This is a genomic window from Streptomyces sp. 7R007 (assembly GCF_054850255.1).
Genome location: NZ_JBTWMV010000016.1, coordinates 57,672 through 171,619, shown reverse-complemented (window position 1 = coordinate 171,619; position 113,948 = coordinate 57,672). Strand labels below are relative to the sequence as shown.

The following is a 113,948-nucleotide window of genomic DNA, read 5'->3' as shown; positions in this document are numbered from 1 at the left end:
CGCCTTCCTCTTCCCCGTCTACTGGATGGCGACCGGCGCCATGAAGTCCCCGGACGAGGTGGCCCGCACCCCGCCCACCCTCGTCCCGCACCACTGGCACCTCGACGGCTACACCGACGCCTGGGACCTCATGCAGCTCCCGCAGCACCTGTGGAACACCGTCGTCCAGGCGGCCGGCGCCTGGTTCTTCCAACTGGTGCTCTGCACGGCCGCCGCCTACGCCCTGTCCAAGCTCCGGCCCGTCTTCGGCAAGGTGATCCTCGGCGGGATCCTCGCCACGCTCATGGTCCCGGCCCAGGCCCTCGTCGTACCGAAGTACCTGACCGTGGCGGACCTGGGTCTGCTCAACGACCCCCTGGCCATCTGGCTGCCGGCCGTCGCCAACGCCTTCAACCTCTACCTGCTCAAGCGGTTCTTCGACCAGATCCCGCGCGATGTGCTGGAGGCCGCCGAGATCGACGGCGCCGGGAGGCTGCGCACCCTGTGGTCGATCGTGCTGCCCATGTCACGACCGGTCCTCGGGGTGGTGTCGATCTTCGCCCTGGTCGCCGTGTGGCAGGACTTCCTGTGGCCGCTGATGGTCTTCTCCGACACCGACAAACAGCCCATCAGCGTGGCACTCGTGCAGTTGTCGCAGAACATCCAGCTCACCGTGCTCATCGCCGCGATGGTGATCGCCAGCATCCCGATGGTGGCGCTGTTCCTGGTCTTCCAGCGGCACATCATCGCCGGGATCAGCGCGGGCAGCACCAAGGGCTGACGCCCTCCCTCCGACAGAAAGGCACGCACCGTGGGACAGCCCCGCCATGCCCCCGAGGAGTGGTGGCGCTCCGCCGTCATCTACCAGGTCTACGTCCGCAGCTTCGCCGACGCCGACGGCGACGGCACCGGCGACCTCGCCGGCGTCCGCTCCCGGCTGCCGTACCTCGCCGAACTCGGCGTCGACGCCCTGTGGTTCACGCCCTGGTACCTCTCGCCGATGAAGGACGGCGGCTACGACGTCGCCGACTACCGCGCCATCGACCCGGCCTTCGGCACCCTCGCCGAGGCCGAGAAACTCATCGCCGAGGCCCGCGAACTCGGCATCCGCACCATCGTCGACATCGTCCCCAACCACGTCTCCGACCAGCACCCCTGGTTCCGCGCCGCGCGCGCCGGCGGCCCCGAACGCGAACTGTTCCACTTCCGCCCCGGACGCGGCCGGCAGGGCGAACTGCCGCCCAACAACTGGCAGTCCGAGTTCGGCGGCCCCGCCTGGACCCGGCTGGCCGACGGCTCCTGGTACCTCCACCTCTTCGCACCCGAGCAGCCCGACCTCAACTGGGCCCACCCCGCCGTCCGCCAGGAGCACGAGGACATCCTGCGCTTCTGGTTCGAGCGGGGCGTGGCCGGCGTCCGCATCGACTCGGCCGCCCTCCTCGCCAAGGACCCCGGCCTGCCCGACTTCGTGGCCGACCGCGACCCGCACCCTTACGTCGACCGCGACGACCTGCACGACATCTACCGCTCCTGGCGGGCGATCGCCGACGAGTACGGCGGCGTCTTCGTCGGCGAGGTCTGGCTCCCCGACAGCGAACGCTTCGCCCGCTACCTGCGCCCCGACGAACTGCACACCGCCTTCAACTTCTCCTTCATGACCTGCCCCTGGCAGGCCGACCGCCTGCGCGCGGCCATCGACGAGACGCTCGCCGAGCACGCGCCCGTCGGCGCCCCCGCCACCTGGGTGCTGTGCAACCACGACGTCACCCGCACGGTCACCCGCTACGGCCGCGCCGACACCGGCTTCGACTTCGCCACCAAGGCCTTCGGCACCCCGACCGACCTCGCCCTCGGCACCCGCCGCGCCCGGGCCGCCGCCCTGCTCTCCCTCGCCCTGCCCGGCTCCGTCTACGTCTACCAGGGCGAGGAACTGGGCCTGCCCGAGGCCGACATCCCGCGCGACCGCATCGACGACCCGATGCACTTCCGCTCCGGCGGCACCGACCCGGGACGCGACGGCTGCCGGGTGCCGCTGCCGTGGGCGGCCGGGGCGCCCCACGCCGGCTTCGGCGGCGAGCCCTGGCTGCCCCAGCCCGCCGACTGGCCCGCGTACGCCGCCGACCGCCAGGCCGCCGACCCCGCCTCCATGCTCAGCCTCTACCGCACCGCGATCGGCCTGCGCCCCCTCTTCGGCGACGGCCCGCTGACCTGGCTGCCCGCGCCCGACGGCGTCCTCGCCTTCACCCGCGGCAAGGGCGCGACCTGCGTGGTGAACCTCGCCGACACCCCGGCCGAACTGCCGGCCGCCACCCGACTCCTGCTCGCCAGCGGCCCGTTGGACGACGACGGCCGCCTCCCCAAGGACACCGCGGCCTGGCTCAGGTCCTAGGGCCGCGTCCACCCCCACCCGAAGGGATCAGCCCATGCACAGAACTGTCAGGGGCATGCCAGCAGCGCTGGTCGTCGCCCTCTCTGCCGGTCTGCTCACCGCCGTCACCCCCGCAGCCCACGCGGCCTCCGGCGCCACCCTGCCCTTCACCTCCGTCGAGGCCGAGTCGGCGACCACCACCGGCACGACGATCGGCCCCGACTACACCCAGGGCACCCTCGCCTCCGAGGCGTCCGGACGCCGGGCGGTACGCCTCACCTCCGGCCAGCGCGTCGAGTTCACGGTGCCGCGCGCGGCGAACGCCGTGAACGTCGCCTACAGCGTCCCCGACGGCCAGTCCGGCTCCCTGGACGTCTACGTCAACGGGACGAAGATCGCCAAGACCCTCCCCGTCACCTCCAAGTACTCCTACATCGACACCGGCTGGATCCCGGGCGCCAAGACCCACCACTTCTTCGACAACGCCCGGCTGCTGCTCGGCCAGAACCTCCAGGCGGGCGACAAGGTCGCTTTCGTCTCCACCGGAACCCAGGTCACCGTCGACGTCGCCGACTTCGAGCAGGTCGCGGCCGCCGCCTCCCAGCCGGCGGGCTCGGTCTCGGTCACCTCCAAGGGCGCCGACCCCAGCGGCAACGGCGACTCCACGCAGGCCTTCCGGGACGCGATCGCCGCCGCCCAGGGCGGCGTGGTCTGGATCCCGCCGGGCGACTACAAGCTCACGTCCTCCCTGAGCGGCGTCCAGAACGTCACCCTCCAGGGCGCCGGCAGCTGGTACTCGGTCGTGCACACCTCCCGCTTCATCGACCAGTCCAGCTCCTCGGGCGCCGTCCACATCAAGGACTTCGCGGTCCTCGGCGAGGTCACCGAACGCGTCGACTCCAACCCGGACAACTTCGTCAACGGCTCGCTCGGTCCCAACAGTTCGGTCTCCGGCATGTGGATCCAGCACATGAAGGTCGGCCTGTGGCTGATGGGGAACAACGACAACCTGGTCGTCGAGAACAACCGCATCCTCGACACCACCGCCGACGGCCTCAACCTCAACGGCACCGCGCGCGGGGTCCGGGTCCGCAACAACTTCCTGCGCAACCAGGGCGACGACGCGCTCGCCATGTGGTCGCTCTACGCGCCCGACACCGGCTCCAGCTTCGAGAACAACACCATCTCCCAGCCCAACCTCGCCAACGGCATCGCAATCTACGGCGGCACGGACATCGCGGTGAAGAACAACCTGGTCTCGGACACCAACGCCCTCGGCAGCGGCATCGCGATCTCCAACCAGAAGTTCCTCGACCCGTTCTACCCGCTCGCCGGCACCATCACCGTCGACGGCAACACCCTCGTGCGCACCGGCGCGATGAACCCCAACTGGAACCACCCCATGGGCGCGCTGCGCGTCGACTCCTACGACAGCGCGATCAACGCCACCGTCAACATCACCAACACCACGATCACCGACAGCCCGTACAGCGCCTTCGAGTTCGTCTCGGGCGGAGGACAGGGCTACCCCGTCCGGAACGTCACCGTCGACGGCGCGAGCGTGAAGAACACCGGCACGGTCGTCGTCCAGGCCGAGGCGCAGGGCGCCGCCACCTTCCGCAACGTCACGGCCACCGGCGTCGGCGCCGCCGGGGTCTACAACTGCCCCTACCCGGCGAACTCCGGCAGCTTCGCCCTCACCGACGGCGGCGGCAACTCCGGCTGGAGCAGCACCTGGTCGGACTGCTCGACCTGGCCCCAGCCCGGCCAGGGCAACCCCGACCCCGACCCGAACCGCAACCTCGCCAAGGGCCGTCCCGCCACCGCCACCGGCTCGCAGGACGTCTACACCCCGGGCAAGGCGGTCGACGGCGACGCGAGCAGCTACTGGGAGTCCACCAACAACGCCTTCCCGCAGTCCTGGACGGTCGACCTCGGCTCGTCGTACGCGGTGCGCCGGCTGGTGCTGAAGCTGCCGCCGTCGGCCGCGTGGGGCGCGCGCACGCAGACCATCACCGTGCTGGGCAGCACCGACGGCTCCACGTACAGCACCGCCCTGGCCGCTAAGGACTACCGCTTCGACCCGGCGACCGGCAACACCGCCACGGTCGCCCTGCCCACCGGCACGAACCTGCGCTACCTGCGCCTGACCGTCAGCGCCAACACCGGGTGGCCCGCGGGCCAGTTCAGCGAGGTGGAGGCCTACCTGACCGACTGACACGGTGTTTCCGGCGTCCGTCCGGCACGTCAGCACCGGGTTGCGAAGACTTCTCGGCGACCCCCGCCCGCGAGGGAGGGCGTTCTGACGGCCCGGTAACCGGCCCCTCACGCTCCGGCAAGAAGGCGCGAGGACGCTGACGCCATGACCGACACCACTTCCGGCACCCCGGCCCCGGCGACCGCTCCGACCCTCTTCGAACAGCTCGGAGGTGAGGAGGCCGTCGGGGCCGTCGTCGACCTCTTCTACGACCGGGTGCTGGGCGACCCGGAACTGCGGCCCTACTTCGACGGTGTGGACCTGGACCGGCTCAAGCAGCACCAGCGGCGCTTCATCGGCCAGGCCCTGGGAGCCACCCGACCCTACTCCGGCCGCTCCATGCGCAAGGCCCACGAGCACCTCGCCATCACCGACGACGCCTTCGGCCGGGTGGTCACCCACCTGGCCGGCGCGCTCACCGAGGCGGGCGTGGACGAGGAGACCATCGGCACGATCGCCGGCACCCTGCTGCCGCTCAAGCAGGACATCGTCACCGCCTGACCCTCACACGCGGTCCGCCTTCCCGCGCTTCGCCGCCTGGATCTGCTCGTAGACATGGGTGCGCAGCTCGGCGAAGCGCGGGTCGACCCGGGTGTGCAACTGATCCCGCTCGTCGGGCAGATCGACCTTCAGCTGCTCCTGCACGACGGTGGGGGAGGCGGACAGGACGACCACCCGCTCGCCCAGGTAGACGGCCTCGTCGATGTCGTGGGTGACGAACAGGAGCGTGATCCCGCGCTCCCGCCACAGCCCGCGCACCAGGTCCTCCAGATCCGCGCGGGTCTGGGCGTCGACGGCCGCGAACGGCTCGTCCATCAGCAGTACTTCGGGCTCGTACGCCAGCGCGCGGGCGATGGCGACGCGCTGCTGCATACCGCCGGACAGCTGCCAGGGGTACGCTCCGGCGGCGTCCGCGAGGCCGACCGACTCCAGCGCGTCGGCGACCAGCTCCTTGCGCCACTTCTTGCTCAAGTCCTTCTGCTTCAGCGGCAGTTCGACGTTCTCCCCGACCCGCATCCACGGGAACAGGCTGCGCCCGTACTCCTGGAAGACGAACGCCATTCCGGGCGGCGGCCCGGTCACGCGTTTGCCCGACAGGTGCACCTCACCCGCCGTCGGCGTGAGCAGTCCGCCCACGCACTTCAGCAGGGTGGTCTTGCCGCACCCCGACGGGCCGACGAGACACACGAGTTCGCCCGCCTCGACGGTGAAGGTGAGGTCCCGTACCGCCTCGACCTGGCGGCCCGCACCCTCGTAGACCTTCTTCAGACCGCGTACGTCGAGCATGGTGCGCCCTTTCACGATGTTCACGACGACCGCCGGGTGGACGCGCGCAGCCCGTGGTACCAGGCGAGGACCCGCCGTTCGACGAGCTGGAAGAGGACGGAGAGCAGGAAGCCGAGCAGCCCCAGGACCAGGATGCCGGTCCACATGTCGGGGATAGCGAAACTGCGCTGGAACTGCACCACGGTGAAGCCGATGCCGTCGCTCGCGGCGAACATCTCGCTGATCACCATCAGGATGATGCCGATGGACAGCGCCTGCCGCAGCCCCGCGAAGATCTGCGGGCTCGCCGACCTCAGCACCAGGTCGCGCAGGCGGGCCACGCCCGTGATGCCGTAGGAGCGGGCCGTCTCCAGCATCACCGAGTCGACCGCGCGCACGCCCTCGACCGTGTTCAGCAGGATCGGCCACACGCAGCCGCTGGCGATCACCACGATCTTCATCGTGTCGCCGATGCCCGCGAACAGCATGATGACCGGCACCAGCACGGGCGGCGGCACCGCCCGCAGGAACTCCAGGACCGGTTCGCACAGTGCGCGCACCCGCCGGTAGGTGCCGATGACCGTGCCGAGCGCGACGCCCGCGACGGCCGCCAGCGCGTAGCCGGCCGCGAGGCGCAGCACGCTCGGCAGGACGTCGGCGCGCAGCCGCTCACCCGTCCAGACGTCGGGGAAGGTCTTCAGGATGGTGCGCAGCGGCGGCCAGTACACGTTGGTGCTGCCGTCGGAGGCCAGCCACCACACGGCGACCAGGACCGCGGGCAGGGCCACCGTCAGCAGCAGCCTCAACAGCAGGCGCCTCACACCGCCACCTCCCCGCGCACCGACTGGTGCCAGGCCAGCGCCCGTCGCTCCACCGCACGCGCGCCGACGTTGATGAGCAGTCCCAGAAGGCCCGCGACGACGATGTTCGCGTACATCTCCGGCACCGCCTGCGAGGTCTGCGCGACCGCGATCCGGGCGCCCAACCCCGGCGCCCCGATGACCAGTTCGGCGGTGATGGCGAGGATCAGCGCCACCGCCGCGGCGAGCCGGACGCCCGTCATGACGTACGGCAGCGCGGTCGGCCACAGCACATGACGCACCCGCGCCCAGGTGCCCAGGCCGTAGGAGCGTGCCGTTTCCTCCGCGACCGGGTCGACGTCCTGGACGCCGTACAGGGTCTGGATCAGCACCTGCCAGAAGGAGGCGTAGACGACGAGCAGCAGCACCGACTTCAGTTCGGTGCCGTAGAGCAGCACCGCGAGGGGGATCAGCGCGACCGACGGGATCGGGCGCAGGAACTCGATCGTGGAGGCCGTCGCCTCGCGCAGATGCGGCACGACCGACAGCAGCACGCCCGCCACGACCCCCGCGCCCACCGCGATGGCCAGGCCCAGCGCCCAGCCGGTGAGGGTGTCGCCGAGCGCCGACCAGAAGGCGCCGTCGGCGAGTTCGTCGCCGAGGGCGGAGGCGATCCGGCTGGTCGGCGGGAAGTAGGCCTCCTTCACCAGACCGAGCCGCGGCACCGCCTCGCCCAGGGCGAGGAAGGCCGCGAGCCCGGCCGCACCGAGTGCGACGTTCACGCCCTTCACGGCAGCAGCTTGTCCAGGTCCGGCGTCGACTTGAACAGCCCGTCCTGCTGGCCGAGCTTCATCAGCGTCTCGATGGAGGCGCGGTCGGGCTCGGCGGGCCAGCTAGGCAGCGTCAGCTTCGGCAGCAGCGTGGAGGGGATCTTGGTGTACGTGGTGAGGACCTGGCGGACCTCGTCGGGGTGGCCACCGGCGTAGGTGAGCGACTCCTTCATGGCGGCCTGGAAGTTCTTCACCACGGTGGGGTTCTTCTGCGCGTAGCTCTGCGAGGTGAAGTACATCGCCACCGTGAGGTCCTTGGCGACGTCGACGTAGGAGGAGGCGATCTCGCGCCCGCCCTGGCCGAGGATGGTCGACAGCGCCGGCTCGACCGCCATCGCCGCGTCGACCTGGCCCTTGTCGAGGGCGGCGGGCATCTGGTCGAAGGCCAGCTCGACGAACTTCACCTTCGACGGGTCGCCGCCGGCCTTGCGCACCGACTGGCGCACGGTGGTGTCGTTGATGTTCTTCAGGGTGTTGACGGCGACCTTCTTGCCCGCGAGGTCCTTGGCCGACTTGATCGTGCTGTTCTTCGCCACGACCGTCGCGCCGAAGTCCTTGCCGTCGACGCCGGTGGAGTTCACGCCGTTGGCGACCGCCTTGACGGGAACGTTGTTGGTCTGGGCGATCATCAGCGAGGTCATGTTGGAGAACCCGAACTGGAACTGTCCGCTGACCACACCGGGCACGATGGCGGCGCCGCCCTGTGCGGGAGTCATGGTGAGTTTCAGACCGTGCTTTTCGAAGATGCCCTTCTGCTGGCCCAGATAGAGGGGGGCCACGTCCAGGATGGGGATGATCCCCACCTTGACCGTGGTGACGCCCCCGGACGACGTGCTCCGGCCCGGCGACCCGCCGTCCGACGAGCCACAGGCCGTCGCGGCGAGCAGGGAGGCGCCGGCACAGAGACCGGCGAGCAGACGACGCATGGCTCCTCCTGTACAGACAACGTGCAACGGTGTTCCGACAGGCTGTGCGCAGACCGCACAGTAGTGCTCGAACGTGCTGAGCGGGAAGGTAGAAGCCTCAACGGCCCGGGGTCAATGGGCTCGTTCACAACATTGTTGACACTTTCTGGAGGCGGCGATGCCGGTGGCAGCCCGAGCACCGCACTTCGTACGGTCCTTCGAGCGCGGCCTCGCCGTCATCCGCTGCTTCGACGCCGACCACCCCACCCGCACGCTCAGCGAGGTCGCCCGCACCTGCGAGCTGACCCGGGCCGCCGCCCGCCGCCTGCTGCTGACCCTCGCCGACCTTGGCTACGTGCACCACAGCGGCCGGCTCTTCCGGCTCACCCCGCGCGTGCTGGAGCTCGGCTACTCCTACCTCTCCAGCGTGACGCTGCCGCAGATCGCCGAGCCGCATCTGGAGCAACTCGCGGGTGAGGTACGCGAATCGTCGTCCCTGTGCGTACTCGACGGGGACGACGTCGTCTACGTCGCCCGGGTGCCGACCCGCCGCATCATGTCCGCCACGATCACCGTCGGCACCCGCTTCCCCGCCCACGTCACCTCGGTCGGCCGGGTCCTGCTCGCGCACCTGGGCGACGAGGAGATCGAGGCGCGCCTGGCCCGGACACGGCTGTGCCCCCTGACGGACCGCACCATCGTCTCGGCCGCCGTGCTGCGGGCCGAGCTGCGCCGGGTGCGCCGGCAGGGGTACGCGATCGTCGACCAGGAACTGGAGGAGGGGCTGCGGTCGGTGGCCGCCCCGGTGCGGGGCCGGGGCGGCGAGGTCGTCGCGGCCGTGAACATCGCGGTGCCGGCCGGGCGCACCTCCCTGGAGTCGATCCGGCGGGAGCTGCTGCCGCCGCTGCTGGCGACCGTCGCGCGGATCGACGCCGACCTGGGGATCACAGATCCAGCACGAGCCGCTTCCCACGGCAGCGGGACACACAGATCATCATCGTCTCCCCGCTCGCCCGCTCCTCGTCGGTGAGCACCGAGTCCCGGTGCTCGGGTTCACCGTCGAGAACGTCCGTCTCGCAGGTGCCGCAGGTGCCCTCGGTGCAGGAGAACAGCACCTCCACACCGGCGGCGCGGACGGCGTCGAGCACGGAGACGTCCGGCGCGACCGTGACCGTACGCCCGCTCTGCGCCAGCTCCACCTCGAACGCGCCGTTCTCGCCGTCCGGTTGAGCCTTGGGCTGGAACCGCTCGACGTGCAGCACGCCCTGCGGGCACCGCTCCTCGACCGCGTCCAGCAACGGCCCCGGACCGCAGCAGTAGACCAGCGCGCCCTCCGGCAGGCCGTCCAGCACCGACAGGTCCAGCAGTCCGGTCTCGTCCTGCGGGGCGACGGTGACCCGGTCGCCGTACCGCTTCAACTCCTCGGTGAACGCCATGGAGTTGCGCGTGCGACCGCCGTACAGCAACGTCCACTCGGCGCCCGCCGCCTCCGCCGCGGCCAGCATCGGCAGGATCGGGGTGATGCCGATCCCGCCCGCGACGAAGCGGTAGCGGGGCGCGGACTCCAGCCGGAAGTGATTGCGCGGCCCGCGCACCCGGACCTTGTCGCCCTGCCCCAACTGCTCGTGCACATGGGCGGATCCGCCGCGCCCGTCCGGCTCCCGCAGCACGGCGATCCGCCACTGCGAACGGTCCGCGGGATCGCCGCACAGCGAGTACTGACGCTCCAGCTCCGGCCCGAGCACGACGTCGACGTGGGCGCCCGGCTCCCAGGCCGGCAGGTCCTCCCCGAGCGGATGGCGCAGCGTGAGGGCGAGTACGTCGTCGGCCGCGAACTCCCTGCGGTCGACGACGAGTTCGGCTTCGTACACGGTCATGACGCGCTGCTCTCCCGCGGCCGGTGTCCTTCGGGATGGGCGAGCATCCACTCCCACATCTCGACCGGGTCCTGGGCGGTGTGCTCGGCGCCGCAGTGACAGGTGCCGTGCAGCACGTCGGTGCCCGGCAGCCAGTCGATGCGGTAGATCTCCCCGGTGGGACTGTTGCTCACAGGACCTTCTCCACGGGCTTGTCGCCCTCCTCCACGAGACGGGCGAGGATGCGGCGGGCGGCGAGACCGCCGGTGTCGATGTTGATGCTGAGCTCCTGGTACCCCGTCCGCTCCGTTCCGAGCGTCTTCTGCAGCAGGTTGAGCGCGTCGACGTCCTGCATGACGACGGTGTGGTTGTTGCCCCGCAGGAACTCGGTGACCTCGGCGTCGTCCACGGCCCAGTCCCGCGAGACCATCCAGAAGTCGTAGACGTGACCGTCACGGGACGGCGTGATGGCGTACGTGATCTCGGTGTGGAAGCCGTTCGGGTCACTGCCGTCGGCCTCCGGCAGCACGCCGACCGGGGCGATGCGGCTGTGCAGCAGGTACAGGCACGGGGCGTGGTACTCGATGTCCTGCCAGCGGGTGATCCGGCCCTCGATGCCGGTGGACTTGGCGTAGAACGGCGGGCAGGCGGCGTCGTCCATGTGCCGGCTCACCCGTACGATGCCCGCGCCCTCGTCGACCTCGGTCGTGATCGGCGTCTCGGCGACCTCGGGGGTGCCGATGTACCCGCCGTGCAGATACGTCTCGTGGGACAGGTCGAGGAGGTTGTCGACGAGCAGCCCGTAGTCGGCGTCGATGGGCTCCATGCCGCGGACGGTGACCCAGCCGGGGGAGTCGAGGTGCTTCGCCCGCGGGATGGTCTGCGCGTCGGCCAGCTGCGGGTCGCCGATCCACACCCACACCAGGGAGTCCTGCTCGACTACGGGGTAGGACGCGACCCGGGCCGTCCTCGGTATGCGCTTCTGCCCCGGCACGTACACACAGGTCCCCGTGGTGTCGTACGTGAACCCGTGGTACCCGCACACGATCCGGTCGCCGTCGAGCCGGCTCGGCTTCTCGTGCAGCGGGAAGCGGCGGTGCACGCACCGGTCGGCGAGCGCGACCGGCGTCCCGTCCTCCTCGGTGCGGTAGAAGACGAGCGGCTCCCCGAGAATCGTCCGCCCGAGCAACTCCTCGCGCCCCACCTCGTGACTGTAGGCGGCGACGTACCACTGGTTCCTGGCGAAAGCAGTCATGTGCGGCATGAGGTTCCCGTCCCTGTCGGCGGGGCGCCGTCGCCCCGCTGCCGTGGTTGAAGTCAGCGTCCTGACGCCGGCGGTGGCTTGGCAAGGCGGCTTCCGCCAGACGGAAGAACATCCGTAGAGGCGCTGGTCAGAGCGTCCGAGAGCCCTCACCGCCGACCGGCCGGCCCCATCCTCGCTCTCGCCGCCCGTCCGGCGATCGTGGTGGGCGTGAGCAGTCGGTGAACCAGCCCGGTGCGCACGCCGGTTCCGGTCTCACGGCCGTCGGCACCGGCCTGCGGCCCGGGCCGGTCAGAGGGGCTGGTCGGGGGTGTTGGGGGTGGTCAGGGCGTCCAGCAGGAGGCGGCCCGCTTCCGTGTCCCGGTCCTCGTGCCGGGCGTCGTCGGTGCGCCCGTGCCGGACCCCCACCGGGCGCAGGGCGAGGACCTCTTCCAGCGCCCGGGGGCCGACGCGGAAGTCGTCGTAGCGGGTGGGGTCGGTCATGAAGGCCAGGGCCGCCGCGCCGAGGACGCCGGTCACCTGACGGCAGCCGGTGTCCACGCCGGCCAGCAGCAGTTCGGCCCGTTCCGGGAGGGCCTGCGGGGAGTCGAGGGCGAGCAGGTCGGTCAGGCGCTTGCCGCCGAGCGGCGCGTAGCCGTCCGTCAGCAGGGCGGCCACCACCTCCGCCGGGGCCGCGTCGTCGGCGGGCTCCCCCTCCAGGGCCTCGGCCAGCGGCTGCGGCCACGCCGGCGGACGCGGATGTCCCGCCCGCTCCAGCGCGGCCAGGCACACCCGCACGCGCACCCCCGGCGGCGGATGCGCCGACGGCCCCGGCGCCACGTCGTCGTCGGGGCCGGCCGGGCGCAGACCGGCGACGACGTCCGCGAGCACCGCCGGATACGACAGCCCGCAGGCCACGCTCGCGCACACGTCGGCGAACACCTCCCCGAGCCACCCCTCCCACACCGGCCGCTCGGCCGCCGTCAGGTCCGCGCTCGCCAGCCGGGCGCGGAGCTCCGGCGTGAGGGCGAAGTCGTCCTCGACGTGATGCCCCACCTCGTGCGCGACGGTGAGCAGGGCGGGCAGGTGCGAGGCGTAGTACCAGGGCACGTCGATGACGGGGAACGGCAGGCGGCGTACCAGCGCGACGCCCTGCCGGGTGTGGACGCCGCCGCGCGGCAGCAGGTCCCGGTACTGCCCGCCGCGCGGGTGGGCCCGCGGCACCGCGTCCCGGCTGTACGACACCAGCGGCGGCTCCTTGGCCGCGCGGTCGTCGACCGTGAGGGCCGCGGCGAGCGGGCCCCGGTAGCAGGTCCAGGCGAGTTCGTCGGCCGCCTCCAGGACGGGCCGCTGCCCGTCCAGCCGGCGCAGCGTGAACTTGGCCCGGAAGTAGTCCCAGACGTGGTGCAGGTCCAGGATCAGCACCGGCAGCCCCGCGCCGTCGTCCGCGGCGAGCCGCGAACGCGCCTGGTCCAGGCCCTCGTTCAGCATCGCCACCACTGCCCGCAACTGGCTGTGGTGCTTCGCCAGCGGGGCCCGGTCACCTTCCGCCAGCCGCCGCCAGGACTCCAGTTCCCCGCCCAGCCCGTCGATCAGGTGCTGCATCCCGGCCCGCTGCCCGGGCGTCACGCCGGCTCCGCGTACCGGTCCAGCAGGGCCGAGTCGGCCGCGAACAGGGCGATGGCCCGGCGTGCGTCGTCGTCGCTGGCGAAGTGCGTGCCCCTCGGCGGGGAGCCGACCGGGGCCGTACGCAGCTGTCGTACCGCCTCCGCGAGCGGTCGCCGTTCGGACAGCGCCTGGTAGAAACCGATCGCGTGGTCGAGCCCGCCGCCCGGGAAGAGCCCGGTGCACACGATCGCCGGACAGCGGCCGTGGCTGAAGAGCTGGGCCGCGAACAGGTTGCGCAGCAGCAGTTGCACGCCGATGTCCGCCTCCGACCCCGGGCACGGCGGGTCGAGCACCACCAGCGGGGTGCGGCCCGGCTCGAACCCGCCCAGCCAGCGTGCCAGTTGGACGGGGAACAGGTCGGAGCCGCGCGCCTTGCTCGCCAGCCGGCGGGCGTGACCGGCGGGGGAGAGCTCCAGATACGGCATGCCGTCCCGCTGCCGCAGCGGCGCCGCCAGATGCAGCACGTCGATGTCCGCCGCCGGGTACGCCACCTGCGGGACGACCCCGGTCTCCGGCTCCACCACCGTCACGTTGACCGGCAGCCGCGCCGGCAGCGGACGCTGGTCGCGCAGCCAGTACGACAGCGGCACCGACCGCTCGTCCTGCTTGGCGCTGACGACCAGCACACGGTGCGGGCGCGCGTGCCGCGGGGCGCCCTCCAGCAGCTCCCGCACGGTCGCGTCGGTCAGCCGCGGCCAGGTGCCGTCACCGGCGCCGGGCTGCACGCGTTCCAGGGCCGCCCGGGTGTGCGGTCCCACCACTCCGTCGACGTCGAGGGTGAGCCCCAGCCGCCGGTTCAGGCCGAGTTGCAGCCAGCACACGTCGACGCGCAGGGCCGCGGTGGGCATGGTGCGGTACATCATCGGCTGCTCGGTCACCGCCTGCAGCGCCGGCTGGAGGGTCAGCTCCCACGGCAGGGCGTGCGCGTCGGGGTCCTCCGACCACAGCCGCACGAACCGCAGCCGCTGCAGCACCCGCTTGCTGAGCGCGACCCGCTGCGGCCACTCGTCCTGGTGCCAGTCGCTCAGCTTGCTCGGCACCGACAGGGCCACGTCGTTGACCGGGTCGATGTCCGGGCGGCCGCGCAGCTCCAGGCCGCGCTCCTCCGGCCACTCCCGGAACAGCCGCAGATCGCCCTGGACGTCGTTGTCGAGCACGGCCGGCCGGCTCATCCCGGCCAGCAGCCCCGCCACCCGCTCCGGCACCCCGTCGACCTGGGCGCGCCGGGCGCACAGCGCCAGCATCGCGGGCAGGCTCTCGCGTACGACGTCCCGCTCCTCCGCCAGCTCCATCGCCCGGCGCAGCGCGTGCTCGGCGGCCTCGTGCCGCGGTTCGACCCCGGCGCGCAGCACGAGCGCGGACAGGGCGAGCCGCACGTGCGGGACGCGCACCCCCGGGCCCTGGGCCGCCTCCGGTGGCCGTTCCCACGCCACCTCGTCCAGCAGCCGCGCCGCCAGGTCGGGATGGCCCAGGCGGGCGGCGATGCGCGCGCACCGCCAGACGGCGAGCCGGTGTTCGGCGCGCGGGCCGATCAGGGTGCGCGCGATCCGCTCCAGCCGGCGCGGGTCCTCCTCGCCGCGCACCTGCGCCACCAGCAGACCGGCCAGCGCCCGGTCGGGGTCGCTCTCGTCGCCGTCGAGGGCGTAGAAGGGCTCCAGCAGCGACCAGGGCACCTGGTGCTCCAGCGCCGGGTTGTCCACCAGGTCGCGCAGGGTCGCCAGCCGCGCCTCGGCCGGCCGCACCTCTGCCAGGGCCTCGGTCAGCTGCCGCAGGATGCCGGCGGAGGGCTGGTCGTCGGGCAGCCCGGCCAGATGGCACAGGGCGTGCAACGGGCGGACCAGGGCGGGGAGTTTCTCGTACGGCACGGGCATGCCCGCCTCGGAGACCACGCCCTGGGAGCGCGCGGCCCACTCGCGGGCCAGCAGCACCAGCCGCAGCGCGAACTCCGGCTCCTGCCCGGGCGCCTCCTTGGGTTCCAGGAGGCGGTGGGCGGCCGGCAGGTCCATGCTGTCGCGCAGCAGGAAGCGGGCGTAGAGGTAGTGGCACTCGGGTTCGCCGTTGTAGTAGCCGAGTTCCTTCCACAGCCCGGTGGCGTTGGTGAAGTGGTCGTCGGCGTTGGAGATCGCCTGGAGTTCGCCGAGGGCCACCCCGTGCAGCTGGGCGTTGAGGGCCAGGTGCCGGTAGCGGTCGGCGCCCCGCAGCCCTTCGGCCGCGGCGTCGGCGCACTGGATCGCGGCGAGCGCCGGTATCTCCTGCCCCAGCAGCAGGTGCGCCTTGGCCTGTAGCCGCGCCCGGTCGGCCTCCTGCGCCGCGTCGGCGACGGGCACCTGCGCCAGTACCGCCAGCGCCTGCCGTGCCCGGCGGCAGCGCAGCAGGAGTCCGGCCTGCTGGGCCACGGCACCGAAGGGGGAGCCCCCGGCTCGCGTGCACAGGTCGGCGGCCCGCGCGTAGAGGTCGACGGCCCCGCCGACGTCCCCCATCAGCCGGCGCTGCGCGGCCCGCCCGGCGGCGGCGTCCGCGGCGACGTCGAGCCGGCCGATGCCGGTAGCGAACCGCTCCACCTCGTGGAAGGCGTCGGCGGCGTCCAGGGAACGCAGCCGGGCCAGCGAGGCGGCGCGGATCTTCAGGGCCCACAGCCGTTCGAGGTCGGGCAGGCGGTCGTGGGAGAGCACCCGGTGGTCGATCAGCTCGACGGCCTCCTCGGCGTTCCCGGCCACGCTCTGCAGTGCGGCCCGGACCATGTCCTCCCGCGCGGAGTGCGCTCGCGTGCGCTCCCCTGCGAGCGCGTAGAGGAAGTCGGCCTGCTTCAACTGGCGGGTGGCGTCGGACCACTTGTGGTCGTGGGCCTCCAGGGAGACGCCCTCGGCCATGCCGCCGTGGAAGTGCGCGAAGGCGAGGTTCAGATGTGCCTCCGCCTTCAGAGACGGGGGGACGACGGTGCCGCCGGCCATGCCGAGGGGCGGCGGGTCCCGGTCGACGTACTCGCTGCCGAGGAGTTCCTCGGCCAGATCGCGCAGCCGGTCGGTCTCCCCTTCGCGCCAGGCCCGTTCCATGGCCGCGCGCCACACTTCCGGAGCCTGCGGGTCCCGCGTCTGGAAGCGGTGGTAGAGCGCCTCGCGCAGGTACCGCGACCACTGGGCGGGCTCTTCCTCGGCGCGCTGCTCGAAGTACCGGACGAAATCGCCGTGCAGCAGCGCGAAGTCGGGGGTGTCGGCGATGAGGTCGCGCATCGGCCCGAGCACCGCGCTGTGGAAGACCACCGCCTCGTCGTCCCCGGGGACCTCGGTGATCCGCAGGGAGGTCCCCGAGTACTCGGTGAGTTTGCGCCAGGCGTCCTCCAGTTGCTCCCGGCCGGGCGGGGGCACGGCCGGGAAGAGGTCGTCCGCGGGCCGTTCGCCGTCCGCCCGCGCGGCCTGCTCCATCTTCTCCCGCAGCCGCGGCTGTACGACGTCCAGGACGTGGCAGCGGTGCAGGCGGCGCGGGATGACGCCGTAGTAGAGCAGCCAGCGCACCAGCGGGTCGTCGACGCGGCCGACCACCTTGGAGCCGACGTAGCGCCGGCGCACGGCGGGGCCGGCCTCCCTGCTGAGGGTGTCCGTGGTGGCGTCGGGGTTGCGGTCGACGTCGTCGGCGAAGAAGGCGAGGTAGAACGGCAGTCCGTCGCTGCGCTGGACGATGAACCGCCGCTGTTCGGCGCTCTGGATGCCGCGGATGCGGCACAGGTAGTCGTCCGCCTCGGCGTCGGTGAAGGGGGCCACCGGCACGTTCTCGTACCGGCCCAGCGTCGCCAGCGCCCGGCTGTGCTGGTCGCTCAGGTCGAAGCGGCCGGAGAGGACCAGCCGGATCGCCGGGCAGCCGGTCACCACCTTGCCCAGCAGCCGCAGCAGGCTGTCCACGCGGGAGGGGCTGCGCAGGACGACCTCTTCCAGGGTGTCCACCACGACGAGGACCGGCAGGTGTTCGTCGAAGGTCTCCGCGAACCGGCTGGTGAACGCCTGGACCACCTCCCGCTCGATCCGGTGCTCGTCCTGGGTGCGGATGCCGCGCGAGGCCTCCGCCGCGGCGTGCGAGGTGGGGCGGCGTAACAGCGAGCGGTAGGCGGCGTACTCGTCGAGGGCGGTGAACACGCGGGCGGGCAGCCGCTGTTCGAGCTGGTCGGCGATCTCCAGGATGAGCAGCCAGGGCCAGCGCGCCGCGTTCAGCGGGTCGATGTGGTCGAAGTCGACGCGGGCGCAGTTGACGTCGAGTTCGGCGGTGACGGCCTTGCGGGAGATCAGCCAGCGCAGCTGCATCGTCTTGCCCGAGCCGGCGATGCCGTACATCTGCCACACCCGCGGCCCGTCCCCGGACAGCAGGTGCCGGGCGCGCTCCCACAGGCCGTCGGGCTCCAGGAACTGCGCCGAGTGGGCGTAGTCGGCCACCCAGTAGGTGCGGGCGCGCAGGTAACCGGCGCGGTCCTCGGCGAGTTTGAGCAGCGCGGGGTCGACGACGGCCGAGCGGTCCCGGTCGGCCAGCACCTGGGTGAGGTCCTGGCAGCGGGTGAAGTCCCGTTCGCTGTCGCTGCGGTGGAACAGGTCGTTGAACAGCCGGGCCGCCGTGTCGGGGTCGGCCAGCATCAGGTGCCGCAGCCGCTCGGCGGGTTTGCCGCGCGTGTGCCAGTGGTCGCTCAGGCGGCGCTCCAGTTCGAGGAGCCGGGGCGGGAGCTGGCCCCGGCCGCGGTCGCCGAGCCAGGAGAGCAGGTAGGCCTGGCGGTGGGCGTCCGGCACCTGGAGCATCTTGCGTCCGGGAGCCCGCTCCACCGCTCCCGCGTCCAGCAACTCTCCGAGTGGGGGCGCGGGTTGGTCGACGAAGTCGCTGAGCACGTGGTCGTAGGTCTTCTGGTCGAAGAACCGCGCCACGGCGGCGGCCTCCAGCAGGCTCGTCCAGCCGGCCGGCAGCAGGGTGCGACGGATGTCGGCCAGGCCCTCACCGCTGCTGAGGCGGGCGGCGAGTGCGGTGACCGCGTGGTCGTGGCGTGCGTCCGGTGTGGTCATCAGCCCGCATCCCTCATGTCCGTGAGCACACTGAGCAGGTCGTGGAAGACGGTGACGGGGAAGCGCTGCCGGTTCTTCGGCAGCGCGTCCACCAGCCGCTTGAAGTCGTCGTAGCTCAGGTGGTCCGGCACCTGCCGGTGCCACGACTTGCGCTCCCAGAACTCCCGGGCCAGCCGCGGCGCCTCGTCGACGGGGAAGCTCTCGGTGAGCACCACCGGCTCCCTGGGCAGCGTCTCCGCCAGATACCGGTACCCCGACCAGGTCTGCGGTGCCACCACCAGCACCCGCAGCGGGAACTCGTCGTCGGACTCCTGTACGGCGCTCAGCAGCAGCGGCAGCAGGACGTTGCGGAAATCGGACTCGGCGATCTGCTCGGTCTGGTCCAGGGCGATGACGTGGGAGCGGCGCTGTTCCTTGGCGCGGGCGCGCAGCACGTCCAGGAAGGCGTCGATGATCTGCCGCTTGCGGGTCTCGGCGTGCCGGTCGCTCTCCACGACGAAGCGGTGGCCCTGGTCGCAGTCGGGCGTGGGGTGCTGCTGGGACCAGGCGGGGCCGCCGCGCGCGGCCCGGTTGAGGACCCGGTGGAACCGGACGAAGTCCGCCTCCGCCATCGGGTCGGGCTGGCGGGTGTCGAGGCAGGCGTTGCGCACGGAGCGGACGACCTCCAGCCAGCCCATCGAGACGCAGTCGTCGTCCTTGTCCCCGATCCGGGGGTCGGTGAGGTCGACGTAGGTGACGTCCTCGCCGCGCAGCATGCAGGTCAGCAGGCACCACTTGGCCAGCCAGGTCTTGCCGGACCTGCGGTGGGCGGAGGTGATGGCGAACACCCGTACCGGGTCGCCGGGCTGGTCGCACTGCTCCCACCAGCCGATGCGGCGCTCCTTGGCCCGGCCGAGGAACATCGCGAGTTCGTCGAAGGGCCAGTTCCGGTTCAGCCGGGTCAGTTCCGGCTCGCGCCGGCCGAACTCCACCGGCACCACCTCGGCGGGGTCGCTCAGTCCGCACTGCAGGACGGGCAGCGCCCACGAGGGGCCCTCGCTGTCGCTCATGTCGAGATCCCCGCGCACTCCCCGCACGGCCTCGTCGATGGACTGCCCCTGCGCCAGGCGTGTGTACAGGGAGCGGGAGAACTCGGCGGCGGCGGGGGACTGGATGTCGGCCTGCATGGCCAGCACCGCGAACGAGCCCCGGCCCAGGCAGGTGTCGACGAGGTTCTCGAACGCCGCGATCCGCGCGTGCGCCTGGCGGCAGGCGTTCAGCACGACGAGCCGGGGCGTCCACTTGTCGTAGAGGTGATGGGCCCGCTCGGCGTCCAGCGTCCAGGACTTGCGCGCCCGCGGGACGACGGTGTCGCCGCCGTCGCCGCGCCGGGCGGGCGGCTGGGTGTTGAAGTGCAGGCCGCCGCGGTCGCCGACCACGGCGGGGGTGCCGTGCCCGATGAAGTGCAGGACGTGCGGGCGGACCTGGGTGAGCGCGGTGACCAGCTCGGGCAGGCTGGGGCCGTCGATCACCTCGGCGTGCACCCGCCCGGGCAGGTCGGCCAACGCCGCCCCGACCATGGCGAGTTCGCAGTCGGCGAGGAGTTCGGGGTCCTCCGGGTTGCACACCACCAGCAGGACCCGCAGGGGGCCTTGGGGACTGACCGGCGTGATCCGGGCCGGGTGCTCCATGATCCGGCCGCGGCGTAACAGCACGCGGTTGTCGAGCCACAGGCGCCGTCCCGCGCGGCCCGCACGCATCAGCTCCCAGGGCAGCGGCGCCAGTTGGGGACATCCGACGTCGATCCGGACGCGCAGCGGGTGCTCCTCGGAGGCCGCCTCCAGCAACTCGGCCCAGCCGCCTGGCGCCCCGTCCAACAGGGCCTCGTAGAGCTCCTCGCCGATCTTCCTGCGGGTCTCCCGGTCGGCCGTGAACGCCAGAGCCGTGGTGAACCTCTGGGCCGTGGGCCCGTCCTCGTCCCGTACGATCTCGGCCAGGACCGCGCCCAGCGGCCACCGGACTTCCTCACCTCCCGTGTTCAGCAGAACCTCGGAGCAGTCGATGCTCAGTACCACGTCGGTCATGCTCGTTTCCCCCGATGGATCGCGCGGCGTCCCACCGCGTCAGACCTGCCGCCCCTGAGGCAGCCCCTCCGGCTCCACCTGCTCCAGCACCGCCTCCGCGTCGTCACCCGCCTCCTCCAGCAGCACCGGCGGCACGGCGCCCGCGTCCAGGCCGCGGCCGGGCTGCGGCGGCCCGTACTCCGTGCGCACGCGGTGCAACCAGGTCTCCCGCACCCGGACGACCCGGTAGCACGGGGTGAGATCCGTGCCGGTCACGGTCAGGCCGACGTGCCGGGACGCGCCGAAGGAGACCCGGCCGGCCAGGTCCGCGAGCTGCAGCGGCCCCGCTCCCAGCCCGGCGGTCAGGCGCAACTCGGCGCTGGCGCCCATGCGTTCGGCGGTGAGAGCGGTGCCGGCCCCGGCGCCGATGACCTCCGTCACGGCGAGCAGCGCGGGATCCCACGCGCCCTGCCACAGCCGCCGCACGAGCGCGCGGGCCAGCCGCGGCACGTCCGCCACACCCCGCTGCTCCAGGCCGGTGTAGACGACCAGGGCGCTGTGCTCGGCGTGGAACTCGACCAGGGCGCCGGCGTCCGCCTGCGTCACGGAGGAGAAGCCCTGCGCCGCCGCGCCCGCGGCCTTGAAGCGCACGCTCGCGGTGCCCCCGGCGTCGTACACGAGGTCGCCGTGGGCTCCCGGCGGCCCCTGCGGGGCGTCGATGCCCTGGTCGGCGAGGGTGCCCGCGGCGACGGAGCCGTCGTCGTACAGCGCGCGCACGTCGCCGACGCGGACCTTCTGGGTGAGCGGCCAGGTGACCCACCAGCCGCGGTAGGCGTCGTGCAGAGCCCGTCGATATGCCTCGAAACCGCTGTCGGCCATGGCCGCACCCCCCGAAAACGCGGCTGATCCAGGGAGCGTAACAGTGGATCAAGGCTTGAGTCCCGCTTTGCGCGGTGCGCTTGACCGCGTTACCGAAATGTGCTGTCAGTGCCCACCGCCGGGCCGTCGCCCCGTCCGTATCGACGACTTTCACATGGGCGCCACCGGACCCTTCCCTGACGTTTGTTGCTCTTGGAACACTCGCACCGCGCGCAATCCGTCACGTTCCGGCCATCCGCACCCAAGGATGAGAGGCACCCACCCATGCCCGAAGTCAACCGGCGCCGCTTCCTGCAACTCGCGGGCGCGACCACCGCGTTCACGGCCCTGTCCAACAGCATCCAGCGCGCCGCGGCGCTGCCCGCGAACCACCGCACGGGGTCGATCGAGGACGTCGAGCACATCGTCGTCCTGATGCAGGAGAACCGGTCCTTCGACCACTACTTCGGTTCACTCAGAGGCGTCCGCGGCTTCGGCGACCCCCGCCCGGTCACCACCCGCCAGGACGGCAAGCCGGTGTGGTACCAGGCGGACGCCGGCGGCAAGGACATCCTGCCCTTCCACCCCGACGCCGACGACCTGGGCCTCGCCTTCATCCAGGACCTCCCGCACGGCTGGAACGACGGCCACGCCGCCTTCGACGGGGGCAAGTACGACAAGTGGGTGCCCTCCAAGGGCAGTACGACCATGGCGTACCTGACCCGCGAGGACATCCCCTTCCACTACGCGCTCGCCGACTCCTTCACCATCTGCGACGCCTACCACTGCTCGTTCATCGGCTCCACCGACCCCAACCGCTACTACATGTGGACCGGTTACACGGGCAACGACGGCCAGGGCGGCGGCCCGGTCCTCGGCAACGACGAGGCCGGCTACGCCTGGACGACCTACCCCGAGCGGCTGGAGAAGGCCGGCGTCTCCTGGAAGATCTACCAGGACGTCGGCGACGGCCTGGACGCGAACGGCGGCTGGGGCTGGATCCAGGACGCCTACCGCGGCAACTACGGCGACAACTCGCTGCTGTACTTCAAGCAGTACCAGAACGCCCGGCCCGGAGACCCGCTGTACGACAAGGCCCGCACCGGCACCGACGCCCGCACGGGCGAGGGCTTCTTCGACCGGCTCAAGGCCGACGTCAAGGGCGGCAGGCTGCCGCAGATCTCCTGGATCGTGGCCCCGGAGGCCTTCACCGAGCACCCCAACTGGCCCGCCAACTACGGCGCCTGGTACGTCGCCCAGGTCCTGGACGCGCTGACCGCCGACCCGACGGTGTGGGCGAAGACGGCCCTGTTCATCACCTACGACGAGAACGACGGCTTTTTCGACCACCTCATCCCGCCGTTCCCGCCGGCCTCCGCCGCGCAGGGCAAGTCGACGGTCGACGTCGGCCCGGACGTCTTCAAGGGCGACGGCAGCCATGTCGCCGGTCCCTACGGCCTCGGCCAGCGCGTGCCCATGCTGGTCGTCTCCCCGTGGAGCAAGGGCGGTTACGTCTGCTCCGAGACGATGGACCACACCTCGATCATCCGCTTCATGGAGGCCCGCTTCGGCGTCCGCGAGCCCAACATCTCGCCCTGGCGCCGGGCCGTCTGCGGCGACCTGACCTCGGCCTTCGACTTCTCCCGCAAGGACACCAAGCCGGTGGCCCTGCCCGGCACCGACGGCTACCAGCCGCCGGACCACGACCGTCACCCCGACTACGTCCCGACCCCGCCGGCCAACCCCGTCCTGCCGAAGCAGGAGCGTGGCCTGCGTCCCGCCCGGCCGCTCAAGTACGCCCCGTACGTGGACGGTTCGGCCGACACCGCGGCCGGGAAGTTCACGCTCACCTTCGCCTCGGGGGCGAAGGCGGGCGCCGCCTTCCTCGTCACCTCCGGCAACCGCACCGACGGCCCCTGGAGTTACACCACCGAGGCCGGCAAGACCGTCGCCGACACCTGGAACTCGGCGTACTCCGGCGGCTCCTACGACCTGAGCGTGCACGGCCCGAACGGCTTCCTGCGCGTCTTCAAGGGCCCGAACAGGACCGCGGGTCCCGAGGTCACCGCCCGCCACAGCGGCGACGACATCGAGCTGACCCTCACCAACAAGGGCTCCGGCACGGTCCGTCTGAAGCTGACCGGTGGCTACGGCTGCCGGCCGCGCACGTTCACCGTGCGGCCCGGCGCCACCGTGCGGCACACCGTCGACCTGGCGGCGAGCCGGCGCTGGTACGACCTGACCGTCACCTCGGAGGCCGACGCGACCTTCCTGCGGCGATTCGCCGGACATGTCGAGAACGGGCGTCCCGGTGTCAGCGACCCGGCGATCATCACGGAGTGAACGGTGAGGAACAGCGCGTCGCGGGGGCTGGCCAGCCGCCGGTGGGCTCGGGGTAGTGTGCCCCGGTGACCACACAGTCGAACACACCTGCGGGCTGGTACCCGGATCCGCACGGAGCGCCCCGGACCCTGCGCTACTGGGACGGCGCCCAGTGGACCGAGCACACCAACCCGGACCAGGGCGGCGGGCAGACCCCGGCCGCCCAGCAGGCGCCCCGGCAGCAGCCCGCGGGCCCCGACCCGCGCGTGCAGCGTCAGGTGCAGCAGCAGGCCGGGGTCGGCGCGGGCGGCCCCGGCGGCGGCACCCTGTTCACCGAGCCGGTCCTGGTGGTCAACCAGAAGGCCAAGCTGATCGAGCTGACCAACGAGTACAAGGTCATGGATCAGAACGGCAACCAGATCGGCTCGGTGACCGAGGTCGGGCAGAGCGCGCTGAAGAAGGTGCTGCGCTTCGTCTCCAGTCTCGACCAGTTCATGACCCACAAGCTGGAGATCCGCGACGCCCACGGTCAGCCCCAGCTGGTGCTGACCCGGCCCGCGAAGTTCTTCAAGTCCCGGGTGATCGTGTCGCGTCCGGACGGCTCGGAGGTCGGCGAGATCGTCCAGAAGAACATGATCGGGAAGATCAACTTCGCCATGAACGCGGGCGGCCGGCAGGTCGGCGCGATCAGGGCGGAGAACTGGCGGGCCTGGAACTTCGCGATCGTCGACCACGCGGACAACGAGGTCGCCCGGATCACCAAGACCTGGGAGGGCCTCGCCAAGACGATGTTCACGACCGCGGACAACTACGTCCTGCAGATCCACTACCAGCTGCCGGAGCCGCTGCTGAGCCTCGTCGTCGCCACGGCGCTCACCGTCGACACGGCACTGAAGCAGGACTCCCGCGGCCTGGGCTGACGCCCCGCCGGCGGTCCCGGCCGGCGGCTACAGCGGAGTCAGATGCCCCGGCTCGGCACTCTGCCGGGGCAGCAACGCCGGTTCGGCCGCGGCCGACTCCGGCTCCAGCGCGAGGACCACGGCCACGGGGTGTTCCCCGTGGCCGTCGTCGTACGCCGGGACGGGCTCGGGCGTCGCCCGGGACAGCAGGACGACGCCCCACCCGGCCAGCGCCGCGCCCGCGAGCGCCAGCAGGATGCCGGCGGCGCCGCCGCGCAGCCCCTGTCCGAGCAGGGCCAGGCCGATCACGGCGGCGGCCACCGGGTTGGCCAGGGTCACCACCGCGAGCGGCGCGCCGAGGCCGCCGCGGTAGGCGGTCTGGGACAGCAGCAGGCCGCCCGCGGCGAACGCGGCGACGAGGAGCGCCACCACGACCACCTGGACGCTGAGCACGGGACCCGAGCGGTCGGTCGCGGCCACCGTCACCGTCTGGGTGAGGGCGGAGGCCACCCCGGAGGCGAAACCGGACGCCGTGGCGTGCCGGAGGCCGGGGCGGGCGCCGGGCCAGGACAGCATGCCGATCAGCGCGGCCGTCGTACCGGCCACCGCCACGGCCTCGGTCAGGCTCAGCACCCGCTCGGGCGCCGGTCCGGAGGCGGTGACCAGGATCGCGGACAGCCCGAGCAGGGTGAGCGCCGTGCCGCGCCACTCGACCGCGCTCACCCGCCGCCCGGCCACACGTGCGCCCATCGGCACCGCGGCCACCAGGGTGAGCGCGCCGAGCGGCTGCACCAGCGTCAGCGGACCGTACTTGAGGGCGACCACGTGCAGCAGCGCGGCCGAGGCGTTGAGGACGACCGACCACCACCAGGCGCCGCTGGCCAGCATGCCGAGCGTGCCGGTGTCGTCGGAGGTGCGGGCGGCGAGCCGTTCCTGGGCGACCGCGGCGGCGGCGTAGGCGACGGCGGAGACCAGGGAGAGGGCGACGGCGAGCAGCGTGGCGTTCATCGGCCCGCTCCCACCAGGACGTTCTCCTCGGCCGGTACGAGTGTGCCGGTGCCGCGTCCGGCGGTGGTCGCGGTGCGGTGCGGCGGGTGGATGACGGCGAGTGCGATGGCCAGCATGCCCGTGGCCGCGATCGCGTCGAGCCAGTAGTGGTTCGCCGTGCCCACGATCACCAGCAGGGTGATCAGCGGGTGCAGCAGCCACAGCCAGCGCAGGCGGGACCTGGTCGCGACGATCAGCCCGATCGCCACCATCAGGGCCCAGCCGAAGTGCAGCGAGGGCATCGCCGCGAACTGGTTGGAGAGGTGGTCGGTCCGCGGCGGGCCGTAGACGGAGGGGCCGTAGACCTTCGCGGTGTCGACGAGGCCGGTGGCGGCCAGCATCCGCGGCGGGGCGAGCGGGAAGGTGAAGGGGAGCACCAGGGCGGCGGCGGTGACCGTGGCGAGCACGCGGCGGGCCCAGACGTAGTGGGCCGGGCGCCGCAGGTACAGCCAGATCAGGAAGGCCGCGGTGGCCGGGAAGTGGACGGTCGCGTAGTAGGTGTTCGCGATCTGCGCCAGGTCGCCGCCGTGCAGCAGCAGGGACTGCACGGTCCCCTCGCCGGGCAGGTGCAGCAGCCGTTCGAAGTCCCAGACGCGGTGCGCGTTGTGCAGGGCCTCGGCCGTGTGGCCGGTGGCCAGCTGCCGGCCGAACTTGTAGACGAGGAAGAGCCCGGCGACGAGCAGCAGCTCGCGGACGAGCGGCGGCCGCGCTGTCGCGTCCGGCCCCGCTGCTACAGGCTCGGTGCGGGCATTCATCCCCCGGCCCCTTCGCTGACGTGGTGCGTGGTGTGGTGCGAGTGGAGACTCGGCACGCGGCCGAAACTCATCGATACGTCTCCGTACCGATACGCCAGTGTACCGATACGTCGGAGTACCGGTACACTGGCGTATCGATAGACATACGCCACACTGGAATCCGGGAATTTCTGACCACCCGACACGGACCGTCCCGCGCGGACGGGACCGCCCGACGCGAGCGAGGAGAAGAGCAGATGACGTCGCAGGCCGCGGACGGACCGCAGACGGTCGCCGCCTCGCGCCGCTCCAAGATCACGCCCGAGCGTGAGCGGGAGTTCTTCGACGCTGTCCTCGAACAGATCCGTGAGTGCGGGTACGACTCGGTGACCATGGAGGGCGTCGCCGCGAGCACGCGGTGCAGCAAGTCCACGCTCTACCGGCAGTGGAAGACGAAACCCCAGTTCGTGGCGGCCGCCCTGCGCTCGGCCCGGCAGGTCCGGTTCGCCGGCATCGACACCGGTTCGCTTGCCGAGGACCTGCGCAGGGCCGCGCGGGCCGCGGGCGACTGGAAGGGCAAGGACACCCGGCTGCTCCAGGCCCTCGGCCACGCCGTCACCCAGGACCGGGAACTGCAGCAGGCACTGCGCGAGGCGCTGGTCGACCCGGAGATCTCGGCGCTGAAGGAGATCCTGCGGCGCGGGGTCGAGCGCGGCGAGGTCGCCGCCGACAACCCGGCGCTGGACTACGTGCCGGCCCAGATGTTCGGCGTCCTGCGCGTACGCCCGGTGCTGGAGGGCGAGTACGCCGACCCGGACTACCTCGAACGCTTCGTGGAGGCCGCCGTGCTGCCCGCACTGGGCCTGACCTGAGACCCAGGTCGCCGTCCCCGGATGACCGGGCGGTGACCTGCTCGCGCCGCACCGTGGGGACGGGGGCGGCGCGCACCCCCCGGCCGGGTGGAGCGCCTTCTGAGCGGAGAGGCGCCCCACCCGGCCGTCCGTCGTGCGGGGCCGGTCAGACCTTCTGCCCGTTGCCGCTGCCCGTGGACACCTTGATGCCCTTGGTGATGTCGTCGATGACGGACTGCTTCTCGCCGACGTCGACGCCGAAGCGGACCACGACGATCTGCGAGGAGTCGGCCGGCGAGGGGAACGCGAGCGACTCGACGTAACCGTCCGCGCCCTTGCTCGTGACCGCCTTCCAGCGCACCAGGTAGCCCTGCTGACCGGCCACGGTGACCGCCTTGGACTCCAGCACGTCGTGCGAGGTGATGGAGCCGTAGGTCTTGCCGCCGTAGGACTCGGTGGCGTTGGCCGAGATGTCGGCCTTCGCGACGGCCTCGGCCGTGCTGCCCTTGGTGCCCAGCACCACCGCCGGCGCCGAGTACGCGCCGCCCTTGGTGCAGGTCTGGGAGGTGTCGCCGGGGCACTTGTAGGAGTCGTCGGACGTCACCTGCGCGCCGACCTGGATCTCCTGGCCGTACCAGCCGTCCGGGATCGGGATGCTGATGCCGCTGACCGCGTCGGTCACCGCACCGCTGTCGATCTTCGGCGCCTCGGACTCGCCGGGGGCGGGCGACTGCGTACCGCCCGAGCCGCCGGAACCTCCGGAGCCGCCGCCTCCGCCGTTGCCGCCGAACGGACCGCCCTGTCCGCCCTCGGGACCGCCCTGCCCACCGGGCCCGCCCTGGCCGCCGAAACCGCCCGGCCCCTGCTGTGCGGTGCCGGCACCGCCCGAGCCGCCGTCGTCGGTCAGCGCCCACACGCCCACGCCGATGCTCGCCAGCACGGCCACGGCTATCGCCACGGCTATGCCGGTGCGCACACCGCGCCGCGGCGCGGCCGGCGGCTGGGCCGGATAGGCGGGGTAGGGCGGATACGCTCCGTCCGCGGGCGTCTGCGCCGGGGGACCCCATACGGCGGCCGAGCCCGCGGGGCGGGTCTGCTCCGTCCATGCCTTGCCGTCCCACCAGCGCTCGGTGGCGGGACCCTCACTTGTCTGCCCGGGATCGGGGTACCACCCGGGAGGAGTCACCTGCGTCATGCCCCCACCGTATGAGGCGTCGGTGAAAGCGGGATGAGAGGATCCGGCCTCATGGCCCGTCCTGCCGCTCCCGGAGCACGACCAGCCGCGCGGGCGGTGTCGTCACCGGCTCCGGCAGACGCAGCGGGCCCCGTCCGGGGGTGATCGAGCCCAGCACGCTCGCATGCCGCGCCCCGGTGCTCGCGGGCTCGGTGCCCGGCAGTCCGTGCCAGGTCGAGAACCCCAGGACGGCGAAGGCGTACGCCTCCTTCGCGTCCGCGGGCAGCCCGAGGCCGTCGGAGGCGCGCACCGCCACCCCGGGCAGCCGCCGCCGCAGCATGTCCATCAGCACCGGGTTGCGGGTCCCACCGCCGGAGGCGATCACTTCGGTGGCGCCCAGGCCGCGCACGGCGTCCGCGACCGTCCGGGCGGTCAGCGCGGTGAGGGTGGCGACCACGTCCTCGGCCCTGAGGGTGCCGAACCCGGCCAGCGCGTCGCGCAGACGGCCGAGGTGGAACAGCTCCTTGCCCGTCGTCTTCGGCGCGGGCCGCGCGTAGTACGGCTCCCCCGACAGCCGTTCCAGCAGCGGCTCGTGGACGCTGCCGCGGGCGGCCAGGGCCCCGTCGACGTCGTAGGCGAGCCGCCCGCCGCTGAAGCCGCGCGCGGCGGCGTCGATCAGGGCGCAGCCGGGTCCGGTGCCGAAGACGGTGCCGCCGGGTGCGGTCAGGTTGGCGATGCCGCCGATGTCGAGGGCGACCGACCGGCCCGGGAGGCCGCGCAGCCACAGCAGGTCGACCAGGCTGACCAGGGGCGCGCCCTGGCCGCCGGCGGCGATGTCCCGGGGCCGGAAGTCGGAGACCACGGGCAGCCCGGTCGCCTCGGCGATCCAGGCCGGCTGCCCCAGCTGCAAGGTGCCGCGCACCCGGTCGCCGCCCGTCCAGTGATACACCGTCTGCCCGTGCGAGGCGGCCAACTCGGCCCGCCCGGCACACAGTTCGCGGTCCGCCCGCAGCGCCGCCGCGGCGAAGGCCCGCCCGATCGCCGTGTCCAGCCGGCACACCTCGGCGAGCGGGACGGACGCCGGTGGCAGGGTGCCGGCCAGCGCCTCGCGCACCGTCGCGTCGTACGGTTCGCTCACCATCCCCAGCGGCGCCAGCACGAGGGCGTCACCGTCGAGGGTCAGCTCGGCCGCCGCTGCGTCGATGGCGTCGTACGACGTGCCCGACATCAGGCCGATCACGCGCATCCGCTCAACTCGCCTCCCGCTTCGAGGTCTTGACCAGGGCCAGGGCGCTGACCGCGCAGGCCGCCGCCGCGTAGTACCCGGGAATGTGGACGTTCCCCGTCCGCCGGACGGTTTCGGTGATCACGAGCCCGGCGCAGCCGGAGAACACGGCGTTCGACAGGGCGTGGGCGAGTCCCAGGCCGGTGTGGCGCACGGTCGTGGGGAAGAGCTCGGCGAGCATCGCCGGGCCCGGTCCCGCCATCAGCCCCACCACCGCGCCCGCCCCGCACACCGCCGTGCCCTTCACCACGGCGGAACTCCCGCGGTCCTGCAGGAGATCCAGTAGGGGCACCGCAAGCCCCACCACCACCGCGTCCGCCCCCGCACACCGCCGCGCCCTTCGCCACTGCCGAACTCCCAGCGGTCCTGGCGGAGATCCAGTAGGGGCACCGCAAGCACCACCACCACCGCGCCCGCCCTGCACACCGCCGTGCCCTTCACCACGGCGGAACTCCCGCGGCCCTGAAGGAGACCCAGCAGGGGCGCCGCGAGCACCACCACCAGCAGCGCTCCCGCCGGCATCGCCGCGCGCCGCTCGATCCGGTCGCTGAGCAGCCGCGCCGGCAGGATCGTGACCGCGAAGCCCGCGTTGGCGAGCACCGTCGCGACCAGCGCCTCCCGGAAGCCCGCTCCCAGCGTGCTCTGCAGCTACGACGGCAGCACGACCAGGAACGTGCCCGGCCGCCGCCCCCCCATCGCCCGCCCGACCCCGAGCGCGATCGCGCCAGCCAGCTCGCGGGCCGGCGGCCGGATCGGGTCCCGCGGCGCCCGGAACGCGGGCGTCTCCGGCGGCCGCAGCCGCAGTCCCAGGGCCGCGAGCCCCAGCGGCAGTGTCAGCAGGAACGGCACCCGCCAGCCCGGCACGTCCAGTTGACGTTCCGTCAGAACGGTGGAGAGTCCGGCCGCAACTCCCCGCCCCGTACAGCCCCCGCCGCCCCGGCGGCGCGAACTCGGTCATCATCGCCACCGCGCCCCCCGAACTCCCCACCAGCCGACAGCCCCTGAAGCGCCCTCAGAAAAGTGAGCGGTCACGGCGCGAGGGCGCCGGCCGTGGCGTACGTCGGCACCACCCCGATCAGCGTCGTCGCCACCGTCATCAGCACGACGACCAGGACGAGCACCGGCCGCCGCCCGATCCGGTCGCCCAGCCGGCCGAACAGGGCCGCCCCGACCGGGCGGAAGAAGAAGGCCGGCGCGAACGACGCGTACGTCCGCACCAGCGCCTCGGCCTGCCCGCCGCGCCCTCCGGAGTGAACAGGCGCGCGGCGAGGACCGTCGCGAAGTAGCCGTGGACCGCGAACTCGTACCACTCGACGAGGTTGCCCACCGAGCCCGCCGCCAGGGCCCGTAGCGCGGCACGGTCGGCCACCGGTGCGCGTTGACCGGAAAGCAGCGTCATTCCAGCGCCTTTTGACTGTCCGTCGGCCATGCGACGACAGGTCGTGGCCCGTCCGCGTCGCCCGCCCGTACCCGCCGTCACCCGTCCCGGCAACAGCTGCGGGGACCGGCCTCCACTTCGGCACGCGGACGGCTACGCTCAAGGTCTGTACGTCGTTCGGGCGACTCGGGGAGGTAGCGGGATGACGGAGGCACGGCCCACGGAGGCCGCCCCGGCCACCCTGTGGGAGCGCGAAGAGGAGATCGCCGCCGTCGTCCGCGCGGTCGACGCCCTGCGCGCCGACCGCGCCTCCTCGGGCAGCCTGCTGGTGATCCGCGGCGAGGCCGGGTTGGGCAAGACCGCCCTGCTGGCCGAGACCCGCCGGATCGCGGAGCAGCGCGGCTGCACGGTCTGGTCGGCCCGCGGCGGCGAGACCCTCAGGTCGGTCCCCTTCAACGTGGTACGGCAGTTATTGCAGCCCGCGCTGGTGTCGCTGATGCCGGAGGAGGCCCGCGAGTACCTCGGCGACTGGTACGACATCGCCGGCCCCGCCCTCGGGATCACCGACCCCGGCGAGCGCCACGCCGACCCGCAGGGCGTGTGCGACGGCCTCGTCGCCGCCGTACGCCGGCTGGCCCGGCGCGACTACCCGCTCGTGCTGCTCATCGACGACGCCCACTGGGCCGACCAGGAGACCCTGCAGTGGCTCGCCGCGTTCGCCGAGCGCCTCGACGACCTCTCCGTGCTGGTCGTCGTCGCCCGCCGCCCCGGCGAGGTCAGCGGCGAGAGCGCCCGCCTCCTGGACGAGGTCGCCGCCGCCGGCCGCCCGTTCGCCACCCTCAGCGCCCTCACGCCGGAGGCCACCGCCGGCCTCACCCGCGCCACCCTCGGCGCGCACGCCGACGCCCCCTTCTGCCGCGAGGTGTGGGCCGTCACCGGCGGCAACCCGTACGAGACCGTCGAACTGCTCGCCAAGGTGCAGGACAGCGAGCTGGAGCCGACCGAGTCGTCCGCCGCCGACCTGCGCGCCCTCAACCGCTCCGCCCGCGGCGGCGGTCTGGTCACCCGCCTGGAGGGCCTCGGCATCCCCGCCACCCGGTTCGCCTGGGCGGCCGCCATCCTCGGCACCGGCATCTCCGTCGACCTGGTGGCCAAGCTCGCCACGATGAGCCGGGACGACGCCGTGCGCTGCGCCGAACTGCTGCGCAGCGCCCGCATCCTGACCACGCCCGACTCCGCGGGCCGCCAAGCGGGCGGCGGGGACCTGGAGTTCGTCCACCCGCTCATCGCCACCGCCGTGTACAACTCCATCCCGCCCGCCATGCGCACGGCCATGCACGGCATCGCCGCCCAGATCGTCACCGACTCCGGACGCGGCTGCGCCGAGGCCTCCCGCCATCTGCTCAAGGTGCACCCGGACGACGACGAGGAACTCGTCGAGCAGCTGCGCGAGGCCGCCCGCGAACACCTCGCCGTCGGCGCCCCCGACGCCGCCCGCCGCTGCCTGGAGCGCGCCCTGCTGGAGCCGCCCACCCCGGACGTCCACGCGCGCGTGCTGTACGAACTGGGCTGCGCCACCCTGCTCACCGCCCCCGCCCGCACCATCGACCACCTCCAGTCCGCGCTGGCCATGCCCGGCCTCGCGGGCCACGTGCGCGTGGACGCCGTCTTCCGCCTCTCCCAGGCCCTGCTCCACAACGACCAGCTGGAGGAGGCCGTCCGCACGGTCGAGGCCGAGGCCGCCCGGCAGCCGGAGGGCCCGGCCAAGCTGCGGCTGCAGGCGGTGCAGTACATGTGGGAGGGCATCTACGCGGGCGAGGCCACCTCACCCGGACGCTCCGAGCGGCTCGCCGACCTCGCGGGCACCTGCACCGGCCGCGACAACTCCGAGCGCGCCCTGCTGATGCTGCGCGGCTTCGACGCGCTGCTGCAGGGGGAGAACGCCGAGGAGGTCGTCGAGCTGTGCGACCGCTCCCTCGTCAACGGCCGCCTGGCGCCCGGCCTGGGCTGGACCGACACCGAGTGGGGCATCGAGCTGCTGCTGATGCTCGCCAACTCCTACGTCTACTCCGACCGTCTCGACCGCGCGGAGGCCCTCTACAACGAAGGGCTGCGCGCCTACGAGTCGGCCGGCTGGAGCGGTGGCCACCTCGCCCTCGCCCACGCCTACGTCGGGCTCGGCCACCGCAGGCGCGGCCGGCTGCGGGAGGCGGAGGCATCCCTGCGGGAGTCGCTGCGGCTGGCCGAGCGGGTGGGCCGCGGGCTGCCCCTGTACTGGACGGCGACCTGCAACCTGGTCGACGTCCTGCTCGCCCGCGGCCACGTCGAGGAGGCGTGGGCGATCGCCGAACAGTACGGGTTCGCGCCGCCGTATCCGTCCACCATCGTCATGCCCGATCCGCGGTCCGTGCGCGGGCGGCTGCTGCTGGCGGTCGGCCGCCGCGCGGAGGGCGTCAACGAGCTGGAGGAGGCCGAGAAGGCCGCCGCGGCCCGCGGGCACCACAACCCGGTCGTGGTGCCCTGGGCCCTCGACCTCGCCCGCGCGCTCGCCACGCAGGATCCGGCCCGCGCCGCCCAGCTCGCCACTCAGGCCCGCCGCCAGGCCGAGCGCTTCGGCACCGACACCGCCATCGGCGAGGCCCTGCGGTGCGCTGCCGCGCTGGAGACCGGACAGCGCGCGGTCCGCCTGGCCGCGCAGGCCGTCGCCTATCTGGAGGCCTCGCCCTGCCAGTACGAACACGCGGCGGCCCGCGTCGAGTACGGCATCGCCGCCCGCTCGGTCGCCGAGATCAACAGGGGCCTGGCGCTGGCCCGTTCCTGCGGAGCGGACGGCTTGGTGACCCAGGCGCGGGAGGTCCTGGAGACGGGCCGGGGCCTGCGCTGACGGCCGGGGTCCGGATCAAGCCGGAATCCGCGACGCCCGGTTCAGAGTTCAACGACCTGCAGCAGGCGAGACTGTGCGCCTTTGCGCGGGTTTGGGCGTGGCGGAAAGCCGCCGCGAACGTCGCCTCCGTCCCACCGTGCTTGCTGTGCACATGACTTCACACCCTGCACACTGACGGAGCGTCGCCGTGCCCGGCCGACTCCACGGCCGGCACCGCTGTCCTCAGAGGGATGTTGCCGCGATGACCGATCCGGTCGGATCCGCCCGCGCAGTGCGCCACGTCGGCCGCGCCTTGTGCGCCGCCCTGGCGACGGCCATGACGACGGCCGCCGTCGACATCGTTGCCACGCCGGCGGCCCGCTGGTGGCCGTACGCGTGGCCCGTGCCGTGGTACCTGACGGGCGTCTCGGCTGTTGCGTGGGCGTTGCTGCGCGCCCGGGAGAAGGCCGCCACGCGCCCGCCGGAGGGCGGCGACGAACAGGCTCGCCAGGACGACTGGCGCACCGCCGCCTGATCCGCCGGGACTCGGCCGCGCGGTCGGGGCTCACAGCGCCAGCAGCTGGTCCGTCACCGCCGACAGGCGCTTGCGTACCTGCGGGTCGTACGTTCCCTCGTGTGCCCGGGAGCGGCTCGTGCCGTCGAAGTAGCCGCCCGTGCCCAGGTCCTTCGTCGCCAGGGCGAGGACGCCGGGGGCGCCGTCGGCGACCGTGTTCCAGGGGGTGACGCCGCCCTCGCGGACCATCGCGGTGTCCATGAAGGTGGCCGGATGCAGGACGTTCACCGAGACGCCCGTGTCCGCCAGCTCCTCCGCGAGGGCGAAGGTGTGGGCCGCCAGGGCGAACTTGGCCCGCCGGTAGGCGGCGAAGCCGTCATAGCCGCGGCGGAACTCGACGTCGTCGAAGTCGAGCGGCTCCTGTCCGGCCGAACCGACGTTGACGATCCGGGCGGGCGCGTTCCCGCGCAGCGTCGGCAGCAGCGCGCGGGTGAGCACGACGGGCGCCAAGTAGTTGACGGCGAGCCGCAGTTCGTGGCCGTCGGCGCTCACCTCCCGCCCCGCGCCGGGCGCCCCCGCTCCCACGCCCGCGTTGTTGATCAGCACGTCCAGGTCGGGACGGGCGCCGGCGACGTGCGCGGCCAGCTCCCGCACCTGGGCCAGCGAGGCCAGATCGGCGACGAAGCCCTCCGCGTCGCCCTCGGTGCGCAGTTCCCGGACCAGTTGCCCGGTCCGCCCCGCGTCGCGCCCGTGGGCGAGGACGACGTGCCCGGAACGGACCAGCTCGAAGGCGACGTACCGGCCGAGCCCGGAGGTGGCGCCGGTGATCAGGATGGTGGACATGTCCCCACCGTAGGCACACGGCGGGGACCTGTGCGAGGTGCTGCTGGAGGTACCACCAGCAGGGTCACCCTTCCGCGTCCGCCTCCTCGGCCAGCACGCGCTGCGCCGTGGCGAACGCCGAGTTCGCCGCCGGGACCCCGCAGTACACGGCCGTCTGCAGCAGCACCGCACCGATCTCCTCGGGCGTGAGCCCGTTGCGCCGGGCGGCCCGGACGTGCATGGCCAGCTCCTCGTAGTGGCCGTGCGCGACCAGCGCCGTCAGCGTGATCATGCTGCGTTCGCGGCGCGAGAGGGTCGGGTCGGTCCAGATCTCGCCCCACGCGTAGCGCGAGATGAAGTCCTGGAAGCGGGCGGTGAAGGGCGTCTGGCGGGCCTGCGCCCGGTCCACGTGCGCGTCGCCCAGGACCTCGCGCCGCACCTCCATGCCTCTCTTGGCGCCGCCGTCGAGGTGCGCGCGCAGCGCGGTGAGCACGGCCGTGGGGCACTGGGCGGGAGCCAGGTGCGAGGCCCCGGGAAGCTCGACCAGCGTGGCGCCCGCCACCGCGTCCGCGATCTCCCGCAGGTGGGCCGGCGGGGTCGCCGGGTCCTCGCGGCCGGCGATCAGGAGGGTGCGCGCCTGGATCTCGGGCAGCCGCTCGCGCAGGTCGAACGCGGCCAGCGCGTCACAGCAGGCCGCGTACGCCTCCGGGTCGGCCTCGGCATGGTCGCGGACCAGCTCCGGGGCGGTGAAGTCACCGGCGAACCACCGGGCGCCGGCGCTCTCCACCAGCCACTCCAGTCCCTCGGCGCGCACCCGTTCGGCCCGTTCCCGCCAGGGTCGCGCGCCGTTGAAGTGGGCCGACGAGCAGATGACGGCCAGCTCGGACACCCGCTCGGGGTGGTGCACGGCCAGGTGCAGGCCCACCGCCCCGCCCAGCGACACCCCCGCGTAGGCGAACCGCTCGATGCCGAGGGAGTCGGCGAGCGCCAGCACCAGGTCCGCGAGGTCGGCGACGGTGGCGCCGGGGGCGATGAGGTCCGCGGCCGAGCCGCCGTGTCCGGGCAGGTCCCAGCGCACCACGCGGTGGCCGATGGACAGCTCGGGCGCCACCTTGTCCCACAGGGCGTACGAGGTGCCCAGCGAGGGCCCGAGCAGCAGTGGGGGAGCGGAGGCGGGCCCCTCGGCGCGGTGGTTGAGGAGTTTGTCGGTCAACGTCGCTCCAGAGCACGGTCGGTGAGAGTGGGGGCGAAGCCGGTGTAACGGGCGGGGTCGGTGAGCGCGTCGAGGTCGACGTTCTTCAACTCCGGCTCTTCGACGAGGAGTTGGGCGAGCGTGCGGCCCTCGGCGTAGGTCCGTTTGGCCAGGCCGGTGAGCAGCTCCTTGGCGCGGGCGCGGCCCAGCACGGAGGCCAGCTCGGCGGAGAGCCGCTCGGAGACGATCAACCCGTGGGTCAGGCCCAGGTGTTCGCGCATGGCGTCGGCGTTCACCCGGAGTCCTCCGGCGAGTTCGGCGGCGTCCCGTGCCGCTCCGCCGACCAGCCGCAGCAGCTCCCTCAGCGCCTCCCACTCGGCGTGCCAGGCCCCGGCCGGCCGCTCGTCCCCGGCGACCAGCGACCCGTACAGGGTGGCGGCGAGCTGCGGCGCGCACCGGGCCGCGGCGGCGATCAGCGTGGCGCGCACCGGGTTCGCCTTGTGCGGCATCGCGGAGGAACCCCCGCCGCTGCCCTCGGCCACCTCGGCGATCTCGGTGCGGGCCAGGGTGAGCACGTCGGCGGCCGCCTTGCCCAGCGCCCCGGCGGTGAAGGCCAGCGCCCCGGCGAGGTCGGCGACCGGAGTGCGCAGCGTGTGCCAGGGCAACTCCGGCGCGGCGAGACCGAGTTCGCGCGCGTACGCCTCGACCAGCGCGCCGGCGTCCTGGGCGCCGTACACCTGGAAGGCGGCGAGGGTCCCGGCGGCGCCGCCGAGCTGGGCGGGAAGGGAGTCCCGTACGCGGGCGACGCGGTCCCTGGCGTCGAGCACCAGCGCCCGCCACCCGGCCGCCTTCAGCCCGAACGTGGTGGGGACGGCGTGCTGGGTGAGCGTGCGCCCCGGCATGACGGTGTCGCGGTGGTCGGCCGCGAGAACGGCCAGCGCCCGCTCGGTGCGGTCGAGGTCGGCCAGGACGAGGTCCAGGGTGCGGGCGGCGACCAGCATCGTCGCGGTGTCCATGATGTCCTGGCTGGTGGCGCCCCGGTGCACGTACGGGCCGTGCTCCGCGCCGGCCGCTTTCGTCAGGTCGGCGACCAGGGGGATGACGGGGTTGCCGCCCGCGCGGGCGCGTTCGGCGAGGGACCGTACGTCAAACCGGCCGGCGTCGGCCGCCTCGGTCACCGCGTCGGCCGCTCCGGCCGGGGCGAGGCCGAGGGCGGCCTGGGCGCGGGTCAGGGCCGCCTCGGCGTCGAGCAGGGCCTGCAGGTAGGCCGCGTCGCTCGTCGCGGCCGCGGCCGGGGAGCCTGCCCACCCGGGGGCGAGCAGGCCGGTGTCGTCGGATTCGACAGGTGTCACTGGAACTCCAGGAAGACCGTCTCGCCTTCGCCCTGAAGGCGGATGTCGAAACGGTAGGTGGCGTTGCCCTCGTCCTTGGCGACCAGCGTGTCGCGGCGCTCGGTGTCGAGGCGGGACAGCAGTGGGTCGGCCGCGAGGGCGGCGTCGTCGCCCGGCAGGTAGATCCGGGTGAACAGGTGGACCAGCAGGCCGCGCGCGAACACGCACACGCTGAGGTAGGGGGCGTTGCGGCCGCGGGAGCCGGGCCGCAGGGTGCGCACGTACCAGTGGCCGTCGGCGTCGGTCTGGATGCGTCCCCAGCCGGTGAACTCCACGCCGTTGCGGCCCAGGTAGCCGCCGGTCGCCGGGTCGCGGCGCAGCGAGCCGTCGGTGGTCGGGATGGTGCCGTCCGGGTCCGGGCCCCACACCTCCACGAAGGCGTCCGGCAGCGGCTTGCCCTCGCCGTCGAGGACGTACCCGTGGACGGTGACGGTGTCGGGGTGGTTCAGGGGCGCGATGTCCTCGCCGCCGCGGAAGGGCAGCGCGTAGCCGTAGAAGGGGCCGACCGTGTGCGACGGGGTGGGCAGCACGCTCGCCGGGTTGCTGGTGTCGATCTTCGTCATGGCGGGTCAGCGTCCTTCTTCGATCCAGGTGGCGTTCGGGCCGTCCAGCACGATGTCCCAGTGGTAGCCCATCGAGAACTCGGGCACGGACAGGCTGTGGTCGTAGGTGGCGACCAGCCGCTGCCGGGCGGCGTCGTCGGTGACCGACTGGATGATCGGGTCGTAGGGGAACAGCGGGTCGCTCGGGAAGTACATCTGCGTCACGAGCCGCTGGGTGAACGCCGTGCCGAACATGGAGAAGTGGATGTGCGCCGGCCGCCAGGCGTTGAGGTGGTTGCGCCAGGGGTAGGGGCCGGGCTGGATGGTCGTGAAGTGGTAGCGGCCCTCGGCGTCGGTGATGGTCCGGCCGAACCCGGTGAAGTTCGGGTCCAGCGGGGCGTCGTGCTGCTCGCGCTGGTGGGCGTAGCGGCCGGCCGAGTTGGCCTGCCAGATCTCGATGAGCTGGCCCCGGACCGGGCGGCCGGAGCGGTCGAGCAGCCGGCCGGAGACGGTGATGCGCTCGCCGATCGGCTCACCGGTGTGCTGCCGGGTGAGGTCGTTGTCGATGTGCGTCAGGTCGCGCTCCCCGAAGGCGGGGGAGGACAGCTCCACCAGTTCCGGGTCCTGCGAGACGTCGATGGCGATCGGCGGCTGCTTGGGGTGGCGCAGGACGGAGGAGCGGTAGGGCGCGTAGTCCCGGCGCGGATGGTGCTCCACGGGGGCGCCGTCGGCGACCCGCTTCTCGTACGCGGCGTGCTCGGCCGCGATCTCCTGGTCGATGTCGTGCTGGGTGAGAGTCATGAGTGGTCCCGGTGGGGTCTGATCACCAATTAATCAGGGCACTGAGTATTCAGGTGAAGTTTCCTTCACGCTGCCACCGGACGGGTGTGCCGTCAAGACCTCGGTGAAAGGTGAGGTCAAGGGGCGATATGGCCCTGGAGAGGGCCGCCCGATCCGGGTATTGTTCAGTGCACGGACGAAAACGACGTCGGGAGCGCGCATGGCAGCGGTGGACCTCACCACCCACCCCGGGCATCTGGCCCGGCGGCTGCAGCAGGCCCACTACCTGCTGTGGAACGCGATGGTCTCGGAGGAGATCACCTCGCCGCAGTTCGCGGTCCTCAACGCCCTCGTCGACGAGCCGGGCCTGGACCAGCGCACGGTGGGGGAGCGGGTCGGGCTCGACCGGTCCACCATCGCCGAGGTGATCAGCCGGCTCGGCCGCCGCGGCCTGCTCGACAAGGTGCGCGACCCGCAGGACGGCCGCCGCTTCCTGCTGCGGCTGACCGACGACGGGGTGCGCACCCACCGCAAGCTGACCGTGCGCACCGCGCGGATGAACCAGGTCTTCCTGGCGCCCCTCTCGCCCGCGGAACAGGGCGTGTTCTTCGAGCTCATCCGGCGGGTCGCGGACGCGGCCGAGGGGCTGCGCAACCCTGCGGAACCCCTCGTGCCCCAGCCCTGATCAGGCCTGCGCGAACACCACCCACACCTGGCCCCGGGCGAAGTTCACCGGCGAGCCGTCCCCGGTGGTGAACGCCGTGCCGTCCGTCGCCCGCTTCCGTTCCCACCGCACGTCGTAGACCCGCCCGTCCCGCAGCATCTGCGCCGTCCCCGAGCCCACGGTCTCGGTGTACGGGGTGTTGTTGCCGAGGACGTCGTGGAAGCGGGAGCTGCGCACCCGTACGTACTGCACGACGACCGTGGCGGGCGCCAGCGGCTGACCGGCGGTGGTCACGGTGGGCGTGCCGTCGGTCGACACCAGCCAGCGGTGCCGGCTCGCGGACCAGGTGAAGGTGAACCGGGCGGCGGGGTAGCGCACGGTGCGGGAGGACCGTGGGGTGCCGCCCGGCGGGGGCGCGCCGTACTGGAAGCCGGTGGTCAGGGCGTCCGGGCCGGGGGCGGACGGCAGCAGCCGCGCGGGGCGCAGGTAGAGGTTGTGCGGGGCGGGTTTGCCGGTGCCGCGGAACCAGGCGGCGGAGAGCCGGCCGGGCGGTTCGGCCTCCAGCGGCGCCTTGTCGATCAGCGGCAGCAGCTTGTGCTGGGCCCCGGAGAAGGCGAGGACCGGGTCGTCGAACTGGCGCAGCAGTTCCAGGTCGGACTCGCGGGCGCTGCGCACCGGCCCGACGACCTTCGGCAGCTTCGTCGCGAACACCGCCATCAGCCGGCTCAGCCCGCCCTCGACCTGCTCGGCGTAGACGACGTCCGCGGAGTCGACGCCGGTCTGCGGGCGGGCCGCGGGCACGTTGTCGATCTTCACGGCGAGTACGGAGCCGGCGGCGGTGCGGCTCGGGGCAGGCGTGCGCGGGTGGCCGCGGCCGTCGTCGGCGGGCGTGTGCGTTCCTGTGCAGGCGGCCGTCAGCCCTGCCGTCGCCGTGGCGGCCAGCAGCGCCACCGTCGTCGCGGCGCGCCGCATGCGCGCCGTCCGTCTCCTGCTCACCGTGGCCACCACATCCCGTGTCATTGATTGTGCGCTTATAAGTTCATTGGTGGCCATACCCGCTCGGTTCTGATCGCGCGCGGTGACTACGCCGATCGGCCCTGCCGAAGGGCCCTGTCCGAGGTTCGGTGCAGGGCGCCCGGGTACCCGGGCGCCACCGCAGGACCGACCGACAACGCGAAGGAGGGAGCGGGCCGCGATGAAGGCAGTGACCTGGCAGGGCAAGCGGGATGTGCGCGTGGAGAACGTGCCCGATCCGAAGATCGAGGAGCCGACGGACGCGATCATCCGCATCACGTCCTCCGGGCTGTGCGGCTCCGACCTGCATCTGTACGAGGTGCTGACACCGTTCATGACACCGGGCGACATCCTCGGACACGAGCCGATGGGCATCGTCGAGGAGGTCGGCGCCGGGGTGCAGGACCTGTCGGTGGGCGACCGCGTGGTGGTGCCGTTCCAGATCGCCTGCGGCAGCTGCTGGATGTGCGAGACCGGGCTGCCCACCCAGTGCGAGACGACCCAGGTCACCAGCGAGGGCATGGGCGCCGCCCTGTTCGGCTACACCCGGCTGTACGGAGCGGTGCCGGGCGCCCAGGCCGAGTACCTGCGCGTGCCGCAGGCGCAGTTCGGGCCGATCAAGGTCCCCGAGGGCCCGTCCGACGACCGTTTCGTCTACCTCTCCGACGTGCTGCCCACCGCCTGGCAGGCGGTCGAGTACGCCGGCATCCCCCAGGGCGGCAGCGTCGCCGTGCTCGGCCTCGGGCCGATCGGCGACATGGCCTGCCGCATCGCCCAGGTGCGCGGCGCCGGGCGGGTGTTCGGCGTGGACCTGGTGAGCGAACGGCTGCGCCGGGCCCGCGCGCGGGGTGTGGAGACGTACGACCTCAGGGGCTTCGACGACGAGAAGGAGCTGGTCGCGGCGATCCGGGACCAGACGGACGGGCGCGGCCCCGACGCCGTGATCGACGCCGTCGGCACCGAGGCCCACGGCAGCGCGGTCGCGCGCCTGGCCCAGCAGGCCTCCGCGATGCTGCCGCGCAAGGTGAGCGGCCCGTTCGCCGAGCGGTTCAGCGTCGACCGGATGGCCGCCCTGTACACGGCCATCGAGCTGGTGCGGCGCGGCGGCACCATCTCGCTGTCCGGCGTCTACGGCGGCATGGCCGACCCGATGCCGATGCTCACCCTGTTCGACAAGCAGATCCAGATGCGCATGGGACAGGCCAACGTGCGCCGCTGGACCGACGACATCCTGCCCTACCTCACGGACGAGGACCCGCTCGGCGTCGACGACTTCGCCACCCACCGGGTGCCGCTGTCGGAGGCGCCGCAGGCGTACGAGATGTTCCAGAAGAAGCGCGACGGCGCGGTCAAGGTGCTGATGCAGCCGTAGGCGCTCAGGAGCCGAGGATCTCGTCCAGGTCGTAGCGCACCGGTTCCTCCAACTGGGCGTACGTGCAGCTCTCCGGCGTGCGGTCCGGGCGCCAGCGGCGGAAGCGGGCCGTGTGCCGGAACCGCACGCCGTTCTCCATGTGGTCGTACGCCACCTCGGCCACCCGCTCGGGCCGCAGCGGCACCCACGACAGGTCCTTCTTGCCCGACCAGCGGCTCGGCGCGCCCGGCAGCCGGGCCGTCTCGTGCGCCGCCTCGTCGGACCACGCCGCCCAGGGGTGGCCCGCCACGTCGTCCATGCGCAGCGGCTCCAGTTCCTCGACCAGTTCGGCGCGCCGCTTCATGGAGAAGGCCGCCGACACGCCCACGTGCTGCAGCCCGCCCCGGTCGTCGTACAGGCCCAGCAGCAGGGAGCCCACGACCGGGCCGCTCTTGTGCAAGCGGTAGCCGGCGACGACGACGTCCGCCGTGCGCTCGTGCTTGATCTTGAACATGGCGCGCTCGTCCTGGAGGTAGCGCAGGGTGAGCGGCTTGGCGATGACGCCGTCCAGGCCCGCCCCCTCGTACTCCTCGAACCACCCCCGGGCCACGTCGAGGTCGGTGGTGGCCGGCGCCACGTGCACCGGCGCCGTCACCCCGGACAGCGCCGTGACCAGCAGCGCCCGCCGGTCGGTGAGCGGCACGTCCAGCAGCGACTCGTCCGCGAGGGCCAGCAGGTCGAAGGCGACGAAGGAGGCCGGGGTCGTCTCGGCGAGCATCCGCACCCGGGAGTCGGCCGGGTGGATGCGCTCGGTGAGCGCGTCGAAGTCGAGGTGTCCCTCCCGGGCGATCACGATCTCGCCGTCGAGCACGCACCGCTCGGGCACCCGCTCCCTGAGCGCGCTCACCAGCTCCGGGAAGTACCTCGTCAGCGGCTTGCCGGTACGGCTGCCCAGCTCGACCTGGTCGCCGTCGCGGAAGACGATCGCCCGGAACCCGTCCCACTTCGCCTCGTACTGCATGCCCGGCGGGATCTTCGCCACCGACTTGGCGAGCATCGGCTTCACGGGCGGCATGACGGGCAGATCCATGATCCGACTCTACGAGCGGTCCCGGTCGTCCGCCTGTCGCGGACGCCGCCCGCGCGTGGGGGCGCCCGCCGGAGCAGGCTGGGGGCATGAGTGACGACGAGGACTTCCTGAGGTGGGTCGGGACCGCACTGCGCGAGGCGGAGGTCGCCCTGCACAACGGCGACGCGGCGCCCCGGCGGGCGCTGTGGTCGCGCGAGGAGCCGGTGAGCGTCCTGGGCGCCTGGCGCGACGCCCACGGCCAGGCCGAGCTCGACGGCCTGTTCGCCGGCCTGGCCCGGAGTTTCTCCCACTGCACCTCGTACGTCTTCGACCTCCAGGCGTACGACGTCCGCGGCGACATGGCCTACACGGTCGGCTTCGAACACACCTCCGCCTCCGTCGACGGACGGCCGCGCACGTACACGCTGCGGGCCACCCAGGTCTACCGCCGTGAGGACGGCGCGTGGAAGGTCGTCCACCGGCACGCGGACACGGTGTCCGGGTAGCCGTCGAGCGCTCCGTCCGGTATGCGAGGTCTGCGGGGATATGCATACCGTGGCCGCATGGGTGAAGCGGTGGAACTCCAAGCGGGCGGGCGCACCGTCCGGCTGTCCAGCCCGGACAAGGTCTTCTTTCCCGAGCGCGGCTTCACCAAGCTGGACCTCGCCCGGTACTACCTCGCCGTCGGCCCCGGCATCCTGCGCGCGCTGCGCGACCGCCCCACCACCCTGGAGCGCTACCCGGACGGGGTGGGCGGTGAGTCCTTCTTCCAGAAGCGGGCGCCGAAGAACATGCCCGACTGGATCCCGCGCGCCCACATCACCTTCCCCAGCGGCCGCAGCGCCGACGAGATGTGCCCCACGGAGGAGGCCGCCGTCCTGTGGGCCGCGCAGTACGGCACCCTCACCTTCCACCCCTGGCCGGTACGCCGTGCCGACGTCGACCGCCCCGACGAACTGCGCATCGACCTCGACCCGCAGCCCGGCACCGACTACGCCGACGCCGTCCGCGCCGCCCACGAACTGCGCGCGGTCCTCGACGAGTTCGGGGGTCTCAGGGGCTTCCCCAAGACCTCCGGCGGGCGCGGGCTGCACGTCTTCGTGCCGATCGAACCGCGCTGGACCTTCACGCAGGTGCGGCGCGCCGCCATCGCCGTCGGACGGGAGATGGAACGCCGGATGCCCGAGCACGTGACGATCAAGTGGTGGAAGGAGGAGCGCGGCCGGCGCATCTTCCTGGACTACAACCAGACGGCCCGTGACCGCACCATCGCCTCCGCCTACTCCGTACGGCCCCGCCCGCACGCCCCCGTCTCGGCGCCCCTGCGCTGGGAGGAGGTCGGCGACGCGCATCCGCGGGACTTCGACCTCGCCACCATGCCCGCCCGCTTCGCCGAACTCGGCGACGTGCACGCCGACATGGACGACCACCGTTACTCCCTCGACGCCCTCCTCGACCTCGCCCGCCGCGACGAGCACGACCACGGCCTCGGCGACCTGCCGTATCCGCCGGAGTATCCGAAGATGCCGGGCGAGCCGAAGCGGGTGCAGCCGAGCCGGGCCAGAAATCAGGGGACCGCGCGGGAGCACTGACGGATCATGGAGCGGTGACGCTTCTGCTGACGCGCAGTGACCTGGAGGCCGTCCTCGACGTCGGGGAGTGCCTGGACGTACTCGCCGACGGGTTCCGCGCCTCGGCCGCCCTGCCGGTCGCCGGCCAGCGGGTGCGCACCGATCTGCCGTTCCCGGGCACGGCCACGGCGCTGATCCCCGGGGTACTGCCGGGCATCGGGGCGTACACGGTGAAGGTCAACGCCAAGTTCCCCGCGGCGCGACCGGCGTTGCGCGGGGTGATCTGCCTGCACAGCGGGGCGGACGGCGAGTTGCTCGCCCTGCTGGACTCCGCGACCGTCACCGCCTGGCGGACCGGGCTGGCGGCGGCGCTCGGGACGCACGTCCTCGCGGGGGCGGGCGGGGACGTCGGGGTGGTCGGGGCCGGGGCGCAGGCCGAGTTGATGGTGCGCGGGCTGTCGGCGCTGCGGGACGTCGGTGCGCTCGTCGTCCATGACACGGACGGCGAGCGGGCCGCCGCGTTCGCCGCGCGGCACGGCGGGCGGGTGGCGGGCTCGGCGGCGGAGGTGGCGGCGGCGACCGACGTCGTGCTGCTGGCGACCTGGTCACGGGAGCCGTTGCTGCGGCTGGCGGACACCCGGGAGGGACAGCACGTCACGAGCCTCGGCGCCGACGAGCCGGGCAAGCGGGAACTCTCCGCCGATCTGCTTCAGGCCGCGCTGCTCGTCGTCGACGACCGTGAACTGGCCGCGCGAGCGGGCGCCTTGGGGGCCGCCGACCTGCCGCCCGAGGCCGCCGACGCGACACTCGGAGAGGTGCTACGGGGCGAACACCCCGGTCGGACGAGCGCGACCCCCCGCACCGTCTACGCCCCCGTCGGCCTGCCGTGGCAGGACCTGACCCTGTCCTGGACGGCGTACCGGCGGGCGGAGGGCGAGGGGCGGGGGTTGCGGGTGGACTTGCTGGGGTGACGGGTAGGTCGCTCGGGGCGGGCTGTGTCTGGGTTTGCTGGGGTGAGGGGCGGACCTGCGTCTGGATCTGCTGGGGTCAGGGGCGCGAGCGGCGTCTGGGTTTGCTGGGGGTGAGGGGCGGACTTGCGTCTGGGTTTGCTGGGGTGAGGGGGGACTTGCGTCTGGATCAGTTGGGGTTAGGGGCGCGAGCGGCGTCTGGGTTTGCTGGGGGTGAGGGGCGGACGGCGCTGGATCTGTTGGGGTTAGGGGCGCGAGCGGCGTCTGGGTTTGCTGGGGTCAGGGGTGCCGGCTGCGTGCGGAGCTGCTGGGTGAGAGGTCGGGCGGACGGGGGCGGGTTTCTTCCGTGGGCGGGGCTCGCGGGCATGCCGGCCTGGAGCTGTACGGGGTGTGCCGGGGCGGCTGCGGCGGGGGCCGGGTGGTGGTCGCCGCGATACGGGACGTCACCGGCACGCGGGTGGCGCCTGCCGTCTGCGGCGACGCCGTGCCGGGCGCCCTGCCCCTCCGTCGGCCCCGCCCCGAGCGAGAGCGCTCTCACGGTCGTGTTCGGGGCGAGTTATCCTGATCCGCACCCGTCGAGGAGGAGCCCCAAGTGACCGACCCAGCCCCGCGCCCGACGCTGGAGGCCGTGGCCGCCCGGGCCGGTGTCTCGCGGGCGACCGTCTCCCGGGTGGTCAACGGCGGCGACGGAGTGCGCGAACCGCTGGTCGAGCGGGTACGACGGGCGGTGGAGGAACTCGGGTACGTGCCGAACCAGGCCGCCCGCAGCCTCGTCACCCGGCGCCACGACGCCGTCGCCGTCGTCATCGCCGAACCGGAGACCCGCGTCTTCGCCGACCCCTTCTTCGCCCTCCAACTGCGCGGCATCAGCAAGGAGTTGACCGCGCACGACAACCAGCTCGTGCTGCTGCTCACCGAGGGCCGCGACGACCACGCCCGGGTCGGCCGCTATCTCGCCGGCGGCCATGTCGACGGCGCGCTCGTCTTCTCGCTGCACCTCGACGACCCGCTGCCGGAGCTGATCCAGCGTGCGGGAGTGCCGACCGTGTTCGGCGGGCGGCCCGGCTGGAACGACGGCAGCGGCGGTGCGGTGTACGTCGACAGCGACAACCGCGGCGGCGCCCGCGAGGCCGTACGGCACCTCGTCGCCCTCGGCCGCACCCGCGTCGCGCACATCACCGGCCCCCTCGACCAGACGTCCGCGGCGGACCGGCTCGACGGGTTCCGGGACGTGCGGGCCGACGCCGATCCCCGGCTGGTCGTGGAGAGCGACTTCACGCCGGCCGGCGGCGAACGGGCGATGCGCGAACTCCTCGGCCGCCGCCCCGACCTGGACGCCGTGTTCGCCGCCAACGACCTCACCGCCGCCGGTGCGCTGCGCGTCCTGCGCGAACACGGGCGGCGGGTGCCCGAGGACGTGGCCGTGATCGGCTTCGACGACATGGTGCCGGTCGCCGAGCAGACCGACCCGCCGCTGACGACGGTCCGCCAGGACATCGAGGAGATGGGCCGGCTGATGGCCCGGCTCCTGCTGCGCCGCCTCGGCCACGGCGACCCCGGCGAGGACGACCGCGGCGCGCCGCCGAGCAGCGTCGTCCTGCCGACCACGCTGGTGCGCCGCGCCTCGGCCTGACGCCGTCGCCGCCCCACGACCACGACGGCGCCCCCGGCCCCGGCCGTCAGCCCTGCGGCGGCGCGCTCTTGATGATCGCGAAACGGGCGCCGTACGGGTCGGCGAGCTTGGCGAACCGGCCCACCCCGGGGATGTCGGTGGCCGGCTCGCGGACCTCGCCGCCCAGCTCCCGCGCCTTGGCGACCGTCGCGTCGGCGTCCGCGACCTCGAAGTACGGCAGCCAGTACGCGCGGTCCTCCGACGGGGCGTCCGCCAGCGGCACGATCCCGCCGAACATCGCGTCCTCCCCGGCACCGGACGGGTTGACGCAGGTGTAGGTGCCGCCGGGGAAGGGCACCGCCGACGTCTCCAGGCCCAGCGTCTCGTGGTAGAACCAGGCGGCCGCCGCGATGTCCGGGGTGTAGAGCTCCACCCAGGACAGCGAGCCGGTCTCGCTCGCCACGTCGATGCCCTTGGTGCGGCCGGGCTGCCAGACGCCGAACGGCACGCCCGCCTTGTCGGCGAGGATCGCCATGTGGCCCTCGCCCATGACGTCCATGGGCTGCGCGAGCACACTGCCGTGCGCCTGCTCGGCCGCCTTCGCGGTGGCCTCCGCGTCCGCGCTCTGGAAGTACACCGTCCAGGCGGGCGGACCCTGCTCGCCCGTGGTCTGCATGCCGCCGGCCACGGTCTTGCCGTCGATCTGGAAGAAGCCGTAACCGCCGGCCTCGGGCCCCGCCGACTGGAACCGCCAGCCGAAGAGACCGCCGTAGAAGGAAAGGGCGCCGTCGATGTCGGGTGTGGCGACATCGATCCAGTTCGGAGCGCCGTTGACGAAACGGGTGGTGAGCATCATCGCCCTCCTCGGAAGGGTCCCGTTCACTGCACTGCCGAGTCTTGCACCGCCCACTGACAATCGCTGCCGGAGCGCCGGGGCGGGCGGCGGGTGCGGGGCGGCGCCCGGGATTCCGTTCCGTTCCGCGCGCCGCCGTGCGCCACCGTGCGCGGGCGGGTCACCATCGAGGGGCCGCGGGCCCTGCCGTGCGGCGTTGATCCGGCGTTGATCGAACGTTTTTCGCCGCGCGGCACGATCTCGCCCATGCACACGGACACGATCACGGCGGGCGATCTCGCCTGGCAGGCACAGGCGCTGTGCGCGCAGACCGGGGCGGACTTCTTCTTTCCCGAGCCGGGCAGCTCGGTGCGCGAGGCCAAGCGCATCTGCGGCATGTGCGAGATGCGCTCCGCCTGCCTGGAGTACGCGCTGCGCAACGACGAACGCTTCGGCGTCTGGGGCGGTCTGTCGGAGAAGGAACGCCTGGAGATGCGGCGCCTGGAAAACCCGTGAGCCGCACGGGGCGGGACGGTTAGGATCCGGGGGCGCACCCGGGCGTAGCGCAGAGGCAGGCGCACCCGCCTTGCTCAGGCGAAGCACGCCGGTTCGAATCCGGCCCCCGGGTCGCGCTGCGGGGGCCCTGTAGAGCAGAGGCAGACTCGCCGCCTTCTCAGGGCGGATACGCCGGTTCGAATCCGGCCGGGGCCCACGACGGCAGGGGCCGGTAGCGCAGAGGCAGGCGCACCTTCATGGCATGAAGGAGACGCCGGTTCGAATCCGGCCCGGCCCGCGGCACGGCATGGACGGGGGCGGAGAGACATGGGCGACGGCGACGTGATCGGCGACGAGGAACTGGCCGCCTTCCACCGCATGGTCGGCAGGCTGCGCGCGTTGCCCGTCGACGATCCGGTGCGCCTGCGGGCCGAGCAGGTCGCCGCCTCCTTCGCCCGCGACGGGCGGCTGCGGCGGCGCAAGGCGCGGGGCGCGGAGCTGAGCGCGGCGGACGCCGAGGCGATGGCCGCGACCGCGACCGGCGCAGCCGACCGGCGCGAGGACGCCCCCCTCGCCGTCCCGGGCGACGCCGGTGTCTTCCGCCGGGCGCGCGGCTGCTACGTCTGCAAGTCGCCCTATCGACACGTCGACGCCTTCTACCACCGGCTGTGCCCGCGCTGCGCCGCCGACCACACCGCCCGGCGCGGGCTGTCCACCGACCTCGGCGGCCGCCGGGCCCTGCTCACCGGCGGCCGGGTCAAGATCGGGTTCCAGCTCGCCCTGATGATGCTCCGGGACGGCGCGGAGGTGCTCGTCACCAGCCGTTTCCCGCACGACACCGTGCGCCGCTTCCGGGCCGAGCCGGGCAGCGGCAAGTGGCTCGACCGGCTCACGGTGCTCGCCGTCGACCTGCGCGATCCACGCCAGGTGCTGGGCCTGTGCGAGGAACTGCGGGCGGAGGGCGCGCCGCTCGACATCCTCGTCAACAACGCGGCGCAGACCGTGCGCCGGCCGCCCGAGTCGTACGCGCTGCTCGCCGCCGGCGAGCACGACGCGCTGCCCGAGGGCGCGCGGCGGGCGCCGGGCTTCACGCCGGCGCGGATGCTGGAGAGCGGCGCCGCGGCCCTGCCGGCGGTGCTGCGCGAGGCCGACGAGGCCGGGCTGCTGCCCGACCCGTCCCCGGAGAACTCCTGGTCGGCCCGGCTCGGCGCGCTCGACCCGGCCGAGGTCCTGGAGACCCAGCTCGTCAACGCCGTCGCCCCGGCACTGCTGTGCGACCGCCTGCTGCCGCTGCTGCTCGCCTCGCCGCGGCCCCGCCGTTACGTCGTCAACGTGACCGCCGTGGAGGGCCGGTTCGCCGTCCGCAACAAGACGGCCGGCCACCCGCACACCAACATGGCCAAGGCCGCCCTGAACATGCTCACCCGCACCAGCGCCGCCGAACTCGCCGGCCTCGGCGTGCACATGTGCGCCGTCGACACCGGCTGGATCACCGACGAGAACCCGGCGCCGAAGAAGCGGCGCATGGCCGACGCCGGGTTCCGCACGCCGCTGGACGTCGTGGACGGGGCGGCACGGGTGTACGACCCGATCGTGCGGGGTGAGGCGGGGGACCCCGTGTCGGGCGTCTTCCTCAAGGACTACCGGGAGGCGGACTGGTGAGCCGCCGCGGCATCGCCATGAACACCTCCGTCCAGAATCGCTGCTGGCCCGCCGACGCCCCGACCAGATAGGTCGCGCGCAGCTTCGCCGGCAGCAGGGCCACCAGCCGGGTCACCGCCTCGCGGTGCTTCTTGAGCTGGGACAGCTCCGCGTTGGCGAGGATCTGGTGGACCACGTCGGTGTCGTCGCCCCCCTCGGAGGAGTGCGCGGCGGCACGGCGCAGCCGCGTCTCCCAGGCGCCGACGTCGCGTGCGAGCTCGCGCAGTCCCGTCACCGGGCGGCCCTGGAAGCGGTCGATCAGCGCGGTGAGCGGCACGGGCGCGTACGCGCCGTCGCCGAGGTAGACCGTGCCCAGCTCCAGCGGCAGCCCGCGCCGGTGCAGCTTGATCAGCCGCTCCAGGGTGCGCTTGGTGATCCAGGCGCGTCCGTCGTCGTCGATGTCGTGCTTCCACCACTCCAGGACCGTCTCGGCGTCCGTGCCGTACCGGGCGAGCAGCCACTCGTTGGCCGGGATGTCCTCCGGCTGCACCTGCAGCGAGGCGGTGAACCGGGTCGCCTGGGCGATGTTGTTGCGTGCCACCAGCATCTTGCGGCCCAGGTGGTACGGCGGGTTCTGCACCGCGATCTGCGCCCGCAGGTTCTCGATCCGCCGTCCCGCGAGGGACCACTCCTGGGTGATCTCCATGAGCTTGGCGAACGCGGCCTTGTCCTTGGGCCGGTTGTACTCGTCCCACACGATCGCCTTGGGCTCGGGCCCGGTGAACTTCGCCGCGAGCAGGTTCTCCAGCGTGCCGTCCGCCGACGGGATCGGCGCGCACAGGTCCTCGACGTTCGTCACCGGCAGCGAGAAGTACAGCGCCTCGCGGCCCAGGCCCGCCCGCACCGTCTCCCGGACCAGCTCCGTCTTGCCGCACCCCGGCGGGCCCTGCAGCAGCACCGTCCAGCGGTTGCGCAGGGCCGCCCGGACGACCTGCCGTACCGGATCGGGCACCGCCGACGGGTTGGGCACGCCCAGGGACTCGGCGACGCGGTCCAGGAGCTCGGCCGTGCGGTCCTGCCCGGGCCTGCCGTCCGCGCCGGGCTCGGCCAGCCGCAGCCGCTCGCCGTCGACCAGGGGCAGGCCCCAGCGCAGCGGGAAGCCCTCGCGGGCGTTGGCCAGGACGTGGTCGAGGGTGCGCGGGGACAGCAGCTCGCGCAGGGCGGGGGACAGGGACGCCCACAGCGAGAACACCGGACGCAGGTCCCACGGGCGGTACTTGGCGGCCAGGTGCCGCCGCCACGCGGTGTCGTTGGCGGTGATCCGCAGTGTCACCATGCGGTCCAGGAGCGCGAGGTCGCTGCGCCGGGCGGAGGTCTCCGCCAGCGACTCGTTGTCGGTGAGGAAGACGCCGATGCAGCCCAGGGCGCGCAGATCGTGCTCCCCGAGGGTCCAGTTGCAGGCGATCTGCATCAGCTGGGACTGGATGGTCTCGCCCGCCTGCAGGGAGTCGTCGATGAGCAGCACGAAGGGCCTGCCGGGCCTGAGCTGGCTCATCACCAGCTGCCGCAGCGCCAGTTCGCCAGTGCGCGGGTCGCGCACGGGCGCGTTGACGAGCAGGTCGTCCGGCGTCAGGTTCGCCGCGGGGACGTACACCAGCGTCGCCTGCGGATATGCGCGGGCGATGTGGGTGAAGAACGTCGCGGTCTTGCCGATGCCGTGCTCGCCGAAGATCTGGCCGGTCTGCTCCATGTCGATCATCGCGTCGACGAAGGCTTCGAGGCGGGAGACCTCGGCGGGTCCGTGCGCGCCGGCGCCCGAAGGCGTCTGCCGTGACGCGGTCGTCATGTGTCCCTCACTTCGATCCTGTCGGTGCTGTCGTGTCCGTCGCTCCGGTCGTGACGCGATGGCAGGCCATCGCCGGGTGGCGCCGCTCGGGCCATTCGCTGCCGCCCTCGGTGATCAGCCAGATCCACTTGTCCGGCTCGGCCGGCGTGATCGGCGGGGCGTATCCGTCGGTGAGCACCACGACGGCGTCCGGGGTGACGTCGAACCGCCGCCCGTCCACCTCCGTACGCCCCTCCACGTAGTCCGCGACCGCCTGGAAGCTCGTGCCGCCCCCGCCGTACACCCGCTCGCCCGGCCTGAACGGCATCACCACGGCGTCGAAGGACAGCCAGTGCGCCTCGACCCCGTCGATCCGCCCGACCAGCCGCGTCAGCCAGTCGACGACGTGGTCCGGCATCGAGCCCGAGGTGTCGTAGGCGACCACGAGCACCTTCTCCCGCACCGGCCCGCGCCGCGAGAGCACCGGGTCCTGGCCGAGGGCGGCGAGCAGCGCGCCCCGCTTCTTGGGGTACACCAGCCGCTCGCCCTCGCGGAGCCTGGAGCCCAGCACGTCGACCAGCCAGCGCTGCCACCAGTCGACGGTCCGCGTGGGGGTGGTCTCGCCGCGCAGCGCGCCCGCGCCGAGGGTGCCCCAGATCCGCGCGGCCCGCGCGTTGCCGTCCTCGGTGCGGCCCATCAGGTCGAGCAGCTCCCGCTCCGCGCCCGCGTGCCCGCGCCGGGCCGCCAGCAGGGAGTTGAGCAGTGCGGAGGAGACCACCGCGTCGACGGTCTCCTGGTCGGCGGGCACGTCCCCGGCCCGCAGGTGCACGCACAGCCGGCGCTCCGGCACGGGCGGGTGACGCATCCGCTTCAGCTCGCCGTACACCCGCATGTCCGTCTCGGTGAACGTGTCGTACGGCACCGGCTCCAGGCCGTGCGCCGTCAGGTCGGCGACGTACGCCTCGTACACCTGCCGCGGGTCGACGCCCGTGGGTCTGCCGTCCAGCAGGGGCAGCCGCGTCCGGTCGAGCCGGACCAGCGCGACGTGGTTGACGGACACCTCGCAGGCCAGCTCGAAGACCGGGTCGGCGCGCAGGTCGGGGTCGGTGAACAGGTGCCGGTGCACCAGGTGCCGTGCCTCGTGGAACAGCACGAACTTCACGCCGTCCAGGCCGAGCCGGACGAAGAAGTCCGGGTTGTACAGCAGCAGGCAGGAGCCGTCGCCGGAGGCCACCACGGCCGCCGTGTCGACCGCGGTCGTCGGGATCTGGTGGTGGCACTTCGCGTACAGCCAGGAGGCCACCGCCGACTGCGTCAGTCCGAAGTCCAGCAGCGCGGCCTCCTTCAGCAGCCGCGCCTGCTCGACCACCGCCGTATCCGCCGGGCGGTAGCGCTCCAGCGCCCTGCGGTCGGCCAGGTCGACCACGGGGACACGCCGCCCCCGCTCTCCGTACGCCATGCCGAGTCCCCCGTACTCACGTATCTCCCCGTGCCTCATTGGTAGCAGCGCCCACTGACAGCGGGCCAGCGCATTACGCTCGGGGGCCAAGGGCGGGGCCGTAGCGCAGAGGCAGGCGCGCCGGTCTCCAGAACCGGAGCACGCTGGTTCGAATCCAGCCGCCCCGCCCCCTGCCCGCGGGTCAGGCGATCGCGCCCGCCGTCACGACGAGTTCGGGCGTGGTCCCGTGGAACGTGTCGAGGAGCTGCGCGAGCACCGCCCACGCCTCCTCACGGTCGGCCAGGTGCTCGCGCACGAGCGGCTCCAGCGCCTGCTCGGCGGCGCGCACGCGCGCGGGGAACAGCAGATGCCCGAGCGACAGCACCCTCAGGGTGTCGGCGGCGGGCGCGTGGGTCGTCGCGTAGTCGGCGGGACCGTCCAGCACGCCGGCCCGGCGCATCCGATGGGTGAACTTGCGGTGCTCACCGAACTGCGTGCGCAGCGCGGGCGGACAGTCCGGGCGCACGACGAGCGCCCAGCGCGCGTAACCGGGCAGCGGGCGCTCCCGGTCCGCCTCCGCGACCGCCTGCCAGTCGGCGCGCTCCAGCACCATGGAGGCCGCCTGTCGCGCGGCTGCCATGGTGGTGCCGGCGCGCAGTGCGCCCACGAGGCCGAGCCGTGTGTAGCTGCCGGGGACGGGGGGTTCCGTGCTGCTGCGCAGGACGCGGTCGACCGGGACGCGTGCCGTGCGGCCGGGGCCGAACGGCACGCCGCGCAGGACGGCGCGCCGCATGGAGTCGTCCGCGCCGGGATGCCGCCACACCATGGCGTTGAGGTCCGGGTCGTCCTCTTCCAGCACCCACAGCAGCACGGAGGACGGGACGGCCCGCCGGCTCCAGGAGGAGACCAGCTTCGCGCGCGTGTCGGCGTCGTCCACGCGCGCGTGCGCGGGCAGGCCGACCCGTCGCCGTATCCGCTCCGCGTCCCCGGTGTCGATCAGGCCCAGCAGAAAGCCGACGGCCTGTCCCGACGTGCTGTCGTCACCCATGCCCCGCATGATGGCGCGGCCGGGGTGCGTCCCGCACCGGGAATTCGGCTGCCGTCAGGCCCCCGCGCGCGCCGCCATCCGCGCCTTGCGGGCCGCCAGCCTCTCGTCGAACTTCAGCGCCTCCGCGTCGAGCCCGCCCAGGAACAGGCCGAGCTCCTCCTGGGCCTGGCGGCCCTCGGGGCCGAGGCCGTCGATCTCCAGGACCTTCAGGAAGCGCAGCACCGGCTGGAGCACGTCGTCGTGGTGGATGCGCAGGTTGTAGACCTCGCCGATGGCCATCTGCGCGGCGGCCCGCTCGAAGCCGGGGATGCCGTGACCGGGCATGCGGAAGTTCACCACGACGTCGCGGACGGCCTGCATGGTGGGATCGGGGGCGATCTCGAAGGCCGCCTTGAGCAGGTTGCGGTAGAAGACCATGTGGAGGTTCTCGTCCGTCGCGATGCGCGCCAGCATCCGGTCGCAGACGGGGTCGCCGGACTGGTGGCCGGTGTTGCGGTGCGAGATGCGGGTGGCGAGTTCCTGGAAGGCGACGTAGGCCACGGAGTGCAGCATCGAGTGGCGGTTGTCCGACTCGAAGCCCTCGCTCATGTGGGCCATCCGGAACCGCTCCAGCTGGTCCGGGTCGACCGCGCGCGAGGCGAGCAGGTAGTCCCGCATGACGATGCCGTGCCGGCCCTCCTCGGCGGTCCAGCGGTGCACCCAGGTGCCCCAGGCGCCGTCGCGGCCGAAGAGCGTGGCGATCTCGTGGTGGTAGCTGGGCAGGTTGTCCTCGGTGAGGAGGTTGACGACGAGCGCGATCCGGCCGATCTCGGTGACCTTGGACTGCTCCTTGTCCCAGGCCTCGCCGTCCTCGAAGAGGCCGGGGAAGTTACGGCCCTCCGACCACGGCACGTACTCGTGCGGCATCCAGTCCTTGGCGACCTTCAGATGCCGGTTGAGTTCCTGCTCGACCACTTCCTCCAGGGCGTACAACAGCCGGGCGTCGGTCCAGACGGCGGGGCTGCCGAGGTGCGGGGAAGTGATCGTCACGGGAACTCCAGGGGGACGCACGACATAAGGGGACGGGTCGGCGGGCGGGCGCCGGAACCTACGGAATCGTAGGCTACGAACCCGTAGGTTACGAGACCGTAGGTTAAGTACACCGTAAACATCCCTGATCAGGCAGCTTCCCAGGGCATGTCAAAAAGCCCCGGGACGCGCAGGTCCGGGGCCGAAGAGGTGAGGCGGTGACCCGTCAGGCGTACAGCTCCCGCAGCCGCACCGAGAGACACGTCACACAGCCTTCGAGCTTCTCGAACTCGCTGATGTCCACCACGACCACCTCGAAGCCGAGGTCGGTGAGCAGCTCGGCCGTCTTCGGCGCGCTCGCCGCCATCAGCAGCTTGGGGCCGCCGAGCAGCACCACGTGGGCACCCGACTCCTCCGGCACCGACAGGAAGCGCGGGAAGAGCGAGGGCCGGTCCACCTTGGGGATGTGCCCGACGACGGTCCCGTCGGGCAGCGCCGTGACCGCCGACTTCAGGTGCAGCACCTTGCTCACCGGTACGGCGACGACGCGCGCCCCCAGCGGTTCGAAGGCGGCCCGCAGCTGCTGCACGCCGGCCGCGTTGGTGCGCCCGCCCCGGCCGACGTAGATCGTGTCGCCGATCTTCAGCACGTCGCCGCCGTCCAGGGTGCCCGGCTCCCAGATCCAGTTCACCGAGCAGCCCAGGCCCGCCACGGCCTCCTCGACGCCGATGGTCTCCTCCCGCCGCGACTCGGCGCCGGGGCGCGTGATCAGGGCGACGTTGCGGTACATGACCACCGTGTCCTCGACGAACACCGAGTCGGGGCAGTCGTCGGCCGGGTCCACCTCGACGGTCTCCCAGCCGTGCTCGCGCAGCGCCTCGGTGTACGCCTGCCACTGCTCGACCGCGAGATCGACGTCGACCTTCTCCCGCTCGATGTGCGTCACCAGACCTTCGGCGAGGCGCGGGCTGGGGCGGCGGACGAGGGCCTTCTTGCTGGGCACGAGGAACTCCGTAACGGCGGGACGCTGACCGGCGCCCGTGCGGGGCGCCGGTCAGCCATCATGCAGCCCGCGTCCGTGTCGACAAAACCCTCGTTGCCAGGCTGTGCCCCTCCTGAGACGCGCTCATCCGATCGCCTCCGGCTCCGTCTCGCTCAGCTCGCCGTCCAGCAGCAGCCAGCGCGTGATCCCGATCGACTCCAGGAACGGCAGATCGTGACTGGCCACGATCAGCGCCCCCTGGTACGACTCCAGGGCCGACGTCAGCTGCCGCACGCTCGCCATGTCCAGGTTGTTCGTGGGCTCGTCCAGCATGAGCAGCTGCGGGGCCGGCTCGGCCAGCATCAGCGCCGCCAGCGCCGCCCGGAAGCGTTCACCGCCGGACAGCGTCGCCGCCTTCTGGTCGGCACGGGCACCGCGGAACAGGAAGCGGGCCAGCCGCGCCCGGACGCGGTTGTTGGTGGCGCCCGGCGCGAACCGGGCCACGTTCTCGGCGACCGACAGCTCGTCGTCGAGGACGTCGAGGCGCTGCGGCAGGAAACGCAGCGGCACGTGCGCGTGCGCCTCGCCCGCCACCGGCTCCAGCTGACCGGCGATCGTCCGCAGCAGCGTCGTCTTGCCGGCGCCGTTGCGCCCGATCAGCGCGACCCGCTCGGGCCCGCGCAGGTCGAGCCCGCCCGCCACCCGCGCGCCGTGGGCGAGCTTCAGGTCCATCAGGGTGAGCACGGTCCTTCCCGGCGGTACGGCGGTGTACGGCAGGTCGACGCGGATCTCGTCGTCGTCGCGCACGGCCTCCACCGCGTCGTCGAGCCGCTCCCTGGCCTCGGCGAGGCGCCCCTCGTGCAGCAGGCGGTGCTTGCCCGCGGACTCTTGTGCCGCGCGCTTGCGTGCGCCCATCACGATCTTCGGTTCGCGCTTCTGCTCCCACATCTTCTGCCCGTACCGCTTGCGGCGGGCCAACTTGACCTGGGCGTCGGCCAGTTCGCGCTTCTGCCGGCGCAGGTCCGCCTCGGCGACGCGCACCATGCGCTCGGCGGCCTCCTGTTCGGCGGCGAGGGCCTCCTCGTAGGCGGAGAAGTTGCCGCCGTACCAGGTGACCTCGCCGGAGTGCAGGTCGGCGATCTGGTCGACCCGGTCGAGGAGTTCACGGTCGTGGCTGACCACGATCATCACTCCGGGCCAGGACTCCACGGCCGCGTACAGCCGCCGGCGCGCGTACAGGTCGAGGTTGTTGGTGGGCTCGTCCAGCAGGAGGACGTCCGGCCGGCGCAGCAACAGGGCGGCCAGGCGCAGCAGCACCGACTCGCCGCCCGACACCTCGCCGATGGTCCGGCCCAACGGGATGTGGCCCAGGCCGAGTTCGCCGAGCGTGGCGAGGGCGCGCTCCTCCACGTCCCAGTCGTCGCCGACCGTCTCGAAGTGCTCCTCGGACACGTCGCCCGCCTCGATGGCGTGCAGCGCGGCCCGCCGCGCGGCGATGCCGAGCGCCTCGTCGACGCGCAGCCGGGTGTCGAGCGTGACGTTCTGCGGGAGGTACCCGACCTCGCCCGCGACGCGCACGGTGCCGTCGGCGGGGGCGAGCCGGCCGGCGATCAGTTTCAGCAGGGTGGACTTGCCCGAGCCGTTGACGCCGACGAGCCCCGTGCGGCCGGGGCCGAAGGCGATGTCGAGGCCCTCGAAGACGGCGGTGCCGTCGGGCCAGGTGAACGACAGGGACGTACAGGTGGCGGAAGCAGACATGGGGGCCTCGCGATTGCGTGATGCGGACAGGGGCAAACGCGTATCGAGACACCGGCGGCCGGCGGCGGGAGGAAGCAAGGCGCGCGGGAGGGCGTGGAGAAAGCCCTGCTCCGTCTGGACGGCTCGCAGCACCGAGGTCGCACGCGGCGCACACCCCCACGGGTGTGACGCGGTGTCTCAGGACCTCAGAGGAGCAACGTCCTTCTCCGATCGACGGCAACAGAACCGCTACGCACCGTACGAGGGCCCCTGGCGGCTGTCAACGAATTAACGTGACCCCCGACCGCACCGCACCAAGGAGACCTCGTGCCCCACGGTTCGCTCTCGCTCCCGGCCCGGCTGTACCTGCTGGCCTGGGACACGGCCGGCAGCGCTCCCCTGGTGCGGGCCGGCGCCCTCGCCGAGCTGGCCCGCCGCGGCCTGCTCACCGACGAGGACGGCATCGCCACGCCGGCCGACCTGGACACCCTCACCGGCGACGCCGCCCTGGACGGGCTGCTGGAACTGGTCCGCGAGTCACGCCCGCACGGGTGGCGGGCGTGGGTGACGCTCCACGCGCGCGTGACGGTGGACGGCGTGGTGGAGCAGCTGACGGCGGACGGGTTCCTGCTCGCCGAGCGCAAGCGGGTGCTCGGCGTCTTCCCGGTCGTCGCGGACCGCACGCTCGCCGACGCCGGGATCGTGCCCGAGCTGCGAGCCCGCCTGCGCGGCGTCTTCGAGGGGACGGTGCCGCCGACGGGCGAGGAGGCGGCCGTCGCGGCCCTCGCGGTCGCGGCGGGACTGCCCGCGCTGCCCGCGGACGGGGAACCGCAACGGCACAAGGAGCGCATCGAGGAGCTGACCGAACGCAGTGGCGCACAGGCCGTCGTGAGCGAACTGTGCGCGGCCCTGACGACGGCGGCCTGAGCGCGCCCGACGGCGCCTGCCGCATTCTCAGGACCGAGCCTCACGCGCGTGCCCACGTGGGTGCCGTATCTCCTGGACGAAGCCTCACGCGCATGCCCACTGCCCACACGGCTGCCGCATTCTCTGGTCCGGGCCCCATCCGGATGTCCACGCGACTGCCGCATTTCCTGAGCCGGGGCCCGCCCGCATGCCCACACGGCTGCCGCATTCCCTGGACCGAGCCCCATCCACATGCCCACGTACATGTCGGATTCCTGCCAGCTCCCTTTCCCGCAGGGCTGGTTGAGTGGGCCGTATGACCGATGCGAACCCTCTTCGTGACCGTGCCCTCGCCTTCCGTTCCCTGCACGTCCCGGGCCGCCCGCTGGTCCTCCCGAACGCCTGGGACACCGCCAGCGCCCGCCTGATCGAGGACGCCGGTGCCGCCGCCGTCGCCACCACCAGCGCCGGTCTCGCCTGGGCCCTCGGCGCGGCCGACGGCGACCGGCTGGAGCGGGGCCGGGCCCTGGAGGCCGTCGCCCGCATCGCCGCCGCCGTGGACGTGCCCGTGAGCGCGGACATCGAGAGCGGGTACGCGCCGGACGCGGCCGGCGTCGCGGACACCGTCCGTGCGGTGCTCGCGGCGGGCGCGGTCGGCGTCAACATCGAGGACGCGCTGTACGAGGCCGGTACGGGCCCGCTGCGTCCGGTCGCCGAGCAGGCCGAACGCATCGCCACCGTCCGCGAGACGGCCGACGCGGCGGGGGTGCCGCTGTTCGTCAACGCCCGTATCGACACCTTCCTCAGGGGTGCCGGGGGAGTGGACGTCACCCTGGAGCGGGCCGCCGCCTTCCGCGCCGCGGGCGCCGACGGGATCTTCGTCCCCGGGGCCGTCGACCCGGGGACCGTCAAGCTCCTCGTCGACGGCGTCGACGGTCCGCTGAACGTCATGGCGGGCCCCGGCGCACCGCCGGTCGCCGAACTGGCCGCGCTGGGCGTCGCCCGCGTCAGCGTCGGCTCCGCCCTCGCGCAGGCCGCCCACGCCCTGGTCCGCCGCGCCGCACGGGAGCTGCTGGACGCGGGGACGTACGAGTCGCTGACGGACGGCCTGGACTACGGCCGGCTCAACGGCCTGCTGGGGGCGACCCGTTAGCAGGCGTCGCGCATCAGCTCCGCCAGGTCGTGGTCGAGGTCCAGCTGGAGGTGCTCCAGGCCGACCGGCACGAGCTCGCCGCTGGCCTTGAGGAAGCGGCGCACGTCGGACGAGTGGATGTGGACCACCGCGGTGCCCTCGGGCGCGTGGAACTCCAGGACGGTGCGGTCGTACCCGTACGGCCGCACCCGCACGTCGCCGTGGCCCTCGGGGCCCTCCAGGCCGGCCGCGAGGAGTTCGCGGGAGAAGATCCAGCAGACCTCCACGCCCTCCAGGGTGGCCGGGGCCGGGAAGGTCATGCGGACCGCGAAGGGGTCGCGGCGGTCGTAGTGCAGGATGGCCGGAATGCTGGGCATACGCGGCGCGGCGGCCACGAGGCGGGCCTCCACGGGCTGCTCGATGACGGTGGACAACGCCTTGCTCCCTCGTGACGGCTGGACTGCTTCCGAATGGATCGGCCGGGCACTGCTAGAGACGCCGGAATCGGCCAATCCGTGCACACGAAAAGCGAGTGACCTCCGTCACCGCGTTCATGCGCGGAAGTGACGGGTTCCACCTCCCGTTTCCCGGTGGGCCCATGCGCCACGGCGGCCGTCTGGACGCCGTCCGCCCGGTCGGCTAGCTTCGCCCGCCATGAGGCGCTCGGGGAACACGCGACGAACGGGACGTACGTTTCGCACGCTGGCCGCGGCGGCGGCGTGCTCGGCCGCGCTGGCGGCCCTGACCGCCGCACCGGCCCGGGCACACACGGCACCGCGGTGGGACCTGAAGGCGACCGGCGCAGCCGACGTGCGCTTCCGGGGCCTGTCGGCCGTCAGCCGGGACACCGCCTGGGTGGCCGGCACCCAGGGCACCGTGCTGCGCACCACCGACGGCGGCGGGAGCTGGCGGAACGTCTCGCCGCCCGGCGCCGCCGACCTGGAGTTCCGGGACGTGGAGGCGTTCGACGCCCGGCACGCCGTGGTGCTGGCCATCGGCGAGGGCGAGGCGTCCCGCGTCTACCGCACCGACGACGGCGGCCGGACCTGGACGGAGTCCTTCCGCAACACCGACGCGAGCGCCTTCTACGACTGCCTCGCCTTCTTCGACCACCGCCACGGCCTCGCCGTGAGCGACCCGGTCGACGGCAGGTTCCGCATCCTGTCGACCTCGGACGGCGGCCGCAGCTGGCGGGTGCTGCCCGGCGAGGGCATGCCCGCCGCCCTGGACGGGGATGCCGGGTTCGCCGCCAGTGGCCAGTGCCTGGTCGCCTCGGGCCCCTCGGACGTGTGGCTGGCGACCGGCGGCGGCGCCCACGCGCGCGTGCTGCACTCCGCCGACCGGGGCCTGACCTGGACGGCCGCCGACACGCCGGTCCCGGCCGGCGACCCCGCCAAGGGCGTCTTCGCGCTCGCCTTCCGCGACCGCGTCCACGGACTCGCCGTCGGCGGCGACTACCGCCCCGACCAGCCCTCCCCGCAGGCCGCCGCCCGCACCTCCGACGCCGGCCGCACCTGGCGGCCCGCCGCCACCCCGCCACCCGCCTACCGCTCCGGCGTCACCTGGCTCCCCCACAGCCGCACCGCCGCCCTCGCCGTCGGCCCCACCGGCACCGACCTGACCACCGACGGCGGCCGCACCTGGCACACGCTCGACACGGGCTCGTACGACACCGTGGACTGCGCACCGGACCTCGGCTGCTGGGCGGCCGGCGAACAGGGAAGGGTGGCGCGGCTGGAGACGTGACGCATGGGGCCGGAATGCGGGTACCCGGTCGCCGACTGCGAAAGGAGTGAGCGACCATGCCCGCAGGTTCCAGCTCCAAGCGGGAGCGCCAGTACGAGCACATCAAGAAGAGCGCCCAGGACCGGGGGGAGAGCACCGGACGCGCCAAGGAGATCGCGGCCCGCACGGTCAACAAGGAACGCGCCCGGTCCGGCGAGTCGAAGACGGCCAGCCGCAGCTCCACCAAGGACATGTCCTCCAGCAGGCGTGGCGGCCAGCGCTCGGGCAACCGCACCGGCTCCCAGGGCCCGACCCGGGACCAGCTCTACAACGAGGCCAAACAGCGCGGTATCGAAGGCCGCTCGAACATGAACAAGGACCAGCTGCAGCGCGCGCTGAACGCCAAGAAGAGCTGACTCGCGCGGCTCAGCCGTCCGTCTCGCGGTAGCGCTCCAGGGCCGGGGCCGTCCGGGTGGCGTCGAACTCGGTGATGCGGTACGCGCACACCCCGCCGGTGGCGAACGGGTCCCCGGCGGCTATCTCCTCGGCACGCGCGCGATCCTCGGCGACGGCGAGGATGACCCCGCCGTCGCGCGGGTTCTTGCGTCCGGCCGCCAGGAAGACGCCCTTCTCGAACTGCTCGTCCAGCCAGGTCACATGGGCCTTCACCAAAGCGTCGACGGCTTCCGGTGGGGCGGTGTAGGTCAGCTCCATCACGAACATGATCGGCAGCCTACGCCGACCCACTGACAGCCCCTTACGCTCGTGGACATCATGACCGTGAGCATCCCCGCGGGCCGGCCCGCGACCGAGGAAGAGGCCCGCGCGGTACAGGACGAGCTGCGCGCCCGTGTCGTGCACGACGAACCGGGACCCCCGCCGGGCACCGGCCGCGTCACCGGCGTCGACGTGGCCTACGACGACGAGCGGGACGTCGTCGCCGCCGCGGCCGTCGTCCTGGACGCGGCGACCCTCGACGTCGTCGCCGAGGCGACCGCCGTCGGCCGGATCTCCTTCCCGTACGTGCCCGGGCTGCTCGCCTTCCGCGAGATCCCCACGGTCCTCGCGGCCCTCGACGCCCTGTCCTGCCCGCCGGGCCTGGTCGTCTGCGACGGCTACGGCCTCGCCCACCCGCGCCGCTTCGGCCTCGCCAGCCACCTCGGGGTGCTCACCGGCCTGCCCACGATCGGCGTCGCGAAGAACCCGTTCACCTTCGCCTACGACGACCCGGACGCCCCGCGCGGCAGCACCTCACCCCTGCTCGACGGGACGGACGAGGTCTGCCGCGCCCTGCGCACGCGGGACGGCGTCAAGCCGGTCTTCGTCTCCGTCGGCCACCGCGTGAGCCTGGACACCGCCTGCGCCCACACGCTGGCCCTGACCCCGCGCTTCCGCCTGCCGGAGACCACCCGCAGGGCGGACGCCCTGTGCCGCGCGGCGCTCAGGGAGGCGACGGGGGCCTGAGTAGCCGTGGGTACCCGCTCTGAGTATCCGTACGGATGTGGGCGCCCCGCCCGTCTCGGCAGGCTTGCCCGCATGACGACGCACCGCGCACCCAAGCCCCTCGCCGACCCCCACCGTCCCGTCGAGCGCGCCGTGACGGCCGCCCTGGTCCTCGCCGTGCTGGCCGGGATCGGCTGGATCGCCGGGATGATCTACACGGTCGCGGGGTGGTCCCTGTAGCTCCACGCGGTCGGGGGATGGTCCCTGTAGAGCCATGCGGTCGGGGGATGGTCCCTGTTGATCCACTCGGTCACGGAGTGGTTCTAAGCGCCGTTCACCCGTTGGCGGCCACCCTGAAGACGATGCCCGCCGCGCGCAGCCGCTCGGTCAGCGCGTTGCCCATCGCGACCGCCGTGGTGACCTGACCGGCCGTCGGCGGCAGGTCGTCGAAGGCCAGCGACAGCGCCGCCTCGGCGAACATCTTGGCCGTCTCGTCGTACCCGGGGTCACCGCCCGAGACCTCGGTGAACACGCGCCGACCGCCGCCCTCGCCGACGAACCGGACGCGGAACCAGCTCCGCGCCCGCTTCTCCGCGCTCGGCCCGTCCCCCGGCCTGAGCCGGTCCGACAGCCAGCGGCGGGCGGGCGGCAGCTGCGCGGCGGCGAAGGCCCCGCCGACGGCCGCGATCCCGCCGAGCGCCATGGGCAGCCGCCGCACCGCCGCGTAGTGGCGGTAGCGGAAGTCGGGGCCGTAGCGCTCAAGAGCCTTCGCGGACCGGCTCACGATCTGCGGGTCGATGGTGGGCAGCGGCAGCGCCCAGGCGCCGACCTCCTTGGCGAACCGCGGCGCGCCCGTGGGCGCCCCGGCCCGCCGCCCCACCAGCCGCGGCTCGTGCCGCCTGCGGTCGCGTTCCGCCGCCAGCATGGGCCGCACGCGCGCGAACTGGTTGAGGGCGGAGGCGAAGGTGCCGCCCGAGAAGGCGGCGTCGGCCGTCACGAAACCGTCGACCCTCAGGGGCACGCCCTGCGGCAGCTGCCGCACCGTGAAGTACACCCCGAGGTCGTGCGGCACCGAGTCGAACCCGCAGGCGTGCACCAGCCGCGCGCCGGTCTCCCGCGCGCGTGCGTCGTGCCGGACGTACATCAGGTCCACGAACTCCGGCTCACCGGTGAGGTCGAGGTAGTCCGCGCCGGTGTCGGCGCAGGCGGCGACGAGTTCCTCGCCGTAGGTCACGTACGGGCCCACCGTCGTGGCGACCACGCGCGCGTGCCCGGCGAGGGCGCGCAGCGAGGCCGGGTCGGACACGTCCGCGCGCAGCACGCCGATCTCCGTGCCGCCGGGAAGCCGTTCGCGCAGCCGCCGCAGCTTCGTCTCGCTGCGGCCCGCGATCGCCCAGCGCAGCCCTGCGGGCGCGTGGGCCGCGAGGTACTCGGCGGTGAGCGTGCCGACGAAGCCCGTGGCTCCGAACAGCACGATGTCGTACGGACGGTCCGCCCGGTTCAGCCTGCTCATGACACCCCTCGGTCCGCAGCTCGCGCCGTTGTCGGTGGCCGAGGCTAGCGTGAGCGGTGGGCGCCCCCGGGAGGCGGGGCCCACCGAACGGGTGCGGCGTGCGGCGGCGCCGCGATAATTGGCTAAGCGCTTGCTCTGCGGGTCTTGTGCTCGGTGGAACGTGTTCTTAGCATCGTTGGTGTTACATCGGTTGTGTCACACCTCGTGTGGCCTACCTCTGGGGGCTGGATGGCAACGACGCCAGGGCAGGGGCCGCTGACCGGCGTGCGCGTGGTCGAGCTGGCCGGCATCGGTCCCGGCCCCTTCGCCGCCATGCTCCTGGCCGACCTGGGCGCCGACGTGGTCCGCGTGGACCGCCCCGGCGGCGCCGGGCTCGCCATCAAGCCGGAGTACGACGTCACCAACCGCAACAAACGCTCGGTGATCGTCGACCTGAAGTCCGCCGACGGCGCCGCCCGCGTCCTCGACCTCGCCGCCCGCGCCGACGTCCTCATCGAGGGCTACCGCCCCGGCGTCGCCGAGCGGCTCGGCGTCGGCCCCGAGGACTGCCTCGCCCGCAACCCCGCGCTCGTCTACGGCCGGATGACCGGCTGGGGCCAGGACGGACCGCTGGCCCCCCGCGCCGGCCACGACGTCGCCTACATCGCCGTCACCGGCACCCTCGGCATGATCGGCGAACCGGACCGCCCGCCCGCCGTCCCCGCCAACCTGCTCGGCGACTACGCGGGCGGCTCCCTGTACCTCGTCGTCGGCGTCCTCGCCGCCCTGCACCACGCGCGCGCGACGGGCGCCGGCCAGGTCGTCGACGCCGCCATCGTCGACGGCACCGCGCACCTCTCCGCGATGATCCACGGCATGCTCGCCGCCGGCGGCTGGCAGGACCGGCGCGGCGCCAACCTCCTGGACGGCGGCTGCCCCTACTACGGCACCTACGAGACCGCCGACGGCGGGTACATGGCCGTCGGCCCCCTGGAGCCGCGGTTCTACGAGGAGTTCGTGACCCTGCTCGACCTGCCCGAGCACGCCGACGCCCGCCGCGACTGGGCCCGCTGGGGCGAGCTGCGCGAGGCGGTCGCCGCCCGCTTCAAGTCCCGTACCCGGGACGAGTGGACGGCCCTGTTCGAAGGCTCCGACGCGTGCGTGGCGCCCGTGCTGTCGCTGCGCGAGGCCCCGCACCACCCGCACCTCGCCGCCCGTGGCACCTTCACCGACCACGGCGGACTCACCCAGCCCGCCCCCGCGCCCCGCTTCTCCGCCACCCCGACGACCGTCCGCACCGGGCCCGCCCGCCCGGGCGCCGACACCGCGGCCGTGGCGCGCGACTGGGACGTACCCGACCTGCTGAAAGGCCCTGAATGAAGCGGCAGATCTTCGCCCCGGAGCACGACGCGTTCCGCGCGACCGTGCGCGCCTTCCTGGCCAGGGAGGTGCTGCCGTACTACGAACAGTGGGAGAAGGACGGCGTCGTCGCGCGCGACGCCTGGCGGGCGGCCGGAAAGCAGGGCCTGCTCGGGCTCGCCGTGCCCGAGGAGTACGGCGGCGGAGGCACCGCCGACTTCCGCTACAGCGCCGTCCTCGCCGAGGAGTTCACCCGCGCCGGCACCCCGGGACTCGCCCTCGGCCTGCACAACGACATCATCGGCCCGTATCTGACGGGCCTGGCCACCGAGGAGCAGAAGCGCCGCTGGCTGCCCGGCTTCTGCGACGGCTCGCTGATCACGGCCATCGCCATGACCGAGCCCGGCGCCGGTTCCGACCTCCAGGGCATCTCCACCCGTGCCGAGGACCGGGGCGACCACTGGCTGCTCAACGGCTCCAAGACGTTCATCTCCAACGGCATCCTCGCCGACCTGGTGATCGTCGTCGCGAAGACGACCCCCGAGGGCGGCGCGCACGGGCTGTCGCTGCTGGTCGTCGAGCGCGGGATGGAGGGCTTCGAGCGGGGCCGCAACCTCGACAAGATCGGCCAGAAGGCGCAGGACACCGCCGAGCTGTTCTTCCGCGACGTGCGCGTGCCCAAGGAGAACCTGCTCGGCGCGCTCAACGGCGCCTTCGTGCACCTGATGACGAACCTCGCCCAGGAGCGTCTGAGCATCGCCGTCTCCGCGATCGCCGCCGCCGAGCACCTGGTGGAGATCACCACGCAGTACGTCAAGGAGCGCGAGGCCTTCGGCCGGCCGCTGGCGGCCAAGCAGCACGTCCGGTTCGAGATAGCCGAGATGGCCACCGAGTGCGCCGTCACCCGCACCTTCCTCGACCGCTGCATAGAGGACCACTCCGACGGCGCCCTCGACGCCGTGCACGCCTCCATGGCCAAGTGGTGGGCGACCGAACTGCAGAAGCGGGTCGCCGACCGCTGCCTCCAACTGCACGGCGGATACGGCTACATGAGCGAATTCCCGGTGGCCAAGGCGTTCACCGACGGCCGCATCCAGACCATCTACGGCGGCACCACCGAGATCATGAAGGAGATCATCGGCCGTTCCCTGCTCGGCTGAGGCTCTTCCGCTCGACCGACCCTCACCCTCCGAAAGGCTTCCTCGTGAGCACCGAAGCGTATGTGTACGACGCGATCCGCACCCCGCGCGGTCGCGGCAAGGCGAACGGCGCCCTGCACGGCACCAAGCCCATCGACCTGGTCGTCGGCCTGATCCACGAGCTGCGCGGCCGTTTCCCGGGTCTGGATCCGGCGGCGATCGACGACATCGTGCTCGGCGTCGTCGGCCCGGTCGGCGACCAGGGCTCCGACATCGCCCGCATCGCCGCGATCGCCGCCGGGTTGCCGGACACGGTGGCGGGCGTGCAGGAGAACCGCTTTTGTGCCTCGGGCCTGGAGGCGGTGAACATGGCCGCGGCCAAGGTCCGTTCCGGCTTCGAGGACCTTGTCCTGGCGGGCGGTGTGGAGTCCATGTCGCGGGTGCCGATGGCCTCCGACGGGGGTGCCTGGTTCAACGACCCGATGACCAACCTCGCCACCAACTTCGTCCCCCAGGGCATCGGCGCCGACCTCATCGCCACCATCGAGGGCTTCTCCCGCCGGGACGTCGACGAGTACGCGGCGCTGTCGCAGGAGCGCGCGGCCACCGCCTGGAAGGAGGGCCGCTTCGAGCGGTCCGTGGTTCCGGTGAGGGACCGCAGCGGGCTGGTCGTCCTCGACCACGACGAGCACCTGCGGCCCGGCACCACGGCCGATTCCCTCGCCAAGCTCAAGCCGTCGTTCGCGGACATCGGCGAGCTGGGTGGCTTCGACGCGGTGGCGCTGCAGACGTACCACTGGGTGGAGAAGATCGACCACGTCCACCACGCGGGCAACTCCTCCGGCATCGTCGACGGCGCCTCGCTGGTCGCGATCGGCACCAAGGAGGTGGGGGAGCGCTACGGCCTCACGCCCCGCGCGCGGATCGTGGCCGCGGCCGTCTCCGGCTCCGAGCCCACGATCATGCTCACCGGGCCCGCGCCCGCCACCCGCAAGGCCCTGGCCAAGGCGGGGCTGACCATCGACGACATCGACCTCGTCGAGATCAACGAGGCGTTCGCGGCGGTCGTCCTGCGCTTCGTGAAGGACATGGGCCTGTCGCTGGACAAGGTCAACGTCAACGGCGGCGCGATCGCGCTCGGTCACCCCCTCGGCGCGACCGGCGCGATGATCCTGGGCACGCTCGTCGACGAACTGGAACGCCAGGACAAGCGGTTCGGCCTGGCCACGCTGTGTGTCGGCGGCGGCATGGGCATCGCCACCATCGTCGAGCGCGTCTGACCCCCCTTCCCACGGATCACGGATCACCTGGAGCACCCACCCTCATGAGCACTGAGTCCACCACCATCCGCTGGGAACAGGACCGCACCGGCGTGGTCACCCTCGTCCTCGACGACCCCGGCCAGTCCGCGAACACCATGAATCAGGCGTTCCGTGACTCCCTGGCCGCGGTCACCGACCGGCTGGAGGCGGAGAAGGACACCGTCCGGGGCGTCATCGTCACCTCCGCCAAGAAGACGTTCTTCGCGGGCGGCGACCTGCGCGACCTGATCCGGGTCACGCCCGAGACGGCGCAGGAGCTGTTCGACGGCGGCATGGCGATCAAGCGGAACCTGCGCCGCATCGAGACCCTGGGCAAGCCGGTCGTCGCCGCGCTCAACGGCGCGGCCCTGGGCGGCGGTTACGAGATCGCGCTCGCCTGCCACCACCGCATCGCCCTGGACGCGCCGGGTTCGAAGATCGGCTGCCCCGAGGTCACCCTCGGCCTGCTGCCCGGCGGCGGGGGAGTGGTGCGCACCGTCCGCCTGCTCGGCATCGCCGACGCGCTGCTGAAGGTGCTGCTGCAGGGCACCCAGTACGACCCGCGGCGCGCCCTGGACAACGGCCTGGTCGACGACGTGGCCGCCACCCAGGAGGAACTGCTCGCCAAGGCCCGCGCCTTCATCGACGCCCACCCCGAGTCGCAGCAGCCCTGGGACAGGCCCGGCTACAAGATTCCCGGCGGCACGCCGGCCAACCCCAAGTTCGCCGCCAACCTGCCCGCCTTCCCGGCCACCCTGCGCAAGCAGACGAACGGCGCCCCCTACCCGGCCCCGCGCAACATCCTGGCCGCCGCGGTCGAGGGCGCCCAGGTGGACTTCGAGACCGCGCAGGTGATCGAGGCCCGCTACTTCGTGGAACTGGCCGCCGGGCAGACCGCCAAGAACATGATCCAGGCGTTCTTCTTCGACCTCCAGGCCGTCAACTCCGGCGCCAACCGCCCCAAGGGCATCGAGCAGCGCCCGGTGCGCAAGGTCGCCGTGCTGGGCGCGGGGATGATGGGCGCCGGCATCGCCTACTCCTGCGCCCGCGCCGGCATCGAGGTGGTTTTGAAGGACGTCTCCCTCGAAGCGGCTCTCAAGGGCAAGGCGTACTCCGAGAAGCTGTGCGCCAAGGCCGTCTCCCGGGGCCGTACCAGCCAGGAGAAGGCGGAGGCGCTGCTGGCCCGCATCACGCCCACCGCCGAGGTCGCCGATCTGGCCGGCTGTGACGCGGTCATCGAGGCGGTGTTCGAAAACCCCGAGCTCAAGCACAAGGTGTTCCAGGAGATCCAGCACGTCGTCGCGCCGGACGCGCTGCTGTGCTCCAACACCTCCACCCTCCCCATCACCCTGCTCGCCGAAGGCGTCGAGCGGCAGGACGACTTCATCGGACTGCACTTCTTCTCGCCGGTCGACAAGATGCCGCTGGTCGAGATCATCAAGGGCGAGCGGACGGGGGAGACGGCCCTGGCCCGCGCCTTCGACCTGGTCCGGCAGATCAACAAGACGCCGATCGTCGTCAACGACAGCCGGGGCTTCTTCACCTCCCGCGTCATCGGCCACTTCATCAACGAGGGCGTGGCGATGGTCGGCGAGGGCATCGAGCCCGCGTCGGTGGAACAGGCGGCGGCCCAGGCCGGCTACCCGGCCAAGGTGCTGTCCCTGATGGACGAGCTGACGCTGACCCTGCCGCGCAAGATCCGCAACGAGTCGAAGCGGGCGGTCGAGGAGGCCGGCGGCACCTGGACGGCCCACCCGGCCGAGGCGGTCGTCGACCGCATGGTCGACGAGTTCGGGCGGACGGGCCGCAGCGGGGGAGCCGGTTTCTACGAATACGGCGAGGACGGCAAGCGGACCGGGCTGTGGCCGGGGCTGCGCGAGCACTTCACCAGGCCGGGCCACCAGATCCCGTTCCGGGACATGCAGGAGCGCATGCTCTTCTCCGAGGCCCTCGACACCGTGAAGCTGCTGGAGGAGGGTGTCCTGACGTCGGTCGCCGACGCCAACATCGGCTCCGTCTTCGGCATCGGCTTCCCCGGCTGGACCGGGGGCGTGTTGCAGTACATCAACGGCTACGAGGGCGGCCTGCCCGGCTTCGTAGCCCGCGCCCGCGAACTCGCCGAGCGCTACGGCGACCGCTTCACCCCGCCCGCCCTGCTGGTGGAGAAGGCCGAGAAGGGGGAGACGTTCACCGACGCCCGGTGACGTGTCGCTCGGCGATACGACTGCCGTGCCTCCGGGGGCCGGCCACTGGACGCTCATCCGCGTCCGGTCCGGCCCCCGAGGAACCCCCACGGGATTGCGCCCCGCCCTCGCCGCCGGCCGCGGACACCTACCGGGTGATGGGCGGGGCGGGTGTCTGTCCGGGCGTCGAACTGGAGTCGGGTGCGGACCACTTGGGTGAAGTGGTGGAGAGCGCGGGCGAGTTGACGGCGCCGTTGCTGGTGGATGTGGCGCGGCGAGGGTAGAAACGGGCGGAAATGGGGCCGACCGGCACCTGGCGGAAGGCCCGCCTCGCGTCCACCCTGTCGAGAACTTCACTGCTCCACCGGGGGGTTTGCCATGCCGTACCCGCACCACGTCCTGCGCGGAAAGCCGAGAGCACGAAGACTGCGGACGACGAGAATCACGCTCGCGGCGGTGTCCTCCGCCGCCCTCGCCACCACGACCGCCCTCGTCCTCGCGCCCTCCGCCGCCGCCGAACCGGCCACCTCCGTCGCCTATCCCTCGGGCGCGGCATCGACCCGCTACTCAGGACTCGCCCTCGACACCTGTACGGCCCCGCCGCTCACCTCCGTCCAGGCCTGGAGCGCGTCGCCGTACCGCGCCCTCGGCGTCTACGTGTCCGGCGTCAACCGGACCTGTTCGCAGCCGCAGTTGACCGCGTCCTGGGTGGCGTCGGTGTCCCGGCTGAAGTGGCGGCTGCTGCCCGTGCACAAGGGCCTGCAACCGCCGTGCGGGGCCCGCCCGGGCGACGCGAAGATCAGCACCAGCCCGGCGACGGCCCGCTCGCAGGGCACCGCCGCCGCCCAGCAGGCGATCACCGCGGCCAAGTCCCTCGGCATGCTGCCCGGCAGCGCGCTCTACAACGACATCGAGAACTACAGCCAGACGGACGCCACCTGCCGCACGGCCGTGCTGAACTACGTCTCCGCCTGGACCAGGGAGTTGCACCGCGTCGGCTGGGTCTCCGGCGTCTACATGAACCTCAACCTGGGCGCCAAGCAGCTCGCCGACGTCTACACCTCCACCTCCTACGCCCGCCCGGACGCCCTGTGGGTCGCCCGGTACGACGGTGTCGACTCCGTCAAGGGCTGGGCGGGGATCGCCGACTCCAAGTGGGCCGTGCACCAGCGCGCCAAGCAGTTCCGCGGCGGCCACGACGAGACGTACGGCGGGGTCACCCTCAACATCGACACCGACCGCGTGGACGCTCCCGTCGCGTCGGTCGCGTACACGTACAAGGTGACGAGCACGACCACGCTCAACGCCCGTACGGGCCCCTCGACCAGCTATCCGATCGCCGCGAAGTACGCGCCGGGCGCCTCCCTCAAGGTCGCCTGCCAGACCACGGGTCCGAAGGTCGGCACCACGTCGGTGTGGGACAAGCTCGGCAACGGGGCCTACGCCTCCGACCACTACGTCGGCACCCCGTCCGACACCGGCTACAGCGCACCGCTGCCCCGCTGCGCCTACCCCTACCAGGTGACCGCCGCGGGCGGCCTGACCGAACGCAGCGGACCCGGCGGCGGCTACGCGTCCGTCGGCACCTCGCCCAACGGGGCGCTGGCCTGGGTCACCTGTCAGCGCAGCGGTTCCACGGTCGGTGCGACCAAGGTGTGGGACCGCCTCGACAACGGCCACTACGTCTCGGACCACTACGTGGCCACGCCCGGCAGCACCACGTACAGCAAGCCGGTGCCACGCTGCGGCTGACACCGGAGGACGACCCGGGCCTTGTCAGTCACCCGCTCGCGGCAGCCCCCCATCGGCGCATGACGAACGGTCGGCTGCCGAGCCGCTTCAGCGCCTCGGCGGCCATGAGCCGGCCGACTGCGTGATCGCCGTTGCCCAGCCATCAGGGCGACGGGGACCGAGTTGTGGAGTGGAACGCGCTCTTGCCGCCGGGCTGACGGGTCATCACACTCGGCGCATGGAGACGCGTACCGCCCTGGTGACCGGTGCGGCACAGGGCCTCGGGCAGGAGTTCGCCGTCGCGCTCGCGGGGCGCGGTTACCGGGTCGCCGGCCTCGACCGCGCTCCCCAGACGGGGACCGCCGGACGGATTCTGGATTATCTGGAGCTGGTCGCCGACGTCACCGACGAGGAGCAGGTGCGGGCCGGACTGGAGCGGGTGATCGACCAGTTCGGCACGCTGCACGTCGTCGTCAACAACGCGGGCGTCTATCCCGAGGGGCCGTTCGAGGAGACGACCCTGGAGGAGTGGCGCCGGGTGATGCGGGTCAACCTGGAGGCGCCGTTCCTGGTGACCCGGGCCGCGCTGCCGTATCTGAAGGCCGCCGGGTGGGGCCGTGTCGTCAACATCGCCTCGGCCGCCGTCTTCTCCGCGCCGCCCACGATGGTGCCCTACGTCGCCTCGAAGAGCGGCCTGATCGGTTTCACCCGCGCGCTCGCCGCCGGGCTCGGCCCGTACGACATCACCGTGAACGCGATCGCACCCGGCATGGTGCGCACCACCACCGCCGAGCGGACGGTCGGCGCGCACGGCGGCTTCGACGCCGTCCGCGGCCGGCAGGCCGTCCCGCGGACACCGGAACCCTCGGACCTGGTCTCGACGCTCCTCTACGTCGTGGACGAGGGCAGCGGCTTCCTCACCGGGCAGACGCTCAACGTGTCAGGGGGTTCGGCCTTCCTGTGACGGGGCGAGCCACCCGCGCACCTCCTCCGTCAGCGACCGCTGGAAGGTCGTCAGCAGCGCCTGCACCACCAGCGGCTGCATGTGCGCGGACAGCGACTTGACGTCCCGCTCGGCCCGCTCCGCCACCTCGCCTCGGAACAGCCGCGACAGCTCGCGGGCCGCCGCGCGCGAGTGCTCGATCAGCACCGTGCGCGCCGCGAGGATCGCCTCATGGGACAGCGGCACGTCGAGGAGCTGCACGGCCAGCCGCAGCAGACCCGCGTCGACCCGGTAGGCGTCGCCGTCCGGCCGTACGACGCCCATGGCGGTGAGCCGCTCCACGTCGTCACCGTCCAGCGGGCGCCCGGCCCGGCGCCGCAGCTCCTCGCCGGTCACCCTCTCCACGGTGTCCGGCGCCCAGGAGGCGACCACGGCACGGTGGATCGCCAGGTCGTGGTGGCTGAGGTCGGGCGGCAGCTGCTCCAGGTAGCGTTCGATCGCGGCCAGCGTCATGCCCTGGTGCTGCAGCTCCTCGATCAGGGCGAGCCGGGCCAGGTGCTGCTGCCCGTAGTGGCCCACCCGACGTGGACCGATGACCGGCGGGGGAAGCAGGCCCTTGGTGCTGTAGAAGCGGACGGTGCGGACCGTGGTGCCGGCCCGCGCGGCCAGTTCGTCGATCGTGAGCGTCGGCTCCCCGGTGTCGGTCGTCATGTGCAGCAGTATCGCTGTCACACCAGTACTGCGAAACCTCGCGAGCGGGCGCGGGTCCCTGTGAGAAGCACCGCTGTGTGATCTACGCCATCGCATGCGCGCCGGTGTCCGGGGGAAGGTGGCGCGTTGACCTGCACCCTCCACCCAGGGCGCGGGCCGCATACGTCCGGACACCCGAGTGCGACCCGCTCGGGCGCACCAGAGAGTGGATCCACCCGTGAGCAAGGACGCCGTGACCACGGCACCGGCCGCCCGCCGCACCGAGGCGGCCCCGACGCCCGCGGACGCGGGCGACGCCGGCTACAGCAAGGACCTCAAGGCCCGCCACGTCAACATGATCGCCATCGGCGGCGCGATCGGCACCGGTCTCTTCCTCGGTGCCGGAGGCCGCCTGCACACCGCGGGCCCGGCCCTGGCGCTCGCCTACCTCGTCTGCGGCGTCTTCGCCTTCTTCGTCGTCCGGGCCCTCGGCGAACTGGTCCTCTACCGCCCCTCCTCCGGCTCCTTCGTGTCGTACGCGCGCGAGTTCCTCGGCGAGAAGGGTGCCTACGTCGCCGGCTGGATGTACTTCCTGAACTGGTCGACGACCGGAATCGCCGACATCACGGCGATCGCCCTGTACACGCACTACTGGAGCCTGTTCACGAGCATCCCGCAGTGGGCGCTGGCGCTGATCGCCCTGGCGGTGGTCCTGGCCGTGAACCTGATCTCGGTGAAGATCTTCGGCGAGATGGAGTTCTGGTTCGCGATCGTCAAGGTCGTCACGCTCGTCTCCTTCATGCTGATCGGCGTCTTCCTGCTGGCCACCCGGCACGAGGTGGGCGGCCGCACACCGGGCCTGAGCATGATCACCGACCACGGCGGTGTCTTCCCGCACGGCGTGATGCCGGTCGTCCTCGTCATGCAGGGCGTGATCTTCGCGTACGCCGCGCTGGAGCTGGTCGGCGTGGCCGCGGGCGAGACCGCCGAGCCGGAGAAGGTCGTCCCGCGCGCGGTGAACTCGATCATGTGGCGGGTGGGCCTGTTCTACGTCGGCTCGGTCGTCCTGCTCGCGCTGCTGCTGCCCGGCTCGGTCTACTCGGCCGACGAGAGCCCCTTCGTCACCGTGCTGTCGAGGATCGGCGTGCCGGCGGCGGGCGACGTGATGAACCTGGTGGTCCTGACGGCGGCGATGTCGTCCCTCAACTCCGGCCTGTACTCGACGGGCCGCATCCTGCGTTCCATGGCCATGGCGGGCTCGGCGCCGCGCTTCACCGCCCGCATGAACCGCAGCCAGGTCCCCTACGGCGGCATTCTGCTGACCTGCGCGGTCTGCGTCCTCGGCGTCGGCCTCAACTACCTCGTGCCCAGCCAGGCCTTCGAGATCGTGCTGAACGTGGCCTCGCTGGGCATCGTGTCGACGTGGGTGATCATCATGATCTGCCACCTGGTCTTCGTCCGCCGCGCCCGGGCGGGCCTGCTGACCCGTCCCGCCTTCCGCCTCCCCGGCAGCCCGGTCACGGAAGTCGCCACGATCACCTTCCTCCTCGCCGTCCTGGCCCTGATGTGGAACGACCCGGAGGTGGGCCGCAAGACCCTCCTGCTCATCCCGGTCGTCGCCGCGATGCTGGCGGCCGGCTGGTTCGGCATCCGCCGCCGGGCCGGCCGGGAGCGGGCGGAAGCGTCCCGGTAACCGGCCGCCGTTGTCGGTGCCGACGGCTACGGTGGGGTGGTGCCGGAGATCATCCACATCCGGCACGACGCCACCGCGCCGTCGGTGCGGGGCGCCACCGTGGAGCGGGAGGTCGCAAGTGAGCCGCGAGACTGACGTGCTCGTGCTGGGCGGTGCGGGTGTCGACACCGTGGTGTACGTGCCGGAGCTGCCGCTGCCGTATGCCGACAGCTACCAGATCGAGCGCGGGATACAGACCCGCGCCGGGCAGACCGGCGACTTCGTGGCGCTGGGGCTGGCCGCGCTGGGGCTGCGCGTACACCATCTCGACGTGCTCGGCGAGGACCCCGAGGGCGACCTGGTGCGCGCGCTGCACGAGGAGCGGGGCATTCCGCTGACCGCGGTCCCGGAGCCCGCGGGGACGAAGCGCGCGGTCAACCTGGTGTCCCCCGACGGCCGCCGGCTCTCCCTCTACGACGCCAGCCGCACCTCGGGCGAGGCCCGCCTCCCGGACGCCCTGGTGCGCGAACGGGCCGCGGCGAGCCGCCACGCGCACGTCTCCATCACCCAGCCCTGCGCCGACGCCCTGCCGGCGCTGCTGGAGACGGGCGTCACCCTCTCCACCGACCTGCACGACTGGGACGGCGAGAACACCTACCACGAGCCCTTCGCCCACGCCGCCGACCTGGTCTTCCTCTCCGCCGCCGCCCTCTCCGACCCCGAGCGCACGATGCGCCGGATCACCGAGCGGGGCCGCGCCGAGGTGGTCGTCGCCATGGCCGGCGCGAAGGGAGCGTACCTGCTGGCCGACGACGAACTCACCCACGTGCCCCCGGCCACGCCGCCCGCCCCGGTGATCGACTCCAACGGAGCGGGCGACGCCTTCGTCGCCGCCTTCCTCTACGGCTGGCTCAACCGTGAAACGCCCCTGCGCAGCGCCCGGTACGGCGCGATCGCGGGCGCCCACGCCTGCACCGTGCCGTCGACGGAGACGGCCCCGATACGCCGGGAGGACCTACAGGCGAGGGCGGCCGAGAGCTGACTCTGCGTACGCGCCGCTGCCTTCAGTGCGCGTTACTCTCAGTGCACGTCGTTCGTCGCCGCGATCTTCTTCCAGGACCGGGGCTGCGCGGCCCCCGCCTTCGCGATCGCCGCACTGCGTGCCGCGGGCGCCGCCGGCTTGCTCGGCTGGAACAGCCACGTGTCGAACAACGCCGACAACGACCGCCCCGACACCCGCTCGGCATACGCCTCGAAGTCGGCCACGGAGGCGTTGCCGTAGGCGTGCTCGCGCGGCCACCCCTTCAGGATGGCGAAGAACGCGTCGTCCCCGACCTCGTTGCGCAGGGCCTGGATCGCCAGCGCCCCCCGGTCGTACACGGCGATGTCGAACTGGTCGTCCGGCCCCGGATCCCCCGGCTTCACCGTCCAGAACGCGTCGTCGGCCGGATGCGAGTCGTAGACGTAGTCCGCGAGCTGCTGCGCCGTCCCCTCACCCTCGTGCTCCGACCACAGCCACTGCGCGTACCGGGCGAACCCCTCGTTGATCCAGATGTCCTTCCACCCCTTGAGCGACACGCTGTCGCCGTACCACTGGTGGGCCAGCTCGTGCACCACCACGGAGGTGTTGGAGCCGTTCGCGAACTGCCGCGGGCTGTAGTACACGCGCGTCTGCGTCTCCAGCGCGTACCCGGTGGTCGTGTTCGGCACGTAGCCGCCCGCCGAACTGAACGGATACGGCCCGAAGTAGCCACTCAGCCAGTCCACGATCTCCCCGGTGCGCTCCACGCTCGCCCGTGCGGCCCCGTCGTTGTCGCCGAGATCCGTGCTGTAGGCGTTGACGACGGGCACGCCCCCCTCGGACGTACCGGTGGTGATGTCGAACTTCCCGACGGCCAGCGTGGTCAGGTACGTCGCCTGCGGCTTGTTCTCGCGCCAGTTCCAGCGGGTCCAGCCGAGCTTCGAACTGGTCGACTGCAACAGCCCGTTGGAGATGACCTGGGTGCCGTCCGGCACGGCCACCGACACGTCGTAGGTCGCCTTGTCGAGCGGGTGGTCGTTGCTCGGGTACCACCACCACGCGGCCTCGGGCTCGTCCGCCGCGACCGCGCCGTCCGGCGTGCGGTGCCAGGTGGAGAAGCCGTACGCGCTCTTCGTGGACGGTACCCCGCTGTAGCGCACGACGACGGTGACCGAGGTGCCCTTCGCCAGCGGCGTCCTGGGTGTGACGACCAGTTCGTGCTGGCCGGAGGTGGTGAAGGAGGCCGGGGTGCCGTTGACACGCACCTCGCTGACGTCCAGCAGGAAGTCCAGGTCAAAGCTGGAGAGGTCCTGCGTCGTCCTGGCCAGGATCGTCGCCGTGCCGGCCAGCTCGTCGGTCGCCGGCTGGTACTGCAGCCTCAGGTCGTAGTGGGAGACGTCGTAACCGCCGTTGCCGTAGTACGGGTAGTAGGGGTCGCCGATACCCGGAGCGCCGGGGGAGTAGCTCGCGGCCGATGCCGGGATCGCCAGCAACAGGGAGGCCGCGGCGAGTGCGCCCGGCGCCAGGATTCTGGGGTGCACGAAAGGCTCCAAGTCGTAGGGGCACGAAGTCTGTTCGGAGCCTATTGAGTCCCTGTGGGCCCGGGCGTGTCCACAGCCCCCGCTGTCACACGATCGCCATTCGGCCGTCATGAAACGACCCCGACTGGACGCCCTTTGAATCCCTCGCGCCTCGAAAGGCACTCTTCTGCACGTGAGTTGACCGATGTACCGTCCGCGCATGCCGACAAGCACGCGCTTCACGATCCCGCGCAAGACGACCTGGAGATCGCTGGCGGCGACGGTCGTCGCCGTCCTCGTGGCGGCCTTCCTCGCCCCCGCGGCGGCGCACGGCGCCCCGCGGGAGAGCCGCCCCGTCTACTCGTACGCGAACGCCATCCGCGAGGCCGTATGGGTGGACACCGGACTCGACGGCGACGGCGACGGGCGGACCGACCGCGTCGCCGCCGACATCGTCCGTCCCCGCGAACCGGCCCAGCAGGGCCGGAAGATACCGGTGATCATGGATGCCAGCCCGTACTACTCCTGCTGCGGGCGCGGCAACGAGAGCCAGAAGAAGACGTACGACGCCCATGGCGACGTCGTCCAGATGCCGCTGTTCTACGACAACTACTTCGTGCCCCGCGGCTACGCCTTCGTCGGCGTCGACCTGGCCGGCACCAACCGCTCCGACGGCTGCGTGGACGTCGGCGGCCGCTCGGACGTCCAGTCCGCGAAGGCGGTCGTCGACTGGCTGAACGGGCGTGCCCGCGCCTACACCACCCGCACCGGGAACACGCCGGCCAGGGCCACCTGGACCAACGGCGCTACGGGCATGATCGGCAAGAGCTGGGACGGCACCATCGCCAACGGCGTGGCCGCCACTGGCGTCAGGGGCCTGAAGACGATCGTCCCGATCAGCGCCATCTCCTCCTGGTACGACTACTACTTCCAGCAGGGCGCCCCGCTCTACGACTCCGGCCCGGACTGGCTGTCCGACTACGTGGACAGCCCCGACGCCCGCGCCAGGTGCGCCGCCGTCCAGCAGAAGATCGTCGACGGCGCCCCGCGCACCGGCGACTGGACACCGTTCTGGACCGAGCGCGACTACGTCAGGAACGCCGGCAAGGTGCGCGCCAGCGTGTTCCTCGTGCACGGCATGCAGGACCTGAACGTGCGCACCAAGCACTTCGGCCAGTGGTGGAACGCCCTGGCGAAGAACGGCGTCGAGCGCAAGATCTGGCTCTCCCAGACCGGCCACGTCGACCCCTTCGACTACCGGCGCGGCGCCTGGGTCGACACCCTGCACCGCTGGTTCGACCACGAACTCCTCGGCTACGACAACGGCATCGACCGCGAGCCGATGGCCGACGTCGAACGCCAGCCCGACCAGTGGGTCACCTCCAGGGTCTGGCCGCCCAGCGGCACCGCCGCCACGACCCTGCGCCCGGCCGCCGGCACCGAGGCGGGCGTCGGCACCCTCGGCCTCGGCAAGGGCACCGGCACCGAGACCTTCACCGACGACCCGGGCCACGGCGAGAGCGACTGGGCCGCGCGGATCGACACGCCGACCTCCGACAAGGCCGGTTTCGTGACCGGGCCCCTCAGCCGCGACCTGCGGCTGTCCGGCTCCTCCACGGTCACGGTCACCGCGACCCCGACCACGCCGACGGCGCACCTCTCCGCCGTCCTGGTCGACCTCGGCCCGGACACCATCCGCGACTACGCCGACGCCGCCGAGGGCATCACCACCCTCACCGACCGCACCTGCTGGGGCGAGAGCACCACCGGCGACAGCGCCTGCTTCAGGACCACGCAGGCCAAGACGGCCGACGTCGACTACACGGTCTTCAGCCGCGGTTGGGCCGACCTCGGCACCTACGCCGGCGACGGCACGGGCCGGCCCCTGACCCCCGGGAAGGCCTACACCCTCACCGTGGACCTCGCGGCCACCGACCACGTCGTCCCGGCCGGCCACCGGCTGGCCCTGATCGTCGCGGGCACCGACAAGGACCTCATCGACCCGCCCGCCGACACCCCGACCCTCACGCTCGACCTGACCCGCACCTCGGCCCGCGTCCCGCTGGTCGGCGGCGCGGCGGCGTTCGCCGCAGCCACCTCCGGCACGGCGCACGCCACGCCCCGGGCGACGGCCCTGGACGGCGTGACGGCCCCGCGCGCCGCCCACCGGGTGCCGTAGGAACGGCCGTTCAGGCGAAGGCGGCCGGGCACGCCAGCCCGGCCGCCTCCCGCGCGCAGCCCCAGGCCACGGTCACCCCGCCCCCGCCATGGCCGTAGTTGTGCACCAACACCCGCCCGTCCGGCAGCGGTTCACGCTCCAGCCGGACCGCGTCCCGGGCCGGCCGCAGCCCCGCCCGGTGCTCCAGCACGCGCGCCCCGGCGATCTCGGGCCGCAGCGCCGCGCACCGCCGTACGATCGCCTCGGCCACCGCCGGATCCGGCTCGGTGGACCAGGCGTCCTCGTCGGCCGTGCCGCCCAGCACCAGCCGGCCGGGCTGCGGGAAGAAGTACGCCATCTGCCCGTCGGCGCCGGTGGAGACGAGCCAGGTGCGGATGCCGGGGTTCTCCACGACGACCAACTGCCCGCGCACGGGCCGTACGTGCGGGTCCGGGACGAGGGCGCGGGCACCCAGCCCCGTGCAGTTGACCACCACGGGCGCGTCCGCCTCGGCGAGGGCGGCCACCGCGCGCTCCTCGACGATCCCGCCCGCCTTGAGCAACCGCTCCCGCAGCCAGGGCAGATGGGCCGCCATGTCGATCAGCGGCAGCCGCGCCCACAGCCCCCGCCCGCCGTACTCCTCGGCCGTGCAGGCCCGCAGACCCGGGACGCGGGCGGCCGCCCAGGCCACCTCCTCGTCCAACTCGGTCTCGCCCATGACGCCTTCGACCAGACGTACGCCGGTCACCTCGGGACGCTCCGCCAACTCCTCGTACACGTCCAGCGACGCGAGCGCCCAGGCGCGCGCCTTCGCGGCCGGCTCGATCCGGTAGGGCCACCACAGCGCCCCCGCGACCGCCGAGGTGGTGCGCTCGACGGCGTCCCGTGTCCACAGCCGCACCCGGACGCCCCGCTCGGCGAGGACGACGGCCGTCGTCAGTCCGATCACGCCGCCGCCGACCACGACGACCTCGTTGCCCGCTCCGCTCTCCACGAGGGGACCGTAGCGGAATGCGTCATGCCGTGCGCGAAGCGTTTGCCCGGCGGGAATACTCACAGCATGTCTGCCGCGTACGCGACCTTCGGCCTGGCACCGGCGATGCGGGCCGGTGGCGTCCTCGCCAACGGTGACTACCAGGCGCACCGGGACTTCGTGGACTTCCTTGTCGACGGACGCCCGCTGCTGTTCCGGCTCTCCGACCTCGACGCCGTCTCCCCGCTCGCCTCCGACATCCCGCCGGCGATCTTCACCGAGCAGGTCCGGAGCCTGCTGCTGGAGACGCAGGCTCCGCTCCCCGGCGGGCGGTACGTCATCTACGGGTGCCCCGAGTGCGCGGACCTGGCCTGCGGGGCCGTCACCGCCGTGATCGAGCGGGACGGTGAGGACTACGTCTGGCGGGACTTCGCCTGGCAGACCGACGACCACGCCGACCTGGAGCTCAACGGCTACCACGGCATAGGGCCCTTCCGCTTCCACGGCGCCGAGTACCGCCGGGCCCTCCTGGAGGCCGAGGCGCAGGGCACCCGCCGCCGCGTCCTGCTCATCGGCGCCCGCGTCGCCGTCCTCGCCAAGCTCGCCGCCGCCCTGCGCGGCATCGGCATCGGCGCCGACATCGCCCACGACGCCGACGACGTCCCCGCCGACGAACTGCGCGGCTACGGCGCCGTCGCCTTCGGCCGCGCGGTCACCGAGCAGGAACGGTCCGCCGTGCGCGCCGCGTTCACCCGGGCCGGCGTCGGCGTCGCCTACGTCGACGGCCTCGCCCCGATCGTCCCGCTGCTCGTCGCCCAGATCGAGCACGCCCTGGACCGCAGCCCGGCCGAGCAGCGCCGGCTCGCCCGGCTGGTCGCCGCCGACGGCGAGGCGGGCATCGAGGTCACCTCGGCGTGCCGGGTCCGCCTCACCGCGTACCGCCTCGACCGCCTCTGCCGCACCCACACCCACGAGCTCTTCGACGGCGTCCTCGAACCGGGCCGGCACCGCATCCCGCTGGACGCCAAGGCGGTCAAGGGCGAGTCCTTCGTGGTGGCGCGGACCGCGGGGAGCGTGCTGGTGGAGGCGATGGCGCGCTGAGGGGCCTTCCCGGTACGGCGGCTAGGATCGGCGTCCTGATGACTGCCACCCTCGTCGCCAAGAACCTCGCCGCCGGGCACGGCGACCGCTCCCTGTTCGCCGGGCTCGACCTCGTCGTCGCGCCCGGCGACGTGATCGGGCTGGTCGGTGCCAACGGCGCGGGCAAGTCCACGCTGCTGAAGATGCTGGCCGGGCTCCTCGCGCCCGAGGAGGGGGAGCTCAGGCTCTCCCCGCCGACGGCGACCGTCGGCCATCTCCCGCAGGAGCCGGAGCGGCGGCCCGGCGAAACCGTACGGGAGTTCCTGGCCCGCCGCACCGGCGTCGCCGAGGCCCAGCGGCTGATGGACGACGCCACGCAGGCCCTCGTCGACGGCGCGCCCGGCGCCGACGACGCCTACGCGAGCAGCCTGGAGCGCTGGCTCGGCCTGGGCGGCGCCGACCTGGACGAGCGGGCCGAGGAGGTCGCCGACTCCCTCGGCCTCGCCGTCGGCCTGGACCAGCCCATGACGTCCCTGTCCGGCGGCCAGGCGGCGCGCGCCTCGCTCGCCTCCCTCCTGCTGTCCCGCTACGACGTCTTCCTCCTCGACGAGCCGACCAACGACCTGGACCTGGACGGCCTGGAACGCCTGGAAAGGTTCGTGAAGGGGCTGCGCGCCGGCACCGTCGTCGTCAGCCACGACCGCGAGTTCCTCACCCGCACGGTCACCAGGGTCCTCGAACTCGACCTCGCCCAGCAGCAGATCACCCTCTACGGCGGCGGCTACCAGGCCTACCTGGAGGAGCGCGAGGTCGCCCGCCGGCACGCGCGCGAGGACTACGAGGAGTACGCCGACAAGCGGGCGGCCCTCCAGGACCGGGCGCAGATGCAGCGCTCCTGGATGGACAAGGGCGTGAAGAACGCGCGCCGCAAGGCGGGCAACGACAACGACAAGATCGGCCGCAAGTTCCGCAGCGAGGCCAGCGAGAAGCAGGCGGCGAAGGCCCGGCAGACCCAGCGCATGATCGAGCGGCTCGACGTCGTCGAGGAGCCCCGCAAGGAGTGGGAACTGCGCATGGAGATCGCGTCGGCCCCGCGCTCGGGCGCCGTCGTGGCCACCCTGCGGGACGCCGAGGTCCGGCGCGGCGACTTCACCTTCGGGCCGGTCTCCCTGCAGATCGACTGGGCCGACCGGGTCGCGGTGACCGGCGCGAACGGCGCCGGCAAGTCCACCCTGCTCGGCGCCCTGCTGGGCCGTGTCCCGCTCGACGCGGGCTCCGCCGCCCTCGGCTCCGGAGTCCTGGTCGGCGAGGTCGACCAGGCCCGCCGGCTGTTCCACGGCACCGAGACCCTGCTCGACGCGTTCCGCGCCGCCGTACCCGACACGGAACCGGTCGAAGTGCGCACGCTCCTGGCCAAGTTCGGTCTCAAGACCGACCACGTCCTGCGTCCGGCGGCGACCCTGTCCCCGGGCGAACGCACCCGCGCCGCCCTGGCGCTGCTCCAGGGACGCGGCGTCAACCTCCTGGTCCTGGACGAGCCGACGAACCACCTCGACCTGCCGGCCATCGAGCAACTGGAACAGGCCCTCGACTCCTACGAGGGCACGCTCCTGCTCGTCACGCACGACCGCCGCATGCTGGACGCCGTCCATGTCACGCGCCGCCTGGAGGTCTCGGCGGGCAAGGTCACCGAACGCTAGCGGTTCGACTCCAGGGAGAGGCCATGGGCACTTCGGCGAAGCGGCCGGCCGTGCGGATCGCGCACGAACAGGACGTCCTCGTACGGATGCGGGGGACACAGGACCGGATCGCGGACGCGATCACGGCGTTCGCCGGGACCATGGCGTTCGTCTATCTGCACGCCCTGTGGTTCACGGTGTGGATCGTGTGCAACGAGGGGGCCTTCGGCCACGGCGCGGTCTGGGACCCGTACCCCTTCGGACTGCTCACCATGATCGTCAGCCTGGAGGCGATCTTCCTCTCCACCTTCGTCATGGTGAGCCAGAACCGCCAGGCCGCCCGCGAGAACGTCCGCGCCGACCTGGACTTCGAGACCAACGTCCGCTCGGAGGTGTGGGCGATCCACATGGGGCGGGCCCTGGGAGTGGACCCGGTGGAGGTGGAACACCGGGTCCAGGAACTCCTGGCGGAGAACCGGGCGCGGATGAACGCCGGTTCCGCCAACCCGTGACTAGCGCTTCTTGGGGTCGAGCAGTCCGGCCTTGCGCAGGGCGTCGGCCATCGCGCTGTTGGCCGGGGCCGGCGCCTGCCGCTGCTGCTGGCGCTGGCGCTGCTGAGGCGGCCGCCCGCCGCGCTGCGGCCGGCGCTCCCCGCCGGAGGACTTGGCCTGCGCCTCGTCGTCCAGGCGCAGGGTCAGCGAGATCCGCTTGCGCGGGATGTCGACGTCGAGCACCTTCACCTTGACGATGTCACCGGGCTTGACCACGTCCCGCGGGTCCTTGACGAAGGTCTTGGACATCGCGGAGACGTGCACGAGCCCGTCCTGGTGCACACCGACGTCGACGAAGGCGCCGAACGCCGCCACGTTCGTGACCACGCCCTCCAGCACCATCCCGGCCGACAGGTCGGAGATCTTCTCCACGCCGTCCTTGAACGTGGCCGTCCTGAACGCGGGCCGCGGGTCGCGCCCCGGCTTCTCCAGCTCCTTGAGGATGTCGGTGACGGTCGGCAGGCCGAACGTCTCGTCCACGAAGCTCTCCGGGCGCAGCGAGCGCAGCACGCCCGTGTTGCCGATCAGGGACGCGACCTCCTGCCCCGTCGTCTTCACCATGCGCCGCACCACCGGGTACGCCTCCGGGTGCACGCTGGAGGCGTCCAGCGGGTCGTCGCCGCCGCGGATGCGCAGGAAGCCCGCGCACTGCTCGTAGGCCTTGGGGCCGAGCCGCGCCACCTTCTTCAGCTCCGTGCGGGACTTGAACGGGCCGTTGGCGTCGCGGTGCGCCACGATGTTCTCGGCGAGGCCGGAGGTGATGCCGGAGACGCGGGCCAGCAGGGGGGCGGACGCCGTGTTGACGTCGACGCCCACGCCGTTCACACAGTCCTCCACCACCGCGTCCAGCGAGCGCGACAGCTTCACCTCGGACAGGTCGTGCTGGTACTGGCCGACACCGATCGACTTGGGGTCGATCTTCACCAGCTCGGCCAGCGGGTCCTGCAGCCGGCGCGCGATGGAGACGGCGCCGCGCAACGACACGTCCATGTCGGGCAGTTCCTGCGAGGCGAACGCGGACGCCGAGTACACGGAGGCGCCGGCCTCGGACACCATCACCTTGGTGAGCTTCAGTTCGGGGTGCCTGGTGATGAGTTCACCGGCGAGCTTGTCGGTCTCGCGGGACGCCGTGCCGTTGCCGATCGCGATCAGCTCGACCGCGTGCTCCTTGGCCAGGCGCGCCAGTTTGGCGATCGCCTCGTCCCATTTGTTGGCGGGCACGTGCGGATAGATGACGTCCGTCGCCACCACCTTGCCGGTCGCGTCGACCACCGCGACCTTCACACCCGTACGGAAGCCGGGGTCCAGGCCCAGCGTCGCGCGCGTGCCGGCCGGGGCGGCGAGCAGCAGGTCGCGCAGGTTGGCGGCGAAGACGCGGACGGCCTCGTCCTCGGCGGCCGTGCGCAGCCGCAGCCTCAGGTCGATGCCGAGGTGGACCAGGATGCGGGTGCGCCAGGCCCAGCGGACCGTGTCCACCAGCCACTTGTCGGCGGGGCGGCCCCGGTCGGCGATCCCGAACCTCGAAGCGACGATCGCCTCGTACGACGACGGTCCCTCCGTCGGCTCCTCCGGCTCCAGGACGAGGTCGAGGACCTCCTCCTTCTCGCCGCGCAGCATGGCCAGCACGCGGTGCGAGGGCAGCTCGGTGAAGGGCTCGGCGAAGTCGAAGTAGTCGGCGAACTTGGCGCCCGCCTCCTCCTTGCCCTCCCGCACCTTGGCCGCCAGGCGCCCGCGCACCCACATGCGCTCGCGCAGTTCGCCGATCAGGTCGGCGTCCTCGGAGAACCGCTCGGTCAGGATCGCCCGCGCGCCGTCGAGGGCGGCCTGCGGGTCGGCGACGCCCTTGTCGGCGTCCACGAACGCGGCGGCCGCGGCGAGGGGCTCGACCGTCGGGTCGCCCAGCAGCCCCTCGGCCAGCGGCTCCAGACCCGCCTCGCGCGCGATCTGCGCCTTGGTGCGCCGCTTCGGCTTGAACGGCAGGTAGACGTCCTCCAGGCGCGCCTTGGTCTCGGCGCCCCGGATCTGCGCCTCCAGCTCCTCGGTGAGCTTGCCCTGTTCGCGCACCGAGTCGAGGATCGCCGTCCGCCGCTCCTCCAGCTCCCGCAGGTAGCGCAGCCGCTCCTCGATCGTGCGCAGCTGCGCGTCGTCGAGCATCTCGGTCGCTTCCTTGCGGTAGCGGGCGATGAAGGGCACCGTCGAACCGCCGTCCAGCAGTTCCACGGCAGCCCTGACCTGCCGCTCCCGTACGCCGAGCTCCTCGGCGATCCTGCCTTCGATGGTCCCGACTGCGCCGGACCCGGGTGTCGTCACGATCCCGTACCGCCTTCTCACTGAGGTTGCGCCGCAATTGTGGCAGGTGGCACCGACACTCGTGGATCAGGGCGGCACCCGGCGAGGCGGGTGGGCCGGGTGGGCGGGATCAGGCCCTGCGGCCGTGGGCGGTGGACGAGGCGCCGCCGAAGAGACGGGCCAGGGCCCGGAAGGGAAGCGTCACGACGGTGGCGATGGCGCCGCCGATCTGGCGCAGGACGTCGGCGATGGCACGGAACACGAAGTTCTCCTTTCCTCTCCCGGCCGTCGGGGCCGGGAAAGGACCGGGTACCCGGTTTTCGCAACGCCTTGCGCACGAGATCACCGCCCGCCGAAGAGAGCACCGCTCACCGCTCGGGCCGCCGCTCACCGGTGAGATCGCTGCTCGCCGCTCGGGCTGCCGCTCACCGGTGAGATCGCTGCTCGCCGCGCAGGCTGCCGCTCACCAGTGAGATCACTGCTCGCCGCTCGGGCCGCCGCTCACCAGTGAGATCACTGCTCGCCTCTCAGGTCGCCGCTCACCAGTGAGATCACCGCTCACCGCTCAGATCACCGCTTACCGATGAGGTCCTCGGGGAACGCCCCCGCCCCCAGCGCGGCTCGTGCGAATCCCGTTCCCAGTTCCGTCAGACGTGCGACGCCCTCCGCGCCGAGGTGTTCGTACGGGGCCCGGTCCAGGCGGTCCGTCTCCGTCTCGACGCGGGCCCGCAGTGCGGCGCCCTCCTCGGTCAGTTCGCCGTCGGCGTCCAGCAGGCCGCGCTCCCGCAGCCGTCCACAGGCCGCGTCCCAGTCCTCCTGGCTCCACCCGCGCGTGCCGAACACCCACTTCGGCGTCATGCCCTTCCCGGTCGCCGTGTGGGTCACGACGGCCTCCAGACCGTCCAGTTCCGCGGACATCAGCGCGGCGAGGTGCCCGTCCCCGCGGTGCTCGCGCAGCAGCGTCGCGGCGTGGAAGAGGGCCAGGTGCGGTTCCTCGGGAACCGGCAGGTCGGCATGGGCGGCGTACAGCGGCCGGGCGGGGCGCGAACACGCCTGTGTGGCCCGCAGCGCGAGCCGGGCCGCCTCCGCCATCTCCGCGGAGGCCACGGCCTCCTCGCCGAGCAGCCGCCGCAGGGTCGCGTCGACGGCACGCGTGCGTGCCGCCAGGATCCGCTCCGGCGCGGCGGCCTCCCACACGGCCGGCACATGCCGCGCCACCAGCTCGGACTTGTAGTTGTAGAACACCGCCGCCACCGTTCCCGGCCCCACCGCCCCCAGCGCGGCGGCCCGCACGGCGAAGTTCACCGCCCGTGGGTGGGTGATGCCGAGCGCGCCCAGCTCCCTGCCCAGATCGGGCGAGAAGTAGTGCGTGGCGTGCAGGGAGTTGAGCACGTTGTGGCAGCGGCGGCCGGCGCGCGGTTCCAGGACGGCGGTAGTCATGGCACGGAAGGTTACCGACTGGTTGGTATGGACTCCAGAGGCAGGACGCCTACGGGCCGTTTCACTCCGGGGCAGGAGCGGCCGACCACGTGAACCGCGGCGGGCGGCGCTCCAGGAACGCGGCGACGCCCTCGGCGGTGTCGCCGCTGCCGCGCATCTGCTCCCGCCAGTACGCCTCCCGGTCCGTCCGGCCGTCCGCGAACTCCTTCGCCGCGGCCTGCGTCAGCTGCGAGCGGGAGACCAGGATCCGGGTGAACTCCGCGACGCGCTTGCCCAGTTCGCCCTCCGGCAGCACCTCGTCCAGCAGGCCGGTGCGCAGCGCCCGATCGGTGTCGATCAACTCCCCGGAGAACAGCAGGTACTTGGTGGCGGACGGGCCCACCAGCGCCGCCAGCCGCCGGGTGGAGGAGGCCGGATAGACGATCCCGAGCTTCGCCGGCGTCACCCCGAACAGCGCGCCTTCCATGGCGAACCGCAGATCGCAGGCCGCCGCCAGCTGCACCCCGCCGCCCACGCAGTGCCCCCGCACCGCAGCGAGCGTCGGCTTGGGGAACGCGGCGAGCGCCTCCTCGGCCCGCACCGCCAGCTCCTGCGCCTCGGCCGGCGACCCCCGCAGCGTGGAGATGTCGGCCCCGGCGCAGAACGTCCCGCCCTCCCCGGTCAGCACCAGCGCCCGCACCCCGGGGTCGGCGGCCAGGGCGTCGAGCAGCGGTGGCAGCGCCGCCCACATGGCGGCCGTCATGGCGTTGCGCTTGGCCGGGTGGTGGATGACGACGGTGGCCACCGCGTCGGTGACGTCGTGCAGCAGTCGGGGCTCCATGGGCCGGATGCTAGCCGCAGGGGGTGTGCGTACGATCATCGGACGCCGCTGCGGGGTCTTCTTCGACCGGCCGACGGCACATCGGCGGCATGGTCTCCGTGCAGGAACGGTCCCTCGGCCGACCGTGTCGCGCGCAGGTGGTCACAAGTGTTCGATATCTGCTGACTTTTGGTCAGTCGCCCGGCGCGGAGCAGATCGGTCCCAACACTCGACATGTGGTGACAATCGAGCGCAAGGGTGGAGACCGGACGATGGACGACCATGGGCGGGGGCCCGACCCACGCCCAGAGGGCGGCGCGCAGGAGCCGTTGGAACCGGCGCCGTCCGACCCGCTGCCGTACGAAGGCGTGTGGCGGTTCACCGCTCCCGCCGTCGAGGCCTCGGTCCCGCAGGCGCGACACGCCGTGCGTGACCTGCTGTACCGCCAGGGCGTGCCCGTCTCCGACGACCTGGTGCAGGGCCTGCTGCTGATCGTCTCCGAACTGACGACGAACGCCGTGCGGCACGCGGCCCTGCTCTCCCCGATGCTCGCCGTGGAGGTCGCCGTCGGCGCGGAGTGGGTGCGGGTGTCCGTCGAGGACAACCACCCCTACCGCCCCACCGCCCTGGACGCCCCGCACGAGCACGGCGGGCGGGGCCTGCTCCTCGTGCGCGAGGTCACCCGGGAGGCGGGCGGGGTGTGCGACGCCGAGCACACGGCGAGCGGCGGGAAGGTGATCTGGGCCGCGCTGCCGCTCAAGCCCGTACAGGTGCCGTGAGCCTCACCAGCCGGCCGAGGGGCCCGTCAGCTCCCGGATCGCCGGACGGGCCGCGTCCAGGACCGTCATGAACCAGGACGAGAAGGTGTCCTTCGCGTGCCGCTCCGCCAGCTCCGCCGGGGTGACGAAGGCGGTGGCGCCGACCTCCTCGGGGTCCGGGCGGAGCGGGGACTGCACCATCCCGACGAACAGGTGGTTGTACTCCTGCTCGACCAGGCCCGAGTCGGGGTCGGGGTGGTTGTAGCGGACCGTGCCCGCCTCGGCGAGCAGCGACGGGGAGACGCCGAGTTCCTCGTACGTGCGCCGGGCCGCCGCCGCGAAGGGGGCCTCGCCGGGGTAGGGGTGGCCGCAGCAGGTGTTGGACCACACGCCGGGGGAGTGGTACTTGCCCAGTGCCCGCTGCTGCAGCAGCAGCCGGCCGTGCTCGTCGAAGAGGAACACGGAGAACGCGCGGTGCAGCCGGCCCGGCGGCTGATGGGCGGCGAGCTTCTCCGCGGTGCCGATCGTGACGCCGTCCTCGTCGACCAGTTCCAGCAAAATCGCGTCTGCGGTGCCGTTCGACGGACTGTGCGTCGCGGTGGCAGGTGTGATCGGCATACCCATCCTTCGCATCAGGTTCTCGCGCCCCAAGTGTGCCGCACGAATCCGGCACTCCCGGCACTCCACGGCGCGCCCGCATGTCCCGCACGGGAGCGGGCAGCGGCCGTCACCGGTCGGACACCGGAAGAGGGGCCCGGTAGGTGATCGTGCCCGGCGCGGTGGGCGGGGAACCGTCCGGCACGGTGGTGTGAGGGTCAGGACGCGGGCGCACGCCGGACGGCTGCGTTCCGGCGGAAACCGCCCCCGGGAATCCGCCGGGACCGCCTCGGCCGTCCCGGCGGTCTCACCCGTGGTGCAGCAGCCAGCCCCGCCACGCCGACTCCACCATCTCGCGCACCCCGTGCCGGGCGGTCCAGCCCAGCTCCGCGGCCGCCAGATCCGCCGAGGCGACCGCGCGCGGCGCGTCCCCGGGGCGGCGGGGCTCGACCACGGGCGGTCGCCGGTCGCCGGTCACCTCGCCGATGACCGTGATCAGCTCCCGTACGGAGACGCCCTCGCCGCGGCCGACGTTCACCGTGAGGTCCCCCTTGAGCCCGTCGAGCCGGCGGGCCGCCGCGAGGTGTGCCCCGGCCAGGTCGGCGACGTGGATGTAGTCGCGCACGCAGGTGCCGTCCGGCGTCGGGTAGTCGGCGCCGAAGATCCGCGGGGCCTCGCCCCGGGTGAGCCGGTCGAAGACCATGGGAACGATGTTGAAGACGCCGGTGTCGGCCAGCTCCGGCGCGGCGGCGCCGGCCACGTTGAAGTACCGCAGACAGACCGTGGAGATTCCGTGCGCCTCGCCCGCCGCCCGGACCAGCCACTCGCCGGCCAGCTTGGTCTCGCCGTACGGGTTGACCGGCGCGCACGGCGCGTCCTCCGTGATCGGGTCCACCCCGGGATCGCCGTACACGGCCGCGGACGAGGAGAACACGAACCGGCGGATGCCGGCCCCCGCCACCGCCTCCAGGAGCGTTGCCAGGCCGCCGACGTTCTCCCGGTAGTACCGCGTGGGCCGCGCCACCGACTCGGCGACCTGCTTGCGCGCGGCGAGATGGACGACGCCGGTCACCCCGTGCTCGGCGAGCACCCGCTGGAGCAGGCCGCCGTCGAGCGTCGAGCCCTCGATGAGCGGGATGCGGGCCGGCAGCCGCGCGGGCACGCCCGCGGACAGGTCGTCCAGCGCGACCACGCGCTCCCCGGCGTCGGCCATGGCCCGCGCCACATGGGCCCCTATGTATCCCGCTCCGCCTGTGATCAGCCACGTCATGGTCGCCCACCCTATGCGGACGCGGCAGACGGGCACCCGATGCCCCGTATGTCCGCAATGGGGAGCGGGGTTTGTGGGCGGGCCCCCGGATCACCGATGATGATCTCGGCAAAGGCCAGTGGAGGCGGCGCTGATCGGCCCGTGAACGGCCGGTGAACACCGCTTGCCGGGCATCCGATAGCCTCTGCCGACATGCCGCCCGCCTGGTGCAGCCAAGGGGCGCCCCCATCGTGCACACGCCCGGCGCCACCGCGTCGGCACCCAGGGAGTGAGTTCGGTTGTCGACCGCCATCCTCACCGGTCAGCCGGTCCCCGGATCGTCGATCGAGGGCGATCTGCGGTCCCTCGGCTTCGACGTATGGGCCGCCGTGGACGCCGCCGACGCCGAGCGGCTGGTCGCCGAGGCGCCGGGCGGCGAGCGGGTGGCCCTGGTGGACACCCGGTTCGTCGGTCACCTGCACGCCCTGCGCCTGGGTCTGACCGACCCGCGCTTCCCGCTCGCCGCGATCCCCGGCGCCGTCACCGCCCGGCCCGACGGCCGCGTGGCGCTGACCCGGGCGCTGGCCCGCGAGAACTCCGCCGGCGGCGGTACGGCGCTGGCGGTGGACAACCTCGCCGACCGCGTCGTCACCGCCCTCGACGCCGAGGGCGCGGCCGTGCACCGCCCCGAGCTCGGCAGCCTGGTCGCCGCCGTCCCCGCCGACCCGCAGGCCCGCAACGAGGCACGGCAGGCCGTCGCGAACGTCGACGACGAGGCCGTACGCCTGAAGTCGGCCGTGAAGTCGCGGGACGGCTTCTTCACCACGTTCTTCATCAGCCCCTACTCCCGCTACCTCGCCCGCTGGTGCGCCCGTCGCGGCCTGACCCCGAACCAGGTCACCACCGCCTCCCTGCTCACCGCGCTCATCGCGGCCGGCTGCGCGGCCACCGGCACCCGCGCCGGCTTCGTCGCCGCGGGCGTCCTGCTGATCGCCTCCTTCGTACTGGACTGCACCGACGGCCAGTTGGCCCGCTACTCCCTGCAGTACTCCACGCTCGGCGCCTGGTTGGACGCCACCTTCGACCGGGCCAAGGAGTACGCCTACTACGCGGGGCTGGCGCTGGGCGCGGCCCGGGGCGGCGACGACGTATGGGCGCTGGCCCTCGGCGCGATGATCCTCCAGACCTGCCGGCACGTCGTCGACTTCTCCTTCAACGAGGCCAACCACGACGCGACCGCCAACACCAGCCCCACGGCGGCCCTTTCGGACAAGCTCGACAGCGTCGGCTGGACGGTGTGGGTGCGCCGGATGATCGTCCTGCCGATCGGCGAGCGGTGGGCGATGATCGCGATCCTGACGGCGGCCACGACTCCCCGGATCACCTTCTACGTCCTGCTGATCGGCTGCGCGTTCGCGGCGACGTACACCACGGCCGGCCGGGTGCTGCGCTCGCTGACCCGGAAGGCGCAGCGGACGGACCGGGCCGCCACCGCCCTCGCCGACCTCGCGGACAACGGACCGCTCGCCACCCTCGTGGCGCGTGCCACCCGCGCGCGTCTCGGCTCCCCGCTGCTGGTCGCGGCGGCCGGCACCGCGATCCTCACCGTCGCCCTCTTCTCCGGGGTGACCTGGGCGCCCGTCGCCGGCGCCGTCGTGTACACGATCACCGCCGGTCAGGCCGTCCACCGCCCCCTCAAGGGCGCCCTCGACTGGCTCGTGCCGCCGCTCTTCCGCGCCGCCGAGTACGGCACCGTCCTGGTGCTGGCGGCCCAATCCGGGGTAAACGGAGTGCTGCCCGCGGCTTTCGGGCTGGTGGCCGCCGTCGCCTACCATCACTACGACACGGTGTACCGCATCCGCGGCGACGCCGGAGCGCCCCCGGCCTGGCTGACGCGGGCCATCGGGGGGCAGGAGGGGCGGACGCTGCTGGTCACCGTCCTGGCCGCCGCGCTCACCGCCTCGCAGTTCAAGGTCGCGCTCACGGTCCTCGCCGTGGCCGTCGCCCTCGTGGTGCTCGTCGAGAGCATCCGCTTCTGGGTGGCCGCCCACAAGGGCGGCGCGCCCGCCGTACACGATGAAGGAGAACCCGCATGATCGGCCTCGTGCTGGCGGCCGGCGCCGGACGGCGTCTGCGCCCCTACACCGACAGCCTTCCCAAGGCGCTGGTGCCGGTGGGGCCCGCGGGCATAGAGGGCGAACCCACGGTCCTGGACCTGACCCTCGGCAACTTCGCCGAGATCGGTCTGACCGAGGTCGCGGTCATCGTCGGCTACCGCAAGGAGGCCGTGTACGAGCGCAAGGCGGCCCTGGAGGCGAAGTACGGGCTCAAGCTCACCCTCATCGACAACGACAAGGCCGAGGAGTGGAACAACGCCTACTCCCTGTGGTGCGGCCGTGACGCCCTCAAGGACGGCGTGATCCTCGCCAACGGCGACACCGTCCACCCGGTCTCCGTCGAGAAGACGCTGCTCGCCGCGCGCGGCGAGGGCCGCCGCATCATCCTCGCCCTGGACACGGTCAAGCACCTCGCCGACGAGGAGATGAAGGTCGTCGTCGACCCCGCGAAGGGCATGACGAAGATCACCAAGCTGATGGACCCCGCCGAGGCGACCGGCGAGTACATCGGCGTCACCCTCATCGAGGGCGACGCCGCCCCCGAGCTGGCCGACGCCCTGAAGACCGTCTGGGAGACCGACCCGCAGCAGTTCTACGAGCACGGGTACCAGGAGCTCGTCAACCGCGGCTTCCGGATCGACGTGGCGCCGATCGGCGACGTCGAGTGGGTCGAGATCGACAACCACGACGATCTCGCCCGCGGACGGGAGATCGCGTGCCAGTACTGACCCGGCTCATCCCCTCGCCGCTCGTCGTGGACATCCGCCCGGGTGCCCTCGACGATCTGGCGTGCGTGCTGGCCGACGAGCGCATCTCCACCTCCGGGCGGCTCGCCGTCGCCGTCAGCAACGGCTCCGGGGCCCGGCTGCGCGAGCGGATCGCCCCCTCGCTGCCCGGCGCGACCTGGTACGAGGTCGGCGGAGGCACCCTCGACGACGCGGTGCGGCTGGCCGGCGACATAAAGGCCGGCCACTACGACGCGGTCGTGGGCCTCGGCGGCGGCAAGATCATCGACTGCGCGAAGTTCGCCGCGGCGCGGGTCGGCCTGCCCCTGGTCGCCGTACCGACCAACCTCGCGCACGACGGCCTGTGCTCGCCGGTCGCCACCCTCGACAACGACGCGGGCCGCGGCTCCTACGGCGTGCCCAACCCGATCGCGGCCGTCATCGACCTCGACGTCATCCGCGAGGCGCCCGCCCGCTTCGTGCGCGCGGGCATCGGCGACGCGGTCTCCAACATCAACGCGATCGCCGACTGGGAACTGGCGAACCGCGTCAAGGGCGAGAAGATCGACGGTCTCGCCGCGGCGATGGCCCGCCAGGCCGGCGAGGCGGTGCTCCGCCACCCCGGCGGCATCGGGGACAACAGTTTCCTCCAGGTGCTCGCGGAGGCGCTGGTCCTCACCGGCATCGCGATGTCGATCTCCGGCGACTCCCGGCCCGCCTCGGGCTCCTGCCACGAGATCAACCACGCCTTCGACCTGCTCTACCCGAAGCGGGCCGCCGCCCACGGCGAGCAGTGCGGCCTCGGCGCCGCCTTCGCGATGTACCTGCGCGGAGCCCACGAGGAGTCGGCGTACATGGCCGAGGTGCTGCGTCGGCACGGGCTGCCGGTGCTGCCGGAGGAGATCGGCTTCACGGTCGACGAGTTCGTCCGCGCCGTGGAGTTCGCCCCGGAGACCCGGCCCGGCCGCTACACCATCCTCGAACACCTCGACCTGAAAACCGACCAGATCAAGGACACGTACGCCGACTATGTCAAGGCCATCGGTAGCTGAACTCCGTCCGGTCGTCCACCCCGCGGGGGTCAAGGACCGGCGCAGCGGTGAGCACTGGATGGGGCGCCTCTACATGCGCGAGGTGTCCCTGCGGGTCGACCGCTACCTGGTAAACACCAGGGTCACGCCCAACCAGCTCACGTACCTGATGACCGTTTTCGGCGTGCTCGCGGCCCCGGCACTGCTGGTGCCGGGGATCGCGGGCGCCGTGCTCGGTGTCGTCTGCGTCCAGATGTACCTGCTGCTGGACTGCGTCGACGGCGAGATCGCGCGGTGGAAGAAGCAGTACTCTCTCAACGGCGTCTATCTGGACCGGGTCGGCGCCTACCTCACCGACGCCGCCGTCCTCGTCGGCTTCGGGCTGCGTGCCGCCGACCCGTTCGGCAGCGGCCGTATCGACTGGCTGTGGGCCTTCCTCGGCACCCTCGCCGGGCTCGGCGCGATCCTGATCAAGGCCGAGACCGACCTGGTCGGCGTCGCCCGCCACCAGGCCGGCAAGCCGCCCGTGCAGGAGGCCGCCGCCGAGATGCGCTCCTCCGGCATGGCGCTGGCCCGCCGGGCCGCCGCCGCGCTGAAGTTCCACCGGCTGATCCTCGGCATCGAGGCGTCCCTGGTGATCCTGGTCCTGGCGATCGCCGACCACGTGCGCGGCGACCTGTTCTTCTCCCGGCTCGGCGTCGCCGTGATGGCCGGCATCGCGCTGCTGCAGACGCTCCTGCACCTGGTGTCCATCCTCGCCTCCAGCAGGCTGAAGTGAGCGGCATGAAGGTCGGCGCGGTCATCATCACGATGGGCAACCGCCCCGAGGAGCTGCGCGCCCTGCTCGACTCGGTCGCCAAGCAGGAGGGCGACCCGGTCGAGGTCGTCGTGGTCGGCAACGGCTCGCCGGTCCCGGACGTCCCCGAGGGCGTGCGGACCATCGAGCTGCCCGAGAACCTCGGCATCCCCGGCGGGCGCAACGTCGGCATCGAGGCCTTCGGCCCGGGCGGCCGCGATGTCGACATATTGATGTTCCTCGACGACGACGGCCTCCTCGCCCACCACGACACCGCCGAGCTGTGCCGCAGGGCCTTCGCCGACGACCCCGAGCTCGGCATCGTCAGCTTCCGCATCGCCGACCCCGACACCGGCGTCACCCAGCGCCGGCACGTCCCGCGGCTGCGCGCCTCCGACCCGATGCGCTCCTCCCGGGTCACCACCTTCCTCGGCGGCGCCAACGCCGTACGCACCCGGGTCTTCGCCGAAGTCGGCGGCCTGCCGGACGAGTTCTTCTACGCCCACGAGGAGACCGACCTGGCCTGGCGCGCCCTCGACGCGGGCTGGGCCATCGACTACCGGGCCGACATGGTGCTGTACCACCCCACCACCGCGCCCTCCCGGCACGCGGTCTACCACCGCATGGTCGCCCGCAACCGCGTCTGGCTCGCCCGCCGCAACCTGCCCGCCCCGCTGATCCCCGTCTACCTCGGGGTCTGGCTGCTGCTCACGCTGGTCCGCCGCCCCTCGCGCCCCGCCCTGAAGGCGTGGTTCGGCGGCTTCAGGGAGGGCTGGAGCACGCCGTGCGGGCCGCGCCGGCCCATGAGGTGGCGGACGGTGTGGCGGCTGACCCGGCTGGGCCGCCCCCCTGTGATCTGACAAGCTCTTTCCTGTGAGCCGGCAGATCCGACCCGGGTACCCGGCCTCCGCGGCGGCCCGCACCGGCCGCGCACGAAGACGAAGGTTCGCATCAGTGAGTGAGACCCACCAGTGAGTGAGACAACGCACGACGCCACGGCCGCCCTCGGCGCGGCCGTGTCGCCCGACGAGGGCCTCACGGCCGGGCAGCTCGCCGCCCGATACGGGCTGACGGTCAGCGGAGCCCGTCCCTCCCTCGTCGAGTACGTCCGCCAGCTCTGGGCCCGGCGTCACTTCATCCTCGCCTTCTCCCGGGCGAAGCTGACCGCCCAGTACAGCCAGGCCAAGCTCGGCCAGCTGTGGCAGGTGGCCACCCCGCTGCTGAACGCGGCCGTGTACTTCTTCATCTTCGGCCTGATCCTCAAGGCCAACCGCGGCCTGCCCCGGGACGTGTACATCCCGTTCCTGGTCACCGGCGTGTTCGTGTTCACCTTCACGCAGAGCTCGGTGATGGCGGGCGTGCGCGCGATCTCCGGCAACCTCGGCCTGGTGCGCGCCCTGCACTTCCCGCGCGCCTCCCTGCCGATCTCCTTCGCGCTCCAGCAGCTCCAGCAGCTGCTGTTCTCGATGATCGTGCTGTTCGCGGTGGCCGCCGGCTTCGGCAGTTACCCGGACGCCTCCTGGCTGCTGATCGTCCCGGTGCTCGCCCTGCAGTTCCTGTTCAACACCGGGCTCGCCCTGATCTTCGCCCGGGCCGGCGCGAAGACCCCGGACCTCGCCCAGCTCATGCCGTTCGTGATGCGCACCTGGATGTACGCGTCCGGCGTGATGTTCTCCATCCCGGTCTTCCTCGCCGACAAGCCGCAGTGGGCCGCGAACGTCCTGCAGTGGAACCCGGCCGCCATCTACATGGACCTGATGCGCTTCGCCCTCATCGACGGCTACGGCTCGGAGAACCTCCCCGACCACGTCTGGGCGGTCGCGGGCGGCTGGGCCGTGCTGTGCGCGCTCGGCGGGTTCCTGTACTTCTGGAAGGCGGAGGAGAGGTACGGCCGTGGCTGAGCAGGTGCGCGACGAGCGCGTCCCCACCGTCATCGCCGACGATCTGCACATCGTCTACCGCGTGCACGGTGCCAAGACCGGCAAGGGCAGCGCCACCGCCGCCCTCAGCCGCATCCTCAAGCGCGGCGACGAGCGGGGCGTACGCAAGGTGCACGCCGTGCGGGGCGTCTCCTTCGTGGCGTACAAGGGCGAGGCGATCGGTCTGATCGGCTCCAACGGCTCCGGCAAGTCGACCCTGCTGCGCGCCATCGCCGGCCTGCTGCCCGCCGAGAGCGGCCGGGTCTACACCAACGGCCAGCCCTCGCTCCTCGGCGTCAACGCGGCCCTGATGAACGACCTCACCGGCGAGAAGAACGTCATCCTGGGCGGTCTGGCGATGGGCATGTCCCGGGAGGAGATCAAGGAGCGCTACCAGGACATCGTCGACTTCTCCGGCATCAACGAGAAGGGCGACTTCATCACCCTGCCAATGCGCACCTACTCCTCCGGCATGGCGGCCCGGCTGCGGTTCTCCATCGCCGCCGCCAAGGACCACGACGTCCTCATGATCGACGAGGCGCTGGCCACCGGTGACCGCAAGTTCCAGATCCGCTCCGAGCAGCGCATCCGGGAGCTGCGCAAGGAGGCCGGCACGGTGTTTCTCGTCAGTCACAGCAACAAGTCGATCCGCGACACCTGCGACCGCGTGCTGTGGCTGGAACGCGGCGAGCTGCGCATGGACGGACCCACCGAAGAGGTCCTCAAGGAGTACGAGAAGTTCACGGGCAAGTAGTCCACCCCGCGGTGGACGAACAGGGCCGACACGCTTGACCGGGCCCCGGCGGAACCTCCCCGCCGGGGCCCTGCGTCTGCAAAGGAAACGTCAACTCGTGCTCGCCTTAGGAATCTTGACGCCAATCGGTGTGTTGTTGTGATGTGCAGGACACCCCAGGGAACGTCGCTGCGTTGTACAACGTAAGCTGGACCGGTCCCGAAAGGCGGCAAGTCAGGCGATAATGCGCGACACCCTCGACCGGGACGGCCGCGCGCGGTGCCGGGCGGCGTGTCCGAAATAGTGTGTATTGGGTCGGCAGTGTAGAACGGGAGATGTGACGGCAATGGCTACGGAAACTCCCCAGCTCAACGCAGCATGTGCCGTCCCCGCCCAGGGCAGCCGACGATGACGGCGGCCGGCACGCCGCCCCCCGGCGACCCGGAGCGCGGCACGCTCGACAAGGCCGCGGCGGAGAACTTCCCCGTGGCACCGTTCTTCCTGCCGCGGACCTGGCGCGACGATCTCATGGCGGTGTACGGCTTCGCCCGTCTCGTCGACGACATCGGCGACGGCGATCTCGCCCCCGGCGGCGCCGACGCCCGTCTGCTCGGCGTGTCGCCCGAGGACGCCGAGGACCGGCTGCTGCTCCTGGACGCCTTCGAGGCCGACCTGGAACGCGTCTTCGACGGCACGCCCGGCCACCCCCTGCTGCGCCGACTTCAAGCCACCGTTCGCCGCCGCGACCTCACCCCCGAGCCCTTCCTCGGCCTGATCGCCGCCAACCGCCAGGACCAGCTCGTCAGCCGGTACGAGACCTACGACGACCTGCTCGCCTACTGCGAGCTGTCGGCCAACCCCGTGGGCCGCCTGGTCCTCGCCGTCACCGGCACCTCGACCCCCGAGCGCATCCGCCTCTCGGACGCGATCTGTACCGCACTCCAGATCGTCGAACACCTGCAGGACGTCGCCGAGGACCTCGGCCGCGACCGCATCTACCTGCCCGCCGAGGACATGAAGCGGTTTCACGTCCAGGAAGCGGATCTCGCCACACCCACCGCGGGCGCATCGGTGCGCGCACTGATCGCATACGAAGCGGAACGCGCCCGCGTTCTCCTGAATGAAGGCGCCCCCCTCGTGGGTAGCGTCCACGGCAGGTTGAAGCTGCTGCTCGCAGGGTTCGTGGCGGGGGGAAGGGCGGCGATCCGCGCGATCGCCGCCGCCGAATACGACGTACTTCCCGGCCCGCCCAAGCCCGGCAAGATCCAGTTGCTGCGTGAGGTGGGCGTGACTCTGCGAGGAGAGGGGTGATCCGGACCGTGGACTTGTCAGCACACGTGTCCGCACCGGTACTCGCCGCCTACAGCTACTGCGAGGCCGTCACCGGACAGCAGGCCCGTAACTTCGCGTACGGCATCAGACTGCTGCCGACGCCGAAGCGGCGTGCGATGTCCGCGCTGTACGCGTTCTCGCGGCGCGTCGACGACATCGGTGACGGCGATCTGGCCGGCGACGTGAAGGCCGCCCGGCTCGAGGACACCCGCGCGCTGCTGACGCGGGTGCGCGAGCGGTCGGTCGCCGAGGACGACACCGACCCGGTCGCGGTCGCGCTCGCCCACGCGGCCGACGCCTTCCCGATCCCGCTCGACGGCCTCGACGAGCTCATCGACGGCGTGCTGATGGACGTCCGCGGCGAGACCTACGAGACCTGGGACGACCTGAAGGTCTACTGCCGGTGTGTCGCGGGCGCCATCGGCCGGCTCTCGCTCGGCGTGTTCGGTACGGAACCCGGGGCGCGCGGCGCCGAGCGCGCGCCGGAGTACGCCGACACGCTCGGGCTCGCGCTGCAGCTCACCAACATCCTCAGAGACGTCCGCGAGGACGCCGAGGGCGGCCGCACCTATCTGCCCGCCGACGACCTCGCGAAATTCGGGTGTTCGGCCGGGTTCAACGGGCCGACTCCGCCGGAGGGCTCCGACTTCGCGGGCCTCGTGCACTTCGAAGTGCGACGGGCCCGCGCTCTTTTCGCCGAGGGCTACCGGCTCCTTCCCATGCTCGACCGGCGCAGCGGCGCCTGCGTCGCCGCCATGGCCGGCATCTACCGCAGGCTGCTCGACCGCATCGAGCGCGACCCGGAGGCCGTGCTGCGCGGCCGGGTCTCGCTGCCCGGGCGTGAGAAGGCGTACGTCGCCGTCCGGGGCCTGTCCGGCCTGGACACCCGGCACGTCACGCGGCGGACCGTCAGGAGGCGCGCCTGATGGACAAACCGGTCCTAGGTGACGCCACCGGCGAAAAGCGGCACGCAACCCTCCGGCAAGGGGCGGCGTCCCTGACTGCGACAGCGTGCCGTGAACCGTTCAACCAGCTCGGCGGCCGCGCAGGGGAGGGTGCACGATGACCGACGGCACGCGGGCCGACGAGCCGCTCGCGCACATCGCGGCGCACGGCGGCGACGTCGCGGGGCGCGGCGGCAAGGACGCCGTCGTGGTCGGCGGCGGGCTCGCCGGCATCACCGCCGCGCTCGCGCTCGCCGACGCGGGTGTCCGCGTCACCCTGCTCGAAGGCCGGCCGCGCCTGGGCGGGCTCGCCTTCTCCTTCCAGCGCGGCGACCTGACCGTCGACAACGGCCAGCACGTGTACCTGCGCTGCTGCACCGCCTACCGCTGGTTCCTCGACCGCATCGAGGGCACGGCGCTGGCGCCGCTGCAGGATCGTCTCGACGTGCCCGTACTCGACCTCGCGAAGCCCGCGGGACGGCGGCTGGGACGCCTGCGGCGCGACCCGCTGCCGGTGCCGCTGCATCTGGGGCGCAGCCTGGCCACGTACCCGCATCTCTCGCTCGCCGAGCGGGCCAGGGTGGGCCGGGCCGCGCTCGCGCTCAAGGGGCTCGACCTCGCCGATCCGACCCTGGACACGCAGGACTTCGGCAGCTGGCTGACCGCGCACGGTCAGTCGGCGCGTGCCGTCGAGGCCCTGTGGGACCTGGTCGGGGTCGCCACCCTCAACGCGGTCGCGGGCGACGCCTCGCTGTCGCTCGCCGCGATGGTGTTCAAGACCGGTCTGCTCTCCGACCCGGGCGCGGCCGACATCGGATGGGCGCGCGTCCCGCTGGGCGAACTGCATGACCGGCTCGCCCGCAAGGCGCTCGACTCCGCGGGCGTGCGTACCGAGGTCCGTACACGCGTCACCTCCATCCTCACTGACGAAAACGGACGCCTGCGCGTTCAGGTTCCCGGCGAGACGCTCACCGCGGACGCCGTCGTGCTCGCCGTACCCCAGCGCGAGGCCCATGACCTGCTGCCGGACGGCGCACTCGACGCGCCGGAAAATCTTCTGGCGATCGGCACCGCCCCGATCCTCAACGTCCACGTCGTCTACGACCGCAAGGTGCTCGACAAGCCCTTCTTCGCGGCCCTCGGCACCCCCGTCCAGTGGGTCTTCGACCGCACCGACGCCTCCGGCCTGCGCGCGGGCCAGTACCTCGCGCTGTCGCAGTCGGCGGCGCAGGACGAGATCGACGCACCGGTCGCCGTGCTGCGGGAGCGCTATCTGCCCGAGCTGGAACGACTGCTTCCGGGCGCGCGCGGCGCCGTGGTGAAGGACTTCTTCGTGACCCGGGAGCGCACCGCCACCTTCGCTCCCGCCCCCGGCGTCGGACGGCTGCGGCCCGGTGCCCGCACGAAAGCCCCCGGCCTCTACCTGGCCGGAGCGTGGACCGCCACCGGGTGGCCCGCGACCATGGAGAGTGCGGTCCGCAGTGGGGTGAGCGCGGCGGACGCCGCGCTCGCCGCCCTGGGCCGGCCCCGCCCCGGCCACCTCTTCGAGTTCGAGGAGGCGGCCTGATGCTCGATCAGCACCCGGCAGGCCCCCGCACCCCCGGTACCGCAACAAGAGGAGAGACTGTGCCCACTGTGCCCCCGGCCGAGACGGCTGCCGACGCGGTGGACGTGACCGCGCTCCTGGAGCGCGGCCGGACCCTTGCCACACCGGTACTGCGGGCGGCCGTAGACCGCCTGGCCCCTCCCATGGACACCGTTTCCGCCTACCACTTCGGCTGGATCGACGCCGACGGCAACCCCGCCGACGGCGACGGCGGCAAGGCCGTGCGCCCCGCCCTGGCGGTGCTGTCCGCCGAGGTCACCGGCGCGGCGCCGGAGACCGGCATCCCCGGCGCCGTCGCCGTCGAACTCGTCCACAACTTCTCCCTCCTGCACGACGACCTGATGGACGGCGACGAGCAGCGCCGCCACCGCGACACCGTCTGGAAGGTGCACGGCCCCGCCCAGGCGATCCTTGTCGGCGACGCCCTGTTCGCCCTCGCCAACGAGGTGCTCCTGGAACTCGGCTCGGCCGAGGCCGGCCGCGCCACCCGGCGCCTGACCACCGCCACCCGGGCCCTGATCGACGGCCAGGCCCAGGACATCTCCTACGAGCACCGCGACCGCGTCAGCGTCGAGGAGTGCCTGGAGATGGAGGGCAACAAGACCGGCGCCCTGCTCGCCTGCGCCTCCTCCATCGGCGCGGTCCTCGGCGGCGCGGACGAGCGCACCGCCGACACGCTGGAGAAGTACGGCTACCACCTGGGCCTGGCCTTCCAGGCCGTCGACGACCTGCTCGGCATCTGGGGCGACCCGGTCTCCACCGGCAAGCAGACCTGGAGCGACCTGCGCCAGCGCAAGAAGTCCCTGCCGGTCGTGGCCGCGCTCGCGGCGGGCGGCCCCGCCTCCGAGCGGCTCGGCGAGATGCTCGCCGCCGACGCCAAGAGCAGCGACTTCGAGAACTTCTCCGAGGAGGAGTTCGCGGCCCGCGCCGCCCTCATCGAGGAGGCGGGCGGCCGCGAGTGGACGGCCGGGGAAGCGCGCCGTCAGCACACCATCGCCATCGAAGCGCTGGACGCCATCGACATGCCCGACCGGGTGCGGGCACGGTTCGCGGCGCTCGCCGACTTCGTCGTCGTACGGAAGAGATGATCATTATCGGTCGAATAGTCCTCGCGTAGTCGCCGGCCGGTTGCCTCGGGCACCGAAGCGCACCGGCCGACGGCGGACCCACAGCAGCACGACTTGCACGACTGCACGAAGGGGAAGCCATGACAGCGACGACCGACGGAAGCACCGGGGCACTGCCGCCCCGAGCTGCCTCGGCCAGCGAAAGCAACAGCACGATCCCCGTGGCGGCCGGGGTGCACGACGCCGCCGCACGCGCCGTCCAGCGCGCCACCGACTTCCTGCTGTCCCGGCAGGACGCCGAGGGCTGGTGGAAGGGCGACCTCGAGACCAACGTCACGATGGACGCCGAGGACCTGCTGCTGCGGCAGTTCCTGGGCATCCTGGACGAGGCCACCACCCACGCCGCCGCGCTCTTCATCCGCGGCGAACAGCGCGAGGACGGCACCTGGGCCACCTTCTACGGCGGACCCGGCGAGCTCTCCACCACCATCGAGGCCTACGTCGCCCTGCGCCTGGCCGGCGACGCGCCCGACGCCCCCCACATGGCCAGGGCGTCGGCCTGGATCCGCGAGCAGGGCGGCATCGCGGCCGCCCGGGTCTTCACCCGGATCTGGCTCGCCCTGTTCGGCTGGTGGAAGTGGGAGGACCTGCCCGAACTCCCGCCGGAGCTGATCTACTTCCCCAGCTGGGTACCGCTCAACATCTACGACTTCGGATGCTGGGCCCGGCAGACGATCGTGCCGCTGACGATCGTCTCCGCGAAGCGGCCGGTGCGTCCCGCGCCCTTCCCGCTCGACGAGCTGCACACCGACCCCGCCCAGCCGAACCCGCCCAGGCCCCTCGCCCCGGTGGCCAGTTGGGACGGTGCCTTCCAGCGTCTGGACAAGGCGCTGCACCAGCTCCGCAAGGTCATCCCGCGCCGACTGCGCAAGGCCGCCGTGAACTCCGCAGCCCGCTGGATCATCGAGCGGCAGGAGAACGACGGCTGCTGGGGCGGCATCCAGCCGCCGGCCGTGTACTCGGTCATCGCGCTGTACCTGCTCGGCTACGACCTCCAGCACCCCGTGATGCGCGAGGGGCTGGCGTCCCTGGACCGGTTCGCCGTGTGGCGCGAGGACGGGGCCCGGATGATCGAGGCCTGCCAGTCGCCGGTGTGGGACACCTGCCTGGCCACCATCGCGCTGGCCGACGCCGGCGTGCCCGCCGACCACCCGCAACTCGTCAAGGCCGCCGACTGGATGCTGGGCGAACAGATCGTCCGGCCCGGCGACTGGTCGGTCAAGCGGCCCGGACTGCCGCCGGGCGGCTGGGCGTTCGAGTTCCACAACGACAACTACCCCGACATCGACGACACCGCCGAGGTGGTCCTCGCGCTGCGCCGGGTCAAGCACCACGACCCGGAGCGCGTGGAGAAGGCGATCGGGCGCGGGGTGCGCTGGAACCTCGGCATGCAGTCGAAGAACGGCGCCTGGGGCGCCTTCGACGTCGACAACACCAGCCCCTTCCCCAACCGTCTGCCGTTCTGCGACTTCGGCGAGGTCATCGACCCGCCTTCCGCCGACGTCACCGCGCACGTGGTGGAGATGCTGGCCGTCGAGGGCCTCGCCCACGACCCGCGCACCCGGCGCGGCATCGAGTGGCTGCTGGCCGAACAGGAGCCGGACGGCTCGTGGTTTGGGCGCTGGGGCGTCAACTACATCTACGGCACCGGGTCCGTCGTACCCGCCCTCGTCGCCGCCGGGTTCCCCGGCTCGCACCCCGCGATCCGGCGCGCGGTCGCCTGGCTGGAGTCGGTGCAGAACGACGACGGCGGCTGGGGCGAGGACCTGCGCTCCTACAAGGACGCCAGGCAGTGGAGCGGCAGGGGTGCCTCCACCGCCTCGCAGACCGCGTGGGCGCTGATGGCGCTGCTGGCGGCGGGGGAGAGGGACTCCAAGGCCGTCGAGCGGGGCGTCGCGTGGCTGGCGCTCGCCCAGCGCGAGGACGGCTCCTGGGACGAGCCCTACTTCACCGGTACCGGCTTCCCCTGGGACTTCTCCATCAACTACCACCTCTACCGGCAGGTCTTCCCGCTGACCGCCCTCGGCCGGTACGTCCACGGCGAACCCTTCGCCAAGGCCGAGGGGAGCTGATGAGCTCCCAGCCCGCCCCGTCCCCGCTGCTGATCGCCTGCGCGCTCGGCATCGAGCACCTCGCCCTGCGCACCGGCGACCGCGGCGGTGCGGGCGGGCCGGTCACCGTCCTGCGCACCGGCATGGGACCCAGGGCGGCCGCACGGTCCGTCACCCGGGTCCTGGCCGATCCGGCGCTGACCGCGGCCGCCGTGCTGGCCACGGGCTTCTGCGCCGGCCTCGCCCCCGGCATGCACCCCGGCGACCTGGTCGTCGCCGAGGAGACCCGGGACCCGGACGGAACCGTTCCGTGCGTGGAGACCGACCTGCTGGTCAAGGAGCTGGCGCGTGCCGTACCCGGGCGCACCGTCCACACCGGCCCCCTCACCGGCTCGGACCACGTGGTCCGCGGTCAGGAGCGGTCGGACCTGCTCGCCACCGGCGCAATCGCGGTCGACATGGAATCCGCGGCGACGCTCCTGAGCGCCGTGCGCACCGGTGAGCGCCCCGTTGCGGCCGTACGGGTGGTCGTGGACGCTCCAGAACATGAACTCGTCCGGATCGGCACGGTGCGCGGGGGAATATCAGCCTTCCGCGTCCTTCGCTCCGTACTTCCCGCTTTTTTCGAATGGCACCGATCGTTGCCGCTCCCCAGGAGGTGAGCCAGATGGCCATGCCGCTGCGTCAGTCCATCAAAGTCGCTACTTACTTGGCCGAACAGAAGCTCCGCAAGCGGGACAAGTTCCCGCTCATCGTGGAGCTGGAACCCCTCTTCGCGTGCAACCTGAAATGCGAGGGCTGCGGCAAGATCCAGCATCCGGCGGGCGTGCTCAAGCAGCGCATGCCGGTCGCGCAGGCCGTTGGGGCGGTGCTCGAATCCGGTGCGCCGATGGTGTCCATCGCCGGCGGCGAGCCGCTGATGCACCCTCAGATCGATGAGATCGTGCGGCAGTTGGTGGCGAAGAGGAAATACGTGTTCCTCTGCACCAACGCCATGCTGCTGCGCAAGAAGATGGACAAGTTCAAGCCCTCCCCCTATTTCGCCTTCGCCGTGCACATCGACGGGCTGCGCGAGCGGCACGACGAGTCGGTGGCGAAGGAGGGCGTCTTCGACGAGGCCGTCGAGGCGATCAAGGAGGCCAAGCGGCGCGGCTTCCGGGTCACCACCAACTCGACGTTCTTCAACACCGACACCCCGCAGACCATCATCGAGGTCCTCAACTTCCTCAACGACGACCTCAAGGTCGACGAGATGATGATCTCGCCCGCCTACGCCTACGAGAAGGCGCCCGACCAGGAGCACTTCCTCGGCGTGGAGCAGACCCGCGAGCTGTTCAAGAAGGCCTTCGCCGGCGGCAACCGCCGCAGGTGGCGGCTCAACCACTCCCCGCTGTTCCTCGACTTCCTCGAGGGCAAGGTCGACTTCCCCTGCACCGCCTGGGCGATCCCGAACTACTCGCTCTTCGGCTGGCAGCGCCCCTGCTACCTGATGAGCGACGGGTACGTGCCGACGTACCGCGAACTCATCGAGGAGACCGACTGGGACAAGTACGGCCGCGGCAAGGACCCGCGCTGCGCCAACTGCATGGCGCACTGCGGCTACGAGCCCACCGCCGTCCTCGCCACCATGGGGTCGCTCAAGGAGTCCCTGCGCGCGATGCGCGAGACGGTCGCCGGAAACCGGGAGTGACGACATGACCGCCGTCTCTCTCGGTGTCCCCGACGTACCGGCCCGGCCGATCGCCGAGCGGCGCGTGTCGCGGCAGATCCACGTCGGGCCGGTGGCGGTCGGGGGCGGGGCACCGGTGTCGGTGCAGTCGATGACGACGACCCGTACGTCCGACGTCGGCGCCACCCTCCAGCAGATCGCCGAACTCACCGCCTCCGGCTGCCAGATCGTCCGCGTCGCCTGCCCCACGCAGGACGACGCGGACGCGCTGGCGACCATCGCCAGGAAGTCGCAGATCCCGGTGATCGCGGACATCCACTTCCAGCCGAAGTACGTGTTCGCGGCGATCGAGGCCGGCTGCGCGGCCGTACGCGTCAACCCCGGCAACATCAAGAAGTTCGACGACCAGGTCAAGGAGATCGCCAAGGCCGCCAGGGACCACGGCACGCCGATCCGCATCGGCGTCAACGCGGGCTCCCTGGACAAGCGGCTGCTGCAGAAGTACGGCAAGGCGACGCCCGAGGCGCTGGTGGAGTCGGCGCTGTGGGAGGCGTCGCTCTTCGAGGAGCACGACTTCCGGGACATCAAGATCTCGGTCAAGCACAACGACCCCGTGGTGATGGTCAACGCCTACCGGCTGCTGGCCGAACGGTGCGACTACCCGCTGCACCTCGGGGTGACCGAGGCCGGTCCCGCCTTCCAGGGCACGATCAAGTCGGCGGTCGCCTTCGGGGCGCTGCTGTCGCAGGGCATCGGCGACACCATCCGGGTCTCGCTGAGCGCCCCGCCCGCCGAGGAGGTCAAGGTCGGCATCCAGATCCTGGAGTCGCTGGGCCTCAGGCAACGGCGGCTGGAGATCGTGTCGTGTCCGTCCTGCGGTCGGGCGCAGGTGGACGTCTACAAGCTCGCCGACGAGGTCACGGCGGGCCTGGAGGGCATGGAAGTCCCGCTGCGGGTAGCCGTGATGGGTTGTGTGGTCAACGGTCCCGGTGAGGCGCGGGAGGCGGACCTGGGGGTCGCCTCCGGCAACGGCAAGGGGCAGATCTTCGTCAAGGGCGAGGTCGTCAAGACCGTGCCCGAGTCGAAGATCGTGGAGACCCTCATCGAGGAGGCGATGAAGATCGCCGAACAGATGGAGAAGGACGGCGTCGCGTCGGGGGAGCCGGCCGTCACCGTGAGTTGAACAGCACGGACCGAAGGGGGCCCGAGCGTGACGATTCTGGAGAACATCCGGGGACCACGCGACCTGAAGGCGCTGTCCGAGACGCAGCTTCGCGAACTGTCCGAGGAGATCAGGGAGTTCCTGGTGCACGCGGTCGCCAGGACCGGCGGACACCTCGGGCCCAACCTGGGGGTGGTGGAACTGTCCATCGCGCTCCACCGGGTCTTCGAGTCCCCGGTGGACCGCATCGTCTGGGACACCGGCCACCAGAGCTACGTCCACAAGATCCTGACCGGGCGCAAGGACTTCTCCAAGCTGCGCGGCAAGGGGGGCCTGTCCGGCTACCCCTCGCGCGAGGAGTCCGAGCACGACATCGTCGAGAACAGCCACGCCTCCACCGCCCTGGGCTGGGCCGACGGGCTCGCCAAGGCCCGCCAGGTGCAGGGCGACAAGGGGCACGTCGTCGCGGTCATCGGCGACGGCGCGCTGACCGGCGGCATGGCCTGGGAGGCGCTGAACAACATCGCGGCCGCCAAGGACCGGCCGCTGATCATCGTCGTCAACGACAACGAGCGCTCCTACGCGCCCACCATCGGCGGCCTCGCCAACCACCTGGCCACGCTGCGCACCACCGACTCCTACGAGAAGGTGCTGGCCTGGGGCAAGGAGGTGCTGCTGCGCACGCCCGTCGTCGGCAACACCATCTACGAGTCCCTGCACGGCGCGAAGAAGGGCTTCAAGGACGCCTTCGCCCCGCAGGGCATGTTCGAGGACCTGGGCCTGAAGTACGTCGGCCCGATCGACGGACACGACATCGGTGCCGTCGAGTCGGCGCTCCGCCGAGCGAAACGCTTCCACGGGCCGGTGCTCGTGCACTGCCTGACCGAGAAGGGCCGCGGCTACGAACCCGCCCTGGCCCACGAGGAGGACCACTTCCACACCGTCGGCGTGATGGACCCGCTCACCTGCGAGCCCCTCGTGCCGTCCAACTCCCCTTCCTGGACCTCGGTGTTCGGCGACGAGATCGTCAGAATCGGGGAGGAGCGCGACGACGTCGTGGCGATCACGGCGGCCATGCTGCACCCGGTGGGCCTCGGCAAGTTCGCCGCTCGCTTCCCCGACCGGGTCTGGGACGTCGGCATCGCCGAGCAGCACGCGGCGGTCAGCGCGGCCGGGCTGGCGACCGGCGGCCTGCACCCCGTCGTCGCCGTCTACGCCACCTTCCTCAACCGCGCCTTCGACCAGTTGCTGATGGACGTGGCGCTGCACCGCTGCGGAGTGACCTTCGTGCTGGACCGGGCCGGCGTCACGGGCGTCGACGGGCCCTCCCACAACGGCATGTGGGACATGTCCATCCTCCAGGTCGTGCCCGGGCTGCGCATCGCCGCCCCGCGCGACGCCGACCAGCTGCGCGCCCAGTTGCGCGAGGCCGTCGCCGTCGACGACGCGCCGACGCTGGTCCGCTTCCCCAAGGAGTCCGTGGGGCCGGAGATCCCGGCCGTGGACCGGGTGGGCGGCATGGACGTCCTGCACCGGGCCGAGCGGCCGGAGGTGCTGCTGGTGGCCGTCGGCGTGATGGCGCCGGTCTGCCTCCAGGCCGCCGAACTGCTCGAAGCCCGCGGCGTCAACTGCACGGTGGTCGACCCCCGTTGGGTCAAACCCGTCGATCCGGCGCTGCCGGGCCTGGCCGCCGAGCACCGCCTGGTGGCCGTCGTCGAGGACAACAGCCGCTCGGCGGGCGTCGGCTCCGCCGTGGCCCTGGCCCTCGGCGACGCCGAAGTCGACGTGCCCGTACGGCGGTTCGGCATCCCCGAGCAGTTCCTCGCGCACGCCAAGCGCGGGGAGGTGCTCGCCGACATCGGCCTCACGCCGGTCGAGGTGGCCGGGCGGATCAGCGCCAGCCTGGCCGTGAAGGAAGCCGCGGACGTCGTGGAGGCCGCCGAGGGCGTCGGCGCCGACGCGGCCGTCCCCGTCGTCGAGGCGGCCGTCCCAGTCAAGGAGAAAGCCGAATGACCAAGGAGTTCGACCTCGCCGCGCTGCTGGCCGAGCGCGGAGCCGAACGGTACGAGTTGCACGGGAAGTACCTCAACCACCAACTCCCGCGCATGCTGCACACCATCGGCTTCGACAAGGTCTACGAGCGCGGCGAGGGCGCGTACTTCTGGGACGCGGACGGCAACGACTACCTGGACATGCTGGCCGGGTTCGGGGTGATGGGGCTGGGCCGCCATCACCCCGTCGTCCGCAAGGCGCTGCACGACGTCCTCGACGCCCAGCTCGCCGACCTCACCCGCTTCGACTGCCAGCCGCTGCCCGGACTGCTGGCCGAGCGGCTCCTCGCCCACAGCCCGCACCTGGACCGCGTGTTCTTCGGCAACAGCGGTACGGAGGCGGTGGAGACCGCGCTGAAGTTCGCCCGGTTCGCCACCGGCAAGCCGCGGATCCTCTACTGCGACCACGCCTTCCACGGCCTGACCACCGGCTCCCTGTCCGTCAACGGCGAGGCCGGCTTCCGGGACGGCTTCGCCCCGCTGCTGCCCGACACCGCCGTCCCGCTCGGCGACCTCGACGCACTGGCGCGGGAGGTGAAGAAGGGCGACGTCGCCGCCCTGATCGTCGAGCCGATCCAGGGCAAGGGCGTGCACGAGGCCCCGCCCGGCTATCTGCGCGCCGCCCAGGACCTGCTGCACCGGCACAAGGCGCTGCTCATCGCCGACGAGGTCCAGACGGGCCTGGGCCGTACCGGCGACTTCTACGCCTACCAGCACGAGGAGGGCGTGGAGCCGGACCTGGTGTGCGTGGCCAAGGCGCTGTCGGGCGGTTACGTCCCCGTGGGCGCGACCCTCGGCAAGGACTGGATCTTCAAGAAGGTCTACTCCTCGATGGACCGCGTGCTGGTGCACTCGGCGAGCTTCGGCTCCAACGCCCAGGCCATGGCGGCCGGCCTGGCCGTGCTGTCGGTCATGGAGAACGAACAGATCGTCGCCAACGCGCGTGCGACCGGGGAGCAGCTGAGGTCCCGGCTCGCCGCGCTGACCGACAAGTACGAGCTGCTCGCCGACGTCCGCGGCCGCGGACTGATGATCGGCATCGAGTTCGGCCGGCCCAGGTCGCTGAAGCTGCGCAGCCGCTGGACCATGCTGCAGGCCGCCCGCAAGGGCCTGTTCGCGCAGATGGTCGTCGTCCCCCTGCTCCAGCGGCACCGCATCCTCACCCAGGTCTCCGGCGACCACCTGGAGGTCATCAAGCTGATCCCGCCGCTGGTCATCGGGGAGCGGGAGGTGGACCGGTTCGTCGACGCCTTCACGGACGTGATGGACGACGCGCACAGCGGCGGCGGGCTGATGTGGGACTTCGGCAGGACACTGATCAAGCAGGCGGTGGCCAACCGGTAAGAGCCGAGGCCCCGACCCGGCAGCGATTTGCCTCTGAGGCAAGAAATTTGTCCCAGGGGCAAGCCTGCGGCTCAATGGAGGCATGAGCTCCTCAGCGGCCGATGCGGCCGGACCGGACGAGGCCCTGCCCGCCGTGGCACCGCAGCTGCGCGCGCTGCGGCGGCGCGCCGGCCTCACCCTGGAGGCCGCGGCCCGCGCCGCCGGGCTGTCGCCGGCCCACCTCTCCCGGCTGGAGACCGGACAGCGCCAGCCCTCGCTGCCCATGCTGCTCGGACTCGCCCGTATCTACGGTACGACCGTCTCGGAGCTGCTGGGCGAGACGGTCGCCGACCGGGACGCCGTCGTGCGCGCCGCCGACATGGAACCCACCGCCGCCGGCGGCTGGACCTACTGGCAGGCCGGCGCGTCCGGCCGCGGGATGCAGGCCCTGCGCGTCCAGGTGCCGCACGGCACCCAGGGCGACATCGTGCGCGTGCACCCCGGCGAGGAGTGGCTGTACGTCCTCAAGGGGCGGCTGCTGCTGCGCCTCGGGGACACCGCGCACCGGCTCGGACCGGGCGACAGCGCGCACTTCGACTCGCTCACCCCGCACCGCATCGCCGCCCGCGATCCCGAAGGGGTCGAGCTCCTCTTCGTCCACACCCTGCTGCAGAGCCCGACGGCCACCCTGTGCCTCGGCCCCACGACCGGAGACATGCCATGAGCAACATGGAGGAGAAGTTCCCCCGCGCCCTGTGGGTGCGCCTGATCGTCTACATCGCCGTCGGGCACCTCTTCGCGGCCTTCGTCTACCTGCTCTTCGAGGTCGGGGCGAAGTAGCCCCCGGCGCCGCGTCAGTCGAGCAGCCGCTCCCGCAGCCGCTCCCGGACCTCCGCGGTGACGCCGAGCCCCTGCTCCAGGTAGGTGTCGACGGCGCCCCACCTCTCCTCGATGGCCTCGAAGGCGGCCAGCAGATACTCCTCGCGTGCGTCGAAGAGCGGGCTGAGCAGCTCCATGACCTCGGGGGAGTAGGCGGAGCGCGTGTCACCGCCGCGGTGCACCTTGTAGCGGCGGTGCTTGGCGTTGGACTCCAGGTAGTCGGCCACGATCGCGTCCCGCTCCACGTCCAGGGCGAGCAGCGTCACGGCGACGGACAGGCCCGCGCGGTCCTTGCCGGCTGCGCAGTGCATCAGCGTCGGGACGCTGTCCTCGGCGAGCGCGTGCAGCACGCGCGAGTGCTCCGCGGTGCGCTCCCTGATGATCGTGCGGTAGGAGGCGATCATGCGGTCCGCGCCCTTGCCGTCCCCGAGGATGCCGCGCAGCTGCTCGATGTCGCCGTCGCGGACCATCTTCCAGAACTCCGCGCCGTCCGCCGGGTCGG

Annotated in this window: 99 protein-coding genes, 4 tRNA genes and 2 pseudogenes (2 of these 105 cut by a window edge); 61 read left to right on the top strand and 44 right to left on the bottom strand. The window is 72.5% G+C overall.

The genetic code is table 11. The annotated features are described in order from the left end of the window. The 4 genes from ACYF6T_RS22480 to ACYF6T_RS22465 all read left to right on the top strand — a co-directional run. Nucleotides 1–760, top strand: partial view of a carbohydrate ABC transporter permease gene (locus ACYF6T_RS22480; protein WP_461698594.1) — the 3' portion only. The gene continues 101 nt to the left of window position 1, outside the view; 760 of the gene's 861 nt are visible here — the last part of the coding sequence; its start codon lies beyond the left edge, outside the window; it ends in the stop codon at nt 758–760. Between the two features lie 30 nt (nt 761–790). After that, on the top strand, nt 791–2,368 hold the full coding sequence (locus ACYF6T_RS22475) for a glycoside hydrolase family 13 protein (protein WP_461698593.1): 1,578 nt from the start codon (nt 791–793) through the stop codon (nt 2,366–2,368). Between the two features lie 55 nt (nt 2,369–2,423). Further along, nucleotides 2,424–4,565: a discoidin domain-containing protein gene (locus ACYF6T_RS22470; protein ID WP_461698592.1), complete on the top strand. Its 2,142-nt coding sequence runs from the start codon at nt 2,424–2,426 to the stop codon at nt 4,563–4,565. A 144-nt stretch (nt 4,566–4,709) separates the two neighbouring features. Next, nucleotides 4,710–5,105 carry a group I truncated hemoglobin gene (locus ACYF6T_RS22465; protein ID WP_461698591.1) on the top strand — a complete coding sequence of 132 codons (396 nt, stop codon included), beginning with the start codon at nt 4,710–4,712 and terminating at the stop codon, nt 5,103–5,105. A 3-nt stretch (nt 5,106–5,108) separates the two neighbouring features. Here the strand turns inward: ACYF6T_RS22465 and ACYF6T_RS22460 are convergent, their stop codons facing one another. From ACYF6T_RS22460 to ACYF6T_RS22445, 4 genes are read right to left on the bottom strand one after another with little or no spacing between them, the layout of a single operon-like run. Further along, nucleotides 5,109–5,891 carry an ABC transporter ATP-binding protein gene (locus tag ACYF6T_RS22460; protein WP_461698633.1) on the bottom strand — a complete coding sequence of 261 codons (783 nt, stop codon included), beginning with the start codon at nt 5,889–5,891 and terminating at the stop codon, nt 5,109–5,111. Nucleotides 5,892–5,911: 20 nt separating this feature from the next. After that, nucleotides 5,912–6,691, bottom strand: a complete 780-nt coding sequence (locus ACYF6T_RS22455) for an ABC transporter permease (RefSeq protein WP_461698590.1) — start codon at nt 6,689–6,691, stop codon at nt 5,912–5,914. After that, nucleotides 6,688–7,461 (bottom strand): ABC transporter permease, encoded by a 774-nt coding sequence (locus ACYF6T_RS22450; RefSeq protein ID WP_461698589.1) that lies wholly within the window; start codon nt 7,459–7,461, stop codon nt 6,688–6,690. The genes ACYF6T_RS22455 and ACYF6T_RS22450 overlap by 4 nt, the downstream gene beginning before the upstream one ends. Continuing rightward, the gene (locus ACYF6T_RS22445; protein WP_461698588.1) at nt 7,458–8,426 is read right to left on the bottom strand and encodes an ABC transporter substrate-binding protein; all 969 of its coding nucleotides are present in this window, start codon (nt 8,424–8,426) and stop codon (nt 7,458–7,460) included. Before ACYF6T_RS22445 ends, ACYF6T_RS22450 begins: the two co-directional genes overlap by 4 nt. Nucleotides 8,427–8,583: 157 nt before the next feature. Between ACYF6T_RS22445 and ACYF6T_RS22440 the strand changes: the two genes are divergently transcribed. Beyond that, nucleotides 8,584–9,435 carry an IclR family transcriptional regulator domain-containing protein gene (locus ACYF6T_RS22440; protein WP_461698587.1) on the top strand — a complete coding sequence of 284 codons (852 nt, stop codon included), beginning with the start codon at nt 8,584–8,586 and terminating at the stop codon, nt 9,433–9,435. Here ACYF6T_RS22440 and ACYF6T_RS22435 read toward each other — a convergent pair. From ACYF6T_RS22435 to ACYF6T_RS22405, 7 genes are all read right to left on the bottom strand, one after another. Continuing rightward, nucleotides 9,350–10,282, bottom strand: a complete 933-nt coding sequence (locus ACYF6T_RS22435; RefSeq protein WP_461698586.1) for a PDR/VanB family oxidoreductase — start codon at nt 10,280–10,282, stop codon at nt 9,350–9,352. The genes ACYF6T_RS22440 and ACYF6T_RS22435 overlap by 86 nt on opposite strands. After that, the gene (locus ACYF6T_RS22430; protein WP_461698585.1) at nt 10,279–10,455 is read right to left on the bottom strand and encodes a hypothetical protein; all 177 of its coding nucleotides are present in this window, start codon (nt 10,453–10,455) and stop codon (nt 10,279–10,281) included. Before ACYF6T_RS22430 ends, ACYF6T_RS22435 begins: the two co-directional genes overlap by 4 nt. Beyond that, the gene (locus tag ACYF6T_RS22425; RefSeq protein WP_461698584.1) at nt 10,452–11,525 is read right to left on the bottom strand and encodes a Rieske 2Fe-2S domain-containing protein; all 1,074 of its coding nucleotides are present in this window, start codon (nt 11,523–11,525) and stop codon (nt 10,452–10,454) included. Before ACYF6T_RS22425 ends, ACYF6T_RS22430 begins: the two co-directional genes overlap by 4 nt. A gap of 288 nt (nt 11,526–11,813) precedes the next feature. Next, on the bottom strand, nt 11,814–13,130 hold the full coding sequence (locus ACYF6T_RS22420; protein ID WP_461698583.1) for a hypothetical protein: 1,317 nt from the start codon (nt 13,128–13,130) through the stop codon (nt 11,814–11,816). Further along, nucleotides 13,127–18,202: a hypothetical protein gene (locus tag ACYF6T_RS22415; protein ID WP_461698582.1), complete on the bottom strand. Its 5,076-nt coding sequence runs from the start codon at nt 18,200–18,202 to the stop codon at nt 13,127–13,129. The genes ACYF6T_RS22420 and ACYF6T_RS22415 overlap by 4 nt, the downstream gene beginning before the upstream one ends. Then, on the bottom strand, nt 18,202–20,265 hold the full coding sequence (locus tag ACYF6T_RS22410) for a CHAT domain-containing protein (protein ID WP_461698581.1): 2,064 nt from the start codon (nt 20,263–20,265) through the stop codon (nt 18,202–18,204). Before ACYF6T_RS22410 ends, ACYF6T_RS22415 begins: the two co-directional genes overlap by 1 nt. A 39-nt stretch (nt 20,266–20,304) precedes the next feature. Then, on the bottom strand, nt 20,305–21,123 hold the full coding sequence (locus ACYF6T_RS22405; protein WP_461698580.1) for a hypothetical protein: 819 nt from the start codon (nt 21,121–21,123) through the stop codon (nt 20,305–20,307). Between the two features lie 264 nt (nt 21,124–21,387). Here ACYF6T_RS22405 and ACYF6T_RS22400 point away from each other — a divergent pair, with 264 nt between their 5' ends. Together ACYF6T_RS22400 and ACYF6T_RS22395 are read left to right on the top strand one after the other, a co-directional pair. Continuing rightward, nucleotides 21,388–23,445, top strand: coding sequence for a phosphocholine-specific phospholipase C (locus ACYF6T_RS22400; RefSeq protein ID WP_461698579.1), 2,058 nt, complete (start codon nt 21,388–21,390; stop codon nt 23,443–23,445). Nucleotides 23,446–23,510: 65 nt separating this feature from the next. After that, a complete protein-coding gene (locus tag ACYF6T_RS22395) occupies nt 23,511–24,344 on the top strand; it encodes a phospholipid scramblase-related protein (RefSeq protein ID WP_461698578.1) in 834 nt (277 codons plus the stop codon). 27 nt (nt 24,345–24,371) lie between these two features. On the opposite strand, the gene ACYF6T_RS22390 is transcribed toward ACYF6T_RS22395, so the two are convergent. Further along, nucleotides 24,372–25,331 (bottom strand): DMT family protein, encoded by a 960-nt coding sequence (locus ACYF6T_RS22390; protein WP_461698577.1) that lies wholly within the window; start codon nt 25,329–25,331, stop codon nt 24,372–24,374. Continuing rightward, on the bottom strand, nt 25,328–26,125 hold the full coding sequence (locus tag ACYF6T_RS22385) for a phosphatase PAP2 family protein (protein ID WP_461698576.1): 798 nt from the start codon (nt 26,123–26,125) through the stop codon (nt 25,328–25,330). Before ACYF6T_RS22385 ends, ACYF6T_RS22390 begins: the two co-directional genes overlap by 4 nt. Nucleotides 26,126–26,361: 236 nt before the next feature. Between ACYF6T_RS22385 and ACYF6T_RS22380 the strand changes: the two genes are divergently transcribed. Further along, complete coding sequence (locus ACYF6T_RS22380) at nt 26,362–26,976, top strand: TetR/AcrR family transcriptional regulator (RefSeq protein ID WP_461698575.1); 615 nt, start codon at nt 26,362–26,364, stop codon at nt 26,974–26,976. Nucleotides 26,977–27,121: 145 nt separating this feature from the next. On the opposite strand, the gene ACYF6T_RS22375 is transcribed toward ACYF6T_RS22380, so the two are convergent. The 4 genes and pseudogenes from ACYF6T_RS22375 to ACYF6T_RS22360 form a co-directional block, all read right to left on the bottom strand. Then, entirely contained in the window at nt 27,122–28,150 is a 1,029-nt protein-coding gene (locus ACYF6T_RS22375) for a DUF2510 domain-containing protein (protein WP_461698574.1), read from the bottom strand. Nucleotides 28,151–28,199: 49 nt separating this feature from the next. After that, nucleotides 28,200–29,375: an anhydro-N-acetylmuramic acid kinase gene (locus tag ACYF6T_RS22370; RefSeq protein ID WP_461698573.1), complete on the bottom strand. Its 1,176-nt coding sequence runs from the start codon at nt 29,373–29,375 to the stop codon at nt 28,200–28,202. Further along, a pseudogene (locus ACYF6T_RS22365) lies at nt 29,296–29,712 on the bottom strand (MFS transporter); the annotation flags it as partial. The pseudogene ACYF6T_RS22365 and the gene ACYF6T_RS22370, both read right to left, overlap by 80 nt. Nucleotides 29,713–29,798: 86 nt before the next feature. Beyond that, nucleotides 29,799–30,813: pseudogene (locus ACYF6T_RS22360) on the bottom strand (MFS transporter); the annotation flags it as partial. 181 nt (nt 30,814–30,994) lie between these two features. Here ACYF6T_RS22360 and ACYF6T_RS22355 point away from each other — a divergent pair. Together ACYF6T_RS22355 and ACYF6T_RS22350 are read left to right on the top strand one after the other, a co-directional pair. Continuing rightward, nucleotides 30,995–33,676 (top strand): ATP-binding protein, encoded by a 2,682-nt coding sequence (locus tag ACYF6T_RS22355; RefSeq protein ID WP_461698572.1) that lies wholly within the window; start codon nt 30,995–30,997, stop codon nt 33,674–33,676. A 241-nt stretch (nt 33,677–33,917) separates the two neighbouring features. After that, nucleotides 33,918–34,190 carry a hypothetical protein gene (locus ACYF6T_RS22350; RefSeq protein WP_461698571.1) on the top strand — a complete coding sequence of 91 codons (273 nt, stop codon included), beginning with the start codon at nt 33,918–33,920 and terminating at the stop codon, nt 34,188–34,190. Nucleotides 34,191–34,220: 30 nt separating this feature from the next. Here ACYF6T_RS22350 and ACYF6T_RS22345 read toward each other — a convergent pair whose 3' ends face one another. The 5 genes from ACYF6T_RS22345 to pcaH form a co-directional block, all read right to left on the bottom strand. Next, nucleotides 34,221–35,012, bottom strand: a complete 792-nt coding sequence (locus tag ACYF6T_RS22345; RefSeq protein ID WP_461698570.1) for an SDR family NAD(P)-dependent oxidoreductase — start codon at nt 35,010–35,012, stop codon at nt 34,221–34,223. A 64-nt stretch (nt 35,013–35,076) separates the two neighbouring features. Further along, a complete protein-coding gene (gene pcaDC, locus ACYF6T_RS22340) occupies nt 35,077–36,204 on the bottom strand; it encodes a bifunctional 3-oxoadipate enol-lactonase/4-carboxymuconolactone decarboxylase PcaDC (RefSeq protein WP_461698569.1) in 1,128 nt (375 codons plus the stop codon). After that, nucleotides 36,201–37,535, bottom strand: coding sequence for a 3-carboxy-cis,cis-muconate cycloisomerase (gene pcaB / locus ACYF6T_RS22335; protein ID WP_461698568.1), 1,335 nt, complete (start codon nt 37,533–37,535; stop codon nt 36,201–36,203). Before pcaB ends, pcaDC begins: the two co-directional genes overlap by 4 nt. Beyond that, nucleotides 37,532–38,137 carry a protocatechuate 3,4-dioxygenase subunit alpha gene (pcaG, locus tag ACYF6T_RS22330; RefSeq protein ID WP_461698567.1) on the bottom strand — a complete coding sequence of 202 codons (606 nt, stop codon included), beginning with the start codon at nt 38,135–38,137 and terminating at the stop codon, nt 37,532–37,534. The genes pcaB and pcaG overlap by 4 nt, the downstream gene beginning before the upstream one ends. A gap of 6 nt (nt 38,138–38,143) precedes the next feature. After that, entirely contained in the window at nt 38,144–38,917 is a 774-nt protein-coding gene (pcaH, locus tag ACYF6T_RS22325) for a protocatechuate 3,4-dioxygenase subunit beta (RefSeq protein ID WP_461698566.1), read from the bottom strand. Nucleotides 38,918–39,116: 199 nt separating this feature from the next. Here pcaH and ACYF6T_RS22320 point away from each other — a divergent pair, with 199 nt between their 5' ends. Further along, complete coding sequence (locus tag ACYF6T_RS22320) at nt 39,117–39,581, top strand: MarR family winged helix-turn-helix transcriptional regulator (RefSeq protein WP_461698565.1); 465 nt, start codon at nt 39,117–39,119, stop codon at nt 39,579–39,581. On the opposite strand, the gene ACYF6T_RS22315 is transcribed toward ACYF6T_RS22320, so the two are convergent. Then, a complete protein-coding gene (locus ACYF6T_RS22315) occupies nt 39,582–40,532 on the bottom strand; it encodes a DUF3048 domain-containing protein (RefSeq protein ID WP_461698632.1) in 951 nt (316 codons plus the stop codon). 223 nt (nt 40,533–40,755) lie between these two features. On the opposite strand from ACYF6T_RS22315, the gene ACYF6T_RS22310 reads away from it, so the two are divergent. Further along, nucleotides 40,756–41,946, top strand: a complete 1,191-nt coding sequence (locus ACYF6T_RS22310) for a zinc-dependent alcohol dehydrogenase (protein ID WP_461698564.1) — start codon at nt 40,756–40,758, stop codon at nt 41,944–41,946. Between the two features lie 4 nt (nt 41,947–41,950). Here the strand turns inward: ACYF6T_RS22310 and ACYF6T_RS22305 are convergent, their stop codons facing one another. Next, nucleotides 41,951–43,015 carry an ATP-dependent DNA ligase gene (locus ACYF6T_RS22305; RefSeq protein ID WP_461698563.1) on the bottom strand — a complete coding sequence of 355 codons (1,065 nt, stop codon included), beginning with the start codon at nt 43,013–43,015 and terminating at the stop codon, nt 41,951–41,953. Between the two features lie 86 nt (nt 43,016–43,101). Here ACYF6T_RS22305 and ACYF6T_RS22300 point away from each other — a divergent pair, with 86 nt between their 5' ends. The 4 genes from ACYF6T_RS22300 to ACYF6T_RS22285 all read left to right on the top strand — a co-directional run bounded on the left by ACYF6T_RS22300 (nt 43,102) and on the right by ACYF6T_RS22285 (nt 47,166). Next, on the top strand, nt 43,102–43,500 hold the full coding sequence (locus ACYF6T_RS22300; RefSeq protein ID WP_461698562.1) for a nuclear transport factor 2 family protein: 399 nt from the start codon (nt 43,102–43,104) through the stop codon (nt 43,498–43,500). A gap of 57 nt (nt 43,501–43,557) precedes the next feature. Further along, nucleotides 43,558–44,586, top strand: coding sequence for a non-homologous end-joining DNA ligase (gene ligD, locus ACYF6T_RS22295; RefSeq protein ID WP_461698561.1), 1,029 nt, complete (start codon nt 43,558–43,560; stop codon nt 44,584–44,586). A 14-nt stretch (nt 44,587–44,600) separates the two neighbouring features. Further along, complete coding sequence (locus tag ACYF6T_RS22290) at nt 44,601–45,536, top strand: ornithine cyclodeaminase family protein (RefSeq protein ID WP_461698560.1); 936 nt, start codon at nt 44,601–44,603, stop codon at nt 45,534–45,536. A 589-nt stretch (nt 45,537–46,125) separates the two neighbouring features. Further along, the gene (locus ACYF6T_RS22285) at nt 46,126–47,166 is read left to right on the top strand and encodes a LacI family DNA-binding transcriptional regulator (RefSeq protein WP_461698559.1); all 1,041 of its coding nucleotides are present in this window, start codon (nt 46,126–46,128) and stop codon (nt 47,164–47,166) included. Between the two features lie 46 nt (nt 47,167–47,212). Here ACYF6T_RS22285 and ACYF6T_RS22280 read toward each other — a convergent pair whose 3' ends face one another. Next, nucleotides 47,213–47,998, bottom strand: coding sequence for a VOC family protein (locus ACYF6T_RS22280; protein ID WP_461698631.1), 786 nt, complete (start codon nt 47,996–47,998; stop codon nt 47,213–47,215). A 246-nt stretch (nt 47,999–48,244) separates the two neighbouring features. Between ACYF6T_RS22280 and ACYF6T_RS22275 the strand changes: the two genes are divergently transcribed. The 5 genes from ACYF6T_RS22275 to ACYF6T_RS22255 all read left to right on the top strand — a co-directional run bounded on the left by ACYF6T_RS22275 (nt 48,245) and on the right by ACYF6T_RS22255 (nt 50,134). Continuing rightward, nucleotides 48,245–48,493 (top strand): WhiB family transcriptional regulator, encoded by a 249-nt coding sequence (locus ACYF6T_RS22275; protein ID WP_461698558.1) that lies wholly within the window; start codon nt 48,245–48,247, stop codon nt 48,491–48,493. A gap of 37 nt (nt 48,494–48,530) precedes the next feature. Then, nucleotides 48,531–48,605, top strand: a tRNA-Ser gene (locus ACYF6T_RS22270). Between the two features lie 11 nt (nt 48,606–48,616). Further along, nucleotides 48,617–48,688: transfer RNA gene (locus ACYF6T_RS22265), tRNA-Glu, on the top strand. Between the two features lie 10 nt (nt 48,689–48,698). Next, nucleotides 48,699–48,770, top strand: a tRNA-Ala gene (locus tag ACYF6T_RS22260). A gap of 29 nt (nt 48,771–48,799) precedes the next feature. Next, nucleotides 48,800–50,134, top strand: coding sequence for an SDR family NAD(P)-dependent oxidoreductase (locus ACYF6T_RS22255; RefSeq protein ID WP_461698557.1), 1,335 nt, complete (start codon nt 48,800–48,802; stop codon nt 50,132–50,134). Here the strand turns inward: ACYF6T_RS22255 and ACYF6T_RS22250 are convergent. Then, the gene (locus ACYF6T_RS22250) at nt 50,106–51,959 is read right to left on the bottom strand and encodes an AAA family ATPase (protein ID WP_461698556.1); all 1,854 of its coding nucleotides are present in this window, start codon (nt 51,957–51,959) and stop codon (nt 50,106–50,108) included. The two genes, ACYF6T_RS22255 and ACYF6T_RS22250, sit on opposite strands and share 29 nt — an antisense overlap. A 7-nt stretch (nt 51,960–51,966) precedes the next feature. Then, nucleotides 51,967–53,397: a vWA domain-containing protein gene (locus tag ACYF6T_RS22245; protein WP_461698555.1), complete on the bottom strand. Its 1,431-nt coding sequence runs from the start codon at nt 53,395–53,397 to the stop codon at nt 51,967–51,969. A 92-nt stretch (nt 53,398–53,489) separates the two neighbouring features. On the opposite strand from ACYF6T_RS22245, the gene ACYF6T_RS22240 reads away from it, so the two are divergent. Next, nucleotides 53,490–53,565: transfer RNA gene (locus ACYF6T_RS22240), tRNA-Trp, on the top strand. 13 nt (nt 53,566–53,578) lie between these two features. On the opposite strand, the gene ACYF6T_RS22235 is transcribed toward ACYF6T_RS22240, so the two are convergent. From ACYF6T_RS22235 to ACYF6T_RS22220, 4 genes are all read right to left on the bottom strand, one after another. Then, nucleotides 53,579–54,424, bottom strand: a complete 846-nt coding sequence (locus ACYF6T_RS22235; protein WP_461698554.1) for a hypothetical protein — start codon at nt 54,422–54,424, stop codon at nt 53,579–53,581. Nucleotides 54,425–54,478: 54 nt separating this feature from the next. Beyond that, entirely contained in the window at nt 54,479–55,453 is a 975-nt protein-coding gene (locus ACYF6T_RS22230) for an acyl-ACP desaturase (RefSeq protein ID WP_461698553.1), read from the bottom strand. 205 nt (nt 55,454–55,658) lie between these two features. Continuing rightward, on the bottom strand, nt 55,659–56,435 hold the full coding sequence (gene ddaH, locus ACYF6T_RS22225; protein ID WP_461698552.1) for a dimethylargininase: 777 nt from the start codon (nt 56,433–56,435) through the stop codon (nt 55,659–55,661). 123 nt (nt 56,436–56,558) lie between these two features. Then, complete coding sequence (locus ACYF6T_RS22220; protein WP_461698551.1) at nt 56,559–58,172, bottom strand: ABC-F family ATP-binding cassette domain-containing protein; 1,614 nt, start codon at nt 58,170–58,172, stop codon at nt 56,559–56,561. Nucleotides 58,173–58,478: 306 nt separating this feature from the next. On the opposite strand from ACYF6T_RS22220, the gene ACYF6T_RS22215 reads away from it, so the two are divergent. Both ACYF6T_RS22215 and ACYF6T_RS22210 read left to right on the top strand, forming a co-directional pair. Next, on the top strand, nt 58,479–59,078 hold the full coding sequence (locus tag ACYF6T_RS22215; RefSeq protein ID WP_461698550.1) for a GOLPH3/VPS74 family protein: 600 nt from the start codon (nt 58,479–58,481) through the stop codon (nt 59,076–59,078). Nucleotides 59,079–59,373: 295 nt separating this feature from the next. Then, nucleotides 59,374–60,210: an isocitrate lyase/PEP mutase family protein gene (locus ACYF6T_RS22210; RefSeq protein WP_461698549.1), complete on the top strand. Its 837-nt coding sequence runs from the start codon at nt 59,374–59,376 to the stop codon at nt 60,208–60,210. On the opposite strand, the gene ssgD is transcribed toward ACYF6T_RS22210, so the two are convergent. Continuing rightward, entirely contained in the window at nt 60,207–60,623 is a 417-nt protein-coding gene (gene ssgD, locus ACYF6T_RS22205) for a spore wall synthesis regulator SsgD (protein ID WP_461698548.1), read from the bottom strand. The two genes, ACYF6T_RS22210 and ssgD, sit on opposite strands and share 4 nt — an antisense overlap. A 220-nt stretch (nt 60,624–60,843) precedes the next feature. Between ssgD and ACYF6T_RS22200 the strand changes: the two genes are divergently transcribed. Together ACYF6T_RS22200 and ACYF6T_RS22195 are read left to right on the top strand one after the other, a co-directional pair. After that, nucleotides 60,844–61,935 carry a WD40/YVTN/BNR-like repeat-containing protein gene (locus ACYF6T_RS22200; RefSeq protein ID WP_461698547.1) on the top strand — a complete coding sequence of 364 codons (1,092 nt, stop codon included), beginning with the start codon at nt 60,844–60,846 and terminating at the stop codon, nt 61,933–61,935. Between the two features lie 56 nt (nt 61,936–61,991). Then, nucleotides 61,992–62,330 (top strand): plasmid stabilization protein, encoded by a 339-nt coding sequence (locus ACYF6T_RS22195; protein WP_461698546.1) that lies wholly within the window; start codon nt 61,992–61,994, stop codon nt 62,328–62,330. Nucleotides 62,331–62,340: 10 nt separating this feature from the next. Here the strand turns inward: ACYF6T_RS22195 and ACYF6T_RS22190 are convergent, their stop codons facing one another. Then, complete coding sequence (locus ACYF6T_RS22190; RefSeq protein ID WP_461698545.1) at nt 62,341–62,637, bottom strand: YciI family protein; 297 nt, start codon at nt 62,635–62,637, stop codon at nt 62,341–62,343. Between the two features lie 48 nt (nt 62,638–62,685). Here ACYF6T_RS22190 and ACYF6T_RS22185 point away from each other — a divergent pair, with 48 nt between their 5' ends. Next, the gene (locus ACYF6T_RS22185; RefSeq protein ID WP_461698630.1) at nt 62,686–63,378 is read left to right on the top strand and encodes an endonuclease V; all 693 of its coding nucleotides are present in this window, start codon (nt 62,686–62,688) and stop codon (nt 63,376–63,378) included. 72 nt (nt 63,379–63,450) lie between these two features. Continuing rightward, nucleotides 63,451–63,597: a morphogenic membrane protein MmpA gene (gene mmpA / locus ACYF6T_RS22180; RefSeq protein ID WP_461698544.1), complete on the top strand. Its 147-nt coding sequence runs from the start codon at nt 63,451–63,453 to the stop codon at nt 63,595–63,597. Between the two features lie 94 nt (nt 63,598–63,691). Here the strand turns inward: mmpA and ACYF6T_RS22175 are convergent, their stop codons facing one another. Further along, nucleotides 63,692–64,870, bottom strand: coding sequence for a saccharopine dehydrogenase family protein (locus ACYF6T_RS22175; protein ID WP_461698543.1), 1,179 nt, complete (start codon nt 64,868–64,870; stop codon nt 63,692–63,694). Between the two features lie 228 nt (nt 64,871–65,098). Here ACYF6T_RS22175 and ACYF6T_RS22170 point away from each other — a divergent pair, with 228 nt between their 5' ends. The 6 genes from ACYF6T_RS22170 to ACYF6T_RS22145 all read left to right on the top strand — a co-directional run bounded on the left by ACYF6T_RS22170 (nt 65,099) and on the right by ACYF6T_RS22145 (nt 73,526). Further along, nucleotides 65,099–66,229 carry a CaiB/BaiF CoA transferase family protein gene (locus ACYF6T_RS22170; protein ID WP_461698542.1) on the top strand — a complete coding sequence of 377 codons (1,131 nt, stop codon included), beginning with the start codon at nt 65,099–65,101 and terminating at the stop codon, nt 66,227–66,229. Then, entirely contained in the window at nt 66,226–67,368 is a 1,143-nt protein-coding gene (locus ACYF6T_RS22165; RefSeq protein ID WP_461698541.1) for an acyl-CoA dehydrogenase family protein, read from the top strand. The genes ACYF6T_RS22170 and ACYF6T_RS22165 overlap by 4 nt, the downstream gene beginning before the upstream one ends. Nucleotides 67,369–67,412: 44 nt before the next feature. Continuing rightward, on the top strand, nt 67,413–68,627 hold the full coding sequence (locus ACYF6T_RS22160; protein WP_461698540.1) for an acetyl-CoA C-acetyltransferase: 1,215 nt from the start codon (nt 67,413–67,415) through the stop codon (nt 68,625–68,627). A gap of 44 nt (nt 68,628–68,671) precedes the next feature. Further along, nucleotides 68,672–70,852, top strand: a complete 2,181-nt coding sequence (locus ACYF6T_RS22155; protein WP_461698539.1) for a 3-hydroxyacyl-CoA dehydrogenase NAD-binding domain-containing protein — start codon at nt 68,672–68,674, stop codon at nt 70,850–70,852. A 435-nt stretch (nt 70,853–71,287) separates the two neighbouring features. Then, on the top strand, nt 71,288–72,583 hold the full coding sequence (locus ACYF6T_RS22150) for a glycoside hydrolase domain-containing protein (RefSeq protein ID WP_461698538.1): 1,296 nt from the start codon (nt 71,288–71,290) through the stop codon (nt 72,581–72,583). A gap of 217 nt (nt 72,584–72,800) precedes the next feature. Beyond that, the gene (locus tag ACYF6T_RS22145) at nt 72,801–73,526 is read left to right on the top strand and encodes an SDR family NAD(P)-dependent oxidoreductase (protein WP_461698537.1); all 726 of its coding nucleotides are present in this window, start codon (nt 72,801–72,803) and stop codon (nt 73,524–73,526) included. Here the strand turns inward: ACYF6T_RS22145 and ACYF6T_RS22140 are convergent. Then, nucleotides 73,503–74,216 carry a MerR family transcriptional regulator gene (locus tag ACYF6T_RS22140; protein WP_461698536.1) on the bottom strand — a complete coding sequence of 238 codons (714 nt, stop codon included), beginning with the start codon at nt 74,214–74,216 and terminating at the stop codon, nt 73,503–73,505. The two genes, ACYF6T_RS22145 and ACYF6T_RS22140, sit on opposite strands and share 24 nt — an antisense overlap. Before the next feature lie 217 nt (nt 74,217–74,433). Between ACYF6T_RS22140 and ACYF6T_RS22135 the strand changes: the two genes are divergently transcribed. Both ACYF6T_RS22135 and ACYF6T_RS22130 read left to right on the top strand, forming a co-directional pair. After that, nucleotides 74,434–75,888 (top strand): amino acid permease, encoded by a 1,455-nt coding sequence (locus ACYF6T_RS22135; protein WP_461698535.1) that lies wholly within the window; start codon nt 74,434–74,436, stop codon nt 75,886–75,888. A gap of 118 nt (nt 75,889–76,006) precedes the next feature. Next, a complete protein-coding gene (locus ACYF6T_RS22130; protein ID WP_461698534.1) occupies nt 76,007–76,909 on the top strand; it encodes an adenosine kinase in 903 nt (300 codons plus the stop codon). A gap of 38 nt (nt 76,910–76,947) precedes the next feature. Here the strand turns inward: ACYF6T_RS22130 and ACYF6T_RS22125 are convergent, their stop codons facing one another. Next, on the bottom strand, nt 76,948–78,429 hold the full coding sequence (locus ACYF6T_RS22125) for a M1 family metallopeptidase (RefSeq protein WP_461698533.1): 1,482 nt from the start codon (nt 78,427–78,429) through the stop codon (nt 76,948–76,950). Nucleotides 78,430–78,628: 199 nt separating this feature from the next. Here ACYF6T_RS22125 and ACYF6T_RS22120 point away from each other — a divergent pair, with 199 nt between their 5' ends. After that, entirely contained in the window at nt 78,629–80,587 is a 1,959-nt protein-coding gene (locus tag ACYF6T_RS22120) for a Xaa-Pro dipeptidyl-peptidase (RefSeq protein WP_461698532.1), read from the top strand. A gap of 10 nt (nt 80,588–80,597) precedes the next feature. Here the strand turns inward: ACYF6T_RS22120 and ACYF6T_RS22115 are convergent, their stop codons facing one another. Further along, entirely contained in the window at nt 80,598–81,560 is a 963-nt protein-coding gene (locus ACYF6T_RS22115) for an FAD-dependent oxidoreductase (RefSeq protein WP_461698531.1), read from the bottom strand. A gap of 66 nt (nt 81,561–81,626) precedes the next feature. Between ACYF6T_RS22115 and ACYF6T_RS22110 the strand changes: the two genes are divergently transcribed. From ACYF6T_RS22110 to ACYF6T_RS22100, 3 genes are read left to right on the top strand one after another with little or no spacing between them, the layout of a single operon-like run. Beyond that, complete coding sequence (locus tag ACYF6T_RS22110) at nt 81,627–82,640, top strand: oxidoreductase (protein ID WP_461698530.1); 1,014 nt, start codon at nt 81,627–81,629, stop codon at nt 82,638–82,640. A 38-nt stretch (nt 82,641–82,678) separates the two neighbouring features. Next, nucleotides 82,679–84,319: an ABC-F family ATP-binding cassette domain-containing protein gene (locus ACYF6T_RS22105; RefSeq protein WP_461698529.1), complete on the top strand. Its 1,641-nt coding sequence runs from the start codon at nt 82,679–82,681 to the stop codon at nt 84,317–84,319. Between the two features lie 23 nt (nt 84,320–84,342). Next, on the top strand, nt 84,343–84,810 hold the full coding sequence (locus tag ACYF6T_RS22100) for a DUF1003 domain-containing protein (RefSeq protein ID WP_461698528.1): 468 nt from the start codon (nt 84,343–84,345) through the stop codon (nt 84,808–84,810). On the opposite strand, the gene ACYF6T_RS22095 is transcribed toward ACYF6T_RS22100, so the two are convergent. The 4 genes from ACYF6T_RS22095 to ACYF6T_RS22080 form a co-directional block, all read right to left on the bottom strand. Beyond that, nucleotides 84,811–87,159: a Tex family protein gene (locus ACYF6T_RS22095; RefSeq protein ID WP_461698527.1), complete on the bottom strand. Its 2,349-nt coding sequence runs from the start codon at nt 87,157–87,159 to the stop codon at nt 84,811–84,813. 109 nt (nt 87,160–87,268) lie between these two features. After that, on the bottom strand, nt 87,269–87,400 hold the full coding sequence (locus ACYF6T_RS22090; protein WP_268250573.1) for an LPFR motif small protein: 132 nt from the start codon (nt 87,398–87,400) through the stop codon (nt 87,269–87,271). A gap of 308 nt (nt 87,401–87,708) precedes the next feature. Beyond that, entirely contained in the window at nt 87,709–88,578 is an 870-nt protein-coding gene (locus ACYF6T_RS22085; RefSeq protein WP_461698526.1) for an SCO6745 family protein, read from the bottom strand. A gap of 61 nt (nt 88,579–88,639) precedes the next feature. After that, on the bottom strand, nt 88,640–89,398 hold the full coding sequence (locus ACYF6T_RS22080) for an enoyl-CoA hydratase/isomerase family protein (protein ID WP_461698525.1): 759 nt from the start codon (nt 89,396–89,398) through the stop codon (nt 88,640–88,642). A gap of 251 nt (nt 89,399–89,649) precedes the next feature. Here ACYF6T_RS22080 and ACYF6T_RS22075 point away from each other — a divergent pair, with 251 nt between their 5' ends. Continuing rightward, nucleotides 89,650–90,156 (top strand): ATP-binding protein, encoded by a 507-nt coding sequence (locus ACYF6T_RS22075; RefSeq protein ID WP_461698524.1) that lies wholly within the window; start codon nt 89,650–89,652, stop codon nt 90,154–90,156. A 3-nt stretch (nt 90,157–90,159) separates the two neighbouring features. Here ACYF6T_RS22075 and idi read toward each other — a convergent pair whose 3' ends face one another. Next, a complete protein-coding gene (idi, locus tag ACYF6T_RS22070; RefSeq protein ID WP_461698523.1) occupies nt 90,160–90,753 on the bottom strand; it encodes an isopentenyl-diphosphate Delta-isomerase in 594 nt (197 codons plus the stop codon). Between the two features lie 286 nt (nt 90,754–91,039). Continuing rightward, a complete protein-coding gene (gene galE / locus ACYF6T_RS22065) occupies nt 91,040–92,002 on the bottom strand; it encodes a UDP-glucose 4-epimerase GalE (RefSeq protein WP_461698522.1) in 963 nt (320 codons plus the stop codon). A gap of 278 nt (nt 92,003–92,280) precedes the next feature. Between galE and ACYF6T_RS22060 the strand changes: the two genes are divergently transcribed. From ACYF6T_RS22060 to ACYF6T_RS21965, 20 genes are all read left to right on the top strand, one after another. After that, nucleotides 92,281–94,077 (top strand): DUF5941 domain-containing protein, encoded by a 1,797-nt coding sequence (locus ACYF6T_RS22060; RefSeq protein WP_461698521.1) that lies wholly within the window; start codon nt 92,281–92,283, stop codon nt 94,075–94,077. Continuing rightward, nucleotides 94,074–94,826: a phosphocholine cytidylyltransferase family protein gene (locus tag ACYF6T_RS22055; protein ID WP_385238925.1), complete on the top strand. Its 753-nt coding sequence runs from the start codon at nt 94,074–94,076 to the stop codon at nt 94,824–94,826. Before ACYF6T_RS22060 ends, ACYF6T_RS22055 begins: the two co-directional genes overlap by 4 nt. Further along, nucleotides 94,814–95,875 carry an iron-containing alcohol dehydrogenase family protein gene (locus ACYF6T_RS22050; protein ID WP_461698520.1) on the top strand — a complete coding sequence of 354 codons (1,062 nt, stop codon included), beginning with the start codon at nt 94,814–94,816 and terminating at the stop codon, nt 95,873–95,875. Before ACYF6T_RS22055 ends, ACYF6T_RS22050 begins: the two co-directional genes overlap by 13 nt. After that, on the top strand, nt 95,853–96,632 hold the full coding sequence (locus tag ACYF6T_RS22045; protein ID WP_461698519.1) for a CDP-alcohol phosphatidyltransferase family protein: 780 nt from the start codon (nt 95,853–95,855) through the stop codon (nt 96,630–96,632). Before ACYF6T_RS22050 ends, ACYF6T_RS22045 begins: the two co-directional genes overlap by 23 nt. Before the next feature lie 5 nt (nt 96,633–96,637). Continuing rightward, nucleotides 96,638–97,510, top strand: a complete 873-nt coding sequence (locus tag ACYF6T_RS22040) for a glycosyltransferase family 2 protein (RefSeq protein WP_461698629.1) — start codon at nt 96,638–96,640, stop codon at nt 97,508–97,510. A gap of 111 nt (nt 97,511–97,621) precedes the next feature. Beyond that, nucleotides 97,622–98,551 carry an ABC transporter permease gene (locus ACYF6T_RS22035; RefSeq protein WP_461698518.1) on the top strand — a complete coding sequence of 310 codons (930 nt, stop codon included), beginning with the start codon at nt 97,622–97,624 and terminating at the stop codon, nt 98,549–98,551. Continuing rightward, a complete protein-coding gene (locus ACYF6T_RS22030) occupies nt 98,544–99,323 on the top strand; it encodes an ABC transporter ATP-binding protein (RefSeq protein WP_461698517.1) in 780 nt (259 codons plus the stop codon). The genes ACYF6T_RS22035 and ACYF6T_RS22030 overlap by 8 nt, the downstream gene beginning before the upstream one ends. A 387-nt stretch (nt 99,324–99,710) precedes the next feature. Then, entirely contained in the window at nt 99,711–100,613 is a 903-nt protein-coding gene (hpnC, locus tag ACYF6T_RS22025) for a squalene synthase HpnC (protein ID WP_461698516.1), read from the top strand. Continuing rightward, a complete protein-coding gene (gene hpnD, locus ACYF6T_RS22020) occupies nt 100,610–101,560 on the top strand; it encodes a presqualene diphosphate synthase HpnD (protein ID WP_461698515.1) in 951 nt (316 codons plus the stop codon). Before hpnC ends, hpnD begins: the two co-directional genes overlap by 4 nt. After that, nucleotides 101,560–101,700 (top strand): DUF6380 family protein, encoded by a 141-nt coding sequence (locus tag ACYF6T_RS22015; protein WP_461698514.1) that lies wholly within the window; start codon nt 101,560–101,562, stop codon nt 101,698–101,700. The genes hpnD and ACYF6T_RS22015 overlap by 1 nt, the downstream gene beginning before the upstream one ends. Beyond that, entirely contained in the window at nt 101,697–103,145 is a 1,449-nt protein-coding gene (gene hpnE, locus ACYF6T_RS22010; RefSeq protein ID WP_461698513.1) for a hydroxysqualene dehydroxylase HpnE, read from the top strand. The genes ACYF6T_RS22015 and hpnE overlap by 4 nt, the downstream gene beginning before the upstream one ends. Continuing rightward, nucleotides 103,145–104,272, top strand: coding sequence for a polyprenyl synthetase family protein (locus ACYF6T_RS22005; protein ID WP_461698512.1), 1,128 nt, complete (start codon nt 103,145–103,147; stop codon nt 104,270–104,272). Before hpnE ends, ACYF6T_RS22005 begins: the two co-directional genes overlap by 1 nt. 119 nt (nt 104,273–104,391) lie before the next feature. Then, complete coding sequence (gene shc / locus ACYF6T_RS22000; protein WP_461698511.1) at nt 104,392–106,383, top strand: squalene--hopene cyclase; 1,992 nt, start codon at nt 104,392–104,394, stop codon at nt 106,381–106,383. Continuing rightward, entirely contained in the window at nt 106,383–107,024 is a 642-nt protein-coding gene (locus tag ACYF6T_RS21995; protein ID WP_461698510.1) for a phosphorylase family protein, read from the top strand. Before shc ends, ACYF6T_RS21995 begins: the two co-directional genes overlap by 1 nt. 5 nt (nt 107,025–107,029) lie before the next feature. Continuing rightward, nucleotides 107,030–108,052, top strand: a complete 1,023-nt coding sequence (gene hpnH / locus ACYF6T_RS21990; protein ID WP_461698509.1) for an adenosyl-hopene transferase HpnH — start codon at nt 107,030–107,032, stop codon at nt 108,050–108,052. Nucleotides 108,053–108,056: 4 nt separating this feature from the next. Next, nucleotides 108,057–109,214, top strand: a complete 1,158-nt coding sequence (gene ispG / locus ACYF6T_RS21985; RefSeq protein ID WP_461698508.1) for a flavodoxin-dependent (E)-4-hydroxy-3-methylbut-2-enyl-diphosphate synthase — start codon at nt 108,057–108,059, stop codon at nt 109,212–109,214. Nucleotides 109,215–109,241: 27 nt separating this feature from the next. Beyond that, nucleotides 109,242–111,206 (top strand): 1-deoxy-D-xylulose-5-phosphate synthase, encoded by a 1,965-nt coding sequence (gene dxs / locus ACYF6T_RS21980; protein WP_461698507.1) that lies wholly within the window; start codon nt 109,242–109,244, stop codon nt 111,204–111,206. Then, the gene (locus ACYF6T_RS21975; RefSeq protein WP_461698506.1) at nt 111,203–112,588 is read left to right on the top strand and encodes an aspartate aminotransferase family protein; all 1,386 of its coding nucleotides are present in this window, start codon (nt 111,203–111,205) and stop codon (nt 112,586–112,588) included. Before dxs ends, ACYF6T_RS21975 begins: the two co-directional genes overlap by 4 nt. 82 nt (nt 112,589–112,670) lie before the next feature. Next, the gene (locus ACYF6T_RS21970) at nt 112,671–113,291 is read left to right on the top strand and encodes a helix-turn-helix domain-containing protein (RefSeq protein WP_461698505.1); all 621 of its coding nucleotides are present in this window, start codon (nt 112,671–112,673) and stop codon (nt 113,289–113,291) included. Next, nucleotides 113,288–113,407, top strand: a complete 120-nt coding sequence (locus tag ACYF6T_RS21965; RefSeq protein WP_461698504.1) for a DUF6126 family protein — start codon at nt 113,288–113,290, stop codon at nt 113,405–113,407. Before ACYF6T_RS21970 ends, ACYF6T_RS21965 begins: the two co-directional genes overlap by 4 nt. 14 nt (nt 113,408–113,421) lie before the next feature. Here the strand turns inward: ACYF6T_RS21965 and ACYF6T_RS21960 are convergent, their stop codons facing one another. Continuing rightward, nucleotides 113,422–113,948, bottom strand: partial view of a tyrosine-protein phosphatase gene (locus tag ACYF6T_RS21960; RefSeq protein WP_461698503.1) — the 3' portion only. 271 nt of this gene lie beyond the right edge of the window; 527 of the gene's 798 nt are visible here — the last part of the coding sequence; its start codon lies off the right edge, out of view; it ends in the stop codon at nt 113,422–113,424.

Bases quoted from the DNA above. Each gene is read 5' to 3' on its own strand.
- hpnH (WP_461698509.1), top strand. From the start codon at position 107,030: ATGGCCATGCCGCTGCGTCAGTCCATCAAAGTCGCTACTTACTTGGCC.
- ACYF6T_RS22425 (WP_461698584.1), bottom strand. From the start codon at position 11,525: ATGCCGCACATGACTGCTTTCGCCAGGAACCAGTGGTACGTCGCCGCC.
- ispG (WP_461698508.1), top strand. From the start codon at position 108,057: ATGACCGCCGTCTCTCTCGGTGTCCCCGACGTACCGGCCCGGCCGATC.
- ACYF6T_RS22040 (WP_461698629.1), top strand. From the start codon at position 96,638: ATGAAGGTCGGCGCGGTCATCATCACGATGGGCAACCGCCCCGAGGAG.
- ACYF6T_RS22120 (WP_461698532.1), top strand. From the start codon at position 78,629: ATGCCGACAAGCACGCGCTTCACGATCCCGCGCAAGACGACCTGGAGA.
- ACYF6T_RS22220 (WP_461698551.1), bottom strand. From the start codon at position 58,172: ATGTCTGCTTCCGCCACCTGTACGTCCCTGTCGTTCACCTGGCCCGAC.
- ACYF6T_RS22235 (WP_461698554.1), bottom strand. From the start codon at position 54,424: ATGGGTGACGACAGCACGTCGGGACAGGCCGTCGGCTTTCTGCTGGGC.
- ACYF6T_RS22275 (WP_461698558.1), top strand. From the start codon at position 48,245: ATGCACACGGACACGATCACGGCGGGCGATCTCGCCTGGCAGGCACAG.
- ACYF6T_RS22435 (WP_461698586.1), bottom strand. From the start codon at position 10,282: ATGACCGTGTACGAAGCCGAACTCGTCGTCGACCGCAGGGAGTTCGCG.
- ACYF6T_RS22315 (WP_461698632.1), bottom strand. From the start codon at position 40,532: ATGCGGCGCGCCGCGACGACGGTGGCGCTGCTGGCCGCCACGGCGACG.
- pcaH (WP_461698566.1), bottom strand. From the start codon at position 38,917: ATGACTCTCACCCAGCACGACATCGACCAGGAGATCGCGGCCGAGCAC.
- ACYF6T_RS22310 (WP_461698564.1), top strand. From the start codon at position 40,756: ATGAAGGCAGTGACCTGGCAGGGCAAGCGGGATGTGCGCGTGGAGAAC.
- ACYF6T_RS21965 (WP_461698504.1), top strand. From the start codon at position 113,288: ATGAGCAACATGGAGGAGAAGTTCCCCCGCGCCCTGTGGGTGCGCCTG.
- ACYF6T_RS22170 (WP_461698542.1), top strand. From the start codon at position 65,099: ATGGCAACGACGCCAGGGCAGGGGCCGCTGACCGGCGTGCGCGTGGTC.
- hpnC (WP_461698516.1), top strand. From the start codon at position 99,711: ATGACGGCGGCCGGCACGCCGCCCCCCGGCGACCCGGAGCGCGGCACG.
- galE (WP_461698522.1), bottom strand. From the start codon at position 92,002: ATGACGTGGCTGATCACAGGCGGAGCGGGATACATAGGGGCCCATGTG.
- hpnE (WP_461698513.1), top strand. From the start codon at position 101,697: ATGACCGACGGCACGCGGGCCGACGAGCCGCTCGCGCACATCGCGGCG.
- ACYF6T_RS22440 (WP_461698587.1), top strand. From the start codon at position 8,584: ATGCCGGTGGCAGCCCGAGCACCGCACTTCGTACGGTCCTTCGAGCGC.
- ACYF6T_RS22410 (WP_461698581.1), bottom strand. From the start codon at position 20,265: ATGACCGACGTGGTACTGAGCATCGACTGCTCCGAGGTTCTGCTGAAC.
- ACYF6T_RS22195 (WP_461698546.1), top strand. From the start codon at position 61,992: ATGCCCGCAGGTTCCAGCTCCAAGCGGGAGCGCCAGTACGAGCACATC.
- ACYF6T_RS22320 (WP_461698565.1), top strand. From the start codon at position 39,117: ATGGCAGCGGTGGACCTCACCACCCACCCCGGGCATCTGGCCCGGCGG.
- ACYF6T_RS22405 (WP_461698580.1), bottom strand. From the start codon at position 21,123: ATGGCCGACAGCGGTTTCGAGGCATATCGACGGGCTCTGCACGACGCC.
- ACYF6T_RS22245 (WP_461698555.1), bottom strand. From the start codon at position 53,397: ATGGCGTACGGAGAGCGGGGGCGGCGTGTCCCCGTGGTCGACCTGGCC.
- ACYF6T_RS22190 (WP_461698545.1), bottom strand. From the start codon at position 62,637: ATGTTCGTGATGGAGCTGACCTACACCGCCCCACCGGAAGCCGTCGAC.
- ACYF6T_RS22140 (WP_461698536.1), bottom strand. From the start codon at position 74,216: ATGACGACCGACACCGGGGAGCCGACGCTCACGATCGACGAACTGGCC.
- ACYF6T_RS22005 (WP_461698512.1), top strand. From the start codon at position 103,145: ATGCTCGATCAGCACCCGGCAGGCCCCCGCACCCCCGGTACCGCAACA.
- ligD (WP_461698561.1), top strand. From the start codon at position 43,558: ATGGGTGAAGCGGTGGAACTCCAAGCGGGCGGGCGCACCGTCCGGCTG.
- ACYF6T_RS22445 (WP_461698588.1), bottom strand. From the start codon at position 8,426: ATGCGTCGTCTGCTCGCCGGTCTCTGTGCCGGCGCCTCCCTGCTCGCC.
- ACYF6T_RS22375 (WP_461698574.1), bottom strand. From the start codon at position 28,150: ATGACGCAGGTGACTCCTCCCGGGTGGTACCCCGATCCCGGGCAGACA.
- ACYF6T_RS22465 (WP_461698591.1), top strand. From the start codon at position 4,710: ATGACCGACACCACTTCCGGCACCCCGGCCCCGGCGACCGCTCCGACC.
- ACYF6T_RS22155 (WP_461698539.1), top strand. From the start codon at position 68,672: ATGAGCACTGAGTCCACCACCATCCGCTGGGAACAGGACCGCACCGGC.
- ACYF6T_RS22370 (WP_461698573.1), bottom strand. From the start codon at position 29,375: ATGCGCGTGATCGGCCTGATGTCGGGCACGTCGTACGACGCCATCGAC.
- pcaG (WP_461698567.1), bottom strand. From the start codon at position 38,137: ATGACGAAGATCGACACCAGCAACCCGGCGAGCGTGCTGCCCACCCCG.
- ACYF6T_RS22350 (WP_461698571.1), top strand. From the start codon at position 33,918: ATGACCGATCCGGTCGGATCCGCCCGCGCAGTGCGCCACGTCGGCCGC.
- ACYF6T_RS22345 (WP_461698570.1), bottom strand. From the start codon at position 35,012: ATGTCCACCATCCTGATCACCGGCGCCACCTCCGGGCTCGGCCGGTAC.
- ACYF6T_RS21970 (WP_461698505.1), top strand. From the start codon at position 112,671: ATGAGCTCCTCAGCGGCCGATGCGGCCGGACCGGACGAGGCCCTGCCC.
- ACYF6T_RS21995 (WP_461698510.1), top strand. From the start codon at position 106,383: ATGAGCTCCCAGCCCGCCCCGTCCCCGCTGCTGATCGCCTGCGCGCTC.
- ACYF6T_RS22075 (WP_461698524.1), top strand. From the start codon at position 89,650: ATGGACGACCATGGGCGGGGGCCCGACCCACGCCCAGAGGGCGGCGCG.
- ACYF6T_RS22080 (WP_461698525.1), bottom strand. From the start codon at position 89,398: ATGGAGCCCCGACTGCTGCACGACGTCACCGACGCGGTGGCCACCGTC.
- ACYF6T_RS22165 (WP_461698541.1), top strand. From the start codon at position 66,226: ATGAAGCGGCAGATCTTCGCCCCGGAGCACGACGCGTTCCGCGCGACC.
- ACYF6T_RS22200 (WP_461698547.1), top strand. From the start codon at position 60,844: ATGAGGCGCTCGGGGAACACGCGACGAACGGGACGTACGTTTCGCACG.
- ACYF6T_RS22085 (WP_461698526.1), bottom strand. From the start codon at position 88,578: ATGACTACCGCCGTCCTGGAACCGCGCGCCGGCCGCCGCTGCCACAAC.
- ACYF6T_RS22305 (WP_461698563.1), bottom strand. From the start codon at position 43,015: ATGGATCTGCCCGTCATGCCGCCCGTGAAGCCGATGCTCGCCAAGTCG.
- ACYF6T_RS22045 (WP_461698519.1), top strand. From the start codon at position 95,853: ATGTCAAGGCCATCGGTAGCTGAACTCCGTCCGGTCGTCCACCCCGCG.
- ACYF6T_RS21975 (WP_461698506.1), top strand. From the start codon at position 111,203: ATGACCAAGGAGTTCGACCTCGCCGCGCTGCTGGCCGAGCGCGGAGCC.
- mmpA (WP_461698544.1), top strand. From the start codon at position 63,451: ATGACGACGCACCGCGCACCCAAGCCCCTCGCCGACCCCCACCGTCCC.
- ACYF6T_RS22250 (WP_461698556.1), bottom strand. From the start codon at position 51,959: ATGACGACCGCGTCACGGCAGACGCCTTCGGGCGCCGGCGCGCACGGA.
- ACYF6T_RS22390 (WP_461698577.1), bottom strand. From the start codon at position 25,331: ATGAACGCCACGCTGCTCGCCGTCGCCCTCTCCCTGGTCTCCGCCGTC.
- ACYF6T_RS22175 (WP_461698543.1), bottom strand. From the start codon at position 64,870: ATGAGCAGGCTGAACCGGGCGGACCGTCCGTACGACATCGTGCTGTTC.
- ACYF6T_RS22210 (WP_461698549.1), top strand. From the start codon at position 59,374: ATGACCGATGCGAACCCTCTTCGTGACCGTGCCCTCGCCTTCCGTTCC.
- shc (WP_461698511.1), top strand. From the start codon at position 104,392: ATGACAGCGACGACCGACGGAAGCACCGGGGCACTGCCGCCCCGAGCT.
- ACYF6T_RS22255 (WP_461698557.1), top strand. From the start codon at position 48,800: ATGGGCGACGGCGACGTGATCGGCGACGAGGAACTGGCCGCCTTCCAC.
- idi (WP_461698523.1), bottom strand. From the start codon at position 90,753: ATGCCGATCACACCTGCCACCGCGACGCACAGTCCGTCGAACGGCACC.
- ACYF6T_RS22415 (WP_461698582.1), bottom strand. From the start codon at position 18,202: ATGACCACACCGGACGCACGCCACGACCACGCGGTCACCGCACTCGCC.
- ACYF6T_RS22355 (WP_461698572.1), top strand. From the start codon at position 30,995: ATGACGGAGGCACGGCCCACGGAGGCCGCCCCGGCCACCCTGTGGGAG.
- ACYF6T_RS22470 (WP_461698592.1), top strand. From the start codon at position 2,424: ATGCCAGCAGCGCTGGTCGTCGCCCTCTCTGCCGGTCTGCTCACCGCC.
- ACYF6T_RS22100 (WP_461698528.1), top strand. From the start codon at position 84,343: ATGGGCACTTCGGCGAAGCGGCCGGCCGTGCGGATCGCGCACGAACAG.
- ACYF6T_RS22110 (WP_461698530.1), top strand. From the start codon at position 81,627: ATGTCTGCCGCGTACGCGACCTTCGGCCTGGCACCGGCGATGCGGGCC.
- ACYF6T_RS22385 (WP_461698576.1), bottom strand. From the start codon at position 26,125: ATGAATGCCCGCACCGAGCCTGTAGCAGCGGGGCCGGACGCGACAGCG.
- ACYF6T_RS22015 (WP_461698514.1), top strand. From the start codon at position 101,560: ATGGACAAACCGGTCCTAGGTGACGCCACCGGCGAAAAGCGGCACGCA.
- ACYF6T_RS22105 (WP_461698529.1), top strand. From the start codon at position 82,679: ATGACTGCCACCCTCGTCGCCAAGAACCTCGCCGCCGGGCACGGCGAC.
- ACYF6T_RS22380 (WP_461698575.1), top strand. From the start codon at position 26,362: ATGACGTCGCAGGCCGCGGACGGACCGCAGACGGTCGCCGCCTCGCGC.
- ACYF6T_RS22400 (WP_461698579.1), top strand. From the start codon at position 21,388: ATGCCCGAAGTCAACCGGCGCCGCTTCCTGCAACTCGCGGGCGCGACC.
- ACYF6T_RS22460 (WP_461698633.1), bottom strand. From the start codon at position 5,891: ATGCTCGACGTACGCGGTCTGAAGAAGGTCTACGAGGGTGCGGGCCGC.
- ACYF6T_RS22280 (WP_461698631.1), bottom strand. From the start codon at position 47,998: ATGCTCACCACCCGTTTCGTCAACGGCGCTCCGAACTGGATCGATGTC.
- ACYF6T_RS22300 (WP_461698562.1), top strand. From the start codon at position 43,102: ATGAGTGACGACGAGGACTTCCTGAGGTGGGTCGGGACCGCACTGCGC.
- ACYF6T_RS22055 (WP_385238925.1), top strand. From the start codon at position 94,074: ATGATCGGCCTCGTGCTGGCGGCCGGCGCCGGACGGCGTCTGCGCCCC.
- ACYF6T_RS22145 (WP_461698537.1), top strand. From the start codon at position 72,801: ATGGAGACGCGTACCGCCCTGGTGACCGGTGCGGCACAGGGCCTCGGG.